General features: G+C 75.0%; 73 protein-coding genes and 1 pseudogene (1 of these 74 running past the window's edge). 45 read left to right on the plus strand and 29 right to left on the minus strand.

The window, feature by feature from the left end; all coding sequences use genetic code 11:
• Positions 1 to 139: 139 nt before the first annotated feature.
• Genes ACZ5OX_RS20200 through ACZ5OX_RS20210 form a run of 3 tightly spaced genes read right to left on the minus strand, consistent with a single transcriptional unit; the run spans position 140 to position 2862 of the window.
• Positions 140 to 670 (minus strand): MaoC family dehydratase, encoded by a 531-nt coding sequence (locus ACZ5OX_RS20200; protein ID WP_449806704.1) that lies wholly within the window; start codon positions 668 to 670, stop codon positions 140 to 142.
• 18 nt (positions 671 to 688) lie between these two features.
• Complete coding sequence (locus ACZ5OX_RS20205; RefSeq protein ID WP_465631613.1) at positions 689 to 1924, minus strand: 8-amino-7-oxononanoate synthase family protein; 1236 nt, start codon at positions 1922 to 1924, stop codon at positions 689 to 691.
• Between the two features lie 2 nt (positions 1925 to 1926).
• On the minus strand, positions 1927 to 2862 hold the full coding sequence (locus tag ACZ5OX_RS20210) for an HpcH/HpaI aldolase/citrate lyase family protein (RefSeq protein ID WP_465631615.1): 936 nt from the start codon (positions 2860 to 2862) through the stop codon (positions 1927 to 1929).
• Between the two features lie 393 nt (positions 2863 to 3255).
• Here ACZ5OX_RS20210 and ACZ5OX_RS20215 point away from each other — a divergent pair, with 393 nt between their 5' ends.
• From ACZ5OX_RS20215 to ACZ5OX_RS20225, 3 genes are all read left to right on the plus strand, one after another.
• Complete coding sequence (locus tag ACZ5OX_RS20215) at positions 3256 to 4965, plus strand: nSTAND1 domain-containing NTPase (RefSeq protein WP_465631617.1); 1710 nt, start codon at positions 3256 to 3258, stop codon at positions 4963 to 4965.
• A 399-nt stretch (positions 4966 to 5364) separates the two neighbouring features.
• The gene (locus ACZ5OX_RS20220; protein WP_465631619.1) at positions 5365 to 6024 is read left to right on the plus strand and encodes a hypothetical protein; all 660 of its coding nucleotides are present in this window, start codon (positions 5365 to 5367) and stop codon (positions 6022 to 6024) included.
• 78 nt (positions 6025 to 6102) lie between these two features.
• Complete coding sequence (locus ACZ5OX_RS20225) at positions 6103 to 6948, plus strand: PIG-L family deacetylase (protein WP_465631621.1); 846 nt, start codon at positions 6103 to 6105, stop codon at positions 6946 to 6948.
• A gap of 83 nt (positions 6949 to 7031) precedes the next feature.
• Here ACZ5OX_RS20225 and ACZ5OX_RS20230 read toward each other — a convergent pair whose 3' ends face one another.
• The 5 genes from ACZ5OX_RS20230 to ACZ5OX_RS20250 all read right to left on the minus strand — a co-directional run bounded on the left by ACZ5OX_RS20230 (position 7032) and on the right by ACZ5OX_RS20250 (position 10831).
• The gene (locus ACZ5OX_RS20230) at positions 7032 to 7223 is read right to left on the minus strand and encodes a hypothetical protein (RefSeq protein ID WP_465631623.1); all 192 of its coding nucleotides are present in this window, start codon (positions 7221 to 7223) and stop codon (positions 7032 to 7034) included.
• Between the two features lie 102 nt (positions 7224 to 7325).
• A complete protein-coding gene (locus ACZ5OX_RS20235; protein ID WP_465631625.1) occupies positions 7326 to 7676 on the minus strand; it encodes a hypothetical protein in 351 nt (116 codons plus the stop codon).
• A gap of 112 nt (positions 7677 to 7788) precedes the next feature.
• Positions 7789 to 7989 (minus strand): hypothetical protein, encoded by a 201-nt coding sequence (locus tag ACZ5OX_RS20240; protein ID WP_465631627.1) that lies wholly within the window; start codon positions 7987 to 7989, stop codon positions 7789 to 7791.
• A 67-nt stretch (positions 7990 to 8056) separates the two neighbouring features.
• Positions 8057 to 8239: a hypothetical protein gene (locus ACZ5OX_RS20245; RefSeq protein ID WP_465631629.1), complete on the minus strand. Its 183-nt coding sequence runs from the start codon at positions 8237 to 8239 to the stop codon at positions 8057 to 8059.
• A 66-nt stretch (positions 8240 to 8305) separates the two neighbouring features.
• Positions 8306 to 10831, minus strand: coding sequence for a cyanobactin maturation protease PatG family protein (locus ACZ5OX_RS20250; protein WP_465631631.1), 2526 nt, complete (start codon positions 10829 to 10831; stop codon positions 8306 to 8308).
• Between the two features lie 517 nt (positions 10832 to 11348).
• Between ACZ5OX_RS20250 and ACZ5OX_RS20255 the strand changes: the two genes are divergently transcribed.
• Positions 11349 to 12062: an AfsR/SARP family transcriptional regulator gene (locus ACZ5OX_RS20255; protein ID WP_465631633.1), complete on the plus strand. Its 714-nt coding sequence runs from the start codon at positions 11349 to 11351 to the stop codon at positions 12060 to 12062.
• Between the two features lie 23 nt (positions 12063 to 12085).
• Here the strand turns inward: ACZ5OX_RS20255 and ACZ5OX_RS20260 are convergent, their stop codons facing one another.
• From ACZ5OX_RS20260 to ACZ5OX_RS20275, 4 genes are all read right to left on the minus strand, one after another.
• The gene (locus ACZ5OX_RS20260) at positions 12086 to 13273 is read right to left on the minus strand and encodes an aminotransferase class V-fold PLP-dependent enzyme (RefSeq protein WP_465631635.1); all 1188 of its coding nucleotides are present in this window, start codon (positions 13271 to 13273) and stop codon (positions 12086 to 12088) included.
• A 12-nt stretch (positions 13274 to 13285) separates the two neighbouring features.
• Positions 13286 to 14620 (minus strand): pyridoxal-phosphate dependent enzyme, encoded by a 1335-nt coding sequence (locus ACZ5OX_RS20265; protein ID WP_465631637.1) that lies wholly within the window; start codon positions 14618 to 14620, stop codon positions 13286 to 13288.
• A complete protein-coding gene (locus ACZ5OX_RS20270; protein ID WP_465631639.1) occupies positions 14617 to 16110 on the minus strand; it encodes a Y4yA family PLP-dependent enzyme in 1494 nt (497 codons plus the stop codon). The genes ACZ5OX_RS20265 and ACZ5OX_RS20270 overlap by 4 nt, the downstream gene beginning before the upstream one ends.
• Before the next feature lie 272 nt (positions 16111 to 16382).
• Positions 16383 to 17141, minus strand: a complete 759-nt coding sequence (locus tag ACZ5OX_RS20275; protein WP_465631641.1) for a class I SAM-dependent methyltransferase — start codon at positions 17139 to 17141, stop codon at positions 16383 to 16385.
• A gap of 284 nt (positions 17142 to 17425) precedes the next feature.
• Here ACZ5OX_RS20275 and ACZ5OX_RS20280 point away from each other — a divergent pair, with 284 nt between their 5' ends.
• The 4 genes from ACZ5OX_RS20280 to ACZ5OX_RS20295 all read left to right on the plus strand — a co-directional run bounded on the left by ACZ5OX_RS20280 (position 17426) and on the right by ACZ5OX_RS20295 (position 23172).
• Positions 17426 to 18370, plus strand: coding sequence for an ABC transporter ATP-binding protein (locus ACZ5OX_RS20280; RefSeq protein ID WP_465631643.1), 945 nt, complete (start codon positions 17426 to 17428; stop codon positions 18368 to 18370).
• Positions 18367 to 19761, plus strand: coding sequence for an ABC transporter permease (locus ACZ5OX_RS20285; protein WP_465631645.1), 1395 nt, complete (start codon positions 18367 to 18369; stop codon positions 19759 to 19761). Before ACZ5OX_RS20280 ends, ACZ5OX_RS20285 begins: the two co-directional genes overlap by 4 nt.
• Positions 19762 to 19765: 4 nt before the next feature.
• Positions 19766 to 22516, plus strand: coding sequence for an alkaline phosphatase family protein (locus tag ACZ5OX_RS20290; RefSeq protein WP_465631647.1), 2751 nt, complete (start codon positions 19766 to 19768; stop codon positions 22514 to 22516).
• Positions 22517 to 22713: 197 nt separating this feature from the next.
• The gene (locus ACZ5OX_RS20295) at positions 22714 to 23172 is read left to right on the plus strand and encodes a universal stress protein (RefSeq protein ID WP_465631649.1); all 459 of its coding nucleotides are present in this window, start codon (positions 22714 to 22716) and stop codon (positions 23170 to 23172) included.
• Positions 23173 to 23213: 41 nt separating this feature from the next.
• Here ACZ5OX_RS20295 and ACZ5OX_RS20300 read toward each other — a convergent pair whose 3' ends face one another.
• Positions 23214 to 24263 (minus strand): lactonase family protein, encoded by a 1050-nt coding sequence (locus ACZ5OX_RS20300; RefSeq protein ID WP_465631651.1) that lies wholly within the window; start codon positions 24261 to 24263, stop codon positions 23214 to 23216.
• Positions 24264 to 24539: 276 nt separating this feature from the next.
• Here ACZ5OX_RS20300 and ACZ5OX_RS20305 point away from each other — a divergent pair, with 276 nt between their 5' ends.
• The 9 genes from ACZ5OX_RS20305 (at position 24540) to ACZ5OX_RS20345 (ending at position 70133) form a co-directional block, all read left to right on the plus strand.
• A complete protein-coding gene (locus tag ACZ5OX_RS20305; protein WP_465631653.1) occupies positions 24540 to 25589 on the plus strand; it encodes an NAD(P)-dependent alcohol dehydrogenase in 1050 nt (349 codons plus the stop codon).
• Positions 25590 to 25655: 66 nt separating this feature from the next.
• Complete coding sequence (locus ACZ5OX_RS20310) at positions 25656 to 27482, plus strand: glycoside hydrolase family 15 protein (protein ID WP_465631655.1); 1827 nt, start codon at positions 25656 to 25658, stop codon at positions 27480 to 27482.
• On the plus strand, positions 27479 to 28846 hold the full coding sequence (locus ACZ5OX_RS20315; protein WP_465631657.1) for a glucose-6-phosphate dehydrogenase: 1368 nt from the start codon (positions 27479 to 27481) through the stop codon (positions 28844 to 28846). Before ACZ5OX_RS20310 ends, ACZ5OX_RS20315 begins: the two co-directional genes overlap by 4 nt.
• An 8-nt stretch (positions 28847 to 28854) precedes the next feature.
• Positions 28855 to 29406, plus strand: coding sequence for a gluconokinase (locus ACZ5OX_RS20320; RefSeq protein ID WP_465631659.1), 552 nt, complete (start codon positions 28855 to 28857; stop codon positions 29404 to 29406).
• 814 nt (positions 29407 to 30220) lie between these two features.
• Positions 30221 to 31588, plus strand: coding sequence for a serine hydrolase domain-containing protein (locus ACZ5OX_RS20325; RefSeq protein ID WP_465631661.1), 1368 nt, complete (start codon positions 30221 to 30223; stop codon positions 31586 to 31588).
• A gap of 130 nt (positions 31589 to 31718) precedes the next feature.
• Positions 31719 to 49361: a non-ribosomal peptide synthase/polyketide synthase gene (locus ACZ5OX_RS20330; protein ID WP_465631663.1), complete on the plus strand. Its 17643-nt coding sequence runs from the start codon at positions 31719 to 31721 to the stop codon at positions 49359 to 49361.
• Positions 49362 to 49371: 10 nt separating this feature from the next.
• Complete coding sequence (locus ACZ5OX_RS20335; protein ID WP_465631665.1) at positions 49372 to 69240, plus strand: non-ribosomal peptide synthase/polyketide synthase; 19869 nt, start codon at positions 49372 to 49374, stop codon at positions 69238 to 69240.
• Between the two features lie 88 nt (positions 69241 to 69328).
• The gene (locus ACZ5OX_RS20340; protein ID WP_392881993.1) at positions 69329 to 69532 is read left to right on the plus strand and encodes an MbtH family protein; all 204 of its coding nucleotides are present in this window, start codon (positions 69329 to 69331) and stop codon (positions 69530 to 69532) included.
• Between the two features lie 88 nt (positions 69533 to 69620).
• Positions 69621 to 70133, plus strand: coding sequence for a GNAT family N-acetyltransferase (locus ACZ5OX_RS20345; RefSeq protein ID WP_449806731.1), 513 nt, complete (start codon positions 69621 to 69623; stop codon positions 70131 to 70133).
• Positions 70134 to 70137: 4 nt separating this feature from the next.
• Here the strand turns inward: ACZ5OX_RS20345 and ACZ5OX_RS20350 are convergent, their stop codons facing one another.
• The 4 genes from ACZ5OX_RS20350 to ACZ5OX_RS20365 all read right to left on the minus strand — a co-directional run bounded on the left by ACZ5OX_RS20350 (position 70138) and on the right by ACZ5OX_RS20365 (position 76733).
• Positions 70138 to 72822 carry a SpoIIE family protein phosphatase gene (locus ACZ5OX_RS20350; protein WP_465631667.1) on the minus strand — a complete coding sequence of 895 codons (2685 nt, stop codon included), beginning with the start codon at positions 72820 to 72822 and terminating at the stop codon, positions 70138 to 70140.
• Between the two features lie 153 nt (positions 72823 to 72975).
• Entirely contained in the window at positions 72976 to 73944 is a 969-nt protein-coding gene (locus tag ACZ5OX_RS20355; RefSeq protein ID WP_465631669.1) for an LLM class F420-dependent oxidoreductase, read from the minus strand.
• A gap of 231 nt (positions 73945 to 74175) precedes the next feature.
• Positions 74176 to 75525 carry a cryptochrome/photolyase family protein gene (locus ACZ5OX_RS20360; protein ID WP_465631671.1) on the minus strand — a complete coding sequence of 450 codons (1350 nt, stop codon included), beginning with the start codon at positions 75523 to 75525 and terminating at the stop codon, positions 74176 to 74178.
• An 806-nt stretch (positions 75526 to 76331) separates the two neighbouring features.
• A complete protein-coding gene (locus tag ACZ5OX_RS20365) occupies positions 76332 to 76733 on the minus strand; it encodes an SsgA family sporulation/cell division regulator (RefSeq protein ID WP_465631673.1) in 402 nt (133 codons plus the stop codon).
• A gap of 338 nt (positions 76734 to 77071) precedes the next feature.
• On the opposite strand from ACZ5OX_RS20365, the gene ACZ5OX_RS20370 reads away from it, so the two are divergent.
• A complete protein-coding gene (locus ACZ5OX_RS20370; RefSeq protein ID WP_465631675.1) occupies positions 77072 to 77548 on the plus strand; it encodes a Dps family protein in 477 nt (158 codons plus the stop codon).
• 114 nt (positions 77549 to 77662) lie between these two features.
• Here the strand turns inward: ACZ5OX_RS20370 and ACZ5OX_RS20375 are convergent, their stop codons facing one another.
• From ACZ5OX_RS20375 to ACZ5OX_RS20390, 4 genes are all read right to left on the minus strand, one after another.
• Positions 77663 to 77914, minus strand: a complete 252-nt coding sequence (locus ACZ5OX_RS20375) for a hypothetical protein (RefSeq protein ID WP_449806735.1) — start codon at positions 77912 to 77914, stop codon at positions 77663 to 77665.
• Between the two features lie 388 nt (positions 77915 to 78302).
• A complete protein-coding gene (locus ACZ5OX_RS20380) occupies positions 78303 to 79046 on the minus strand; it encodes a DedA family protein (protein ID WP_465631677.1) in 744 nt (247 codons plus the stop codon).
• A gap of 36 nt (positions 79047 to 79082) precedes the next feature.
• Entirely contained in the window at positions 79083 to 79301 is a 219-nt protein-coding gene (locus ACZ5OX_RS20385) for a hypothetical protein (protein WP_465631679.1), read from the minus strand.
• 108 nt (positions 79302 to 79409) lie between these two features.
• Positions 79410 to 79925: an HAD-IIIA family hydrolase gene (locus ACZ5OX_RS20390; RefSeq protein ID WP_465631681.1), complete on the minus strand. Its 516-nt coding sequence runs from the start codon at positions 79923 to 79925 to the stop codon at positions 79410 to 79412.
• A gap of 281 nt (positions 79926 to 80206) precedes the next feature.
• Between ACZ5OX_RS20390 and ACZ5OX_RS20395 the strand changes: the two genes are divergently transcribed.
• On the plus strand, positions 80207 to 81427 hold the full coding sequence (locus ACZ5OX_RS20395; RefSeq protein ID WP_465631683.1) for a GNAT family N-acetyltransferase: 1221 nt from the start codon (positions 80207 to 80209) through the stop codon (positions 81425 to 81427).
• Between the two features lie 423 nt (positions 81428 to 81850).
• On the opposite strand, the gene ACZ5OX_RS20400 is transcribed toward ACZ5OX_RS20395, so the two are convergent.
• Entirely contained in the window at positions 81851 to 83239 is a 1389-nt protein-coding gene (locus ACZ5OX_RS20400; RefSeq protein ID WP_465631685.1) for a COG1470 family protein, read from the minus strand.
• Between the two features lie 221 nt (positions 83240 to 83460).
• On the opposite strand from ACZ5OX_RS20400, the gene ACZ5OX_RS20405 reads away from it, so the two are divergent.
• On the plus strand, positions 83461 to 84222 hold the full coding sequence (locus ACZ5OX_RS20405) for a helix-turn-helix transcriptional regulator (RefSeq protein ID WP_465631687.1): 762 nt from the start codon (positions 83461 to 83463) through the stop codon (positions 84220 to 84222).
• A 58-nt stretch (positions 84223 to 84280) separates the two neighbouring features.
• Here the strand turns inward: ACZ5OX_RS20405 and ACZ5OX_RS20410 are convergent, their stop codons facing one another.
• Together ACZ5OX_RS20410 and ACZ5OX_RS20415 are read right to left on the minus strand one after the other, a co-directional pair.
• Entirely contained in the window at positions 84281 to 84481 is a 201-nt protein-coding gene (locus ACZ5OX_RS20410) for a DUF397 domain-containing protein (RefSeq protein ID WP_465631689.1), read from the minus strand.
• On the minus strand, positions 84478 to 85287 hold the full coding sequence (locus tag ACZ5OX_RS20415; RefSeq protein WP_465631691.1) for a helix-turn-helix domain-containing protein: 810 nt from the start codon (positions 85285 to 85287) through the stop codon (positions 84478 to 84480). Before ACZ5OX_RS20415 ends, ACZ5OX_RS20410 begins: the two co-directional genes overlap by 4 nt.
• 268 nt (positions 85288 to 85555) lie before the next feature.
• Here ACZ5OX_RS20415 and ACZ5OX_RS20420 point away from each other — a divergent pair, with 268 nt between their 5' ends.
• From ACZ5OX_RS20420 to ACZ5OX_RS20440, 5 genes are all read left to right on the plus strand, one after another.
• Entirely contained in the window at positions 85556 to 85957 is a 402-nt protein-coding gene (locus tag ACZ5OX_RS20420; protein ID WP_465631893.1) for an ATP-binding protein, read from the plus strand.
• Positions 85954 to 86220 carry an OTU domain-containing protein gene (locus tag ACZ5OX_RS20425; protein WP_402401897.1) on the plus strand — a complete coding sequence of 89 codons (267 nt, stop codon included), beginning with the start codon at positions 85954 to 85956 and terminating at the stop codon, positions 86218 to 86220. Before ACZ5OX_RS20420 ends, ACZ5OX_RS20425 begins: the two co-directional genes overlap by 4 nt.
• Positions 86208 to 86342 (plus strand): hypothetical protein, encoded by a 135-nt coding sequence (locus ACZ5OX_RS20430; protein WP_465631692.1) that lies wholly within the window; start codon positions 86208 to 86210, stop codon positions 86340 to 86342. Before ACZ5OX_RS20425 ends, ACZ5OX_RS20430 begins: the two co-directional genes overlap by 13 nt.
• A 152-nt stretch (positions 86343 to 86494) precedes the next feature.
• Positions 86495 to 86629, plus strand: coding sequence for a hypothetical protein (locus tag ACZ5OX_RS20435; protein ID WP_465631694.1), 135 nt, complete (start codon positions 86495 to 86497; stop codon positions 86627 to 86629).
• A complete protein-coding gene (locus ACZ5OX_RS20440; protein ID WP_465631696.1) occupies positions 86626 to 87765 on the plus strand; it encodes a methyltransferase domain-containing protein in 1140 nt (379 codons plus the stop codon). Before ACZ5OX_RS20435 ends, ACZ5OX_RS20440 begins: the two co-directional genes overlap by 4 nt.
• Positions 87766 to 88178: 413 nt before the next feature.
• Here ACZ5OX_RS20440 and ACZ5OX_RS20445 read toward each other — a convergent pair whose 3' ends face one another.
• Positions 88179 to 88880, minus strand: a complete 702-nt coding sequence (locus ACZ5OX_RS20445; RefSeq protein WP_465631698.1) for an NAD(P)-dependent oxidoreductase — start codon at positions 88878 to 88880, stop codon at positions 88179 to 88181.
• Positions 88881 to 89010: 130 nt separating this feature from the next.
• Between ACZ5OX_RS20445 and ACZ5OX_RS20450 the strand changes: the two genes are divergently transcribed.
• Entirely contained in the window at positions 89011 to 89736 is a 726-nt protein-coding gene (locus ACZ5OX_RS20450; RefSeq protein WP_465631700.1) for a TetR/AcrR family transcriptional regulator, read from the plus strand.
• A 9-nt stretch (positions 89737 to 89745) separates the two neighbouring features.
• Here the strand turns inward: ACZ5OX_RS20450 and ACZ5OX_RS20455 are convergent.
• A pseudogene (locus tag ACZ5OX_RS20455) lies at positions 89746 to 90102 on the minus strand (IS701 family transposase); the annotation flags it as partial.
• A 145-nt stretch (positions 90103 to 90247) separates the two neighbouring features.
• Positions 90248 to 91420, minus strand: coding sequence for a macrolide family glycosyltransferase (locus tag ACZ5OX_RS20460; protein WP_465631702.1), 1173 nt, complete (start codon positions 91418 to 91420; stop codon positions 90248 to 90250).
• A gap of 181 nt (positions 91421 to 91601) precedes the next feature.
• On the opposite strand from ACZ5OX_RS20460, the gene ACZ5OX_RS20465 reads away from it, so the two are divergent.
• From ACZ5OX_RS20465 to ACZ5OX_RS20505, 9 genes are all read left to right on the plus strand, one after another.
• The gene (locus ACZ5OX_RS20465) at positions 91602 to 92228 is read left to right on the plus strand and encodes a class I SAM-dependent methyltransferase (protein ID WP_465631703.1); all 627 of its coding nucleotides are present in this window, start codon (positions 91602 to 91604) and stop codon (positions 92226 to 92228) included.
• Between the two features lie 185 nt (positions 92229 to 92413).
• Positions 92414 to 93046 (plus strand): AAA family ATPase, encoded by a 633-nt coding sequence (locus ACZ5OX_RS20470; protein ID WP_465631705.1) that lies wholly within the window; start codon positions 92414 to 92416, stop codon positions 93044 to 93046.
• A gap of 206 nt (positions 93047 to 93252) precedes the next feature.
• Positions 93253 to 96540 (plus strand): hypothetical protein, encoded by a 3288-nt coding sequence (locus ACZ5OX_RS20475; RefSeq protein ID WP_465631706.1) that lies wholly within the window; start codon positions 93253 to 93255, stop codon positions 96538 to 96540.
• The gene (locus ACZ5OX_RS20480) at positions 96537 to 97247 is read left to right on the plus strand and encodes a Pvc16 family protein (protein WP_465631707.1); all 711 of its coding nucleotides are present in this window, start codon (positions 96537 to 96539) and stop codon (positions 97245 to 97247) included. Before ACZ5OX_RS20475 ends, ACZ5OX_RS20480 begins: the two co-directional genes overlap by 4 nt.
• Complete coding sequence (locus ACZ5OX_RS20485; RefSeq protein WP_465631709.1) at positions 97244 to 99400, plus strand: ATP-binding protein; 2157 nt, start codon at positions 97244 to 97246, stop codon at positions 99398 to 99400. Before ACZ5OX_RS20480 ends, ACZ5OX_RS20485 begins: the two co-directional genes overlap by 4 nt.
• A 198-nt stretch (positions 99401 to 99598) precedes the next feature.
• Positions 99599 to 101131 (plus strand): phage tail sheath family protein, encoded by a 1533-nt coding sequence (locus ACZ5OX_RS20490; protein WP_449806757.1) that lies wholly within the window; start codon positions 99599 to 99601, stop codon positions 101129 to 101131.
• A gap of 60 nt (positions 101132 to 101191) precedes the next feature.
• Positions 101192 to 101632, plus strand: coding sequence for a phage tail protein (locus ACZ5OX_RS20495; protein ID WP_030290301.1), 441 nt, complete (start codon positions 101192 to 101194; stop codon positions 101630 to 101632).
• Entirely contained in the window at positions 101629 to 102114 is a 486-nt protein-coding gene (locus tag ACZ5OX_RS20500; protein WP_449806758.1) for a hypothetical protein, read from the plus strand. The genes ACZ5OX_RS20495 and ACZ5OX_RS20500 overlap by 4 nt, the downstream gene beginning before the upstream one ends.
• Positions 102111 to 102269 carry a DUF6760 family protein gene (locus ACZ5OX_RS20505; protein WP_181970396.1) on the plus strand — a complete coding sequence of 53 codons (159 nt, stop codon included), beginning with the start codon at positions 102111 to 102113 and terminating at the stop codon, positions 102267 to 102269. Before ACZ5OX_RS20500 ends, ACZ5OX_RS20505 begins: the two co-directional genes overlap by 4 nt.
• Before the next feature lie 544 nt (positions 102270 to 102813).
• Here ACZ5OX_RS20505 and ACZ5OX_RS20510 read toward each other — a convergent pair.
• Positions 102814 to 103266 (minus strand): hypothetical protein, encoded by a 453-nt coding sequence (locus tag ACZ5OX_RS20510; protein WP_465631711.1) that lies wholly within the window; start codon positions 103264 to 103266, stop codon positions 102814 to 102816.
• Positions 103267 to 105415: 2149 nt separating this feature from the next.
• On the opposite strand from ACZ5OX_RS20510, the gene ACZ5OX_RS20515 reads away from it, so the two are divergent.
• The 10 genes from ACZ5OX_RS20515 to ACZ5OX_RS20560 all read left to right on the plus strand — a co-directional run bounded on the left by ACZ5OX_RS20515 (position 105416) and on the right by ACZ5OX_RS20560 (position 114636).
• A complete protein-coding gene (locus ACZ5OX_RS20515) occupies positions 105416 to 105820 on the plus strand; it encodes a hypothetical protein (RefSeq protein ID WP_465631713.1) in 405 nt (134 codons plus the stop codon).
• 81 nt (positions 105821 to 105901) lie between these two features.
• Positions 105902 to 106327, plus strand: a complete 426-nt coding sequence (locus tag ACZ5OX_RS20520; protein WP_359830489.1) for a phage tail protein — start codon at positions 105902 to 105904, stop codon at positions 106325 to 106327.
• A gap of 74 nt (positions 106328 to 106401) precedes the next feature.
• Positions 106402 to 107163: a CIS tube protein gene (locus ACZ5OX_RS20525; RefSeq protein WP_465631716.1), complete on the plus strand. Its 762-nt coding sequence runs from the start codon at positions 106402 to 106404 to the stop codon at positions 107161 to 107163.
• Positions 107160 to 108938 (plus strand): VgrG-related protein, encoded by a 1779-nt coding sequence (locus tag ACZ5OX_RS20530; protein WP_465631718.1) that lies wholly within the window; start codon positions 107160 to 107162, stop codon positions 108936 to 108938. Before ACZ5OX_RS20525 ends, ACZ5OX_RS20530 begins: the two co-directional genes overlap by 4 nt.
• Before the next feature lie 75 nt (positions 108939 to 109013).
• Positions 109014 to 109325, plus strand: a complete 312-nt coding sequence (locus ACZ5OX_RS20535; protein ID WP_465631720.1) for a PAAR domain-containing protein — start codon at positions 109014 to 109016, stop codon at positions 109323 to 109325.
• Between the two features lie 2 nt (positions 109326 to 109327).
• The gene (locus tag ACZ5OX_RS20540) at positions 109328 to 109765 is read left to right on the plus strand and encodes a GPW/gp25 family protein (RefSeq protein ID WP_465631722.1); all 438 of its coding nucleotides are present in this window, start codon (positions 109328 to 109330) and stop codon (positions 109763 to 109765) included.
• Complete coding sequence (locus ACZ5OX_RS20545; RefSeq protein ID WP_465631724.1) at positions 109765 to 111723, plus strand: putative baseplate assembly protein; 1959 nt, start codon at positions 109765 to 109767, stop codon at positions 111721 to 111723. The genes ACZ5OX_RS20540 and ACZ5OX_RS20545 overlap by 1 nt, the downstream gene beginning before the upstream one ends.
• On the plus strand, positions 111720 to 112283 hold the full coding sequence (locus ACZ5OX_RS20550) for a phage tail protein (protein ID WP_449806765.1): 564 nt from the start codon (positions 111720 to 111722) through the stop codon (positions 112281 to 112283). Before ACZ5OX_RS20545 ends, ACZ5OX_RS20550 begins: the two co-directional genes overlap by 4 nt.
• A 3-nt stretch (positions 112284 to 112286) precedes the next feature.
• Positions 112287 to 113588: an NADase-type glycan-binding domain-containing protein gene (locus tag ACZ5OX_RS20555; protein WP_465631726.1), complete on the plus strand. Its 1302-nt coding sequence runs from the start codon at positions 112287 to 112289 to the stop codon at positions 113586 to 113588.
• 28 nt (positions 113589 to 113616) lie between these two features.
• The gene (locus ACZ5OX_RS20560; RefSeq protein ID WP_465631728.1) at positions 113617 to 114636 is read left to right on the plus strand and encodes a winged helix-turn-helix domain-containing protein; all 1020 of its coding nucleotides are present in this window, start codon (positions 113617 to 113619) and stop codon (positions 114634 to 114636) included.
• A gap of 435 nt (positions 114637 to 115071) precedes the next feature.
• On the opposite strand, the gene ACZ5OX_RS20565 is transcribed toward ACZ5OX_RS20560, so the two are convergent.
• Positions 115072 to 115343, minus strand: the 3' portion of a protein-coding gene (locus tag ACZ5OX_RS20565; RefSeq protein ID WP_465631729.1) for a signal peptide protein. Its footprint extends 220 nt past the window's final position; 272 of the gene's 492 nt are visible here — the last part of the coding sequence; its start codon lies off the right edge, out of view; its stop codon occupies positions 115072 to 115074.

A 115343-nucleotide genomic window follows, 5' to 3' on the forward strand; every position in this document is an offset into this window, starting at 1 on the left:
TGTCGGTTTCAGGGGCGGACCCGACGAACCACCGGTTGGTGGCCTAGGGGGGGTTTTTCCGAGTTCTTCGCGGCCCCCCCCCCGCCCCCCCCCGGCGCACCGGGCCCGACGGCGCAGACCGTCGGGCCCGGTGCGTGCGTCAGTACCCCGCGACCTCGTCCAGGCCGTGGCCGCGCAGCGGGACGAGGAAGCTGCGTTCGAACACCACCACGGTCTCGCCGGTGGACTTCGTCCCGGTGGTGCGGCAGCGCACGATGCCCTGCCCGGCGCGGCTCTTGGAGAGCCGCTTGGCGAGGGTCTCGGTCTCCGCGTAGAGCGTGTCGCCGGCGAACACCGGGTGGGTCATCCGGATGTTCTCCCAGCCCAGGTTGGCGATGGTGCGCCCGCTCGTCGAACGGGCGGTCATCCCGCCGACGATGCTCAGCGTCACCAGGCTGGAGACGATCGGCTTCCCCCACGGGGTGTGCTCGCTGTAGGCGGCGTCGATGTGCAGCGGGGCGTCGTTCATGCTCAGCATGCTCATCAGCACGTTGTCGAGCTCGGTGACGGTCCGCCCGGGGCGGTGCTCGACCACCTCGCCGACCTCGAACTCCTCGTAGTAGCGCCCGACCACCTCACGGTAGCGGCGCTCGCCGATCCGCCGGTAGCCGGCGGGTTCGGTCGTGTCCATCGCGGCTGCTCCCAGGTCCTAGAGGTCTGCGGTGAGTTCCTTGACGTGGCCGGCGAAGTCGCGGATCATCCGCTCGTCCATGTCGGCGCGCATCATCAGTCGGAGCCCGGCCTCGCCCTTGGGCACGATCGGGAAGAACACCGCCGAGCTGTAGTAGCCGCGCTCGAAGAGCTGGGCGGACAGCTTGACCGCGCGCTCGGCGTCCCCGACGTCGACCCGGCGCACCGGCAGGCCGTTGCCCGCGAAGGTGGTCGGCAGCAGTTCGTCGAAGAGTTCGATGTTGCGGGCCAGCTTCGCCTGCAGGTCGGCCAGTTCGGGGGAGCGGTGGATGGCGGCGCTGGCCAGCGAGGCGCCGACCAGCGGCAGCGGGATGTTCTGCGACCAGCCGACCGGGCCGGCGTGCCGGTGCAGGAACTCGAACTGCTCGCGGTTGCCGAGCATCGCGACACCGCCGCTGGTGCCGAAGCCCTTGCCGAGGCTCGCGGTGATCACCGTCAGCGGGTTCATCTCCAGCCGGGAGCGGACGTAGCCCTCACCCCGCTCGCCCATGATGGACAGCGAGTGGGAGTCGTCGATGTAGAGGAACAGCCCGTAGCGGTCCTGGAGTTCGAGTAGTCCGTCGAGGGCCGCCGTGCCGCCCATCGAGTACGCGCCGTCGGCCACGTAGGCGACCCGCGGGTACTTGCGGCAGATGTCCTCCAGGTAGTTCAGGTCGTTGTGCGGACAGGTCAGCACCAGCGACTCGTCCGCGCAGATCGGCTTCGCGTACGCCATGCAGAAGTGGCAGAAGCGGTCGAAGACCATCACCCGGGGCCCGCCGCCGCCCTGACAGGTGCCGTCCAGGTGGCCGGAGGCGATCAGCGGCAGGATGCCGGCGGTGAGCGAGGTACAGGACGCCCCCGGCAGGATGTGGGCGCCGAAGAGTTCGCCCAGCTCCTCCTCCAGTCGGACCAGCAGGTTGTGCCGGATCCGGGTGGTGGAGATGACCAGCGAGGTGCTGCGGGACTCGGTCAGCGCGTCCACCGCGCCGGCCAGCAGCGCGGGGTGGTTGTTCAGGCCCAGGTACGAGCAGGAGACCATGTTGGCGAACTCGTGGCCGGTCTCGCGGACGATCAACCGGTTGTTCGACTCCGAGTCCGCCGTGATGCCGATCAGGCCGTTGGCGGCGGCCGCCTGCCAGACCGGGTCGGCGCTGGCCAGCATGGCCTCGGCGTTGCGGTACCGGCGTGGGCCGAGGATGGATTCTTCGGTCATCGTCACTTCTCCGTCGAGTGGTTCGGGGTGTCGGTGGGCGCGTGGCCCCGTGGGTGCTGTCGTGGGTGGTGCAGGTGGTGGGGGGAGACCTCGGGCCGGGGCGGGTCGAACTGTTCGATCAGCCGCTGCGAGGCCTCGAAGAACGGCATGCCGACCATCACCCCGTCCACCACGGTGACCGAGCGGCCGTTCTCCAGACCCGCCGCGACCACCCGGCGGGCACGTTCCAGCAGCTCCTCGCCCGGGCTGAACACCTCGTTGATCAGACCGAGTTGGCGCGGATGGACGGCGATCTTGCCGCTGAACCCGAAGTCCCGGGCGAGCCCGGCCTCCCGGCGCAGCCCGGCGAGGTCGGTGACCTCGAAGAACGGGGCGTCCATCGCCTCCACCCCGGCGGCGCGGGCGCTGTTGACCACCCGGCCGCGGGCGTGGGCCAGGGCCTCCCAGGAGAGCCGGGCGCCGACCGCGAAGGCGTAGTCGGCCGAGCCGAAGACCAGCCCGCGCAGCCGGTGCCCGGCGGCCGCGATGGCGGGCGCGTGCTCGATGCCCAGCGGGGTCTCCACGACGGCCAGGAACTCCGTCTCCGGGCAGTCCGGGGCGAGCGCGCCGGCGGCGATCTCGATGTCCCGGGCGGACTCCGCCATCGGGATCAGCACCAGGTCCGGCTTGACCCGGTACCGGGTGATGGCGATCAGGTCGCGCAGACCCTCCGGTCCGGAGAGGGTGTTGATGCGCACCGCGCTGCGCGCGAGCTTGGTGGACGGGAGGGTGAAGAACTCCTCGGCGAGCCGACGGGCCTCCTCCTTTCGGGCGGGTGGGACCGAATCCTCCAGGTCGACCATGGCGATGTCGGCCCCGGACTGATGGCTCTTGGCGTACCGCTCCACCGCCATCGCGGGTGTCGACAGGAGGGAACGGCAGTACCGCGTGAACTTCATGGATATCTCCGAAGTCAGCGAAGGCTGCGGGTTCCGGTTCTATCCCACCGGCTTTGTTCGGCGCCGTGCGGCTGGACATTGAACACCAACTCGGAACAACCGACCCGCACGCACCATTGTTTGACGCCGACGGTCCTGTGCATGATGAATCAACGGGGGGGATGGACGCGAGGCGCGCGCGGCGCGCGTGGCGCGTGTGGCACGCGAGGTTTTCAGGACACCGCTTCAACGGAGAAGGGGGCCGTAGTGCCGCGTCGGGAAAGTCCACTTGACCCCGGGGACGGGCCGCTGCTGCGCTTCGCGGGTGATCTGCGGGCCCTCCGGGAGCGGGCCGGAGGCCTGCCGTACCGTCAACTGGCGCTCCGCGCACACTGCTCGGCAGCCAGTCTGTCGGTGGCGGCGGGAGGACGGCGGCTGCCCAGCCTGGCGGTCACCCTCGCCTACGTGCAGGCCTGCGGCGGGGACGTGCGGGAGTGGCAGCACCGCTGGCAGCTGCTCGCCGCCGAGCTGGCCGCCGAGACCGCGGCCCGGCGGCGCGCCCAGGACGTCGGACGGGCCCCCTATCCGGGCGCGGCCGCGTTCGAGGCCGTCGACGCCGAGCGGTTCTTCGGCCGGGAGGCGCTGCTGGGGCGGCTGATCGCCCTGCTGACCGAACGGCGGCTGGTGATCGTCTCCGGGCCGTCGGGGGCGGGCAAGTCCTCGCTGGTCAGAGCCGGGTTACTGGCCCGGCTCGGCGGGGCTCCGGCCGCCGGTGCGGATCCCGGGAGACCGGCGGCCGGGGGTGGGGCGGAGCGGCCCCCGGCCGACGACGGTGTCCCGGTGGCGTTGCTGACCCCCGGTGAACGGCCGATGGAGGCGTACGCGTTGGCCCTCGCCCGGCTCGGGCAGCGAGCCGGGGACACGGCGCGCGGCGGGGCGGGAGCGACGGCCGGGGATCCGGTGCTGGTGGTGGACCAGGGCGAGCAGCTGCTCACCCGCTGCCGGGACGCCGCCGAGCGGGCGCGCTTCCTGGACGCGCTGGTGGCGACCGCCACGGGCGGTCCGGGCGAGGCGCCGGACGGCCTGCCGCCGGCGGCGCCCGCCCGCTGCCGGGTGGTGCTGGTGCTCCGCTCGGACCAGTGCGGGCCACTGCTCGCCGAGCATCCGGGGCTTGCCGAGACGGCCGGGCGGCACGGGATGCTGTCGGTGGGGCGTCCGGCGCCGGACGAGCTGCGGCGGGCGATCACCGAGCCGGCGGCACGGTCCGGCTGTACCGTCGAGGGCGCGCTGCTGGCCGTCCTCATCTCGACCGCCGCGCAGCAGCCGGGCGCGCTCCCGCTGGTGTCCGCGGCGCTGCTGGAGACCTGGCGGCGGCGCAGCGGCAACGCGCTCACCCTGGCCGGGTTCCAGGCCACCGGAGGCTTCGAGGGCGCGCTGGCCCGGACGGCGGAGACGCTGTACAACGGGCTGGACGTGTCCGACCAGGCGCGGGCGCGGTCGGTGTTCCTGCGGCTCGGCGGGGAGTTGGTCGGTGCCGGCGAGGAGGCCGCCGGTGGCGTGCCGGGCCTGGGCGAGGGGCCGGGCGAGGGGCTGGGACCCGGCGGTGGGCCGGTGTCGGGCGGCGCCCTGGTGCCGGGCGGCGACGAGGGCACCCGCAAGCCGGTCCGGCGGGCCGAGTTCGACGACCCCGGGGTGCCGGAGATGGTGGAACGGCTGGTCCGGGCACGGCTCGTGGTGGTGGACCGGGACACCGTCGAGCTGTCCCACCAGGCGCTGCCGCAGGCCTGGCCCAGGCTGCGCGGCTGGTTGGCGGAGGGCCGCGAGGCGCTGGGGGAGCAGCGCAGGCTCTCGGCGGCGGCCCGGGGCTGGGCGGCCTCCGACCGGGATCCGGAACTGCTGTGCCGGGGCGGCCGGTTGGAGCAGCTGATGCGGCGGGTGGCGGCTGGGGAGCTGGCCACGGCCGGGGTCGAACGGGCCTTCCTGGCCGCCTCGGCCCGGGCGGCCATCGCCGACCGGCGCAGGGCGCAGCGGCAGAACCTGGCGGTGGCCGGGGTCGCCGCGGCGGGCGGGGCACTGCTGGCCCTGGCGGGCGGGAGCCGGATCCGTCGGGCCTGGCGGTGGTGAGCCTCGGGCCGGGACCTTCGCCAGGGGCGGCCGCGGGGCCTTCGGCCCGGCCCGCGCGCCGACCGGCTCGGGGGCGTCACGCGGGTACTGATCGGTTTCGGAACAACGGGATTCGAACAACGGGCGAGGCGCGCGCGGGTGCGTCGGGACGGGCCGTTCGGTGCCGGTCACGGTCCTTGCGCGGCCGTGGTGGTCCGGGTGGTTCGACCGTCGATCCCGGCCCTTCGAAAGGCGAATTCGACTGCCTGGCCGGTGAATTCCCGTACGCCGCGGTCGGCCGGAGCCGGTCCGGCGATTAATCCGCAGGAGATCGGCCGCTCCCGGATCGACGGGCCGCTCCCGTGCGCGGCGGAGTCCGGCCGCGCTCGGCTGACAGTGCCGCATGGCAGAGTTCGGCCCATGAACATCGCTACCACGTTGCACAGTTGGGACGAGTCCGTGGCCCTCTTCGAGCGTCGCGGCCTGCCCGTTTCCTCGTACGAGAACCTCTACGAGGAGTCGTACGACGTCCACTCCGGTGCCTTGTCGATCGACGGGCACCTCGACCTCGACGCCACCGAGCCGTACGGCACCGGCTACGTCGTGGACGGCGACCTCGACGTCAGCGGCGCCGTCCTCAACCTCGACGACGGCTGCCCCGCGCTGATCGTGCTCGGCGACCTGCGGGCGGCCGCCGTCTACCTGGAGGGGGACGCCAAGTTGCTGGTCCGCGGCAGCGTCCACGTGGAGGCCTTCGTCGGCAACATGACCGACAAGCTGGTCATGCTCCACGGGGACCTGCACGCCCGGGTCACCGTGCTGTCCGCCGGATTCGAGCCCGATCTGGTCGAGGGCACCCTGTACGGCCCCGTCCTGGCGCCCGCCTACCTCGCCTCCGGCTACCCGGCGCTCGCCGGCGCCGAGGCGGTGCTGGTGCCCGAGGTCCTGTGCGCCGGCGCCGACGACGACCCCGACGGCCAGGGCGTCTTCGACACCCCGGGTGTCCACGGTGGCCGCCTGCAGAGCCGCATCGAGGCGGGCCTGCCCGTGACCCTGGCCGGCGGGCTTCCCGGTCGGTGAGCGGGATTTCGGGAGCGACCACCCCTCGCCGTGGCGCAGACTGGGGCGAGTACTTTTCACACCGGAGGATGGATTCTCATGGCTGACCGGCCCCTGACGCTGATGGCGGTGCACGCCCACCCCGACGACGAGGCCACCGGGACGGGGGGTGTCCTCGCCCGGTACGCGGCGGAGGGCGTCCGCACGGTCCTCGTCACGTGTACGGACGGCCGCTGCGGTGACGGACCGGGAGGGGTCAAGCCGGGCGAGCCCGGGCACGACCCGGAGGCCGTCGCCGCGATGCGCCGACAGGAACTGGAGGCCAGCTGCGAGGTGCTGAAGGTCACTCACCTGGAGCTGCTGGAGTACGCCGACTCCGGGATGATGGGCTGGGCGGGCAACGACGCGCCGGGGTCGTTCTGGCGCACGCCGGTGGAGGAGGGCGCCGCCCGCCTCGCCGAACTGATGCGGCGGTACCGGCCCGACGTGGTCGTCACCTACGACGAGAACGGGTTCTACGGCCACCCCGACCACATCCAGGCCCACCGGATCACGATGGCGGCGCTGGAGCTGGTCGAGGAGCCGGCGTCGAAGGTCTACTGGACGACGGCGCCGCGCTCGGCGATGCAGCGCTTCGGCGAGGTCATGCGGGAGTTCGGCGGGGACTGGGATGAGCCGGACCCGGCGGAGGCGGCCGAGATGCCCGACATGTCGGAGATCGGCCTGCCGGACGAGGAGATCACCACCTGGGTGGACACCACCGCGTTCGGCGGCCGGAAGTTCGACGCCCTGGCCGCGCACGCCAGCCAGGGCGAGAACATCTTCTTCCTCAAGATGGGGAAGGAACGGTTCACCGAACTGATGGGCGTGGAGACCTTCGTGCGGGTCAAGGACACCACCGGCGCGGCCGTCCCCGAGAACGACCTCTTCGCCGGCCTGCGCTGACCCCGGAGCAGCGGTGTGCCGGCTGCGAGGTGTGGGCCTCGCAGCCGGCACGGCGTGGACGTGGTGCCCGTGGGCGCATCCCGTCAGAGCAGCAGGCCGGCGGCGATCGGGAGCGCCGTCTTGAAGATGCTCCAGAGGTTGTCGGCCTCGACGCCGGAGGCGTCGCCCAGGGCGCCGCCCGCGCGGCCGGTGCGGTCGATCGGCGGGGCGAGCTTCGGGAGCTGCGGGGTGGGGGTCCATGCCCGGTACTCCTCGCGGACGTCTTCCGTGGTCATGGTCGCTCTTCCCTTCGTGGATGGTGGTTCCACCGGCCGGGCGGCCCGGGGCGGACCTGCTCGCAGGCCCGGGGCGGAGCCGTCCGGGACGGTCGGCAGGGGTCAGATGAAGCCTCCGATCACGGGGGGTGGGGCCGGCATGCAGCCGGGGGTGGGGGCACCGTCGCAGACCCAGGGCGCCGGGTCCGCGAAGCTGGGGCCGTAGAACCCACCGGGACCGTCCATGATCTTCGTGACCGGGTTCGTGTCGGTGGCCGCGCCCTCCCTCGCGGGGTTGGTCACCGCCTCGGACGGCCCGGGGCCGGAGGTGAATCCGAGGTTCACGCCCAGGGACGACATTCTCCCGTGCGGGCTGGGGTCCTTGTCGACGACTTCCTTGACCACCTTCAGGTCGGCGTCGTACCCCAGGGTGCGGTCGATCGACGGCACCTGGGGCGGCGGCTGCTCGTACATGGTCCTGTCTCTCCTGTCCGGTGCTCCGGTGGCCGGTCGTGCGTGGCCGAGTCACCGGGCGGGGTGGCCGGCGCCGGACCTTCGCGGCCCGGCACCGGCATGGGGTGCCTCATCAGAGGAACGTCCCGATCGTCTTGAGCACGTCGGCGCCGCCGGAGACCAGGTCGCTCCACCTGAAGTCGGCCTCTACACCGGGGAAAGCGCCCAGGGGGCCGCCGGTGCGGCCGGTGCGGTCGATCGGCGGGGCGAGCTTCGGGAGCTGCGGGGTGGGGGACCACGCCCGGTGGTCCTCGCGGAATTCTTCGTTGGTCATTTCTGCTCATCCCTTCTCGTTGTGTTGGTTGCACTCCGTCCTCGGCGGGACCCGTCGGGGCGGGGCGTCACAGGGCGGCGTAGCACATGCCCCGGGCCGGGCCGGGGAGGTCGGCACAGACCGACCGGGCCGGTGCGGCGCCCGGGTTGTCGGACGGGCGGCCGGCTTCGTCCCGGCCGTCCCTGTGGACCGGCGGGGCGAGGACCGGCAGTCTGGGCGCGATCCTGGGGGCCGGTGCGGGGGTTCTCATGATCCGCCTCCTCCTGAGGGGTGGCGTGGGGCCGTTCCGTCGGCGTGGGTGCCGGCGGTGTGGGGGTCAGCTCTCCAGGAACTGGTGGGCCGGCGCCAGGGTGACGGGGTACTCGTCGCTGACGTCCATCGTGAACAGCATGGAGACCCGCGCGCGCCGGTCGTTCTCGGGGTCGAAGAACGTCACCTTCACGTCCTGGCAGTCCGATCCCATGCGGCAGTACGGGCTCTTCTCGACCGAGATGGTGTCGATGCAGTAGAGCGAGATCGGCTGGCTGGGTTCCGTCGTGGTGCTGGGGACGGTCTGGCCCAGCAGAATGGCCTTGCTGATCGGACCGGCGATCGAGTAGGCATTCGTCCCGGCGGCGTTGAGCGCCCGGTCGGCGGAGGTCTGTCCGAGGTTGCGGAACTGGTAGTAGAGCTTGTCGAGGAAGGTGTCGATGGTCTTGCGGACGTAGTCCTCGCTGACCGTCAGGTGTTCGTCCGCGGCCTGCTTCATGACGGCCCGCACCACCGCGTCCACCAGCTGCTTCTGGCGCCAGATGTAGATGCCACGGCTCTTGACCTCGACGACGGGCACGACCTGCCCGGAGAACAGCCGGACGGTCCGGTCGGTCAGCCGCCCGGGTATCGAGATCCGGGAGGCGTACTGGTCGTCCTTGTCCGACGGGAGGTGCTGGCCGTAGTACGCGTCCCGGAACGACCGGTAGACCGTGGAGACCGGGCGAGCGGGCGAGGCGAGCGCCAGCAGGGCGTCCGCGAGCTTGGAGTGGTCGTCGATCATCGCCTGCACGTCCGCCTTCGTGGCCCCGAGGAACACGAGGGGGTCGCTGGCCCAGTCCATGCCGGCGGCGGGTTCGGCCTCCAACGCGTAGAGCGGCGTGCTGTCCAGGTTCAGCGTCCAGGTGACCTTGTCGGAGGCCCACGGGTTGGCGGTCAGGTAGGCGTGCAGCTGCTCGGCGCTGTAGGGATTGGCGGGCTGCTCCTTCGTCACGCCCGCATGGTCCGGGTCGGGCACCTGGATGGTCGGCATCAGCTGGCGGAAGCTGTCCCGGCGGGCCTCGGTGAGGAAGTCCACGCCGATCTCGCCGATCGCGTAGACCAGTGGGCGGTTGTTGGTGGAGGCACAGGAGGGCCGGACGCCCCCGCCCGCGGGTGAGCCGCCCGGCGGCCCCGCCATCGACGGCCCGGCACCCGACAGCCCGGTCGTCGACGGCCCGCCGCCCTGGCACGCGCAGGGGGCCGCCGGGGCCTGCCCGAGCGCCGTGGCGCCGACGGGCGGCGGGGGCATGGCCGGGGCGGGCGCGTGCACCGCTTCGGGCGGCGGGACGGGGGCGGGGCTCTGGGGTTGGGCGCCCGCGGCGGTGGCGCCCGTCACCCCGGCGACGGCTGCGGCCGGAGTGACGGCTTCGAACGGTGCGCTCTGCGCGGCCAGGAAGGCCTGAACGGCCTCGGGGTCCGGCACGGCCTGGGCGGCGGCAGGGGCCGCCTGTGCGGCCGCTGCGGCCTGGGCGGCTTGAACGGCCTCGGGGGTGGCGGCGGGAACGCTCTGGGTGTCCATGGTGCTGGCTCCCTCGTGCGAGTCGTGTGGGGAGGTCCCGATTGGTGGGGGTGCGCCGACCGTGGCGACCCCGACCTCGGGGGAGAGGGTGGCGCGGCGGGCGGCCGCCGCCGTGGTTCCGGCGCGGACCGGGCGGTCCGGCAGGTCTTCCGCTCGGGTGATCAGCTCGTACGCCCGGGCCGCGTCCAGGTGTCCGACCAGCCGGCGCCGGCACTCCGGTGCCTCGGCGGGTGTACAGGGCACGGAGCGTGCGCCCCGCAGCAGGGCCCGGCCGACCGCCCGCGGGTCGGGCTTGCGCCCCGCCCGCACCTGCGCGCCGACCAGCACGGCGGCGACCCCGGACACCAGCGGTGTGGCGAAGCTGCTGCCGGTGAGGGCCGCGCTACCGCCGCCCGGGGCGGCGCCCTCGATGTCGCGGCCGGGGGCGAGCAGGCCGTGGGAGGCGTACGCGGAGCCCCAGTTGCTGATGTCCAGCGGCTCGCCGTCGGGGCCGGCCGCGCCGACGGCGAGCACCGTCGGGGTGGCGGCCGGCACCTGGGCGCAGTCGCAGCCGTCGTTGCCGACGGCCGCGACCACCAGGACCCCGCGCTCGTCGCACAGCCGCAGCGCCTTCGCCAGCATGGGCTCCGGCTCGGTGCCCCGGCCGATCTCGCCCCCGCTGATGTTGATGACGTGGGCGCCCTCCTGCACGGCGCGTTCGACGGCCCTGGCCAGGTCGAGTTGGGGCACCCGCCCCTCGCCCGCATCCGTGAAGACCGGCAGGAGCAGTCCGCGGCAGCGCGGGGCGATCCCGGCCAGCGGGCTGTCCTGCCGGCCGAAGAGCAGGCCCGCGACATGGGTGCCGTGCAGCGACATCGGGCCGGAGCCGGCCGGTTCGGCGACGAGCGTGTCCAGCCGGGTGAGGTCCGCGCCCTCGAAACAGGGGTGCGACAGGTCGACGGGACCGTCCAGGACCGCGATGCACACCGCCGGGTCGCCGAGGAGTTCGTCCTCGGGGGCGCGGACGTCGCGCAGCACCGATCGGGCCTTCATGGGCATCGCCTTTCCGGTGTCGGGCGGGGCGTCGGGTGCGCTCCACCGGGGCGGCAGGTGGTGCCAGTCAACGGGCCGGGCGTCGCCCGGGTGTGCCCGGGAGCGTCATGGCCGGCGGGCCGGTGCCGTCGCGGGCGCGTCGCGTCCTCGTGGCGAAGCCACCCCCGCCGTGCTCCGTGCCACGGGCCGGTGGATGCACGGACGGTGACCGTCGGCCAGTCCGCGGAGCGGTCCGGGTGTCCGTGGTGAAACGACAGCTCCCTCCAACACCCGTTCGGCGGCGGCCCATTAGGGTGTCGGCCGGTCGGCCGGTGGCGCGGTCGTGACGGTCGGCGACGACGGCCGTGACGCTCCCGCGGCGTCAGCGCGGCGTCACCGCGACGCCGCCGCAACGTCCGTACGACATCCGCGTGACGCCGGGTCGGGGCCGTACGGACACGGCGGTGACAGGCCTCGGCCGCAACCGGTGCACGCCCGAACGGGTGCGGGTGACGGCGCGGCGCGGCAGAGTGGGGGTGTGTTGTGGGACGGTCCGAGCATCGAACTGCTGCGGGGCTTCGAGGCCACCGACGCGGGGCACTGCGTCTCCCTCCCGGTGAGCGCGCAGCACCTGCTGGCCTTCCTCGCCCTGCACGACGACGGCGTCCAGCGCGGCGCCGCCGCCGAACGGCTCTGGCCGGACTGCACCCAGTACCGTGCGGCCGCGAACCTGCGCACCGCGCTCTACCACGCGCGGCGGCGCGGCCGGGCCATCCCGATCGAGAGCCCGGGGCAGTGGCTGCGCCTCGCACCGGTGGTCCGGGTGGACCTGCGCTCCGCGCGCCGCTCCGCGCAACGGGTCGTGGCCGGCGCGGACCGGTTGCCGGCCGGCTGCGACGACCTCGTGGACGACCTCTCCGCCGAACTGCTGCCGGGCTGGGAGGAGGAGTGGCTGACCCTGGAGCGCGAGCGCTGGGACCAGCTGCGGCTGTACGCCCTGGAGAGCCTGGCCCACCAACTGTGCGACGCGGAGCGCTACTTGCCGGCACTCCAGACCGCGCTGGCGGCGATCGCCATCGACCCCGTCCGGGAGACGGCCCACCGGATCGTGGTCGAGGTGCACCTCGCCGAGGGCAACCTCGCCAGCGCGCTGCGCTCCTACCAGCACTACCGCTCGTTCCTGCAGCGGGAGCTCAACGTCGCCCCGTCGCCGAAGATGACCGGGCTGGTGCGCAACCTCCAGCGGATGTGACGGCGCGAGTCCCGGGACACGCCCTACAGCGAGCGCAGGACGGAGAGCAGCAGGTCGACCTCCTCCGGGCTGTTGTAGACGTGCAGGCTCACCCGGACGGAGCTCTCGCTCTCGCCGGCCCGCGCCTGGCAGTGGCCGTCGGAGCGCACCATCAGGCCGTGGCTGGCGAGGACGAAGCCCAGGTCGTTGGAGCCGATCCCGCGGTGCCGGAAGGTGACGATGCCCTCGCGCTGCTGGACCGCGGAGTCCGCGGCCAGGCTCGACTGGCAGCCGAGGACCTCGTACGGGTCCAGGGTCCGCAGCCCGTCGGTGAGCCGGGCGGCCAGGGCGGTGTTCCACCGCCGGATGCGGTCAGGCCCGGCGGCGTCGAGCCAGTCCAGGGCGGCCTCCAGCCCGGCGATCCCACTGGTGTTGGGCGTGCCGCTCCAGCCGCCGGGGGCGAAGGCCGGGCCCCGGGTGTTGCGGGCCCAGGCCGCGCCGGTGCCGGGCAGGGCCATCGCCTTGTGCCCGGAGAAGACCACGAAGTCCACGTCCAGCGCGGCGACGTCCACCGGCAGGTGGCCGACGCTCTGCGCGGCGTCCAGGCAGATCGGCACCCCGGGCCCGACCGCGGCCCGGATGCGGTGCACGTTCATGTCGCCGCCGTACACGTGGTGCACATGGGTGGCGGCGACGAACGCCGTGCGCCCGGTGACGAGTTCGGCCAGCGCGCGGTGGTCGTAGTCGTGCGAGGCCGGGTCGTACGGCAGCTCGTGCACCGTGATCCGCACGCCCTGGCGGGCCAGCAGCCGCTGCGCCTCCAGCCAGGGCAGGGCGTTCGCCTGGTGGTCGGCGAACGGCACGATGATCTCGTCGCCGTCCCGCAGGTGGCGGGGGAGCCAGTCCAGGGCCACCGCGCGCAGCCCCTCGGTGGCGCCGCTGACGAAGTGGACGCCGGAGCGCTGCTGCGGGGCCGGGTCGCCCAGGAAGCGGGCGACCCGCACGCGGGTGCGTTCCACCAGCGCGGTGGTGGCGTTGGCCCAGGTGTACGTCCCGCGGCCGGCGTTGGCGTTGCCGGTGGTCAGGTAGCGCTGGACGGTGTCGAGCACCGCCCGGGGCTTCTGCGAGGTGGCCGCGCTGTCCAGGTACGCCAGCTCGGGGTTGCCGGTGATGATGGGGAACTGGGCCCGCAGCCCGCGGTGCCAGTCACGGAGTTCGTCGAGGGTGGTCACGGCCGCCTCCGCTCAGTCCCGGACCAGCGGCGCGCCCGCGTCGCGCCAGGCGATGATGCCGCCGGCCAGGCTGCGCGCGTCCCGGTGTCCCATCCGGGTGAGCAGCGCCGCGTACGTGGCCGACTTCTCGCCGACCGGGCAGGCCAGCAGCACCGGCTGGTGGGTGCCGAACGGCAGGCCGCCGTGCAGGAGTTCGTCGAACAGCTCGTCGACGATGTTGATCGAGCCCTCGATGTGCAGCGCCGCGTAGGCGAAGGGGCCGCGCAGGTCGACCACCAGCGGGCGCTCCTCGGCGATCCACTTCCGTGCGGCGTCGACGTCGACGACCCGGGCGGCGGCCAGTTCGGCGGGGGTCACCGTGCCCACCGAGTTCGGCCGGGCGGGCTGGTTGAACAGCTCCGGCCGGCGCCGGCGGATGTAGCTCAGGTAGCTCTCCACCCGGTCGCAGACGATGAAGACGGCGGTGTGCCGCTCGCCCGTCCCCCGCTCGGCCAGTTCGGCGTCCACGGTGCGCAGGTGGCGCAGCGCGCCGAAGAAGGCGCCGCCGCCGGTCGGACCGGCCGGCAGGCCGCAGCGGCGCACCAGGGTGAGCATGCCGTCGATGGCCTGGTCGGCGGTCACGGTGGCGATGGAGTCGTAGGTGGCCGGGTCGAACAGCCCGACCTCGTGCACCTCGTCGATGGTGCGGATGCCCGGGATGAAGTCGGACTTGTGGGCGACGAGTCCGACCACCTCCACGCCCGGGTCGTGGGCGCGCAGCACGGCGGCGACGCCGGTGGACGAGCCGGCGGTGCCGACGCAGGCGATGAAGTGCTCCGGGGCGCGGCCGTCGAGGTCCCGGACGATCTCGGGGCCGGTGCCGGTGAGGTGGGCGTCGAGGTTGAGCCGGCTGTAGTACTGGTCGGTGTGCAGGTAGCCGGAGCCGGTCTCGGAGAGCATCCGGTGGATGCGGGTGAGCGGGTCGTCGGTGTCGGTCGGGTCGAGGCACTCGGTGCGGCCGGGCAGCTCCTCGATCTCCGCGCCCAGCAGCAGGAGCAGGTCCTTGATCTCGGGGACCTTCATCCGGTTGGTGACGCTCCTGAACGGCAGCCCGTGCATGCCGGCGATCAGCGCGAGCGCCTTGGCGGTGTTGCCGCTGGACAGTTCCACGATGGTCTCGCCGCGCTCGACGGCGCCGGGGAGGGCCTCGCGGGTCATGTTCCAGGCGGCGCGGTCCTTGACCGAGCCGAACGGGTTGAGCAGCTCCAGCTTGGCGTACAGGTCGACGTGCCGCAGGCCGGTGACCGCCGGGTCGATCCGGACCAGCGGGGTGTTGCCGATCGCGTCGGTGATGCTGTCGTACCTCATGCGTGTCCGTCCCCCCGGTGTCCTGCGGCCGCCACGTCGACGGGCCAGTACTGCTCGTCCAGTCGCCACCGCCAGGCGCCGTCCTGCCGGTACGCGGCGACCTTGCGCGCGACGGGCTGGCGCAGCGCCTCGCCGGCGCCGAAGTCCATCAGGTAGCCCGCGGTGTTGGCGAAGGCGAGCAGGTCGCCGGGGGCGGGGAGGCGGGGCAGGAAGACCGTCCGGCGGGTGATCAGGTCGGTCTCCAGGCAGAGGTTGCCGATCAGGTGGACGCCGACCGGCTCCTCGGGCGGGCCGCCGGGCGCGGACGGGGTACCCGGTCGGGGGATCAGCAGTGGGTCCATCAGCACCCCGTGCTCCTCCAGGCCCACGTCCCGCGCGTTCGCCTCCAGCCGCACCAGGCAGGCGCCGGCCGGTGTGTGCCGGACCTCCAGGACGCGGGCGAGCGTCGCCCCGCACTGGTCGGCCAGGGCCCGGCCGGGTTCCACCGCCAGGTCGTACAGGTTCTCCAGCAGCAGGGTGCCGAGCGGCCGTCCGAGGGTGGGCGCCGGGTGGGAGAGCAGCTCGTCCAGGTAGGCCTCGGCGGCCACCGGGCGGTGCGCCGGGTAGAGGCCGAGGGCGCCGCGCAGCCGTCCGGCCTCGGCGCGCAGCCCGTAGCCGTGGCCCTGCCAGGTGAGCGGGGGGCGCCGGCCCAGGACGGCGTCGGCCAGCTCGGTGGTGTACCGCTCCCACTGGGCGGCGTCGGCCAGGTAGTCGACCCCGAACCCGCCGCCGATGTCGACGGTGCGGGGGTGCAGGCCGCGGCGCCGGCACTCGTTCATCACCGTGATGCAGGTTTCCAGGGCGACGGCCTTCTCCGCGATGCCGGTGGTGTCCAGGTGGTAGGCGACACCGGTGGTCTCGACGGCGTCGCGGTGGCGTTCCAGCGCGTCGAGCAGCTCGTCCAGTTCGGCGACGTCGGTGCCGAAGCGGCTCGGCCGGGTGAGCACGGTGACGCCCGGCGCCCGGAAGCCGGACAGCCGCGGCATGACGCGCACCGGGGGCAGGGCGTGCTTGCGCACCAGGTCGGCCAGCTCGTCGAGTTCGGCGCGGGAGTCCAGGTGGACGGTGACGCCGGTGCGGGCCGCCAGCCAGAGGTACTCGCGGTTCTTCGGCCCGGTCGCCATGATCCGGTCGGGTGCGCAGCCGGCCCCGAGCACGTGCTGGAGTTCGGCGAGCGAGGCGACGTCCAGTCCGGCCTCGGTGGCGGCGAGCCGGCGGACGAGGGCGCTGGAGCGGTTCGCCTTGTGGGCGAAGTGGATCCGGCCGGTGAGGTGGTGCTTGCGGTAGACGGCCTGGAAGCGGGCCAGGTTGTCCGCGATCTGTTCGGGCAGGAGCAGGTTGAGGGGGGAGCCCAGGGCGTCGGTCAGCGTGTGCAGGAGGTCGCGTTCCTGCAGGAGGGATCGGAGCGGGGCCTCCAGTCGTGGTTCGAGATACAGCGGTAAGGGCCGCATGCGAAACCAGCTCTCCCTGAGAAGTCGGCGTGCGGGGGCCGCAGCCGCCGACAGGCTGCCCCGTGTCGGCCCTCGTCCCCCCGGCGGTCCGCGCGTCGGTGTGGCGCGCGGGCGGTCGGACACCCGCGCGCGGCTCCCACCGCGGAGGCGTCGGCGACCTCGGGCAACGGTAACCCTTTCCCTGGGTGATCGACAGGGCGCTTTCTGTCACGCCATCGCAAAGACTGTGCCGATCCGGAACCCGCCTTCTTCACAAGGGCCGTGAGCAGGGCTCAGCGCAGCGCGACCAGGACGGAGCTGGTGCCGTACTGCCACACCGGTCCGGCCTGGCGGAAGCCCGCCTCCCGCAGCAGTTCGCCGTGCCGGGCCGCCGACAGGCCGTTGCCGGGGCCGTCGGTCGGGGGCAACTGCCGCTCGCGGGCCGTCAGCAGGTCGGCGAACTCGGGGACCCGCCCGGCCGCGGCCCACCACTGGGACCAGTCCTCGGCGGCGCCGGTGCCCTTGCGCTGGGCGCGGCGGCGGCCGATCGCGAGGGCGAGTTCGGCGAGCGGCCGGTCCTCGGGGATGAGGTGGTCGCCGTTGACCAGGACGCCGCCGGGCCGCAGTACACCGGCGAGGTCGCGGTAGATCCCGAGCAGTGCGTCCGGCGGCGGGTAGTGCAGCGCGGTGGTGGACACCACGGCGTCCAGTGGGCGGTCGAGGCCGAGGTCCTCGACCCAGCGGGGCCGCCCGATCAGGGTCTCGACCCAGCGCGCGATCTCGGGGTGCCGGGCGCGGCCGAGGGCGAGCAGCAGCGGGTCGATGTCGACGGCGAGGATCTCGGCGTGCGGCAGGCGGGCCGCGACCCGTGCCGACAGCGAGCCGGGGCCGCTGCCGAGGTCCGCGACGAGCGGCCGCCGCCGGCGGCCGACGGTCTGTTCCAGGACGTCGGCGATGACGGTGAACCGCTCCTCGCGTTCCACCGCGTACCGCTCCTGCTGGCGCTCCCAGCGGTCCACCCAGGCGCCGGCCAGGGCGGCGTCCACTCGCATCCCGACTCCCGCCGTGTCCGTGCGCATTCGAGGCTTCGCCTTCCGCCCATGTTTGTCATGTTCATCGAGCTCCGCAACCGGTTCGGTGCGGGAGATCCAGCGAAACGATATCCGTTTTCATGTGAACGTTTCCACTCGAAGCGTCCGCAGCCGCTGCACCCCCGGGAAGCGATCGCAGGACCGCCACAGTGCGGGCAGCTGCTGTTCCGGCGGTGTTCAACCGGGCGCTCCTGACGGCGGCAGGTCAACCCCCTAGGTTCCCTGGGGAACTGCGAGAAGGAGCCATGAAGGAAACCCAACCTGCCGTACGCGCCCGTGGACTGACGAAGTGTTTCGGCGACGTCGTCGCGCTCGACGCCATCGGGCTGGAGCTGACACCGGGACGGATCCACGGGCTGGCCGGGCCGAACGGCGCCGGGAAGACCACCCTGCTCGGGCTGCTGCTCGGGCTGGCCGTCGCCGACGGCGGCGAGCTGGAGGTGCTGGGCAGACCGGTCGGCCGGGCGCTGCCGGCGCCGCACGGGGTGGCCGGCTTCGTGGACGGGCCCGGGCTCTACCCCTCGCTGACCGCACGGAAGAACCTCGCCGCGCTCGCGACGCTGCGCGGGCAGAGCGACCGGGCCGACCGGATCGACGCGGTGCTGGCCGAGGTCGGCCTGAGCGAGGTCGCCGACGACCGGGTGCGGGGCTTCTCCCTGGGCATGCGGCAGCGGCTCGGACTGGCCGCGGCGCTGCTCACCGAACCCCGGCTGCTGGTCCTCGACGAGCCGTCCAACGGCCTGGACCCGGCCGGCAAGAAGCACGTGCACGGGGCGCTGCGGCGGCTCGCCGCCGACGGCGTCACGGTGGTGCTCTCCAGCCACCGGATGGACGACCTGGAGGCGCTCTGCGACGAGGTCACCATCCTGGCGACCGGGCGGGTCCGCTTCTCCGGCCCGCTCGCCGAGTTGGCCACGGGGCACCGCGAACTCGACCACCGGCTGCTCACCTCCGACCCGGCCGCCGCGCGCCGGGTGGCCGCCACCGTCACCGGGGTGCGGGTCCTCGCCGCGCCCGAGGCGGGACGCGCGGCCGAGGCGCTGGTGGTGCGCGCGTCCGGGCCGGCCGTCGAGGAGCTGGTGGCCGCGCTGGTGCGCGCGGGCGTACGGGTGCGCGAGGTCGCACCGGTGGTGCCGCCCCTGGAGGCGGCGTTCCTGGCCCTGACCGAGCAGCAGGAGGACGGGCGATGAGCAGTGTCGCAGCCGCACGTGCGGTCGCTGTCGTCGCCGCCGAACCCGGGGCCCGCCCGGTGCCGGTGGCCCGGGTGTACCGCTTCGAACTGGTCAAGCTGCTCTCGCAGTGGCGGGTCAGACTGCTGATGCTGGCCTGCTGGACCGCCCCGGCGCTGTTCACCGCCGCCGTCGCCCAGCAGGGCACGCTGCCCTCCGACACCCTGTTCGGCCGCTGGATGCACGCCACCGGCTGGGCCGGGCCACTGGTGGTGCTGGGCTTCGCGGGCTCCTGGGCGCTGCCCCTGCTGACCTCCGTGGTCGCGGGCGACGTCTTCGCCGCCGAGGACCGGCTCGGGACCTGGCGGCACCTGCTGGTGACGGTCCGCTCGCCGCGGCGGATCTTCGCGGCGAAGGCCCTGGCCGGCGTCACCGTGATCGTGCTGCTGGTGGTCGCCCTGGCGGTCTCCGGCGCGGTCGGCGGTCTCGCCGCGGTCGGCGACGAGCCGCTGGTCGGCGTGGACGGGCACCTGCTGTCGCCGTCGGCCGCGGCCGGGAGCGTCCTGCTGGCCTGGGCCTGCGCGCTGGCGCCCACCCTGGCGCTGGCGGCGCTCGGGCTGCTCGGCTCCGTCCTGCTGGGCCGCTCGCCGATGGGGCTGCTGGTCCCCGCGCTGGCGGCGGTCGCGATGCAGCTCGCCCAGGTGCTGCCGCTGCCGGTGGCGCTGCGCCTCGCCCTGCCCGGTTACGCCTTCGTCGCCTGGAACGGGCTGTTCGCCGAACCGGGCCGGCTCGACGAGCTGCTGGTCGCCGTCGCGGTCAGCCTGGTCTGGGCCGCGGCCGCCACCGCGGCGGCCTACCTGCTCTTCGTTCGGCGGGACTTCACCACCGGCAGCGAGGACGGGGTGGGGCGCCGCGCGCTCTCCCGCGGGGTGCTGCCGCTGGCCGGGCTGCTCGCGCTGACCACCGGCTCCGTCGCGGCGGCCACCCCCTCGACCGGCTCGGGGATCTCCCAGGCGAAGGTGCAGCAGGAGGTCGCCACCGTGTTCGCGCACCTGTACCGGCTGCAGACCGAGCAGCTGCACCGCCCCGCCGTGACGGAGGCCGAGCTGCGGGCCGCCGCGGCCTGCCAGCGGGGCGACGGCCAGGTCGACCCGGAGGGGCCGGGCAACGACTGGCGCTGCGTGGTCACCTGGCACCTGCCCGGGACGGACGCGCCGGGGACGGCCGTCTACCAGCTCGACGTGGCCTCGGACGGACGGCTGACGGCCGACGGCGACGGCCCGAAGGAAGTGAACGGCTACTTCCTGGTGCACACCCCGACCGGGGACGCACCGAACCCGCTGTGGCAGTTCGACGGTCAGGTCGCACTGCTCGCTTCCCCAACGAACGCACCGAACCCAACGAAGGGCTGACGCCATGCAGGTAACGCGTCGTCGACGCAGCCGGAACGAGCACGTGGTCCTCCTCGGCCGCCGGGTGGGCCGCCGGGCCGCACTCGCCACGGCCTGCATCACGGCGGTGGCCGTGGCCACCGGCACCGCTTTCGCGAGCACCCAGCAGTTCGGCACCGACCGGGTCGGCCAGACCACCGCCGACGGCCTGGTGATCTCCAGCGACCAGTACCTCGCCCCGTACGGCAGCCGGCAGGTGATCGACAACGGCAAGATCATGGGCTCCACGGTCAGCCCGGACGGCGGCCACCTGGCCGCCGCGGTCGCCGACGGCGACTCGGCACTCGTCGTGGTGGACCTGAAGACCGGCAAGGTGCAGCAGCGCGTCGGCACCAACAAGGCCGACGAACTGCGCATCCCCAACGGCTCGGTCGGCCAGGAGTCCCCCGTCTACTCGCCGGACGGAAAGCAGCTGTGGCTGGGCCAGCTGGACGGCTACACCCGGTTCACCGTGCAGCCCGACGGCACGCTCGCCAAGCCGGTGGCGGTGCCGATCCCGGCCGACGGCGACAAGCACGCGCTGGCCTCCGGCGCGGTGTTCTCCGCCGACGGCTCGACGGTGTACGCGGTGGTCAACGGGCAGAACCGGGTGGTGGCGATCGACGCGGCCACCGGCGCGGTCAGGCGGAGCTGGACGGTCGGCAACGCGCCGCGCGGCGTCGTGCGGGTCGGCGGCAAGCTGTACGTCTCCGACGAGGGCGGCCGGGCGGCCACCGCCGAGGACACCACGGTCAACTCGTACGGCACCCGGGTGCCGGCCGACCCGGCGACCGCCGCCACCACCACCGGCACGGTCAGCGTGATCGACCTGGCGTCCCCGGCCGCGGCCGTCGGCTCCATCCCCGTCGGCCTGCACCCGACCGCGCTGTACGCGAAGAACGGCGTGCTGTTCGTCGCCGACACCGCGAGTGACGAGGTGTCGGTGATCGACACCGCGCACGACAAGGTCGTCCAGACCATCTCCACCAAGCCGTGGCCGGAGGCCTCCGTCGGCTACGAGCCCACCGCGGTGACGCTCACCGAGGACGGCCGCCTGCTGGTCACCCTCGGCCGGGCGAACGCGGTGGCCGTCTACCGCTTCGCCGGCGCGCAGGAGCCGGTGAGCTACGTCGGCCTGCTGCCCACGGACTACTTCCCGGCGGAGGTCGCCACCGTCGGCTCCACGGTGATCGTCTCCAACACCCGTGGCATCGACGCCCGTCGGCCCAACAGGACCGGCGCCCACAAGACCCACGACACCACCTCCAGCCTCACCTCCTTCACGCTGCCGAGCGACAAGGAGATCCGCGCCCAGACGGCCAGGGTGTTCCGGCAGAACGGCTGGACCAACAACGCGGTCAAGCTCGCCAACGGCCACAAGGCGAAGGCCGAGCCGGTGCCCAAGCGGATCGGCGACCCGTCGCCGATCAAGCACGTCTTCCTGATCGTCAAGGAGAACCGGACCTACGACCAGGTCTTCGGTGACGTCGCCCGGGGCAACGGCGATCCCAAGCTGGCCCAGTTCGGCGCCGACGTGACACCCAACCAGCACGCGCTGGCCGAGCAGTTCGGGCTCTACGACAACACCTACGACATCGGCACCAACTCCGCCGAGGGCCACAACTGGCTGATGCAGGCGGACAATCCGGAGTACACCGAGTCCTCGGCCGGCGAGTACGAGCGCAGCTACGACACCGAGGACGACGCCCTGGGCCACCAGCGCTCCGGCTTCCTGTGGACGGGCGCGCAGGCCGCGGGCCGGACCGTCCGCGACTTCGGCGAGTTCCACCAGTTCCTGGACAAGCCCGCCGACGCCACCTGGCAGAACCTGTACTGCGACGCCAAGACCATGGACGAGACCGGACAGGGCAGCGCCTACGCCCTCAAGTCCTCCTCGCCGATCCCCTCGCTCAACAGCGTCTCGGTGCCCGGCTTCCCGAAGTTCGACACCGACGTGCCGGACCTCTACCGCTACCAGATCTGGAAGCAGGACTTCGAGCGGAACGGCCCGGCCGACCTCAACATGCTGTGGCTCTCCAGCGACCACACCGGCGGCCCGGCGAGCCCGGCCGCCCAGGTCGCCGACAACGACCTGGCCACCGGGAGGATCATCGACGAGATCAGCCACAGCGAGTACTGGAAGGACTCGGCGATCTTCGTCGTCGAGGACGACTCCCAGGCCGGCCTCGACCACGTGGACGGCCACCGCGCCCCGATCCAGATCATCAGCCCCTGGGCGCAGCACGGGGCCGTGGACAGCCGCTACTACTCGCAGATCACGATGGTCCGCACCGTCGAGCAGATCCTCGGGATCCACCCGATGAACCAGAAGGACAGCGCGGCCACCCCGATGACCACGGCCTTCACCGACCGGCCGGACTACACCCCGTTCGACGCGGTGCCCAACCGGACGGCGCTGACCGACGGCCTGAAGACCCCGCCCTCCTGCGGCCTCGACGTGCCCGGGCAGCAGGACCTGCGGGCGGCGGCCGCGCCGGCCACGACCGCGCCGCCGGCGGCGGAGCAGGCCGTCGCGGCCCGCTGGGACGTCTGGAAGTCGCAGCAGCGGCTGACCGGCCCGAACGCGGTGCCGGACCACGCCAACCCGGCGCAGATGGAGCACCTGGTCTGGTACCAGACCCACAACTGGACCACGCCGTACCCGGGCGAGGACGCGGTCCTCGCCCCCGAGGACGTGCCCGGCGCCTACCTGCCGTCGCCGGAGAACGACGGCTGATCCCGTGCCGCGGCCGGGGCCCGGGTCGCGCTTTCGACCCGGGCCCCGCGCGCTCCCGGCCCGGGGCCCCGCGCACCCGCCCGGACCAGCCGGACTGCGCACCCGGGGTGGTCGGTACCAGGCTGGACCACGGAGCCCGGTGACGGCGGACCACCGACCGGTGCGATCCTCCGCCGCCGTCGAGTCGAGGAGGAGTCATGGCCGACCAGCCTGAGGAGAAGGGCCGCATCGTGGTCGGGGTGGACGGCTCGGAGTCGTCCGAGCGGGCGCTGCGCTGGGCCGTGCGCCAGGCGGAGCTCACCGGCGCCGCGGTGGTGGCGGTGATCGCCTGGGAGTACCCGACGTACCACGGCGCGCGCGGCTGGTTCCCCCCGGCGGCCACCGACGAGCGGGAGCTGGAGGGCAAGGCGCGCCAGGAGGCCGACCGGGCCGTGCGGCAGGCCGTGGGGGAGGACCCGCCGGTCGAGGTGCGCACCGAGGCGCGCTACGGCTCCCCGGCGGGATCGCTGGTCGAGGCGGCCCGGGGAGCGGACCTGCTGGTGGTCGGCAGCCGCGGCCTCGGGGGCTTCAAGGGCATGCTGCTGGGCTCGGTGGCCCAGCACTGCACCCGGCACGCCAGTGTCCCGGTCGTGGTGGTCCGCGACGAGGAGCAGTGAGCGGCCCGCTGGCCCGGGAGCCGTCCTCCGGCGAGGAGGGCTCAGACGAAGAGCACGGTGGACGCCGACGGGACGGCCAGTGAGCCCACCCGGCGCGGGACGCCCGTCACGCCGTCCACGTCGAACCAGGTGACGTCGCCGGAGTGCTCGTTCGCCGCGTACAGCCGGGTGCCCGTGGGGCCCAGCACCAGGTCGCGCGGCCTGCGGCCCCCGCAGGGCACCGAGGTGAGCACCCGGGCCCGTTCGCCCGTCCCGTCCAGGGCGAGCACCACGATGGTGTCGGTGCCGCGCTCCGCCGCCCACAGGAACCGGCCGTCGGGGGAGACCACCGGGGCCGAGGGGGAGACCGGGCCCTGGACGCCGTCGGGGAACAGCGGGACCTCCGCGACCGGTTCGAGCGCCCCGGCCTCGGCGTCCCACCGGCAGAGCGTCACGACGGGGCGCAGCTCGCCGAGCACGTACGCGTGCCGGCCCGAGGGGTGGAAGGCCAGGTGGCGCGGCCCGGTGCCGGGCGGCAGCGCGGTCTCCCCGTGCGGGGTCAGCCCGCCCGTGGCCGGGTCCAGGGCGCAGATCCGCACCGAGTCGGTGCCGAGGTCGACGCTGAGCACCCAGCGCCCCGACGGGTCGGGGAGCACCTGGTGGGCGTGCGGGCCCCGTTGGCGGTCCGGGTGCGGGCCGCTGCCCCGGTGGCGCAGCACGCCGCTCGGGGGCCGCGGGGTGCCGTCGGCGGCGAGCGGCAGCACGCTGACGCTGCCGGAGCCGTAGTTGGCGGTCAGCAGGTGGCCCCGGCTGACGCTCAGGTGGGTGGGCTCGTCCCCGTCCACCGGTACGGGGCCGCCGAGCGGCCGGGGCACCGGACCGGCGATGTCGTAGGCGGTGACGGCGCCCGGCGCGGTCTCGGAGACGGCGTAGAGCACCGGGCCGCCGTCCGCGGCCCGCCCGAGCGCGAGGTAGGACGGGTCGACGGCGTCGACGACACCGGTGGCGGTGAGGGCGCCGGTGCCGGGATCCGGCGAGGCCAGGACGATCCCGTGCCCACCCGTCGAGGTGAACGAGCCGATGAAGGCCCGCTCCGCGCCGCTGTCCGCCATCGCAACCTCCGCTGTCCGCCGTCCGTCGCCCGCCGTGCGCGCTCAGACCGTAGCAGCCGCCCCCGCCGCGCCCGGCGCAGGAGCACGCGTTTTTTCACCGGAATGCACCGCCGCCGGGGGCGGCCGGATCGCGCGGCGGCCCGATCCCCGGGAACGTGGGAGCCGTTGGCCGCGCGGCCGGTCACGGCCGCCCGGTGGGGCGGGATCCGTGCAGCCCCGTAGCCCCGTGGTGGTGCGACAGCCCCGTGGTGGCGCGGCGACAGGAAGGACGGGCCAGTGAAGGCCTTCGTGATGAAAGAGATCGGGCGGGTCGGCTTCCTGGAGAAGCCCGTGCCGCGGCCCGGTCCGAACGACGCCGTGGTGCGCACGACCCGGGCGCTCATCTGCACCTCCGACTCCCACACCGTCAAGGGCGGCATCGGCCCCCGGGAGAACCTGACCCTCGGGCACGAGGCGGTCGGCGTGGTGCACGAGGTGGGCGGCGAGGTGAAGGACTTCCGCCCCGGCGACCGGGTGCTGGTCGGCGCCATCACGCCCGACTGGGGAGACCTCGCCTCCCAGAACGGCCACCCCTCGCAGTCCGGCGGGCCGCTCGGCGGCTTCAAGTTCGCGAACCTCAAGGACGGGGTCTTCGCCGAGTACTTCCACGTGAACGACGCGGACGCCAACCTCGCCCGGATCCCCGACGCCATCTCCGACCAGGACGCGGTCTACTGCGCCGACATGCTCTCCACCGGCTTCATGGGCGCCGAGCACGGCGCCATCCCGGTGGGCGGGACGGTCGCCGTCATCGCCCAGGGGCCGGTCGGCCTGATGGCGACGGCCGGGGCCCGGCTGCGCGGCGCCGGCCTGGTCATCGGGGTCGAGTCGGTGCCCAGCCGGCAGAAGCTCGCGCGGACGTACGGGGCGGACGTGATCGTGGACTTCACCCGGGAGGACGTGGTCGAGCGGATCATGGAGCTGACCGGCGGGCAGGGCGTCGACACCGCCATCGAGGCGCTCGGCGCGGACGCGACCTTCCAGACCTGCGTCAAGGTCACCAAGCCCGGCGGCACCGTCTCCAACACCGGCTACTTCGGCGAGGGCGAGTTCGTCCGCATCCCGCGCGTCGAGTGGGGCGTCGGCATGGCGGACAAGACGATCGCGACGGGGCTCTGTCCGGGCGGCCGGCTGCGGATGGAGCGGCTCCTGCGGGTGCTCGCCGGCGGGCGCCTCGACCCGTCGCACATGACGACCCACGAGTTCGCCTTCGACGACATGGAACGGGCCTTCGAGGTGTCGGACAAGAAGCTGGAGGACGTCGTGAAGGTGATGATCACCTTCTGAACCAGCCCCCCCCGCGGACCGTGTCCGCGGTGATCGAACCCCCCGGCGCTGCGGAAGCGAGGCGGCATGTACGACCCCGATCCACCGTTCCGGCCGGTCCGCCGGCGCGCGGGCTACCTGCCGCTGGAGGACCTCGGCCTGATCGGGAACGGCGCGACCGCCGCGCTGGTCGGCCTGGACGGCGCCATCCCGTGGATGTGCCTGCCCCGGTTCGACTCCGAACCGCTGTTCTGCGGCCTGCTGGACCACGCCCGGGGCGGGCACTTCACCCTCGCCCCGGAGGAGCTGGTCGAGGCCAGGCAGCGCTACGAACCGGACACCGGCGTCCTGATCACCGAACTGCGCTGCCCCACCGGCCTGGTGCGCGTCACCGACGCGCTGACCGTGCGCACCGGCGCCGACCTCACCGACGACGCCCCCGCCGACCGCGGCGAACTGGTGCGCTCGGCCGTGGTGGTGGACGGGAGCGTCCGGCTGCGGGCGGAGCTGGAGCCGCGCGGCGGCGCCCAGGCCCGGGCCCTGTTCAGCGGACTGGAGGTCCGGCCGAACCGGCGCCCGGACCTGCGGCTCCACCTGCGCTCCAACCGCCCGCTGAGCGGCCTGCACAGCAGCCACGAGCTGCGCCGGGGCGAACACCTGGACCTGGTGCTCTCCTGGGGCCGCTTCCACCGGCACCACCGCTTCGACGCCGAGGCGACCCTGAAGGGCACCGCCGAGGCCTGGCGCCGCTGGATGGGGCACTTCGCGTACGACGGCCCCCAGGAGCCCCTGGTCCGGCGGGCCGCGATCACGCTGAAGCTCTGCGACGACTGGGCCAACGGCTCGCTGGTCGCGGCGCCCACCTCCTCGCTGCCCGCGCCGATCGGCGGGATCCGCAACTGGGACTACCGCTACAGCTGGATCCGCGACGCCGCGTTCGCGGTGTTCGCGCTGCGCCGGATCGGCTTCCGCGGCGAGGCCGACGCCTTCCTCGGCTGGGTCCTCGACGCCTTCGAGGCCAGCCGGGGGCCCCGGATCATGTACGACCTGCGGGGCGGCCTGGTGCCGGAGGAGGTCGAGGACGGCGAACTGGAGGGCTACCAGCGCTCCGCGCCGGTGCGCTGGGGCAACGGCGCGGCCGACCAGCGCCAGCACGACGTCTACGGCGAGATCCTGGACTGCGCCGACCAGTGGCTGCGGGCCGGCGGCGAGATCCAGCCCGGGCTGTGGGACGGCCTGGCCGGGCTGGCCGACACCGCCGCGCAGGCCTGGCGGCAGCCGGACCAGGGCATCTGGGAAGTGCGCAGCGAGGGCCGGGTGTTCACCTACTCGGCGGGCCTGTGCCAGGTGGCCCTGGACCGGGCCGCGCAGATCGGCGAGCGGCTCGGCCTGCCCGCCCGGACGGACCTCTGGCGCGCCTCGGCCGAGGAACTGCGCCGGCTGATCCTGGAGCAGTCCTGGGACGAGGACGCCAAGACCCTCAGCGCCCACCTGGACGGCGGCGGCACGCTGGACGCGAGCCTGCTCGCGCTCCCGCTGCGCCAGGTGGTGCCGGTCGACCACCCGCGGATGGTGGCGACCGTCGCGGCCGTCACCGAGCGGCTGTCGGCGGGCGGCGGGCTGCTCTACCGCTACCTGCACGAGGAGTCCCCGGACGGCCTGCCGGGCGACGAGGGCGCCTTCGTGCTGTGCAGTTTCTGGCTGGTCGACAACCTGGTCGGCCAGGGCCGGATCGACGAGGCCGAGGAGCTGTACGCCTCGCTGTGTTCCCGGGCGAGCCCGCTGGGGCTGATGTCCGAGCAGATCAACCCGTCCACAGGAGAGTTCATGGGCAACTTCCCCCAGGCGTTCAGCCACATCGGGATCATCGCCGGCGGCGTCAGCCTCGGCCGGGCCAGGGGCGGGCGGGGATGATCGACCGGCTCGCGATCCTCGGCGCGACCGGGGACCTCAGCGCCCGCTTCCTGCTGCCGGCGCTGGCCGCGCTGCGGGCGGCGGGGCACGTCGGCGACTCGCTGCGGGTGACCGGGGCGAGCCGGGAGGACTGGGACACCGGGCGGTACCGCGCCTGGGCCGAGGAGCGGCTCCACCGGCACGGCGGGGACCTCCCGGCCGACGCCAGGGAGGCGGTGCTCGACGCCCTGGACTACCGGCGGGCCGACGTCACCGACCCGGCCGACGTCGCCGCGGTGGTCGCCGGCGAGGGGCCGGTGGCCGTCTACCTGGCGCTCCCGCCGGCGCTCTTCCCGGCCGTGGTCACCGCCCTGCACGCGGCGGGCCTGCCGGCCGGCAGCCGGATCGTCCTGGAGAAGCCGTTCGGCGAGGACCTGGCGGGCGCGCAGGAGCTGAACCGGCTGCTCGCCGACCTGGTGCCGGAACAGGCGGTGTTCCGGGTCGACCACTTCCTGGCCATGACGACCGTCCAGAACGTGCTCGGCAGCCGGCTCGCCAACCGGGTGCTGGAACCGATCTGGAACAGCACCCACATCTCCCACGTGGACATCGTCTGGGACGAGACGCTGGCGCTGGAGGGCCGGGCCGGGTACTACGACCACGTCGGGGCGCTCAAGGACATGGTCCAGAACCACCTGCTGCAGCTGCTCTGCCTGGTGGCGATGGAACCGCCGATCACGCTCGGCGAACGGGACCTGCGCGATCGCAAGGTGGACGTGCTGCGCTCGGTGCGGCCGCTGACCGAGCACGACGTGGTGCACCGCACCCGGCGGGCCCGCTACCTGCCCGGCCGGATCGGCGAGCGTGAGGTCCCCGCGTACGCCGCGGAGGAGGGCGTCGACCCGGAGCGCCGTACCGAGACCTTCGCCGAGGTGGAACTGCGGCTGGACAGCTGGCGGTGGGCCGGCACGACGTTCCGGCTGCGCAGCGGCAAGGCCCTGGGCGAGGACCGCAAGGAGGTCGCGGTGCACTTCCGCCCTGTGCCGCACCTGCCGTTCGGCCACAGCGGGGAGGCCCGGCCCAACGTGCTGCGGTTCGAGCTGGAGCCGGAGGGGCTGGCCCTGGAGCTGACCGGCATCGGCGCCCACGCCCACGGGCTGGCGCCGATCCTGATGACCGCGGGGATGGAGCCGCAGCAGCTGCCCGCCTACGGCCGACTGCTGCTGGACGTCCTGAACGGGGATCCGGCGCTGTCGATCCGCGGCGACGAGGCCGAGGAGGCCTGGCGGGTGCTGGAACCCGTGCTGACCGGCTGGGAGCGGGGCCTGGTTCCGCTGGACGAGTACCCGGCCGGGTCGCAGGGGCCGCCCGCGACGTGGCGGTAGGCGCTGCGATGCCCCTCGGTGGTGAGCGCCGCGCCCCGTGCGTCGTGGTCATGGGGGTGGCCGGCACGGGCAAGTCCACGGTGGCCAGGCTGCTCGCGGAGCGGCTGGGGGTGCCCTTCGCGGACGGGGACGACTTCCACCGTCCTGGCGCCATCGCCCGGATGGCGGCCGGCATCCCGCTCGACGACGCGCGGCGCGGGCCCTGGCTGAGGTCCGTCGGGCGGTGGCTGGGCGAACGGGACGCGGCGGGCGGCGGCGGGGTGATCACCTGTTCCGCGCTGAAGCGGCGCTACCGGGACACCCTGCGGGAGGCCAGCCCGGACGCCTTCTTCCTGCACCTGACGGGCAGCCGCGAGCTGCTGATGGAGCGGATCGGCGGGCGCACCGGCCACTTCATGCCGCGGTCGCTGCTCGACTCGCAGCTCGCCGAGCTCGAGCCGCTCCAGCCGGACGAGCGGGGCGCGGTGCTGGACGTCGGCCCGGCTCCCGGCTCGCTCGTCGAGGAGGCCCTGGGGCTGCTGCCGGGGCCGGATGGTGTCACTCGCGGCACATCCGATTGATTCCGTCGCGTTCCGCCCCATCCGTCACAGGCGCCCGGGAAATCACTCGGATATTGCCGCGAATGATTGTTCGAGTGACTGGTGAGATCTGAACCTTGTATTTTCAGCCAAAGAATGTGCGCCCTCATCGGCCGTTCCGGCCACGGCCGGGAGTCGCACCTGGGATTTTGGGGTTCCGATTACCGCTGGAGTCGCTTTCCGTTCAATCGGTAGGGGTTGCGAGCGGCTGAGCCGCCGTGAAGACTGTTGCGCGTTCGCCGTCCGGACGTTCGGGACGGCAGGGATTGCGCGACTCCTCGGCCGCGTCGGCGCGTACCGCGCGGCGGGTACGGGGGCGGATCGCGAATAAGGGGGATGGACATGCCGGATACGGCCATTGTGCAGGTGGGGGCCGGGAGAGCGGTCCGTCGACGGGGGACGGGTTTCTGTTGGACCGTTCCGGTGGGGTAGGGGTATTCGGTCGGTTCGCGGTTCACCGCGCGCCCTTGTGCGGGGCCGCCGTTCACCGCCCGGCGGAGGAATTCCGGTCGCATTCGCACTGCCCGCCCCGGGCGCGACGGTGCGTCCCCGGAACGGCTCCGCGTGGCCGGTGCGGCGCCCGGTCGGCGGGTGCCCGGGGAATCCCGTTCCCGGGGCGGCCGGCCGGCGCGGGCCGGGCGTGCGCCGAATCCCCTCGTTCCCCCGCGTCCTGAAGCGGGCGCATCGAGCAGTCGGCACCGAAGGCCGGGGAATTCCCGCTGTGCCGCACACCAATCCGCAATTCCACCGCGGCGCCCGGCGCGCCCGCGGCCGAGAACCAGTGGGAGCTTCCGCCATGCCGTACGCCAGCCCGGCGCCCGTCCGAGAACGGGCGTCGTTCCTCCCGCGCGGCGAGCTGCAGCAGCGGCTCGACGCGCTCGCGCGGACCCACCGGGTGCCCGGTGCCCAACTGGTGCTGGACACCGGCGCGGAGACCGTCGCCCTGCACACCGGGGTGGCGGACACCGGCACCGGGGAGCCCTTCACCGAGGACACCGCCGTTCCGGTCGGATCGCTCACCAAGCCGTACACCGCCGCGCTGGTGATGCTGCTCGCCGACGACGGCGACCTCGACCTCGACGAACCGGCGGCCGAGTACCTACCGGAGCTGAGACAGCTGCCCGAAGTAACGATTCGCCACCTGCTTGGCCACACCGGCGGACTGCCCACCGGGCCGGACTCCGACGCCGCCGCCCGCACCACCGCGACGCGCTACCTCTCCGCCGTGTGCACCGCCCAGGACGCGCTGTTCCGGCCCGGGACGGACTTCTCCTACTCCAACGCCGGCTACGTCGCCGCCGGGCGCCTGGTCGAGACGGTGACCGGGATGCCCTGGCGCGAGGCGGTGCGCGCTCTGCTGCTCGAACCCTTCGGCACCACGGCGGTGTTCGTCGACACCGCCGCCCCCGGGCGGCCCGTCGCCACCGGCCACGCGCTCAACGCCGCGACCGGCCTGGCCCGGGCGGTCCGGCAGAACCTGGCCCCGCTGGAGGCCCCGGCCGGCGCCCTGCTGGCGAGCGCCGCGGACCTCGCCGCCCTCGGCGCCGCCCTGGTCGGCCGGGCCAAGGCACTGCCCCCGGACGTCGCCGAGCTGATGCGCCGCGCCCTGCCCGGCGCCCGGCCCGGAGCGCTCGCGGACGGCTGGGGCGCCGGAGCAGCGCTCTACCGGCAGGACGGCCGGCTCTGGTGCGGCCACGACGGCAACGCCATGGGCACCTCCTGCCACCTGCGGGCCGACCCGGACAGCGGCGTCGTGGTCGCCTTCACCGGCAACGCCGGCGCCGCCACCGCGCTCTGGCGGGAACTCGCGGCCGAACTCCAGGAGTCGGCCGGGGTGCGGGTGCCCGCCGCGATCGATCCGGTGGGCGCGGCCGGCCCCGTGCCGCTCGCCGAGGCCGCGGCCCTGGCCGAGTGCGCGGGCGACTACCGCAACGGTTCGATCCGCTACCGGGTCGAGTCCGCCGGCGACGGACCGGCCACCCTCTCGGTGGACGGCGACCTGCCGCTCCCGCTGCGCTGCTACTCCGACCTCTCCTACGACCTGCTCGACCCGGACACCGGCCGCCCCGAGCCCGGTGGCCGCTTCCACCGGGACGCTTCCACCGGCCGGATCGACCGGGTGCAGGTCTCCGGCCGCACGGCCCGCCGGGCCGCCGCCGGCTGAACCGGCCGGCCCCGCCGCCGCCGTAACCCCGCACTCCCGTACCACCGCCACACCGTTCCCCGGGCCCGAGGGGCGGCTACCGCCTGCCCCGGTGCCCTCGTCGTCGCCCCCATCGGAAGGACCTTCCGCCATGGCCGACCGGCCTGCCCAGCCCGTGCGCCCGCCCGCTCCGCCGCAGGCCGGCGGCACCGTCGAAGCCCCGGGAGCCGTCGCACCCCGGACCCTCGACGCGCTGTTCGCCGCCCAGGCCGCCCGCACGCCCCACGCCCCCGCGGTGACCGACGGCCGGCGCGCCTGGACGTACCGGGCCCTCGCGGAACGCGTCGAGCGGCTGGCCCGCGAGCTGCGCCGGCGCGGCGCCGGACCGGAGCGCACGGTGGCGCTGGTCCTGCCGCGCTCCATGGAACTCGTCGCCGCCGAACTGGCCGTCGTCCGGGCGGGCGCCGCCTTCCTGCCCGTGGACCCGGCCTACCCCGCCGAGCGGCGGGCGCTGATGCTCGCCGACGCCGATCCCGTGATCGTGCTGGACGACCCGGCCGCCGTCCGCGACACGCTGGAGACGGGCGACCCGGGCGACCCGGCGGCCGTCCGCGACACGCCGGAGACGGACGACTCGGGCGTCCCGGCCGTGGCGGGCACCGACCACCCGGCGTACGTGATCTACACCTCGGGCTCCACCGGCACCCCCAAGGGCGTGGTCGTCACCCACCGCGGGATCGCCGGCTTCACCGCCGCCGCCGTCGAGAACTACGCGGTCGGGCCCGGGGACCGGGTGCTCCAGTTCTCCTCGCCCAGCTTCGACGCCTCCGTCCTGGAGCTGTTCGTCTCCGTCCTCACCGGCGCCACCCTGGTGATCCCCCCGGACGGCCCCTGGCTGGGCGAGGAACTCGCCGCCGTCCTGGACGAGCACCGCATCACCCACACCCTGATCCCGCCCGCCGCCCTGGCCACCGTCCCCGCCGGCGCCGGCCACCACCTGCGCACCCTGATCGTCGGAGCCGAGGCCTGCCCCGCCGAACTGGTCGACCGCTGGGCGCCCGGCCGACGCATGATCAACTCCTACGGCCCGACCGAGGCCACCATCGTCGCCACCTGGACCGGACCGCTCACCGCCGGCACCGGCACCCCCGGCATCGGCGACGCCCTGCCGCACGCCCGGGTGTACGTCCTCGACGAGGCCATGCGGCCCCGACCGGCCGGCGTCGACGGAGAGCTGTACCTCGGCGGCGAGGGCGTCGCCCGCGGCTACCTCGGCCGCCCCGGCCTGACCGCCGCGCGCTTCGTCGCCGACCCCTTCGGCCCGCCCGGCGCCAGGCTCTACCGCACCGGCGACCGGGCCCGCCGGAACGCCGACGGGGAACTGGAGTTCCTCGGCCGGCTCGACCGGCAGGTCAAGGTCCGCGGCTTCCGGATCGAGCCCGGCGAGATCGAGGCCGCGCTGCGCGCCCACCCCGCCGTCGACCAGGCCGTCGTCATCGTCCGCGAGGACGAGCCGGGACACACCCGGCTGGTCGGCTACGCCACGCCCGCCGACCCGGGGCACGCCCCCGACCCGGCCGAGCTGCGTACTGCCCTGGCCGCCGCGCTGCCCGCCCACCTGGTGCCCGCCGCCGTCGTCGTCCTGGACGCGTTCCCGCTCACCCCACAGCTCAAGATCGACCAGCGGGCGCTGCCCGCGCCCGCCCGGCGCACCGCCGCCGCACCGCTCGCCCCGCGCACCGGGCGGGAGCGGGACCTGGCCGCCATCTGGGCCGAGGTCCTCGGCCTCGACGCGGTGGGCGCCGAGGACGACTTCTTCGACCTCGGCGGCGACTCCGTCCTCGCCGCCCGCACCCTGACCCGGATCGCCGAACGGCTGGGCGCCCGGCTCACCCTGCGGGACGTCTTCACCGCCCGCACCGTCGCCGCCCTCGCCCCGCTGCTCGACCAGCCGGCCACCGCCGCACCGAACGAGCCCGTCCCGCCCGCCCCGCGCGGCGAACCGCTGCCGCTGTCCAGCGCCCAGCGCCGGCTCTGGTTCCTGGACGACCTCACCCCCGGCGGCACCGCCAACAACACCGGCGTGGCCCTGCGGCTGCACGGCCCCCTCGACCGGGCGGCCCTCGGCCGGGCCCTGCGGCGGCTCACCGCCCGGCACGACTCGCTGCGCACCACCGTCGCCACCGTCGACGGACGGCTCGTCCAGCGGGTCGCCGACCGGGCCGAACCGCCGCTGCGCACCGAGGACCTCGGCACCCTGCCCGCCGGGGAGCGCGCCGCGGCGGCCGAACGCCTGCTCGCCGAGGAACTGGCCCGGCCCTACGACCTGACCACAGGCCCGCTCACCCGGCTGCTGCTGATCCGGCTCGCCGCCGACGAGCACCTGCTGCTGCTGGCGCAGCACCACATCGTCACCGACGGCTGGTCGGTGGGCGTCCTCACCCGCGAACTGGCCGAGCTCCACCGGGCGGAGGCCGCCGGCGAACCGGACACCCTGCCCGCCCCCGCCCTCCAGTACCCCGACTACGCCCACTGGGAGCAGCGCCGCCGCACCGGCCACGCACCGGACCTCGCCTACTGGAAGCGCACCCTGGCCGGCCTGCCGACCCTGCGGCTGCCCACCGACCGCCCCCGGCCCGCCCAGCGGGCCGGCCACGGCGCCGCGCACCGCCACCACCTCCCGGCCGGGCTGGTCGAGCGGCTGCGCCACCTCGCCGCGGGCCGCGGCGCCACCGTGTTCACCGTGTTCGCCGGGGCGTCCGCGCTGCTGCTCTCGCGTTACTCCGGCCAGCGGGACGTGGCCCTCGGCACCGTCACCAACGGGCGGGAGCGGCGGGAACTGGAGGAGGTGACCGGCTTCTTCGTCAACACCGTGGTGCTGCGCGGCGACGTGGACGAACGGGCCACCGTCGACCGCTTCGTGGAGGGCATGCGCGCCACCCTGCTGGACGCCTTCGCCCATGCCGAGGTGCCCTTCGACCGGGTGGTCGAGGAACTGGCCCCGCCCCGCGACCCCAGCCGGACCCCGTTGGTCCAGGTCGTCGTCGTCCAGCAGACCCCCACCACCCCGGCGCCCACCGGCGGACTGCGCTTCACCGACCACCCGCTGCCCCGTCCGGCCGCCCGCTTCGACCTGGTGCTGGAGTTCACCCCCGACGAGGCCGGCGGCTGCACGCTGACGGTGGAGTACGACACCGACCTGTTCGACCGGCGGACCGTGACCGCGCTGGCGGACCGGCTGCACCACCTGCTGGCCGGGATGGCGGACGGGCCGCAGCGCACCCTCGCCGAACTGCCGATGATCCCCGAGGAGGAGCAGCGGGCGCTGCTCGACGCCCGGAAGGCACCCGTGGAACTCCCGGGCGCCCTGGCGGCCGCCCTTCCCGGGTGGACCGGGGCGTACGTCCTCGACCGCGGCCTGCGCCCCCAACCGGTCGGAGTTCCAGGCGAGTTGTACCTCTCCGGTGACTTCCCCGAGCAGCCGGGCGAAGGCGGTGAGCGGTTCGTCGCCGACCCGTACGGCGCGCCGGGGGAGCGGCTGCACCGCACCGGGGAACTGGTGCGGTGGACGGCCGACGGCGAACTGGAGCACCTCGGCCGGGTCGAGCACCGGGCCGAGCCCCGGGGGTCACGGACCGACCCGGAGGAGGCGGCGGAGGCGCTGCGGCGCTGCCCGGGCGTGGCCGAGGCCGCCGCCGTCCTCGCCGAGGGCACCGGGCGGCTGGTCGGCTACGCCGTGCCCGTCCCCGGCGGCCGGATCGAGCCCGAGGCGGTGCGTCGCACCCTCGCCCTGACCCTGCCCGACCACCTGGTCCCCGCCGTCGTGGTGCCGCTGACCGCCCTGCCGCTGGGCCCCGACGGCACCCTCGACCGCGGCCGGCTGCCCGCCCCGGGACCGGCCGCCTCCGCCACCCGGCACGTCGCCCCCCGCACCCCCGCCGAACGCGCGCTCGCCGGCATCTGGGCCGAGGTGCTGCGGCTGGAGCGGGTCGGCGCCGACGACAACTTCTTCGACCTCGGCGGCGACTCCATCCTCGGCATCCAGGTGGTGGCCCGCTCCCGGCAGGCCGGACTGGCGGTGACCTCCCGGGACCTCTACCGCCACCAGACCGTCGCCGCGCTCGCCCTGGCCGCGGAGGACGCCCAGGCCCCGGCCGCCCCCGCGCCCGTCGCCGCCACCGGCGACGCCGTACCGACCCCGATCCAGCGCTGGTGGTTCGAGCGGGCCGCCGGCCGGGCCGGCCACTTCGGCCAGGCGCTCTCCCTGCTGCTGCCCGAGGACCTCGACCGGGCGGCGCTGGAGGAGGCCCTGAACGACCTGGTCGCCCACCACGACGCGCTGCGCTCGGCCTTCACCGCCCCGGACGACACCGGGGCCGTCCGGTGGCGGATCCGGCAGCCGGCCGCCCGGATCACCCTGGCCCGGCACACCGGCCCGGACCGGGACACCCCGCACTTCGGCCCGTACGACCTGGGCGGCGACGGGCCGCTGCTGCGCGCCGTGCTGCACGAGCGCGCCGAGGGGCGCCCGCCCGTCCTGCACCTGGCAGTCCACCACCTGGTGGTGGACGGGGTCTCCTGGCGGGTGCTGCTGGAGGACCTCGACACCGCCTACCGCGCCCGCCGGGACGGCCGGGACGGGGCCGCCGCGCTGCCGGCGAAGTCCTCCCCGCTGCGGCAGTGGGCCGAGCGGCTGAGCGCCTTCGCCGCCGGGGGCGGCTTCGAGGACGAGAGCGCCTACTGGGCGCGGGCCGTCCCCGCGCACGGCGCCGAGCCGTTCGCGGCGGAGCTCGCCGGCCCGGACACCTACGCCACCGAACGCTCCGTCACCGTCCGGCTGAGCGCCGCCGACACGGCCGCCCTGCTGCGCACCCTGCCCGACACCTACCGCACCCAGGCCAACGACGTGCTGCTGAGCGCGCTCGGCCGGGCGTTGTGCGGGGAGAGCGGGCTGGAGCGGGTCGTGGTGGACGTCGAGGGCCACGGACGCGAGGAGCTCTTCCCCGACCTCGACCTCAGCCGCACGGTCGGCTGGTTCACCACCCGCCACCCCGTCGCCCTGGCCGTCCCCGCCGGAGCCGACTGGGACACCGTCCTCAAGCAGGTCAAGGAGCAGCTGCGCGCCGTCCCCCGGCGCGGCCTCGGCTTCGAGGCGCTGCGCCACCTCGGCCGCCCCGGCACCGCGCCCGAGATCCCGCCGGCCCGGATCGGCTTCAACTACCTGGGCCGCATCGCCCTGCCGGACGACCCGGACGGGCTGTTCCGCGGCACCTTCCGGCCGCTGGAGCTGGACGCCGACCCGGCCGTCGAACGCCCCCACCCGCTGGAGGTGGTCGGCCGCCTGGACGGCGACGCGCTGGAGTTCACCTGGTTCCACTCCGCCGCCGTCCACCGCGGCGGGACCGTCGAGGCACTGGCCCGGCGCTTCGCCGCGGAGCTGGCCGACCTCGCCCGCCACGCGGCCGGCCCCGGCGCCGCAGGGCGCACCCCGTCCGACTTCCCGCTGGCCCGGCTCGACCAGGCGGCGGTCGACCGGATCGCCGGCGCCGACCCGGGCGCGGTGGAGGACGTCCTGCCGCTCACCCCGACCCAGTCCGGCATGCTCTTCCACAGCCTCGCCGAGGAGGACAGCGGCGCCTACTTCCAGCAGCTGGACTTCGTCCTCGACGGGGTGCCCGACCCGGCGCGCCTCGCCGAGGCCTGGCAGTGGGTCACCGACCGCACCGCGGTGCTGCGCGCCCACGTCCGCTGGCAGGAGGTGCCCGAGCCGCTGCTGGTGGTGCACCGCCGGGTGGCCGTGCCGGTCACCCACCTGGACTGGCGCGAGCTGCCCGAGGAGGAGCGCCGCACCCGGACGGCCGAACTGCTGGACCGCGACCGGGCCCGCGGCCTCGACCTGGCGAAGGCCCCGCTGCAGCGGCTGCTGCTGATCCGGCTCTCGGAGGGCCGGGTGCGGGTGCTCTGGTCCTTCCACCACCTGGTGCTGGACGGCTGGAGCCTGTTCCAGGTGCTCTCCGACGTCTTCGCGGTGCACGCCGCCCTGGCCGGCCCGGGAGCGGACGTCCCGTACGGCAGCGTGCCGGAGCGCCGCCCCTACCGCGACTACCTGGCCTGGCTGGCCGAGCGCGACCACGCCGAGGCCGAACGGCACTGGCGCACCCGCCTCGCCGGACTGGCCGAGGCCACGCCGCTGCCGTACGACCAGGAGCCGGTGCGCAGCCACCGCGCGGAGTCCACCCGGGCCGTGCCGTTCACCCTGCCCGCCGCCGCGACCAGGGCCCTGGAGGACCTCGCGCGCGGCTCCGGGCTGACCCTCAACACGCTCGTCCAGGGCGCCTGGGCGGTGCTGCTGGGCCGCCAGGCCGGGCGGGCCGAGGTGGTGTACGGCACCACCTCCTCCGGGCGGCCGCCCGAGCTGCCCGGCGTCGAGACGATGACCGGCCTGTTCATCACCACCCTGCCGACCCGCACCACGCTGCCCGCCGACGGCACCCTGCTCGACTGGCTGCGGACCCTCCAGCGCGAGCAGAGCGAGGACCGGCGGCACGGCTTCGTCCCGCTCGTCCGGATCCGGTCCTGCACCGAACTGCCCGAGCAGACCGCCCTGTTCGACAGCCTGGTGGTCTTCGAGAACTACCCGGTCGACGAGGACGCGGCCGACGCCCACGGCCTGCGGCTGCGCGACCTGGACGGCATCGAGACCACCAACTACCCGCTCGCCCTGCTGGCCTACCCGGGCCCGGAACTGTCGCTGCGGCTCTGCTACGACCCGCGGCTGTTCGACGAAGCCACGGTGCGCCGCCTCGCCGGGCAGCTCACCGCCGTCCTGGCGGGCCTGCCCGAGGGCGCCCACCGCCCGCCCGCGCGGCTGCCGCTGCTGACCGGGCAGGAGCGCCGGCGCGTCCTGGTCGACTGGAACGCCACCGCCGCCGAGGAGCCCGCCGCCGACATCGCCGAGCTGTTCGCCGCCCAGGTGCTCCGCACCCCCGGCGCGATCGCCGTGGAGGCCGGCGACCGCCACCTGACGTACCGCGAACTCGACGCCCTGGCCGCCGAGCTGGCCGCACGGCTGAGCGCGCACGGGGTCCGGGTCGAGCAGCCTGTCGGGGTGCTGATGGAACGCTCCGTCGACCTGGTCGTCGCCCAGCTGGCACTGGTCCGCACCGGCGGGGTGTACGTGCCGCTGGACGGCCGGGCACCGCGCGAGCGGCTGCACCGGATGCTGGCCGAGGCCGGCGCCGACCTGCTGCTCACCGACGCCCACCGGGCGGGTGCGGCCGCCGAACTGCGCCCCGCCGAGCGGGTGCTGCGGGTGGACCTGCCCGGCGACCGGCAGGCCCCGGCCCCGGCCCCGGCGGCCGTCCACCCCGACAACGTCCAGTACCTGATGTTCACCTCGGGCTCCACCGGCACCCCCAAGGGCGTCGCGGTGCGCCGCCGGGACGTCGCCGCACTCGCCCTGGACCGCGCCTTCGCCGGCCACGACCGGGTGCTGGTGCACTCCCCGCACGCCTTCGACGCCGCCACCTACGAACTCTGGGTGCCGCTGCTGCGCGGCGGCACCGCCGTCCTCGCCCCGCCGCAGGACCTGGACGCCGCCGCCGTCCGGCACGCCGTCACCGAGCGGGGCGTGCGCTTCCTGTGGCTGACCGCCGGCCTGTTCCGGCTGCTCGCCCAGGAGGACCCGGGCTGCCTGCGCGGCGCCCGCGAGGTGTGGACCGGCGGCGAGGCGGTGCCCGGCGCCGCCGTCCGCAAGGTCCTGGCGGCCTGCCCCGGCCTCACCGTGGTCGACGGCTACGGCCCGACCGAGACCACCACCTTCGCCACCCGCCGGGCCTTCCGGGCCGGCGACGACCTGCCCGCCGTCCTGCCGATCGGCCGCCCGCTGGACAACACCCGGGTGTACGTCCTGGACGGCGCGCTCCAGCCGCAGCCCCCGGGCGTCACCGGCGAGCTGTACATCGCCGGGGCCGGCCTCGCCCGCGGCTACGCGGGCCGCCCCGGCGAGAGCGCCGCCCGCTACCTCGCCGACCCCTTCGGCCCGCCCGGCGGCCGGATGTACCGCACCGGCGACACCGTCCGGTGGAGCGAGGACGGCGAACTGCACTTCGTCGGCCGCGCCGACGACCAGATCAAGATCCGCGGCTTCCGGATCGAACCCGCCGAGATCGAGGCCAGGCTCACCGCCCACCCGGCCGTCGCCGAGGCCGTCGTCTCGCTGCACCAGGACGCCGGACGCAAGCGCCTCGCCGCCCACCTGGTCCCCGCCGAGGGCGCCGAGCCGCCCGGCGCCGCCGAACTGCGCGCCCACCTGGCCGCCGACCTGCCCGACTACATGCTGCCCGCGGCCTTCGTCACCCTGCCCGAACTCCCGCTCACCGCCAACGGCAAGGTGGACCGCCGCAGGCTCCCCGCCCCCGACTGGTCGGCCGGCGGCGACCGCCCCCACCGCGCCCCCGGCACCGACCGCGAACGGCTGCTCGCCACGATCTGGTCCGAGCTGCTCGGCGTCGAACGGGTCGGGCTGGACGACGACTTCTTCCTGCTCGGCGGCGACTCCATCCTGAGCATCCAGGTCGTCTCCCGGGCCCGCGCCGCCGGACTCGCGCTCTCCCCGCGCGACCTCTTCCGGCACCCCACCGTCGCCGCCCTGGCCGCGGCCACCGGCAGCGCCGTCACCGTGGCCGGCACCGAACCCGTCAGCGGCGAGGTCGGCCTGACGCCGATCCAGCACTGGTTCCTCGACCCGAACCCGCCGCACGCCGGGCAGTTCGACCAGTCCGTCGTGGTGGAGGCCCCCGGCGCCGTCGACCCGCAGGCCCTGCGCCGGGCGCTGGCCGCCCTGTGGGCGCACCACGACGCGCTGCGCTCCCGCTTCACGCGTGCCGAGGACGGCACCTGGCGGCAGCACTGCGCCCCCGCCGACGAGGCCGCGCCCGAACTGCTGGAGGTGTGCGCGCCGGGCGCCGCGGACGAGGCCGCGGACCGCTCCTTCCGGCTGGACGACGGCCCGCTACTCACCGCGCGTCTCCTCACCGGCGACCGCACCCGGCCCGACCGGCTGCAGCTGGCCGTCCACCACCTGGCCGTCGACGGCGTCTCCTGGCGGGTCCTGCTGGAGGACCTGGAGACCGCCTACCGGCAGGCCGTCGAGGGCCGCCCGCTGCGGCTGCCCGCCCGCACCAGCTCCGTCCGGGAGTGGGCCCGCCGGCTGGCCGGGCACACCGCGGCCGGAGGCTTCGCCGGGCAGCGCGCCCACTGGGCGGCCGCCGCCCGGGCCTGCGCCGAGCCGCTGCCGGTGGACGGCGAGGGCGGCAACACCGCCGCCGACCTGCGCGAGGTGACCGTCCGGCTGGACCGCGAACGCACCGACGCCCTGCTGCGCCACGTCCCCGCCGTCTACCGCACCCGGATCGACGACGTGCTGCTCACCGCGCTCGGCCGGGTGCTCGCCGACTGGACCGGACGCCGAACCGTCGCCGTCGGCCTGGAGGGCCACGGCCGCGAGGACCGCCTGTTCGACGGCCTCGACCTGTCCCGTACGGTCGGCTGGTTCACCTCGCTCTTCCCCGTCGCCCTGGACGTCCCGGCGGGCGACTGGGGCACGGCGCTCAAGGCCGTCAAGGAACAGCTGCGGGCCGTGCCCGACCGCGGCCTCGGCTACGGCGCGCTGCGCCACCTCGCCCGGGACGAGGCGCTCACCGACGCGCCCGCCCCCGGCATCAGCTTCAACTACCTGGGCCGCTTCGACTGGTCCGCCGACGGCGCCGCCCTGGTGCGCGCCGTCCCCGGCGGCCTCGGCGGCACGGAGGCCCCCGGCACCGAGCGCCCCCACCTGCTGGACGTCGTCGCCCGGGTCGAGGACGGCCGGCTGGAGATCGGCTGGTACTTCAGCGCCGGCCGGCACCACGCGAGCACCGTCGACGGGCTGGCGCGGGCCATGCTGGGCGCGCTGGAGGAGATCGTCGCCCACTGCGCCGAGCCCGGCGCCGGCGGCCGCACCCCGTCCGACTTCCCGCTCGCCCGGCTCGACCAGGCGGCCGTGGACCGGATCGCCGGGGACGGCCGATCCGTCGCCGACGTCTACCCGCTGACGCCGATGCAGGCCGGGATGCTCTTCCACAGCCTGCTCGACCCGGACGGCGACACCTACGTCAACCAGGTGCAGCTGGTGCTGTCCGGGGTCACCGACCCGCACGCGCTGGCCGAGGCCTGGCAGCAGACCGCCGACGCCAACGCCATCCTGCGCACCGGGCTCAGCTGGCAGGACGGCGCCGAACCGCTCCAGGTCGTCCGGCACCGGGCCGCCGTCCCGGTGACCCACCACGACTGGAGCGGCCGTCCCGCCGAGCAGGTCGAGCGGGACACCGCCCGGCTGCTCGCCGAGGACCGTGCGGCCGGGCTCGACCTCGGCGCCGCGCCGCTGCTGCGGCTGACCCTGATCCGGCTGACCCCGACCCGGGTGCGGGTGGTGTGGACCTTCCACCACGTGCTGCTCGACGGCTGGAGCGCCGCCCAGGTCTTCGACGAGGTCTGCGAGCGCTACGCCGCCCTCACCGCCGGCCGCGCCCCCGCCCCGGTGGAGCGCGCGCCCTACGCCGACTACCTGCGCTGGCTGGCCGGCCAGGACCGGGCGCAGGTCGAGCGGTACTGGCGCGACACCCTGGCCGGCTTCCCCGCCCCCACCGAACTGCCCCGGGACCGCCGCCCGGCCGGCGCCCACCGCGCCTCCTCCTCGGCCTCGGTGCGGGTCGCGCTCGGCCCCGAGCTGTCCGACCGGCTGCGCGACACCGCCCGGCAGGCCGGGCTGACCGTCAACACCGTGCTCCAGGGCGCCTGGGCGCTGCTGCTCTCCCGCTACGGCGGCGGGCAGGACGTGGTCTTCGGCACCATCGTCTCCGGCCGGCCCGCCGAACTCCCCGGTGTCACCTCGATGGTGGGGCTGTTCATCAACGCCCTGCCGACCCGGGTGCGGATCGACGCCGCCCGCCCGCTGCTGGAGTGGCTGCGGGAGGTGCAGGACCAGCAGTCCGAGGGCCGCCGGCACGACGCCGTCTCGCTGGCCCAGCTCCAGGGCTGGAGCGAACTGCCCGGCGGCACCGCCCTGTTCGACAGCATCGTGGTCTTCGAGAACTACCCCTTCGACGCCGAGTCGCTGACCAGGCACGGCCTCGGCGTGGAGACCGAGCACGTGCTGGAGCCGACCAGCTACCCGCTCAGCGTGGTGGTGGCACCCGGCGCGGACATCGAGGTCAGCCTGGACCACGATCCGGCCGCCTTCGACACCGCCACCGTCGAACGGCTCGGCGCGAGCCTGCGCACCCTGCTCGCCGGGATGGCCGCCGGCCTCGACCGGGCGGCCGGCGACCTGCCGCTGCTGGACCCGGCCGAGGGGCGCGCCCTGCTGGAACGCCTCGCCGGCCCGGTCCGCGAGGCGCCCCGGCGGACCGTGCCGCAGGCCTTCGCCCGGCAGGCCGCCCGCACCCCCGACGCCCCGGCCGTCCGCTCCGGCGACGAACAGCTGACCTACCGGGAGCTGGACGAACGCTCCAACAGGCTGGCCCGGCTGCTGATCGAGGCCGGGGCCGGCCCCGAGCGCTTCGTCGCGCTCGCCCTGCCCCGCACCGTCGAGCTGGCCGTGGCACTGCTCGCGGTGCTCAAGAGCGGCGCCGCGTACCTGCCCGTCGACCCCGGCTACCCGGCCGAGCGGATCGCCTACCTCTTCGAGGACGTCCGGCCCGACGCCGTGGTCACCGGCGCCGACGCCGGGCAGCGGCTGCCGGACGGCCCGTACGCCCGGATCGTCCTGGACGACCCCGCCTGCCGGGAACGGCTCGCCGCCGCCCCCGCCGAGCCCGTGCGCGAGGAGGAGCGGCACGGCGCCCTGCTCCCGGAGCACCCCGCGTACGTCATCCACACCTCCGGCTCCACCGGCCGCCCCAAGGGCGTGGTGGTCGCCCACGCCTCGGTGCTCGCCCTGACCGACTGGGCCGCCGCCGAGTTCGCCGGCCACGGCCTGGAGCACGTGCTCGCCGCCACCTCGCTCAACTTCGACGTGTCGGTGTTCGAGATCTTCGCGCCGCTGCTCTCCGGCGGCCGCGTGGAACTGCTGCGCGACCTGCTGGCCCTGGCCGAACGGCCCGGTCCGCTGCGGGCCGGCCTGCTGAGCGCGGTGCCCTCGGCCCTCGGCGGACTGCTCGCCGACGGCGCCGTCCACCTCGCCGCTGACACCGTGGTGCTGGCCGGCGAGGGACTGCCCGCCCGCACCGTGCGCCGGGTCCGCGAGGCCGTCCCCGGCTGCCGGGTGCTCAACGTCTACGGCCCCACCGAGGCCACCGTCTACGCCACCGCCCACACCTGCGACCCCGCCGACCCGGACCGCGACCCGCCGATCGGCCGGCCCGTCGGCGGCGCCCGCGCCTACGTCCTGGACGAGCGGCTGCGCCCGGTGCCCGTCGGCGCGCCGGGGGAGCTGTACCTGGCCGGCACCGGCGTGGCGCGCGGCTACCTGCGCCGCCCCGGGCTGACCGCCGGGCGCTTCCTGCCCGACCCGTACGGCCCGCCCGGCAGCCGGATGTACCGCACCGGCGACCGGGTGCGCTGGAGCGCCGACGGCGAACTCGACTACCTCGGCCGCGCCGACGACCAGGTCAAGGTGCGCGGCTTCCGGATCGAACTCGGCGAGGTCGAGGCCGCGCTGGCCCGCCACCCGAGGGTGGCGGCCGCGGCCGCCCGGGTGGTCGACCAGGACGGCCACAAGCGGCTGGTCGGCTACGCGGTGCCGCGCGACGGCGCGCTGCCCGACCCGGCCCAGTGGCGGGACTTCCTCGGCCGCACCCTGCCCGACCACCTGGTGCCCGCCCTGGTGGTGCCACTGGAGCGGCTGCCGCTCGGCGCCACCGGCAAGCTGGACCGGCGCGCCCTGCCCGTCCCAGTCCCCGCGGCCCAGGGCGCCGGGAGCGACCGGCAGCCGGGCACCGACACCGAGCGGGCCCTCGCCGCGATCTGGCGCGAGGTGCTCGGCGTGCCCGAAGTGAACGCCGACGACAACTACTTCGCCCTCGGCGGGGACTCCATCCTCGGCATCCAGATCGTCTCGGCGGCCCGCCGGGCCGGCCTCGCGCTGACCCCCCGCCACCTGTTCGCCCACCAGACCCTGGCCGAACTCGCCCGCGCCGCCGAACGGTCGCCGCGCCCCGAGCCGACCGCCGACCAGGGCGCCGTCACCGGCGACGCCCCGCTCACCCCCGTCCAGCACTGGCTGCTGGACACCCTCGACGGCGACCCGGCCCGGCTCACCCAGTCCGTCTCCTACATCCTCGCCCCCGACACCGACGAGCCCACCCTGCGCGCCGCCCTGGCCGCCGTCCTGGACCACCACGACGCCCTGCGGATGCGCTACGAACCGCTCGCCGACGGCCGGTGGCGCCAGCACGGCACCGCCCCCGGCCAGGCCCCCGACCTGCGCGTCCACGAGGCCGCCGGGGGCGAGCAGCGGGAGGCCGTCCTGCGGGAGCTCGGCGAGCGCCTGGCCGACGGCTTCGACCTGGCCGCAGGACCGCTGCTGCGGGCCGCGCTCTGCCGCTTCCCCGGCGACCCCCGCCCGGTGCTGCTGCTGGCCGCGCACCACCTGGTCGTCGACGCGGTGTCCTGGCGGATCCTGCTGGAGGACCTGGAACGCGCCCACCGCGCCCTGGCCGCGGGCGAGCGGCCCGACCTCGGCGCCAAGACCACCTCCTTCCGGGCCTGGGCCGAGCGGCTCGCCGCGCACACCACGGCCGGCGGCTTCGACCAGGAACTCCCGTACTGGCAGGGCCTGGTGGACGACACCCCGCCCACCGACCGGGACGGCGCCAACACGGCCGACACCGAGGAGTCGCTGACCTTCGCCCTGGGCGCCGAGGACACCCGCCGGCTGCTCCAGGACGTCCCCGACGCCTACCGCACCCGGGTCAACGACGTCCTGCTCTGCGCCCTCGGCCGGGTGCTGGCCCGCTGGACCGGACGCAGCCGGGTGCTGGTCGCCCTGGAGGGCCACGGCCGCGAGGACCTCCTCGACGGCGTCGACCTGTCCCGCACCATCGGCTGGTTCACCACGATGTACCCCGTCGCCCTGGACGTGCCCCCGGGTGCCGACACCGGCACCGCCCTGAAGGCCGTCAAGGAGAGCCTGCGCGCCGTCCCGGGCGGCGGCCTCGGCCACGGCGCCCTGCGCCACCTGCGGCCGGTGCCGGGCCTGGCCCTGCCGCGGATCGGCTTCAACTACCTGGGCCGGCAGGACCGGACCGCCACCCCCGGCGGCCTGCTGCACGCCCCGGCCGGCCCGCTCACCGGCGGCATGGACCGCACGGCCCGCCGCCCCCACCTGCTGGACGTGCTCGGGCAGGTCGCTGAGGGCCGGCTCTCCTTCACCTGGTCCTACTCCCGCGCGGTGCACCACAGGGGGACGGTCGCCAGGCTGGCCGCCGAACTGCTGGACGAGCTGCGCGAGATCGTCCGCCACTGCGCCGAACCCGGCGCCGGCGGCCGCACCCCCTCCGACTTCCCGCTGGCCGGCCTCGACCAGGCCGCCGTCGACCGGCTGGCCGGCAGCGGACGGGAGGTGACGCAGATCCAGCCGCTCACCCCCACCCAGACCGGCATGGTGGTGCACGGCCTGGACGAGGCCGAACACGGCCTGTACGTCGAGCAGATCACCTTCGTCCTGGACGGCGCCCGGGACGTGGGCCTGCTGGCCGCCGCCTGGCAGCACGTCGTCGACCGCACCCCGGTGCTGCGCACCTCCGTGGTGCTGCGCGACGTCCCCGTACCGCTCCAGCTGGTCCACCGTGAGGCCGCGCTGCCGGTCACCGAACACGACTGGAGCGCCCTGACCGCGGCCGAACAGCGCGACCGGCTGGAGGAGTTGCTCGCCGACCGCCGGGGCCGGCCGCTCGCCCTGGACCGGGCCCCGCTGCTGCGGCTCGACCTGATCCGGCTCGGCCCGGACGCCGTCCGGGTGGTGTGGGAGTTCCACCACGTGCTGCTGGACGGCTGGAGCGTCTTCCACGTCCTCGCGGACGTGCTGGCCGCCCACGCCGCCCTCGCCCGCGGCGAGCGGCCCGCCCTGCCCGAGCGCCGGCCCTTCGCCGACTACGTCGGCTGGCTCGCCGCCCGCGACACCGCCGCCGCCGTCGAGCACTGGCGCGGCGTACTGGCCGACCTCACCGCCCCCACCGCGCTGCCCTACGACCGCCGGCCCGCCCAGGGCGACACCGCCCGCTCCGGGGACTGGCTCTCGCACCGGCTGGACGAGGCGGCCACCGAGCGGCTCCAGGAGTTCGCCCGCCGCCACCGGCTGACCCTCAACACCGTGGTCCAGGGCGCCTGGGCGCTGCTGCTGTCGCGCTGGAGCGGCGAACGGCGGGTCTGCTTCGGCACCACCGTCTCCGGCCGGCCCGCCGACCTGCCCGGCTCCGACGGCATCGTCGGCCTGTTCATCACCACCCTGCCGGCCCGGGTCGCCGTCGACGGACGGCAGCCGTGCGCCGACTGGCTGCGCGCCCTCCAGGAGGAGCAGGCCGAGGACCGCCGCCACGACCACCTGCCGCTGGCGCGGATGCACGGGCTGAGCCAGGTCCCGCCGGGCACCGAGCTGTTCGACAGCCTGGTGGTCTTCGAGAACTACCCGGTCGGCGACGCCACGGCCGGCGCGTACGGCCTGCTGGTGCGCGAACTGGACGCCCGGGAGGCCACCAACTACCCGCTCACCGTGGTCGTCTCGCCCGGCGAGCGGCTCGCCGTGGAACTCGGCCACGACCCCCGCCACCTCGACCGGGAGACCGCGGGGCGCCTCGCCGACCAGCTGCTGCACACCCTGTCCGCGCTGGCCGACTCGGACGGCACCACCCCGCTGGACGAGCTGGACCTGCTGCCGCCCGGCGAACGCGAGCGGCTGCTGCGCGGCCCGGCCCGCCCGGCGCTCGCCCCGGTGCCCCCGGCGACCCTGCCCGCCCTGGTCGAGGCCGCCGCGGACCGGTGGCCGCAGGCCGTCGCCCTGAGCGCCGCCGGCCGGGAGCTGACCTACGCCGAGGCCGAGGCCCACGCCGACCGCCTCGCCCACCGGCTGATCGCGCGCGGCGCCGGCCCCGGGGAGATCGTCGCCCTGCTGCTGCCCCGCTCGGCGGACACCGTGCTCGCCGAACTGGCCGTGGCGAAGACCGGCGCCGCCTTCCTGCCCGTCGACCCGCACTACCCCGAGGAGCGGATCGCGGCGATGCTGCGCGACGCGGCGCCCGCCCTGACCCTGGACGCCAAGGACGTCGCCGAACTCCTGGCCGCCTCGCACGGCGCCCCGGACCACCGCCCGACCGACGCCGACCGGACCCGCCCGCTCGACCCGGACGACCCGGCCTACGTCATCTTCACCTCCGGCTCCACCGGCACCCCCAAGGGCGTCGTGGTCACCCACCGCGGCCTCGCCGCCTTCGCCGCCGCCGAGGCCGAGCACTACCGGATCGCCCCCGGGGACCGGGTACTGGCCTTCGCCACCCCCAGCTTCGACGCCTCGGTGCTCGAACTGTGCCTGGCCCTGCCGCACGGCGCCCGGCTGGTGGTGCCCGAGCCAGGCCCTCTGCTCGGCGCCCGACTGGCCGCACTGCTGCGGGCGGAGGACATCACCCACACCCTGCTGCCGCCCGCCGCCCTGGCCACCCTGCCGGCCGACACCCCCGGCACCCTGCCCGCGCTGAAGACCCTGATCGTCGGCGCCGAGGCCTGCGGCGCCGACCTGGTCGCCCGCTGGGCCCCGCACCACCGGATGGTCAACTCCTACGGCCCCACCGAGGCCACCGTGGTCGCCACCTGGTCCGCGCCGCTGACCGCGGACGGCGCCGCCCCGCCGATCGGCCGCCCGCTGCCCGCCACCGGTGCCTACGTCCTGGACGCCCGGCTGCGGCCGGTGCCCGACGGCGTCCCCGGCGAACTGTGGCTCAGCGGACCGGCCCTGGCCCGCGGCTACCTCGGCCGCCCCGGCCTGACCGCCGCCCGCTTCACCGCCGACCCGTACGGGCCGCCCGGCACCCGGATGTACCGCACCGGGGACCTGGTGCGCCGCGACCGCCACGGCGAACTGCACTACCTGGGCCGCACCGACCACCAGCTCAAACTGCGCGGCCACCGGATCGAGGCCGGCGAGGTGGAGGCCGTGCTGACCCGCCACCCGGCCGTGCTGGACGCCGTGGTGAGCATCCGGGAGGACGAGCCCGGGCTGCCCAGGCTGGTCGCCCACCTGCTGGCCGCCCCCGGCACCGAACCGCCGACCGGCGCCGAACTGCGCGCCCTGGCCGCCCGCTCGCTGCCCGGGCACATGGTGCCCTCGGCCTTCGCCGTGCTGGAGCGCTTCCCGCTCACCGCGAGCGGCAAAACCGACCGCGCCGCCCTGCCCGCCCCCGCACCGGAGGAGACCGGGCCGGCCGGACGGGTCGCGCCCCGCACCCCCACCGAGGAGGCGGTGGCGGAGATCTGGGCCGAGACCCTGCACACCGCCGTCGGCGCCACCGACGACTTCTTCCAGCTGGGCGGCGACTCCATGCGTGCCCTGCTGATCGCCTCCCGGGCCAACGACGCCTTCGGCGTCACGCTCACCCCCCGCGACGTGCTGGTCTCCCGCACCGTGGCCGCCCTGGCCGACCTGGTGGAGGACCTGGTGCTCAGCGAACTCGAAGCCGCCGCGCTGGACGGACCGGAGGAGTCCGCCCTCGGCAACCCCGACGAAGCCGCCGACTCCGGCCGCCCCGACGATGACGAACGGTGAGGAGCCGACCATGACGACGTCGAAGCGAGACCGCGCCGCCGCCCTGCCCGCGGACCTGCGCGAGGCACTGCGCCAACGCCTGGCCGGCCGGTCCGGCGGGGCCCGGGCAGCCGCCGAACGGGCCATCCCGCGCGCCGACCGCAGCCGTCCGTTGCCGCCCTCCTTCGTCCAGCAGCGGCTCTGGTTCCTGGACCGGCTGCGCCCCGGGGACCCGCGCTACAACAGCGCCGTCGCCCTGCGGTTCACCGGAGCGCTGGACCGCGCGGCGCTCGCCGCGGCGCTCACCGCCGTGGTGGCGCGCCACGAGGCGCTGCGCACCACCTTCGCCGAGGCCGACGGCCGGCCCGTGCAGACCGTCCGTCCGGCCGGCCCGGTGGAGCTGCCGGTCAGGGAGCAGGCCGCGGGGGAGAGCCTCGACGCGATCCTGCTCCAGGAGTACTCCCGGCCCTTCGACCTCGACCGGGGGCCGCTGCTGCGCGCCCTGCTGGTGGCCGAGTCGCCGCAGGCCCACGTGCTGCAGCTGACCGCCCACCACATCGTCACCGACGGCTGGTCGATGGGCGTCGTGCTGGACGAACTGTGCACCGCCTACGACGCCCTGGCCCGCGGCGCCGAGCCCGCCCTGCCCGAAGTCGCCGCCCAGTACCCGGACTTCGCCGTGTGGCAGCGCGAGCAGCTTTCCGGCGACCGGCTGGAGAGGCAACTCGCCCACTGGCGGGAGAAGCTGGCCGGCGCGGTGCCGCCCGAGCTGCCGCTGGACCACCCGCGGCGCGGCGAGGAGGCCGGCCCCGGCGCCCTGCACACCTTCACCGTCCCCGCGCCGCTCACCGCCCGGCTGCGCGAACTCGCGGCCGAACGGCAGGGCACCCTCAACACCGCGCTGGTGGCCGGCACCCAGGCGCTGCTGGCCCGGTGGTCCGGCCGGCAGGACGTCACCGTCGGCACGCTGATGGCCGGCCGCACCCGCACCGAGCTGGAACGGGCCGTCGGCTGCTTCGTCAACACGGTGGTGCTGCGCACCCGGGTGGAGCCCGACGCGTCCTTCCGCGAGCTGCTCACGGCCGCCACCGAGACCGGCAACGACGCCCTCGCCCACGGCGACACGCCCTTCGAGCGGCTCGTCGAGGCGGTCGGCGCGCCCCGCGAGGCCGGCCGCAACCCGCTGTTCGACGTGCTGGTGCTGCTGCACCCCGCCCCGCCCGCCGCCGGTGACCCGCACGGACTCGCCACCGCCCCGGTCACCGTGCCCCGGCAGGCCGCCACCTTCGACCTCAGCGTCGAGTTCGTCCCCGACGGCGAGGCGCTCACCGGCGTCCTGGAGTACCGCGCCGACCTCTTCGACGCCCCCACCGCCGGCCGGATGGCCGGCCAACTGCTGCGGCTGCTGGAGGGCGCCGCCACCGAGCCGGACCGCCCGCTCGCCACCCTGCCGCTGCTCTCCGCGCGGGAGACGGAGCAGGTCACGCGGGACTGGAACGGCCCCGCGCTGCCCGTCGAGGCGGTCGGCCTCCCCGAACTGTTCCGCCGCCGAGCGGCCCTGACCCCGCACGCCCCGGCCCTGGTCGCCGGGGAGGAACGGCTGGACTACGCCACCCTCGACGCCCGCGCCGAGCGGCTCGCCCGCCGGCTGGTCGCCCACGGCGCCGGCCCCGAACGGCTGGTCGCGCTGCGGCTGCCGCGCACCGCCGAGCTGGTGGTGGCCCTCCTCGCGGTCTGGAAGGCCGGCGCCGGCTACCTCCCGCTGGACCCGGCACTGCCGCAGGAGCGCGTCCGCTACCTGCTGGAGGACGCCCGCCCTGCGCTGCTGCTGGACGAGGAGACCCTGCGCGCCCTCGCGGAAACCGACCCGGGCGACACCGACCCCGGCGACACCGGCCCGCTTCCCGAGCCCGACCTCTCCACCACCGCGTACGTGCTCTACACCTCCGGCTCCACCGGCCGCCCCAAGGGCGTCACCGTCCCGCACCGCGCCCTGGCCCACCTGCTCGCCGCCCACCGGGCCGGCTTCGTCGCCGACGCCGGCGGCGGGCCGCTGAACGTCGCGCTGACCGCCTCCTTCTCCTTCGACACCTCGTTGGAGGGCGTGCTGCTGCTGGCCGACGGCCATCCGCTGCACCTGGTCGACGAGACCACCCGGATGGACCCGGCCGCGCTGGTCGAGTACGTCGTCCGGCACCGCATCGACTTCCTCGACCTCACCCCCTCCTACCTGCGCCAACTGCTGCCCGCCGGGCTGCTCGACGACCCCCGCCACCGCCCCCGGGCGCTGATGCTCGGCGGCGAGGCCGTCGCCCCCCGGCTCTGGCGCGAACTCGCCGCCCGCCCCGGCGTGGCCGCCTACAACTATTACGGCCCCACCGAGTGCACCGTCGACGCGCTCGCCTGCCGGATCGACGGCGGGGACCGGCCGCTGGTCGGCCGCCCGCTGCCCAACGTCCGCGCCTACGTCCTGGACGGCCGGCTCCAGCCGGTGCCGCCCGGGGTGAGCGGCGAACTCCACCTGGCCGGCGAGCAGGTCGCCCGCGGCTACGCCGGCCGCCCGGGGCTGACCGCCGCCCGCTTCCTCGCCGACCCCTACGGCCCGCCCGGCACCCGGATGTACCGCACCGGCGACCTCGCCCGCTGGACCGCCGACGGGCGCCTGGAGTACCTCGGGCGCGCCGACGACCAGGTCAAGGTGCGCGGCCACCGGATCGAGCCCGGCGAGATCGAGGCCGCCCTGCTCGACCTGCCGGAGGTCGCCGCGGCCGCCGTGGTCGCCGTCCCCGACGCCCACGGGCAGAACCGGCTGGCCGCCTACCTGGTCTTCGCCGACGGCGCCGCCCGTCCCTTCGCCGAACTGCGCGCGGCCCTGCGCCGGGTGCTGCCCGACCACCTGGTGCCGTCCTCCTTCACCGTGCTCGACGCGCTGCCGCTCGGCACCAGCGGCAAGCTGGACCGCCGCGCCCTGCCCGTCCCCGAAGCGGAAGGCCGGGAGGGGGAGTTCGTCGCCCCGCGCACACCCGAGGAGGAGGTCCTCGCCGCGATCTGGGCCGAGGTGCTCGGCGTGCCGAGGGTCGGCGTCACCGACAACTTCTTCGAACTCGGCGGCGACTCGATCCTGAGCATCCAGGCCGTCTCCCGGGCCCGCGCCGAGGGCCTGCGGATCGGCTCCCAGGACGTCTTCCGCCACCAGACCGTCGCCGACCTGGCCGCCGCGGCCCGCACTGCCGAGGCGCCCGCCGCCGCGCCGCACCGCCAGGACGGGCCCGCGCCGCTCACCCCCGTCCAGGAGTGGTTCTTCGCCGCCCACGGCCCGCTGCGGCACTTCACCATGTCGATGCTGCTCGACCTCCCGTACGAGCTGGACGAACCCGCCCTGGAACGGGCCCTGACCGCGCTGGTGGCCGCCCACCCGGCGCTGCGCACCCGCTTCGCTCCCGGCCCTTCCGGCCTGCTTCAGGAACCGGTCGCGGACGCCGGAAACCTGCTCGGCCGGCTCGACCCCGGCCACGACCCCGAGGCCACCCGGCTGCGGGCCGCCGAGACCGCCCGCGCCGAACTGGACCCGGCCACCGGCGCCCTGCTGCGCGCCGTCCTGTTCCGCGCCGCCGACGGCGCCCGCCCCCAGCTGTTCCTGACCGCCCACCACCTCGCCGTGGACAGCGTCTCCTGGCGGGTGCTGCTCGCCGACCTGGAGCAGGCCTACCGGCAGGCCGCCGCGGGCACCGCCCCCGAGCCGGAGCCCGAGCCCACCGCGTTCACCGACTGGGCCCACCGGCTCGCCGAACTGGTCCGGGCCGGCGGCCTGGACCAGGACCTGCCGTACTGGATCGCCGAGACCGCCGCCCCCGCCGTGCCGCTGCCCGTCGACCGGCCCGGCACCCCCACGGCCGGCTCGGTGCGCACCCTGCGCGGCCGGCTCGACCGTGCCACCACCGCAGCGCTGCTGCGCAAGGTCCCCGAGGTCTACCGCACCCAGGTCAACGACGTGCTGCTCAGCGCGCTCGGCCGGGCCCTCGCCGACTGGACCGGCACCGGGCGGGCCACCGTCGCCCTGGAGGGCCACGGCCGCGAGGACCTCTTCGACGACCTCGACCTCTCCCGCACCGTCGGCTGGTTCACCACCCAGTACCCCGTCACCCTCACCCCGGCCGGCCCCGCCGACGCCCCCGACTGGGCCGCCACCCTCAAGCAGGTCAAGGAGCGGCTGCGCGCCGTGCCCCGCCGCGGCCTCGGCTACGAGGCCCTCGCCCGGCTCGGCTCGCCCTCGGCGGGCGCCGCCGCCCTGCGGGACGTCCCGCTGCCGCAGGTCTCCTTCAACTACCACGGGCAGTGGACCGCCCCCGCGGCCGGCGACTTCGCCCCCGCAGGGCAGGCCCCCGGCCGGGACCTCGCCCCCGACGAGCCCCTGGACCACCTGCTGGACGTCTCCGCCGTGGTCGCCGACGGCGAGCTGGAACTCACCTGGCACTACAGCGAGGAGGTCCACGAGGCCGACACCGTCCGCGGCCTGGCCGAGGCCGTGCTCACCGCCCTGACCGCCATCGTCGAGCACTGCGCCGAGCCCGGCGCCGGCGGCCGCACCCCCTCCGACTTCCCGCTGGCCGGCCTCGACCAGGAACAGCTGGACCGACTGGTCGGCGACGGCCGGGACGTGACGGACCTGCTGCCGCTCACCCCGCTCCAGGAGGGCATGCTCTTCCACCGCCTGATCGGCGGCGAGGACGACGTCTACCTGGACCAGGCCGCCCTGCTGCTGGAGGGCGTCGCCGACCCGCAGGCCCTCGCCCTGGCCTGGCAGCGGGTCGCCGACCGGACGCCCGCACTGCGCACCTCGGTGGTCTGGGAGGGCGTCCCCGCCCCGCTCCAGGTGGTGCGCCGGCACGTCCGGCTGCCCGTCACCCACCTGGACCTGCGGGCCGCCGACCCGGCCGAACGCGCCGAACGGCTGGCCCGGCTGCGCGCCGAGGACCTCGCCCTCGGCCTGGACATCGCCACCGCCCCGCTCACCCGGCTCACCCTGGTCCGGCTGCCCGAGGCCCGGCTCCAGCTGCTGTGGACCTCCCACCACCTGATCCTGGACGGCTGGAGCCTCGCCCAGGTGCTCACCGACGTGTTCGCCGAGTACGCGGCGATCACCACCGGCGGCGCGCCCGCCCCGGCGGTGCGCCGGCCCTTCGCCGACTACGTCCACTGGCTGGCCGGGCAGGACGCCGAGGCCGCCCGAGCCCACTGGCGGTCCGTCCTGGACGGCTTCGCCACCGCCACCCCGCTGCCCGCCGACCGGGTGCGGCGCGAGGCCCACCGGACCCGCTCGGCCGGCTCCCACAGCACCGCCCTGACCGAGCGGGCATCCGAGCGGCTCGCCCGCACCGTACGGCAGTCCGGGCTGACCCTCGGCACCGTGGTGCAGGGCGCCTGGGCGCTGCTGCTGTCCCGCCACAGCGGCGAGCCTGACGTTCTGTTCGGCACCACCGTCTCCGGCCGGCCCGAGGAGCTGCCCGGTGTCGAGTCGATGATCGGCATGTTCATCAACACCCTGCCCACGAGGGTCCGGGTGGACGGCTCCCGCACCGCCGCCGACTGGCTGCGGGAGCTCCAGGACGACCAGGCCGAGGCCCGCCGGCACGCGGCCGTCTCGCTCGCCGAACTCACCGGCTTCAGCGACGTCCCGTCCGGCAGCGCGCTGTTCGACAGCATCGTCGCCTTCGAGAACTACCCGTTCGACGACGCCGACGCCGCCGGCACCGGGGTGCGCCTGGCCGAGGTGTCCTCCCGGGACGCCACCAACTTCCCGCTGGTGCTGCGCGCCTACCAGGGCGGGCAGGTCGGCTTCGACCTCGCCTACGACCCCGAGCTGTTCGACGCCGCCACCGTGCGCGGCCTCGCCGAGCGGCTCTGCCTGCTGCTCACCGAGCTGGCCGCCGGCCTCGACCGCCCGCTGCGCGCCCTGGCCCGGACCACCGAGGAGGAACGGCGCCGGCTGCTGGTCGACTGGAACGGCACCGCCCAGGGCCGCCCCGACCGCACCCTGGTCGAGCTGTTCGAGGAGCAGGCCGCCCGCACCCCGGGCGCCGTGGCCGTCACCTGCGGCGCCGAGCAGCTCTCCTACGCCGAACTGGACGCCCGAGCCGACCGGCTCGCCCACCGGCTGGCCGAGTACGGCGCCGGCCCCGAACGGTACGTCGCCCTCGCGCTGCCCCGCAGCACCGAGCTGGTGGTGGCCGTCCTCGCCGTCCTCAAGACCGGCGCCGCCTACCTGCCGCTGGACCCGGCCCTGCCCGCCGAACGCCGCGCCGAACTGCTGCGCGACGCCGCCCCGGTGGCCCTGGTGACCTTCGAGGAGCCGGCCGGTGTCGAGGTGCCCGTCCTCGCCCTGGCCCGCCCCGAGGTGCGCGCCGACCTCGCCCGCCGCCCGGCCGGCCCGCTCGGCGCCGGCCACCGTCCGCTGCCGGACAGCCCCGCCTACGCCATCTTCACCTCCGGCTCCACCGGCCGCCCCAAGGGCGTCGTGATACCGCACGCCAACGTCGTCCGGCTGTTCGAGCAGACCCGGGAGCGGTTCGGCTTCGGCCCCGAGGACGTCTGGACGCTCTTCCACTCCTACACCTTCGACTTCTCGGTCTGGGAGCTGTGGGGCCCCCTGCTGCACGGCGGCCGGCTCGTGGTGGTGCCCGAGGACACCGCCCGCTCCCCGGAGGACTTCCTGCGGCTGCTCGCCGACGAGCGGGTCACCGTCCTCAACCAGACCCCGTCCGCGTTCCACCAGCTGGCCCGCGCCGACGCCCGGCACCCGGACGTCTCCGCCCGGCTGGCCTTGCGCACCGTGGTCTTCGGCGGCGAGGCGCTGGACGTCAGCCGGCTCACCGACTGGTACCGGCGCCACCCCGAGGACGCCCCGCGCCTGGTGAACATGTACGGCATCACCGAGACCACCGTGCACGTCACCCACACCGAACTCGACCGGGCCACCGCCGCGGCCACCGCCGGCGGCCCGGGACCGATCGGCACCGGCATCGCCGACCTGCGGCTGTACGTGCTCGACGAGGACCTGGCCCTGCTGCCGCCGGGCGCCGTCGGCGAACTGTACGTGGCGGGCGAGGGCCTGGCCCGCGGCTACCTCAACCGGCCGGGACTCACCGCCACCCGCTTCCTCGCCGACCCGTTCGGCGCCCCCGGAAGCCGGATGTACCGCACCGGCGACCGGGTCCGCCGGCAGGCCGACGGCACCCTGCGCTACCTGGGCCGCGCCGACCAGCAGGTCAAGATCCGCGGCTACCGGATCGAACCCGGCGAGATCGAGGCCGCCCTCCAGACCCACCCCGGCGTGGGCCTGGCCACCGTCGGCGTCTACCAGGACACGGCCGGCACCCGCCGGCTGGTCGCCCACGTCGTCGGCGAGGGCCAGGAGCGGCCCCCGGGCGCCGCCGAGCTGCGCGCCCACCTGGAACGGCTGCTGCCCGCCTACCTGGTGCCCGCCGCGTACGTCCCGCTGGCCGCGCTGCCGCTCACCCCCAACGGCAAGCTCGACCGGCGCGCCCTGCCGCTGCCCGGGCCGGACGGCTTCGCGGCCGGCCGCGAGCGCACCGCCCCCCGCAGCCCCGCCGAGCGGCTGGTCGCCGAGGCCTGGACGGAGGTCCTGGACACCGGCGAGGTCGGCGCCGAGGACGACTTCTTCGCCCTCGGCGGGGACTCCATCCTCGCCGTGCGGGTCACCGCCCGGCTGCGCACCGCCTTCGGCTCCGCGGACCTCTCGCCCCGGCTGCTGTTCACCCACCCCGTGCTCGCCGACCTCGCCGCGGCGCTCGGCGAGCCGGGCCGCCCCGGCACCGCACGGACCGTCATCCCCGCCGCCGACCCCGGCACCGAGCCGCCGCTCTCCTACGCCCAGCAGCGGCTCTGGTTCCTCGACCGCTTCGAGCCCGGCAGCACCGAGTACACCTCGCTGTCCGTGCTGCGGCTGCGCGGGCCCCTCGACCGGGCCGCGCTGGGCGCCGCCCTGGACGCCCTGGTGGAGCGGCACGAGGCGCTGCGGACCGGCTACGCCGAACGGGACGGCCGGGCCCGCCAGGTGGTGCGCCCGCCGTACCCCGTCGAGCTGCCCTGCGAGGACGTCCCGCCGGCCGAGCTGGACGCCCTGCTGGAGCGGATCGCCGCCACCCCCTTCGACCTGGAGGCCGGCCCGGTACTGCGCGCCCACCTGGCCCGCACGGCCGCCGAGGAGCACGTCCTCGCCCTGGCCGTGCACCACATCGCCACCGACGGCTGGTCGATGGGCGTGCTCGGCCGCGACCTCGGCGAGCTGTACGCCGCCGCCCTGGCGGGCCGTAACCCGCGGCTGCCCGAACTGCCGCTGCGGTACACCGACTTCGCGTCCTGGCAGCGCACCCGTACCGCCGCCGCCGAGGCCGACCTCGACCACTGGCGCCGGGCCCTGGACGGCCTGGAACCGCTGGAGCTGCCCACCGACCGGCCGCGCCCGGCGGTGCGCACCCGGGAGGGCGCGCTGGTCACCTTCGCGCTGCCCGCCGAGCTGACCGCCCGGCTGCGCGAGCGCGGCCGGGAGGCCGACGGCACCCTCTACACCGTCCTGCTGGCCGCCTGCCAGGTGCTGCTGGCCCGCTGGTCCGGGCAGCGCGACATCGCCGTCGGCACCGTCACCTCCGGCCGCGAACAGGGCGAACTCCACGACGTGGTCGGCATGTTCGTCAACACCCTGGTGCTGCGCGGCGACATCCGCCCCGAGCGGTCCTTCCGCGAGCTGCTGACCGCCGCCCAGGCCACCGTCCTGGACGCCCTGGCCCACCAGGAGGTGCCGTTCGAACGGCTGGTGGACGCCCTCCAGCCGGAGCGCGACACCAGCCGCACCCCGCTGTTCCAGGTCATGGTGGCCCTGCACAATCTCGGCGCCGAGGCGCCCCGGCTGCCCGGCCTGACGGTGGAACCGATCACCCCGCCGGTCCGCAACGCCACCTTCGACCTCTCCTTCGACTTCGCCGAGCACGACGGCGGCCTGACCGGCTACCTGGAGTACAGCACCGGCCTGTTCGACGCCCGCACCGCCGAGCAGCTCGCCGCCCGGCTGACCACCCTGCTGGCCGCCGTCGCGGAGGAGCCGGGGACGGCCGTCGGGGCGTTGCCGCTGATGACCGGGCAGGAGCGGCGGCAGGTGCTGCGGCAGGGGCGGGTCGAGCCGCTGCCCGGTCCCGACACCACCTTCACCGCCCTGTTCGAGGAGCAGGCCGCCCGTACCCCCGGGGCCACCGCGCTGGTCGCCCGGGACGCCACCCTGGACTACGCCGCGCTCAACGCCCGGGCCAACCGCCTCGCCCGCCACCTGGTGGCCCTCGGCGCCGGCCCGGAGCAGGTGGTCGCCGTCCGGCTGCCGCGCACCTCCGAGCTGGTGGTGGCGCTGTTCGGGGTGCTCAAGGCCGGGGCCGCCCTCCAGTTCGTCGACCCCGACCTGCCCGAGGAGCGGGCCGCCCTGCTGCTCGACGACACCCGGCCGCGCACGGTGCTGACCGAGCAGGCCCTGCGCGAGGTGCCCTGGGAGGCCCTGCCCGGCCACGACCTGACCGACGCCGAGCGGAGTACCCCGCTGCTGCCGGGGCACGCCGCCTACCTGATCCACACCTCCGGCTCCACCGGCCGCCCCAAGGGCGTGGTCGTCGAGCACCGCCAGCTGGTCAACCTCTGCCGCGACCACCGGGAGGGGATGCTCGCCCCGCACACCGCCGACGGCAGCCGGCTGAAGGTCGCCCTCAGCGCCTCCCTCTCCTTCGACACCAGCTGGGAGGGCCCGCTGCTGCTGGTGTCCGGCCAGGAACTCCACCTGATCGACGAGGACGTCCGGCTGGACCCGCAGGCCTTCTGCGCCCGGATCGTCGAACAGCGGCTCGACGTCGTCAACGTCACCCCCTCCTTCCTGCGCGAACTCACCGCCGCCGGGCTCTTCGCCCCCGCCGCCCACCACCCGCGGCTGCTCCAGCTCGGCGGCGAGGCCGTCCCCGCCGCCACCTGGCGGGAACTGTGCGCCGCGCAGGCCGAGTTCGGCATCAGCACCTACAACCTGTACGGGCCCACCGAGTGCACCGTCGACGCCGTCTACGCCCGCTGCGCCGACCACCCCGGGCGTCCGGTGATCGGCCGGCCGGGCCGGGGCGTCACCGCCTACGTGCTCGACGGCGCGCTGCGCCCGGTGCCGCCCGGCATGCCGGGGGAGCTGTACCTGGCCGGCGAGCAGCTCGCCCGCGGCTACCTGGGCCGGCCCGGGCTGACCGCGAGCCGCTTCCTCCCCGACCCGTACGGCCCGCCCGGCACCCGGATGTACCGCACCGGGGACCTCGCCCGCTGGGGCGCAGGGGGGTCCTCCCGGCCGGAGGCCGGGGGAGGACAGCTGGAGTTCCTCGGCCGCGCCGACGAGCAGGTCAAGATCCGCGGCTTCCGGATCGAGCCCGGCGAGGTGGAGGCCGCCCTGCTGACCCACCCCGACCTCGCGGACTGCGCCGTCGCCGCCCGCGACCAGGGCGGCCGGACGGTGCTGGTCGGCTACCCGGTGCCGGCCGGGGAGCGGGTGCCGCCCGCTGAGGAGCTGCGGTCCTGGCTGCGCCGCACCCTGCCCGACCACCTGGTGCCCACCGCGTTCGTCCCGCTGGCCCGCATCCCGCGCACCACCAGCGGCAAGACCGACCGGCGCGCCCTGCCCGCCCCGCCCGCCCAGCCGGACCGCACCACCCCGTACGTCGCCCCGCGCCCCGGCAGCGAGGAGCTGCTCGCCGCGATCTGGGCCGAGGTGCTGGGCGTGGAGCGGGTCGGCGCCCGGGACAACTTCTTCGCCCTCGGCGGGGACTCCATCCTCAGCATCCAGATCGTCTCCCGGGCCCGCGCCGCCGGACTCGCCCTCACCACCAAGGACGTCTTCCGCTACCAGAACGTCGCCGAACTCGCCCTCTGCGTCGGCGAGTTGTCCGACCTTGCGGAGCCCGGGGAGGAGGCCGAGCCCACCGAGGCGCCGCTCACCCCGATCCAGCACTGGTACCTCGACGGCCGCCGGCCCGGCGAGGCACTGCGCTTCACCATGACCCAGCGCCTCGCGCTGGCCCCGGACACCGACCCGGCCGCCCTGCACCGGGCGGTGCTCGCCCTGGTGGAGCACCACCCGGCGCTGCGCACCCGCTTCCGCCACGGCGAGTCCGGCTGGCACCAGGAAGTCCTCCCCGCGGGCCCGGACGGCGTCTTCACCCGCCACCGGGGCGCGGCGGAAGCCGAGGTGCAGCAGGCCGCCGAGCAGGCCCAGCGCTCCCTCGACCCGGTCGAGGGCCGGATGCTGCGCGCCCTGTTCTTCGACGCCGGCGAGCGGCAGCCGGGCCAACTCGTGCTGACCGTCCACCACCTGGCCGTGGACGGCGTCTCCTGGCGCATCCTGCTGGCCGACCTCGAAGCCGCCTACCGCGCCGCCCGGACCGGCGCACCCGTCCGGCTGCCCGAGCCCGGCACCTCCTACACCCGGTGGGCCGCCCGGCTGGAGCGGCACACCCGCTCCGGCGCCCTGGACGCCGACACCGCCTACTGGACCCGCACCGGCGAGGCCCCGGCCGAACTGCCCGCCGGGCGGCCGGGCCCCAACACCCACGGCACCGCCGCCACCCTCACCGTCACCCTGGACGAGGAGACCACCGAGGCCCTGCTGCGCCGCGTCCCCGAGGTCTACCGGACCCAGGTCAACGACGTCCTGCTCAGCGCACTCGGCCGCACCCTGGCCCGCTGGTGCGGCCGCGACTCCGTGCTGATCGGCGTCGAGGGCCACGGCCGCGAGGACCTCTTCGCCGACCAGGACCTCTCCCGGACGGTCGGCTGGTTCACCGCCGAGTTCCCGCTCGCCCTGCGCGTCGACCCCGCGGCCGGCTGGCACGACACCCTGCGCTCGGTCAAGGAGCAGCTGCGCGCCGTCCCGCTGCGCGGACTCAGCCACGGCGCCCTGCGCCACCTCCACCCGTCCGCCCTGCCGGCCGACGCCGCCGCGCCGCGGATCGGGTTCAACTACCACGGCCAGTGGGACACCCGCGGCGGCGCCGACGGGCTGCTGCGCGGCTCGCTGCCCCCGGCCGGGCGGGACACCGACCCCGACGAGCCCCGCCCCTACCTGCTGGACGTCATCGGCGCGGTCCAGGACGGCCGGCTCGAACTGGGCTGGACCTACCCCGCCGCGGTGTACGAGGAGTCCACCGTCCGCGCCCTCGCCGAGCAGACCCTGCACGCCCTGCGCGAACTGGCCGAGCACTGCGCCACCCCGGGCGCCGGCGGCCGCACCCCGTCCGACTTCCCGCTGGCCGGCCTCGACCAGGCCGCGCTGGACCGCCTGGTCGGCGACGGCCGCGAGGCCGAGGACGTGCTGCCGCTCACCCCGCTGCAGTCCGGCATGCTCTTCCACGGCCTGGTCGACGAGGACGGCGCCTACGTGGACCGGATCGCCGTCCGGCTGGCCGGCGTCGCCGACCCGGCGGCCTTCGCCGAGGCCTGGCAGCTGGTCGCCGACCGCACCCCGGCGCTGCGCACCGCCGTGCACTGGCGCGGCCTGCCGCACCCCGTCCAGCTGGTCGCGCGCCACGCCGCCCTGCCCGTGCGCCACCTGGACTGGCGCGACCTGACGCCCGGGCGGCGCGCCGCCGCGACCGAGCGGCTGCTCGCCGAGGAGCGGGCCGCCGGACTGGACCTGGGCACCGCGCCGCTCACCCGGCTGGCCCTGGCCGCGCTGCCCGGTGACGAGGTGCTGCTGCTCTGGTCCACCCACCACGTGATCCTGGACGGCTGGAGCACCGGGCAGCTGCTCACCGAGGTGTGCGAGGAGTACGCCGCGCTGACCGGCGGACCGCAGGCCCCGCGCCCGGTCCGCCGCCCCTTCGCGGACTTCCTCGGCTGGCTGCGCGAGCAGGACGGGCGGGCCGCCGAGGAGCACTGGAGCGCGGCCCTGGAAGGGTTCACCGAACGGACCGCGCTGCCCTACGACCGCCGGCCCGCCGGGGCCCACCGGGCCCGCGCCACCGCCGCCGTCCACCGCGAACTCGACGAGGCGCTCTCCGCCCGGCTGCGGGAGAACGCCGCGGCCGCAGGACTGACCGTCAACACCCTGGTCGAGGGCGCCTGGGCGCTGCTGCTGGCCCGCTACGGCGGCACCGGGGACGTCGTCTTCGGCACCACCGTCTCCGGGCGGCCGGCCGAACTGCCCGGTGTCGAGACGATGATCGGCCTGTTCATCAACACCGTGCCGGCCCGGGTCCGGCTGTCGAACGGGAGCGTGCGGAGCTGGCTGCGGGACCTCCAGGACCGGCAGAGCGACGGCCGCCGCCACGACCACCTGGCCCTGCCCAGGATCCAGGGCCTGAGCGAACTGCCCGCCGGGGAGGCGCTGTTCGACAGCATGCTGGTGTTCGAGAACTACCCCGTCGACGAGTCCGCCGCGGACCGCACCGGCGTCCGGGTGGTCGAGGTGCGCGCCGACGACGCCACCACCTTCCCCTGGTGCCTGCGCGCCCACCTCAGCGGGCAACTCGCCTTCGACCTGGCGTACGACCCCGCGCTGTTCGACGAGAGCACCGCCCGGGACGCCGCCGACCGCCTCGCCCTGCTGCTGACCGCCCTCGCCGACGGCCTGGACGGCGACCTCGCCGCGCTCGACCCGCTCACCGCGGCCGACCGCGCCCTGCTCGCCTCCTGGCACACCACCGCCCGCCCGCCGGCGCCGGACAGCCCGCTGCGGATCTTCGCCGAGCAGGCCCGCCGCACCCCCGACGCCCCCGCCGTACGCGACGGCGAACGGGAACTGACGTACCGCGGGCTCGACGACTGGTCCGACCGGCTGGCCGCCCGGCTGCTCGCCGACGGCCTGGCCCCCGAGGGCCGGGTCGCGCTGGCGATGGACCGCGGCGCCGAACTCGTCGTCGCCGAACTGGCCGTCCTCAAGGCGGGCGGCGCCTACCTGCCCGTCGACCTGCGCGCCCCCGAGGAGCGCCGCCGCGCCCTGCTCGACCGGGCCGGCGCGGCCCCGCTGCTCACCGCCGAGCAGGTCGCCGCCGCACGCGACGAACCGGCCCCGGCGGCGCCCGCACGGCCGGGCGCCGACCCCGACCGGCTGGCGTACGTGATGTACACCTCCGGCTCCACCGGCGAGCCCAAGGCCGTCGCCGTCCGCCACCGCGACGTGGCCTCGCTCGCCACCGACAGCCGCTTCGCCGACGGCAGCTGCGCCCGGGTGCTGCTGCACTCGCCGGTCGCCTTCGACGCCGCCACCTTCGAGGTGTGGGCGCCGCTGCTGAACGGCGGCTGCATCCTCGTCGCCCCCCGGGGGCCGGTGGACGCCGCCCTGCTGCGCCGGCTCGCCGGACCGGAGGGGCCGACCGCGCTCTGGCTCACCGCAGGCCTGTTCCGGCTGCTCGCCCAGGACGCGCCGGACTGCTTCACCGGCCTGCGGGCGCTGTGGACCGGCGGGGACGTGGTGCCCGCCGCGGCCGTGCGCCGCGTCCTCGCCGCCTGCCCCGGGCTGACCGTGGTGGACGGCTACGGGCCCACCGAGACCACCACCTTCGCCACCGCCCATGCCCTGTCGGACGCCGCCGCGGTGCCCGACACCGTGCCGATCGGCCGCCCGCTGGACGACCGGCGGGCGCACGTCCTGGACCGGCGACTGCGGCCCGTCCCGCCGGGCTGCGCGGGCGAGCTGTACCTGGCCGGCGAGGGCGTGGCCCGCGGCTACCTGGGCCGCCCCGGTGCGACCGCCGCCCGCTTCCTCGCCGACCCCTGCGGCCCGCCCGGCGCCCGGATGTACCGCACCGGGGACCTCGCCCGCCGCCGCGCCGACGGCACCGTCGAGTTCCTCGGCCGCGCCGACGACCAGGTGAAGATCCGCGGCTTCCGGGTCGAGCCCGCCGAGGTGGAGGCCGCACTCGCCGCCCACCCGCTGGTCTCCGACGTCGCCGTGGTCGTCCGCGAGGACCGGCCCGGCGCCCGCCGGCTGGTCGCCTACCCGGTCGGCGCCGCCGACCCCGAGGAACTGCGGGCCTTCGCCGCCCGCACCCTGCCCGACTACCTCGTCCCGGCCGCCTTCGTCCCGCTGGCCGCCCTCCCGCTGAGCCGCAACGGCAAGGTCGACCGGGCCGCCCTCCCGGCGCCGGAACCCGGTGGTGAGCGCCGTGCCCGCACCGAACCGCGCACCGCGGCCGAACACCGCACCACCGAGGTGTTCGCCGAGGTCCTCGGCATCCGCCCGCCCGGCGTCGACGAGGACTTCTTCGCCCTGGGCGGCGACTCCATCCTCAGCATCCGGCTCGCCGCCCGCCTCGCCGAGGCCTTCGGCACCGACCTCGGCCCCCGCGCGGTCTTCGACCACCCCACCCCGGAAGGCCTGGCCCGACTGCTCACCTCCGAGCCGGGCACCCCGGCCCGCCCGCCGGTGCTCCCGGTCGCCCGCGCCGGCGCCGCCCCGATGTCGTACGCCCAGCAACGCCTCTGGTTCCTGGAGGAGTTCGCGCCCGGCGGCGCCGAGTACGTCACCGCGCTCGCGCTGCGGCTGCGCGGCACCCTGGACACCGACGCGCTCGGCGCGGCCCTGGGCGCCCTGGCGGCCCGGCACGAGTCGCTGCGCACCACCTTCGACAGCGTCGACGGCCACGGCGTCCAACTCGTCCACCCGCCGCAGGACGTCCCGCTGCCGCTCCACGACCTCGCCGAACTGCCGTACGAGGAAAGGGAGGAGGCGCTGCGCGAGCTGCTCGCCGCCGAACGCGCCCGCCCCTTCGACCTGCGCCGCGGACCGCTGCTGCGCCCCGCCCTGGCCCGGCTCGCCGACGGCGAGCACGTGCTCGCGCTGACCCTGCACCACATCGTCACCGACGGCTGGTCCACCGCCGTGCTGCTCACCGACCTCGCCCACCTCTACCGCGCCGAACTCGACTCCACGCAAGGCCCGTTGCCGCCGCTTCCGGTGCAGTACGCCGACTACGCGCACTGGCAGCGCACCGCCGGCGCCCCCGCCGAGCGGCAACTCGACTACTGGAAGCGGCAACTGGACGGCCTCGCCCCGCTGCGGCTGCCCACCGACCGGCCCCGGCCCGCGGTGCGCACCAGCAACGGCGCCACCGCCCGGCTGGAACTGCCCGCCGACACCGCCCGCCGGCTGGCCGAGGTCGGCCGCGAGCGCGGCACCACCCTGTTCACCACCCTGGTCGCCGCCGCCCAGGCCTACCTGGCGCGGCTCGCCGGGGACACCGACATCGCCGTCGGCACCGTCACCTCGGGACGCGACCGCCCCGAGGTCCAGAGCCTCGTCGGGTTCTTCGTCAACACCCTGGTGCTGCGCTCCCGGGTCGAGCCCGGGCAGCCCTTCGAGGCGCTGCTCGGCGAGGTCCGGCGGACCGTCCTGGACGCCCTCGCCCACCAGGACGTGCCCTTCGAGAAGGTCGTCGACGAGGTCCAGCCGGTGCGCGACACCAGCCGCAGCCCGCTCTTCCAGGTCCTCGTGGTGCTCCAGAACGCCCCGTCCGCCGCACTCGAGCTGCCCGGCCTGGACGTGGGCGACGTCGAGACCGACAACACCCGCACGGCCTTCGACCTGGTGGTGGAGTTCGCCGAGGCCGACAGCGGAGCGCTGCACGGCCTGCTCACCTACAACACCGACCTGTTCGACCCGGCCACCGTCGAGCGGATGGCCGGCCAGCTCGCCACCCTGCTGACCGCCGTCGCCCAGGACCCGGCCCGCGCCGTCGGCGCGCTGCCGCTGGCCGCCCCGGACGCACCGCCCGTCGAGCCGACCGGCACCTTCCGCCCGGTGCCCGAGGCGACCCTGCCCGAACTCTTCCGGCGGCAGGCCGCCGCCACCCCCGACGCGCCGGCCCTGCTCGACGGCGAACGGGAACTGAGCTACGCCGAACTGGACCGGGCCGCCAACCGGCTGGCCCACCAGCTCATCGGGCGCGGCGTCGGGCCCGAGCGGCTGGTCGCCCTCGCGCTGCCCCGCTCGGCCGCCATGGTCGTCGCCCAGCTCGCCGTCGCCAAGGCCGGCGGCGCCTTCCTCCCCGTCGACCCGGACTACCCGGCGCCCCGGCGGGAGTTCATGGTCCGCGACGCCGGCGCCCACCTGCTGCTCGACGACCCGGCCGCGGTGTGGGCCGCCGACGGGCCGGACACCGCGCCCACCGACGCCGACCGCACCACCGCCCTCACCCCCGCCCACCCGGCCTACACCATCTACACCTCCGGCTCCACCGGCACCCCCAAGGGCGTCCTGGTCACCCACGCCGGCCTCGCCGTCTTCGCGGCCGCCGCCGCCGAGCAGTACGCCGTCGGCCCCGGCGACCGGGTGCTCCAGTTCGCCTCGCCCAGCTTCGACGCCTCCGTACTGGAACTGTGCATCGCCCTGCTCACCGGGGCCGCCCTGGTCACCGGGGAGGAGGGGCCGCTGGTCGGCGAACGGCTCGCCGAGGTGCTGGCCGCCCGCCGGATCAGCCACACCCTGATCCCCCCGGCGGCCCTGGCCACCCTGGAACCGGAGACCGCCGCCGCCCTGCCCGGGCTGCGCACCCTGGTGGTCGGCGCCGAGGCCTGCCCGGCCGACCTGGTCGACACCTGGGCCCCCGGCCGACGGATGATCAACTCCTACGGCCCCACCGAGGCCACCGTCGTCGCCAGCTGGACCGACCCGCTCGCCCCCGGCGGCGCCGGCCCCGCGATCGGCCGCCCCAGCGGCGCCACCCGCGCGTACGTCCTGGACACCGCCCTGCGGCCGGTGCCGCCCGGCATCACCGGCGAGCTCTACCTGGCCGGCCCCGGCCTCGCCCGCGGCTACCTCGGCCGGCCCGGCCTCACCGCCGCCCGCTTCCTCCCCGACCCGTACGGCGCGCCCGGCACCCGGATGTACCGCACCGGCGACCTCGCCCGCCGCGACGCCGACGGCCAACTCCGGTTCGCCGGACGGGCCGACGAGCAGATCAAACTGCGCGGCTTCCGGATCGAACCGGGCGAGATCGAGAGCGCCCTGCGCCGCAGCCCCCTGGTGCGCGACGCCGCCGTCACCGTCCGCCCCGACGGCCCGGGCGGCGGCCGGCTGGTCGGCTACGTCGTCCCGGCCGACGCCACCGCCGGAGCCCCCGCCCTCGAACTGCGCCTCCACCTCGCCGAGTCACTGCCCCCGCACCTCGTCCCCGCGGCCTTCGTCCCGCTGGAGCGCCTCCCGCTCACCCCCAACGGCAAACTCGACCGGCGGGCCCTGCCCGACCCCGGGCCCGCCCACGCCACGGCCGGCGGCCCGGGCCGGGCGCCGGAGACCGACCTCGAACGCCGGATCGCCCGGATCTGGGCCGACGTCCTCGGCCTCGACGAGGTCGGCGCCGACGACAACTTCTTCCTGCTCGGCGGCGACTCCATCCTCAGCATGCAGGTGGTGTCCCGGCTGCGCCGCGACGGCCTCCACCTGGCCACCCGGGACCTGTTCAGCCACCAGACCGTGGCCCGGCTCGCCACCGTCGTCACCGCCGTCACCGAACGCGCCGACGACGGCCCGGTGACCGGCGACGTGCCGCTCACCCCCATCCAGGAGTGGTTCCTGACCACCCCGCGCGCCGCCCACCACCACTTCAACCAGTCCACCCTGCTCGAACTCGCCGCCGACCCCGACCCGCAGGCGCTGCGCGCCGCCCTCGACGCCCTGCTGGAACACCACGACGCGCTGCGCATGCGCTACACCCACGACGAGGCCGGCTGGCACCAGTTCAACCCGCCGCCCGCCCCCGCCGAGGACCTCCTGGCCCACCACGACCTCACCGGGCAGGGCACCGAGGCCGCCGACGCGGCCATGGCCAGGGCCGCCGACGAACTCCACGCCGGCTTCGACCTCGCCCGCGGCCCGCTGCTGCGCGCCGCCCTGTTCACCGGCCACCCGGACCACCCCGCCCTGCTGCTCCTGGTCGCCCACCACCTGGTCGTCGACGCCGTCTCCTGGCGGGTGCTGCGCGACGACCTGGAGAGCGCCCACCGGCAGGCCGTCCGCGGCGAGAAGATCGACCTCGGGGAGCGCGGCACCTCCTTCCGGGACTGGGCGCACCGGCTCTCCGCCCACGTCGCCGAGGGCGGCCTGGACCACGAACTCCCGTACTGGGAGGAGGCGGTGAACGCCCGGACGGACCTGCCCGGCGCCGCCGGCGGTGACGACTCCGAGCGGGGCGCGGTCACCGTCGAACTCGACGAGGCGGACACCGAGGCGCTGCTGCGCGCCGCCCCCGCCGCCTACCGCACCCGGGTCAACGACGTGCTGCTCGCCGCCCTCGCCCTCGCCCTGGCCCGCTGGAGCGGCCGGGAACGGTTCGCCCTGGACCTGGAGGGGCACGGCCGGGAGGACCTGCTGGAGGGCGTCGACCTGTCCCGTACGGTCGGCTGGTTCACCACCGTCCACCCCGTCACCTTCCACGTCCCCGACCCCGCCGACCTCGGCCCGGACCGCGACTGGCGCGCCCTGGTGAAGTCCGTGCGCCGGCAGCTGCGCGCGGTGCCCGGCAACGGCCTGGGCTTCGGCGCCCTGCGCACCTTCGGCGGCCCCGAGGTCCGCGAGCGCCTCGCCGCCGGCGGGCACGGCCAGGTGGTCTTCAACTACCTCGGCCAGTGGGACGCCCGGCCCGAGAGCGCCGGCGACGGCCTGGTCCGCGCCGAACTCGGCTCCTTCGGCCGGGACCACGACCCCCGGGACGGCGGCTCCCACCCGCTGGAGGTGGTCGGCGCGGCCCAGCACGGACGCCTCGCCTTCACCTGGCACCACCGGCCCGCCGTCCACGACACCGCGGCCGTCCGCCGGGCGGCCGAGGACTTCGCCGCCGCCCTGCGGCAGATCGCCCGGCACGCCAGGGAAGGACAGTGACCACCCCACCACCACCCACCACCACCCACCCGCACCGACCCCGTACCGACCCCGTGACGACCGACCGACGATGACGAAGGAGCCCGACATGGACGAGAACACCCGCTACCAGGTGCTGCGCAACGACGAGGAGCAGTACTCCCTCTGGCCCGCCGACCTCGACGTACCGGCCGGCTGGCAGCCCGTCGGCACCGAGGGCACCGAGGCCGAGTGCACCGCGTACGTCGACGAGGTGTGGACCGACATGCGCCCCAGGAGCCTGCGCGAGCGCATGGAGAACGCCGGAGCCTGACCGGCCCCGGTCCCCGGTCGGGGGCGGGGCCCGCGAGCCCCGCCCCGGCCGCCGCACCACCGAACCACCCCGACCCGAGGAGAGCACCGTGACCCCTCCGCTGCGCACCGAGCACCTGGAGTTCATCCCCTACCGGACCGAGGACGAGGACGCCTTCGTCTCCCTGCTGCGCAACGCGGACGTGTGCCGCTGGATGGGCCAGGACCTCGTGCCCGAGCCGGACATCCGCACGCTGTTCCGCGCGATCCTGACCGACGTCTACCCGCAGAACCTCTTCGACGTCTGGGGCCTGTGGCTGGACGGGACGTACGCGGGCCACGCCGAGGTCAAGCGCACCGGGAACGTCGACGGCCACGAGCTGGTCACCGCGCTGGCCCCGGAGTTCTGGGGCCGGGGCCTGGGCGGCGAGGTGGTCCGCGGCCTGATCCGCTACGCCGGTGACGAGCTGGGGCTCAAGGAGGTCTACGGCATGGTCGGCGCCGAGAACACCCCGAGCCTGACGATGTGCCGCCGGCTCGGGTTCCGGCACCTGCGCGACGTCCCCGGGGACGACGGCTCGGTGACGAAGCTGCTGGCCGTCTCCACCACCGACCCGGCCTGACCGGCTACCGCCCGCTCGCCTCCCGACCGGGCCCGCCACCCCGCCCGGGCGGTTCCGGTCGGGGCGGCGGTGCGACCCGCAGCGCCAGCAGGGCGATGTCGTCATCGCTCTCCGCGCCGAGGGCGATGACCAGTTCGTCGCAGAAGACGTCCAGCGGCGCCCGGGCGAGTGCCGCCGTGCTTCGGCGCAGCCGGTCCATGGCGTCGTCGAGGGACTGTCCGCGCCGCTCGATCAGGCCGTCGGTGTACAGCAGCAGGGTGGAGCCCGGCGGCAGGGCGTCCCGGGCCGTGGGCCGGGGCAGGTCGGGGTCCATGCCGACCAGCAGACCCGCGCCCCCGTCCAGGTAGCGGGTGTCGCCGTCCGCGGCCGTGAGCAGCGGTGGCAGGTGGCCGGCGGAGGAGTGGTGCAGCTCCCAGGGGCCCGACTCGCCGCCCTTGACCAGCGCGTAGACGCAGGTCGCGGTGGACTGCGGGGTGAGTGTGGTGTTGGCCTGGTCCAGCTGGCGCAGCACCTCGCCGGGCGGCTCCCGGCGGTCGACGGCGATGCCGCGCAGCATGTTGCGCAGCCCACTCATCGCCACGGCGGCCCGCAGGTCGTGGCCGGCCACGTCGCCGATGACGAGCACGAGGTCGCCGGTGGGCAGCACGAAGGCGTCGTACCAGTCCCCGCCGATCTCGGCGGTGGTGCTGGAGGGGACGTAGCGGACGACGAGGTCCAGGTGGCCGACCCGGGGCGGCTCGGGCAGCAGGGCGCGCTGGAGACGCTCGGCGGTGCGCCGGGTGTGCCGGTGCAGCCGGGCGTTGTCCACGCCGAGGGCGATCCCACGCACCAGTTCCGCGACCAGCAGGACGTCGTCGGTCGTGAACGGGTGCTCGTCGCGGGTGCGCACCAGGGTCAGGGCGCCGAGCACCTCCCGGCGGGCCCGCAGCGGGGCCATGATCGCGGTGCTCGCCCCCAGCTGCTCGAACAGCTCCAGCTGTCGGGCCTCCAGCGGGCTCTGGGCCTGCTCGGGCGCGGGGAAGTCGGTGACCAGCAGGGGGCCCGCGCCGCGCATCACGCGGGGCAGGGAGCCCTGGGTGTCCTCGGCCAGGGGAGGGAGTCGGCCCAGCAGCGCTCCGGGAACCGCGACCTGCGGATCGTTGTGGACGACGCAGACCCGCTCCACCCGGCCGGGGGCGTCGTCCAGGAGGTCGGCCGCGCACCAGTCGGCCAGCTGCTGGGTCAGGACCCGGCAGACCCGGTGCAGCCGCTCGTGCAGGTCGAGGGTGCTGCTGAGCGCGCTGCCGGTGTCGGCCAGCAGGGCCAGCCGCTCCAGCGCGGCCCGGTCGACGCTCGCCCGCGTCGACCTGCTCGTGGTGGTCGGCAGGTGCACCGGTCCGGGCTCCAGCCGCGGCCCGTGCAGGTTCCGCAGGTCCGCGGGGTCCGACGGCGGGCCGGTGTGCCCCGTCCGCGCGGTGAGCTGGGCGACGAACACCGTGCGCCCGTCGATGGCCTCCTGGGTCTGGACGCGCAGCCGGATGGGGATCAGCCGGCCGTCGCGGTGCAGCGCGGGCAGTGGAACGGAACGGCCCAGGGTGCGGGGCTGCCCGGTGAGCAGCAGGGAGGTGAAGGCGGACTCGTGCCGGCCGCGCAGGTGCTCGGGGATCAGCACGGTCAGCCGCTCACCGATGAGTTCCCGCTGGGACCAGCCGAGCAGGTGCGCCGCGGCGGCGTTCACCGCGATGATCCGGTTGAGGTCGTCGGCTGCGATGGTCGGTCCGTTGGCGGCCTCGACCTCGCCCGCGTCCCAGGGGGCCAGTTCGGTGGGGGTGCCGCTCGGCGCGTCGGGGTTCATGGTCCACGCGGTGGGGTCCGCGCCGGACAGTTGGGAGGCGATCTGGTCGAACAGCCACTCCCGGAAGGCCCGGATCTGGGGGAGTGCGGGGAGGGTGAGCAGCTCTCCCTGCTGCGCGGCCGTCTCGGCCTCGCCGAGGACGCGGTACAGGGTCGCCACGCCGGCGGCGGCGTCCGCCGGGAAGGCGACGAGCAGGGAGAGCGTCGAGCTGTCCGGGGTCTCCTGCTTCACCGAGGCCGTCATGCACTCGCCGATCATGTTCCCGGTGTCCCTGGCGACCGTCAGGTCCTCCGCGGAGACGCCGGCGCGCTCCTTGGCGCACCCGTCCAGGTACAGCTCCCGCAGCAGCGCCTCCCACTGCTGCTGCGCCGCCCAGTACAGGGAGTACGGCACGTCGATCAACGTCACGTTGCCGGTCGGGCCGGCCGGGGCCACGGTCTCCCACGCGGAGGCCGGGGGATCGGGCCGGTCGGGCCACAGTTCGAACCAGACCGTCTTGCGGTCCGCGTCGCTGTGGACGCCGTGGCTCGGCGCCAGCTCCTCCACCAGGCCGAGGCCGCGCCCCGTGCAGGCGTACGGGTGGTGGTCGTGGGGGACGAGGCCCACCTCCGGCCGTCGGTCGCTGACCCGCACCAGGACCCGGCCGTCGTCGGACGAGGCCTGCACCTCGAACTCGGTGCGCGCGTGCAGGACCGCGTTCGCCGCGAGTTCGCTGGTCAGCAGCTCGGCGGTGTCCACCACCTCGGACGGGGCGCCGGCCAGGGCCGATCGCACGAACCTCCGCGCCAGCGCGACGTTCTCCGGGGCCGGGGCGAAGCGTCGTGACGGGCCGCCGGGTGGACTGAGGGTTCCCATGTCGGGCTTCTGCTCGGAAACAGCGGCCCTAAAAGGCCGGGGCGGCGTCCCTCGCGGGCGCCGCCCCGGGAATGTGGCGCCGTGGCTGCCGGCGGCCCGGGCCTGTCGGCCCTGCTGCCCCTGCGCGGCGGACACATGCGGGGTGGTGCGCGGTCAGAACGCGGCGCGCAGGGCCGGCAGCAGGGTCTCCTCCGCCCAGCCCAGGAAGGCGGGCTGGGAGTCCCCGCCCACCTGCACGAGGGCGACCTCGTCGAACCCGGCGTCGACGAACGGGCGGACGGCCTCGACGAAGTCGTCGACCCGGTCGCCGCACGGGATGGCCCCGGCCACGTCCTCGGGCCGGACGAACCGGCTCGCGGCGGCGAAGCCCGCCGTCCCCGGCAGCTCGGCGTTGACCTTCCAGCCGCCGCCGAACCAGCGGAACTGCTCGTGGGCCCGGCGCACGGCCTCGTCCCGGTCGCGGTCCCAGCACACCGGCAGTTGGCCCACCGCGGGCTTCCCGGCGCCGCCCCGTTCGGCGAAGCCGGACACCAGCCCGGCGTCGGGCTCCACCGCGATCACCAGGTCGGCGAGCCGTCCCGCCAGGGCGCACGATTCCGGGCCGGACACCGCCATGCCGATCGGCGGGGGCCGGTCCGGGAGGTCCCAGAGGCGTGCGCCGACCACGTCGAAGTGCTTCCCGTGCCGGGTCACGTACCCGCCGTCGAACAGCGCCCGGATGATCTCCACCGCCTCGGCGAACATCTCCAGGCGCACCGAAGCGGCCGGCCAGCCCCGGCCCACCACGTGCTCGTTGAGGTTCTCCCCGCTGCCCAGGCCCAGTCGGAACCGGCCGCCGGACAGCAGCTGGAGGGTCGCCGCCTTCTGGGCCACCACCGCGGGGTGGTAGCGGAAGGTCGGGCAGGTCACGTAGGTCATCAGGGGGATCCGCGAGGTGGCCTGCGCCGCCGCGCCCAGGACCGCCCAGGCGTACGGGGCGTGGCCCTGTTCGTCCAGCCACGGGAAGTAGTGGTCCGACACCACCGAGAAGTCGAAGCCCGCGCGTTCGGCGAGCACCAGGTCCGAGACGAGGCCGCGCGGGCCCCGCTGCTCCGTCATCATCGTGTATCCGATCTGCACCATGTCCCCGCGTCTGCCCGATGGGCCCCTGGTCGTCACGCGGGGAAGCGGGACTTCCCCCGATCGCCGCAGCGAACCGGCGCGGCGCGGGGCGGGGCGAGCCGTGGACGGGCGGCGCGACCGCGGGCTGACCCGGCCCCGGGTCCCACGGTGTTCACCGACCCGGCGCGAGCGGTACACCACGGGGCGCCCGCCTTGGCCGCGCGCCCGGCCGTCGGGTGGCGTCCGGCCGGTTCAGTCCAGGCCCCGGGCCCGGCGGAACCGCTCCGTGAGGGCGTCCGGCGCGATGAGCGGCGGCGGGTAGTCGGGGGCGGGGTCGAGCAGCCAGGGGCGGTGGACGGCGGGCCCGGGCAGGTGGGCGAGTTCGGGCACCCAGCGGCGCACGTACGCCCCGTCCGGGTCGTACCGGTCGGCCTGGCGCAGCGGGTTGAGCACCCGGTTGGGGCGGGTGTCGGTGCCGGTGCCCGCGACCCACTGCCAGTTCAGCTGGTTGTCGGCCACGTCCCCGTCGACCAGCAGGGACAGGAAGTGGGCGGCGCCGATCCGCCAGTCCAGGTAGAGGCACTTGGCGAGGAAGCCGGCCGTCAGCAGGCGGGCCCGGTTGTGCATCCAGCCCTCCGCGGCGAGCTGGCGCATCCCGGCGTCGACGATCGGGTAGCCGGTGCGGCCCTGCCGCCAGGCCTCGGCCTCGCGCTCGTCCCGGTGCCAGCGGTCGTTCCTGGTCCGGTAGTCGCGGTGCGCGGCGTCCGGGCGGGCGGCGAGGACCTGGTGGTGGAAGTCGCGCCAGGCGAGCTGCCGGACGAAGGCCCGCGCCCCCTCGCCGTCCCGCCGCAGGGCACGCTCGACGAGTTCGGTGGGGGACAGGCAGCCGAAGTGCAGGTACGGGGAGAGCCGGGAGGTGGCGTCGGCGGCGAGGTCGTCGTGCACCCGCGCGTACGCGTCGACGTCCCAGCGCCGCCACCGCTCCCTGGCCGCGCTCTCGCCCCCGGGCGGCAGGGCGGGCGAGAGCGGCCCGGTGAGCAGCAGGTTCTCGCTGCCGATGCCGTCCGGGGTGTCGATCGCCCGGGGCGCGCCCAGCACCGTACGGCGCGGCGCCTGCTGCCAGGCCCGGTGGTACGGGGTGAAGACGGCGTAGTGGTCCCGGCCGGCCGGGGTGATCCGGCCCGCCGGGACGACCGTCACCGAGGCGTCGTGGACGTGCAGGCGGTCGCCGAACACCGAGCGCAGCCGCGCCTCCCGCCGCTGCGCGAAGGCGCTGACGCCCGCGGCGACGTGCACGGTGGCGGCGCCGGCACCGGCTCCGGCGTCCGCCTCGGCCTCGGCGGCGACCCGGGCGGCCTGTTCGGCGGGCTCGCCGCGCCGCACGACCAGCCGGGAGCCGATCCGGCGCAGCGAGGCGTCCAGGTCGGCGAGGCAGTCGGCCAGGAACGCCTGCCGGTTGGGCGCGGCGAACCCGGCGGCCTCGACGGCCGGGTCCAGGACGAACAGCGGGACGACCCGGTCGGCGGCGGACCGGGCGGCGTGCAGCACGGGGTTGTCGTGCAGCCGGAGGTCCTGGGTGAACAGGGCAATCGATACGGTCACGGGTGGGGCCTCGCAGGGGGTGCCGTCGGAGTGCGGACAGTCCTACCGGATGTGCGCGGCCGCCTGCCGCGAGGATTGGACCGAACGGCCCAGCGGGTCCCGCCCGGCGGGCCCCCGGACGAGTGCCGGAGACGGCGTGCTGCGGCGCGGCGCCGCACGGGCGGCTCGACCTGGTGCAGCTGCGGAGGGCCGGATCGCCGCCTCCGGGGTGAGCGTGGAGACCTGCGCCGAGGCGCTGACCGCGATCGCCCGCCGCCCGAACGCCGCGAGCGTCCGGATCACGACCGCTGGTGACGGCGGGCGTGCCTCACGACGGCCGTCGGGGCGACCGCGGGCGCTGAGACCGCCCGCCCGGGGAGCGGTCCTCCTCACGACCGGTGGGCTTCCGCTCCGAAGGCCGCGGACCGTCGCCGTCAGGCGTGCGCCAGGAGTCGGCGCGGGCCGCGGCGGCTCCTCTGGGCGGCCTCGGCCGTCGGCGGTTCAGGTGGTGGCTGCCCCAGGCGAACGCGCCGATGAGCAGTACGGCGATGGCCAGGGCGGGCACGGCGACGGCGATCAGGGAAGGTCCGTCGGCCGTGGCCGTGGCCGGGGGTGGTGGGACGGGCATGGTCCGCTCCTCTCCTTGTGGTCCTCTCCTTGTGGTCCTCTCCTTGTGGTCCTTTCCTTGTGATCCGGTCCTTGTGGTCCGGTCCTTGTCCGGTCCTCGTGGTCCGGCCGCGGGCCCGGCCCCGGGGGGAGGACCGGGGCCGGGGCGCCGCGTGGCGCCCGCCTACCCCACCTGCCCGGGGCCATGCCCTCCGCTCCGGTCAGGGCAACAGTCGGGCGAGGGCGGCGTCGATGTCCAGGTGCTCGGCCTCGGAACCGGCCGGTACCAGGCGGAAGGAGTCGAGGAGGAACGCCGACACGACGGCCGCCGGGACGCTGATGAGGGCCCGCGCCTCCGGGGACCGCAGAGTGATCAGCACCCGGCCCTCCGGCCCGGGGGAGACGGTCACGTCCCCGCAGCCGACGGGGCCGTGCTGCCCCCGGTCCAGCAGCTCGCGCGCGAAGGTCCACTGTGCCCGGTCGTCCTCGCCGAGCGGCGGGAACGCCAGGCACACCGCGTACGGCGACGCGGTGTCGAACCGCAGCTGCGCCTCGACGGCCAGGTCGGGGCACGGGCCTTCGGGCAGGGTGACGGAGGTGGACCAGGAGGTGGCGACGGTCATGCGGTGGACTCCCGTTCTGGCGGTGGCACCGGTCGGCGCCCCGGCCCGGACGGCCGGTGGCGGCAGCGCTCGGTTACCCGCCCACCCGGGGCGCATTCCTCGTCCGCTGGTGCGAGCGGTTCGCCCGGCGTGATGCGCCCGGTCAGGGTGGTTTCCGGGCCGTGGGACCGGGCAGTCGCGGGACGATCCCGCCGCCCGGGCGGTCGTTCGTCCGTGCCCCGGTGAGGCCGGGCCCCGCGCACCGGCCATCAGGACCACGCACGCGCCGACGGCCGGGCGGAGGGCCTCCACCCGTGTGGAGCCGGCCGGCGGCTCCCCGAACCGGAAGGATGTCAGCGATGGGAATCGTCATCAGCAGCCCGCTGCCGGAAGCCGAACGCAAGACGGTCGGAAACGCCCTGCAGGGCACTCTGGTCGACCTGCTCGACCTCTCCCTGGTGGCCAAGCAGGCGCACTGGAACCTCTACGGGCCCCGGTTCCGCTCCGTCCACCTCCAGCTCGACGAAGTGGTGACCACGGCGAGGGACTTCGCGGACCGGGTGGCCGAGCGCGCGGCGGCGGTCGGGGTCAGCCCGGACGGGCGGGCCGCCACGGTGGCCGCCACCAGCAGCCTGCCCGGCTTCCCCGAGGGCTGGACGGCGGACACGGAGGTCGTCGAGCACCTGGTGACGGCGTTCGCCGCGGTGATCGGGCGCCTGCGGGTGCACATCGAGGAGACCGGGCCGGCCGATCCGGTCAGTCAGGACCTGCTGATCGGCCTCACGGCCGAACTCGAGAAGCACAGCTGGATGTTCCAGGCGGAGAACCGGAGTTGAGAGCACGGGCTGCTCCGAGCTGATCCGGGCCGTCCGGCTCGGACTCCCGAACCCCGTCCCGGCGACCATGTGCCGGAGCGGGGCTCGGGAGTCAGCGCGTGATCGCGCGGAGCCTCACGGCGCCACGGCGTCCGCCGCGGGCGGCTCGGGCCCCTCGTCCTCGTCCGGCTTCGCCTTCCGCCGGACGTCGGCCGGGGTGGGCACGCTGATGGAGCGCTCCTCGGCGGAGCGCTCCCGGGCCCCGACCCGGCCCTCGGCCTTCGCTCGGACATCGCGCGGAGTCGGGGCCGTGATCGCGCGCTCCTCGGCGGACCGTTCCCGCGTCGGCTCGTCCGGCTTCGTACCGTGGTCGTCGGATGTGGTCATGGGCTCGTTCCCCTTTCCGGGTCCTGGGCTTCGACGGATGGGATACCGGACGGCTGCCCCGGATGCCCGGTTTCGAACCGGTGTGGGGCGGTGTCGGGGGATCCCGGTCCCGCACGGCGCCGGTCGGGCCGGCGGCCGGCCTTCCGACCGTAACCCGGGTCCGGGAGCCGCGCCGCCGGACATGACCGTGCGCCGTCGGCGCGGTCAGGGCCCCGCTGCCGGTGGCGGGTGGCGATCCGGGCGCCGACCAGGACGGCAGTCGTGAGCCATACGGTGCTGAAGAACGTCAGCACCCCGGTGTCCTGCACCCGGCCCCCAACCCCGGGGGAGCGGTCGGTGCCGACGGCGGTGGACGGCGTGCCGCGAGCGGGCCCCGCGGGCCCCCGCGTCAGGGCTGCGGGCCGCGGTCGTCCCGGAGCTTCCGGTCATCCCTGGGCTCCCGCTCGTCCCTGGGCTCCCGCTCGTCCCCGGGCTCGTCCCCGGGTTCCCGGTCGTCCCCGGGTTCCCGCTCGTCCCGTCCCGGGGTGCGGGCGGCGGACCTGTGGCGGCGCAAGTGCCAGACGGCCAGGGCGATGACGACGCCCGCGGCGATCACGAGCGCGAGGACCCGGCCGACGGTGCTCTCGACCCGGGTGTAGGCCGCCCCGGCGAAGTAGCCGAGGAGGGTGAACCCGACTCCCCAGAGGAGGCCGCCGAGGGCGTTGAACAGGAGGAACCGGCGATACGACATGCGGGCCATGCCGGCCAGGGTGGGCACCATGGCGCGGAGGAAGGCGACGAAGCGCCCGAAGAACACGGCGGCAGGCCCGCGCCGGCGGATCAGCTCCTGAGCCCGGTCGACCCGGTTCGCATGGCGTCGCATCGGGCGGGTGTCGAGGATCCTCGGGCCGATGTGGCGGCCGATCTCGTAGCCGGCGGTGTCGCCGAGGACGGCCGCGCAGACCACGAACAGGACGAGCCAGCCGAGGGAGATCCGGCCCTGCTGGGCGAGGAACCCGCCGAGCACGGCCGCGGTCTCACCGGGGACGACGAAGCTGAAGAACAGGGCATCCTCGACGAACACGAGGCCCGCGATCACCAGGTACCCGACCGGGCCGGACAGGCCGCTCAGCCAGTCGGTGATCGAGTGCATCAGCCACCCCGCTCCGGACCGGCGCCCCTCTCCGCCTCAATGTGACGCCCGCTGTTCCTCGGCGATCTCCGGCTGCTGTTCGGCGCTCCCCGCCACGTTCGGCGTTCCGCCCCTGCCGATCGGCGACGGCCGGCGCGCCGCCGTCTCCGCCGTCTCCTCGGCCGTCCCCTCGGCCGTCTCCGCCCCGGCGGTGTCCGCCGGGCCGATTGCGCCGCCCATGTCGTGCAGCGGCCGTTCGTTCGGTGAGCCGTCCATGCCGTCCTCCTTGGGGTGCCGGGCCCGGCCGAACAGACCCGGTGACGCGCCTTTCCGCCGTGGAGCCGCTCACACACCGACCGTCGGCAGGCGGTCCCGGGGCCGTGGTCAGCGCTGCAGCACCAGGTCGGCGGCCTCGGCCGGGCCGTCGGCGGAGGGGCAGGCCGTCAGGGTGCAGGGAGGGCAGGAGAGGTGGGCCGGCCGACTGGCCTCGGGGACCCGGATCGCGTGCGCGCCGGCCGCCAGGGCGGCGGCGATCACGGAGTCGGCGCAGCCGATCACGGTGACGCGCGCGGGCGGCAGGCCGAGGACCCGGCAGGCGGCCGTGACGAGGCCGGGGGCGGGCATGTGGCACGCGCAGCCGTCGTGCGGGCCGTGCGGGCAGACCGCCCACACGTCGACCGGCCCCAGCAGCAGCTCGGTCCGGGCCTGGACGGCCTCGACCTGGCCGCGCCCCAGCAGTCCCCGGGCCACGGCCGGCTGATTGCTCAGCGCGCCGACCGCGAAGCCGGCCGTGCGCAGGGCGGCGAGGGCGGCGCGGATTCCGGCCGTCGGGTGGACCATGGCGGGGTCGCCGTTGCAGGAGACGTCCCGGAGGAGCGTGCCGTCGCGGCCGAACAGCACGGCGCGGGTCCGCTCCGCAGGGCCCGGGCGGATGGTCAGCCAGGGCCCGGACCGGTCGCAGGGGCCGGACGGCCGGGGTTGCGGAACGGTCGGTACGGGTTCTCCTAGGTAAGCCATACCGACGCGGGTTGCCACCGACGGGGCGGTCAAACCGCCGTCGGGCGACGGATCGTGAGCGGCTTCCCGCCGGTAATTCGGTTGACCGAAGCGCCCGGTGCGGCTGCACTTCGGGGGGCGCCACACGAGGTGGCGTCGGCGAATCGGGGAGGCAGCACCACCACATGGAGATCCGTTCCACGACCGACCAGGACCTCGGCGCCTTCGTCGACACCTTCCACGCCGCGCTGGGCCGCTTCCCGGACGCTCCGAACGCGGACGGCGGCGGGGTCTGGTGGGCGGCGACCGAGATGGATCGCAACCTGCTCGCCGTGACGGCGGACGGCCGGCCCGTCGGCACCGCCGGTGCGCACAGCTTCGAGCTCACCCTGCCCGGGCAGGCCGTCGTCCCGGTCGCCGGGGTGACGTCGGTCGGCGTCCTGCCCAGCCACCGGCGCAAGGGCCTGCTCACCGCGATGATGCGGCGTCAGTTCGCCGACTTCCGGGCCCGGGGCGAGTTCCTCTCGGTGCTGCTGGCCGCCGAGGCCGGGATCTACGGCCGGTTCGGCTACGGCCCGGCGACGTACACCCAGCGACTGACGGTGCAGCGCCACCAGGCCGCCTTCGACCCGTCCCGGGCGCGGCGGGCGGCCGAGGCCCCGGCGGGCGCCTCGGTCGAACTGCTGCGGCGGGCCGAGTGCGGGGCGATCATCGAGGAGGTCTACGACCGCTACCGCCGCGCCCAGCCCGGCGCGCTGTCCCGCCCGCGCCGCTGGTGGGAGCTGGGCGCCGGACAGGTCCCGATCGCCCGGACGCCGCGCTACGTGGCCGTCCACCGGGACGCCGACGGCACCCCGGACGGGTACGCCAGCTACTGGAAGGACGGCGACACCCTGACGGTGGACGAGACCATCGCCCTGGACGACGCCGGCTACACCGACCTCGCCCGGTACCTGCTCGGCCACGACCTGGTCGGCGAGGTCGTGTTCCGGCACTGCCCGCCCGACCACCCGCTGCGCTGGCAGTTCGCCGACTTCAACGCCGGCCGGTTCGAGAACCACACCGACTGGCTCTGGGTGCGGATCCTGGACGTGCCGCGGGCGCTGACCTCGCGCGGTTGGTTCACGGACGGCGAACTCGTCCTGGACGTGGACGACCCGTTCCTCGGCGAGCACCACCGGTACCTGCTGACCGTCCGGGACGGCAAGGCCGAGTGCGTCCCGACGGACCGGGAGCCCGATCTGTCCCTGGACGTCCGCGACCTGGGAGCGGTCTACCTCGGCGGTACCGCCCCGAGCAGGCTCGTCCGGGCCGGGCACATCCGCGCCCACCACTCCGAGGCGGCCGCCCGCGCCGACGCCCTGTTCCGTGCCGAGCGCGAGCCGCACTGCCTGCACTGGTTCTGATCGGGAGGCCGCCGAGCGAACGCAGTCCCAGGGAAAAGCCGAACGCCGTCCCCGCCCTTTCACGGGCGGGGACGGCGTTCGGCTTTTCGCGCGCTTCCGGACGGATCATCAACGCTGTGGGCAGGCCCGATGGTTCACGGGGGCCGACCGGTTTGCCCCCGCGGACCAGGCGGATTGCCCTCGGAGGACAGACCGTGGCATGGCGCGGGCGGGTCGGTTTGGTCGTACGGGTGCACTCTGCAACAGTGTCCATCTGTATTGACATGGTCACGAGACGTGAGAGGCGAAGCCGGAGAAGAAGGACGTCAGGGACGTCGGGGGCGAACGGGCCGGAACGGGCCCGTCGGTATCAACGGGGCAACCGGTGCGCCCTTCCCGCCCGGTCGCCCGGGGAGGGAAGGGCATCATCCTGCGCGCGTCGGTTCAGTTCCCCTGTCGGATGTCGCTCAACGTCCCACTGATGTTGAGGAGTTCGTGGCACGTGGGCGCCTGCTTGCCGGAGGCCGGGGTGCCCGGCACCTCGCAGGTCACGTTCGCCGTCACGGCCTGGTCCTCGGGGACCTGGATGGGAGTCACCCAGTGGTAGTCCTGGTTGCGGAAGGTCTCCAAGGCGATGGTGGTGATCGTCTTGTTTCCGGCGGTGATGGTCACCACACCCTGGTCGCCCTGGAAGTTGGCGACCACGAGGTCCGTGATGTCGAACACCTTGCCGTGCGGCACCTGGTAACTGCCCGTCGTGGCCGCGCCGTTCTCGGTCTGCACGTCGATGGTGGCGGAACTCTGCTGCCCGGTGCCCGGCACCGCCAGGCCGCCCGGGCCGGAGCCGCCCTGTCCGCCGGGGCCGGCGCTCGGCTTCCCGCCGCCCGGCTTGGCCTGGCCGCCGGGCGTGTTCCCCGCGGACGGCGCCGAGGGGTTGTCGCCGACCGGGGCGCCGGCGGGCTGGGCCGGAGTGGCGCTCTGCTGGGCGACGGCCTGCTCGGCGGCCTGCTTGGCGGAGCTGCGCACCGCCGGGCGGACCAGCGCGAACCACGCCAGCAGCAGCGCGATCAGCAGCGCCAGGAGCGCCAGCAGCCACCGGGGGAAGATCGGCAGCTGGACGAATTCGCCCTCCAGGACCGGCTTCTGAACGAGCGCCGCTTCGGCATCCGGCTTTCCGGCCTTGGCGTCCTTGGCATCTTTGGTGTCCTTGGCGTCCTTGCCGTCCGCCCGCTCCTCCGGGCCCACCGTGACCTCGAACGGCCAGGTCGCCTGCTTGCCGAACCAGATCAGCTTGCGGGTGCGAGCCTGCACCCGCACCTCCCCGGACTCGCCGGGCTCCAGCCGCAGCTTCTCCGGTGCGACGGCGAACCGCAGGTCCTCGCCGGCCTGTCCGGGCGTGAACGTCACAGCGGTGGGAGCGTTCCCGAGGTTGCGCACCGAGGCCCGGTAGCGTCCGCGCAGCCAGCCACGGCGACGGCGCGGGGCGAGCGCGGCCCGCAGCTCGTGGAACGGCGTCACGGTGACGGTGGCCTCCGGCACCGCCACCAGGTCGGGGCGTTCCACCGGCAACACGCGGATACCGAGCGGGAACTCGCCGGCCCGGGTCGAAGCGGAACGCGGCGGAGCCAGTCGGACCGTCACCGTCTCGGAGGTCCCGGGGAAGAGCGAGATCCGGGCCGGCTCGACCGTCGTCCACGCGGCGCAGTCGCCGACCGCCTCGAAGGTGTAAGCCTCAACGATGTCGAGATCGTTGCGTACCGTCAGGGTCGTGGTGGCCACGCCACCGGGGGCCACCGTGAGTGCTGGCAGGCCGAGTTCGGCGGATGTGGTCATAGCGTGACGGTAGGGCGGTTCGCCGCCGCAGGAGAGGGCCGTACGGGCAAGCTGTGGGCCACACCCCTTGCCCGTGAGGACCGACCGGAGACCCCGCCCGGTGCCGCCGCAGGAACGGCCCGGCGCCGCGAGGCCCGCCGCCGCCCCCAGATACCCCCGGCCGGACCTGCCTCGCGGCGGCCGGCCGTCACCCTCGCAGGAACAGAGAAATGGAGTAGTCGATGACGTCGACCGATACAACCCGTGAGGAAGCCGTCACCGCGCGCCGGACCGGAGTCGCGTCGCGCTCCGGCATTGCCGCCGCCACCCCGCGCTCCGGCATTGCCGCCGCCCCGCGCATCCCCGAGCAGTCGCGCGGCAGGAGGGGAGTGCGGGTGGCGGTGTTCGCGGAAGACCTCATCCTGCAGACCGGCGTGGTCCAACAGCTGCGCCAGCGGCCCGAGGTGGAGTTGCTGAGCGAGGCGGAGGCCGGACGGGCCGAGGTGTCCCTGCTGGTGGTGGACGCGCTGAGCGAGACCGTCACGGAGCACCTGCGCCGACTGCGGCTCGCGACGTCGGGCCGGATAGGCCTGGTGGTGGGGCAGTTCGAGGCCGGCGGGCTGCAGACCATAGTGGAGAACGGGGTCGCGGCCGTGCTGCGCCGGTCGGAGGCCGACCAGGACCGGCTGGTGCACCTGATCACCGCGCTGGCGAACGGAGAGGGCGTGATGCCCGGGGATCTGCTGGGCGAACTGCTCGACCGGATCGGCATGCTCCAGCGCACCATGCTCGACGGGCGGGGGCTGACCCTGTCGACGTTGACGGCGCGGGAGGCGGAGATGCTGAAGCTGGTGGCCGAGGGCTTCGATACCAGTGAGATCGCGACGAAGACGTCGTACTCGGAACGCACGGTGAAGAACGTGCTCCACGAGATCATCACGCGGCTGGGGCTGCGTAATCGGGCCCACGCGGTGGGCTATGCGATGCGCCGAGGCCTGATCTAGGCAGGAGACGAAAGCGGTGCCTCGCCCGGGCTCGGGCGAGGCACCGCTGGGAGAACGCTCAGAGGAGCCCGAAGTCGAACTCCCCGTCAGCGACGGCGGTGATGAAGGAGGAGTGGGCCGCCCGGTCGAAGGCCAGGGCCGGCCCGTTCGGGTCCTTCGAGTCGCGGATGTAGGAGATCGGGCCGCTGGGGAGGGCAACCTCGACGCAGTTGTCGTCGCCGGCGCTGTAGCTGGACTTCTTGAAGGGCGGCTGGGTCACTTGATCCTGTCTCTCTGTGCGGTGATGAAGGCGAGCGAAGCATCGACGGACATGGCTTCTGCCGTGATCTCCTGGAACTTCGCCCGATACAGCTCGACATCAGTCGGATCCTCGACCCACAGGCTGCTCAGCATCCCTTCGGCCAAGACGACATCGAGGTCTTTCCGCTGAGGGAAGCCCATGAGCGCGAACGCCCCGTTCATTCCCGGGTGGATCGCGGCGCCGACCGGCATGATCTGGATGTTGACGTTGGTTAGGCTGCTGAGCGTCAGGAGCCTGTCCAACTGCGGGACCATTATCTCGGGGCGGTTGGCGTTGGAGCACAGAGCGGACTCGTGAATGACGGCCCACAGCTGCACGGGATTCGGCCGCGTCAGGATGGATTGCCGCGCCATTCGCACCTGAACCAGGTCCTCAACTGAACCGCCGGATCGGATGCGTAGCCGATCGATGACGATGCGCGCGTAGTCGGGCGTCTGGAACAGGCCGGGGATCAAGGACGGCTCGTACGTCTTGTAGGTAATGGCATCCGACTCCAGGAGGATCAGGTCGGACGTGGTCGAGTTGATGACATCGCGATAGCTCAGCCACCAGCCGCGCTTGCTGCCGTCCTTCGTGATGGCGATCAGCCCGGCGCGATACTCCTCGTCCTCGCATCCGTAGTAGTCGAGGAGCCTGTTGACGTCCTCGACCTTGGCCGCCGTATGGGCGGTCTCGATGCGGGTGAGCTTGGCCTGACTCATCCCCGTCGCCTCTGCCACCACCTCAGCGGTGAGCTTCCGCTCTTCACGGAGCTTTCGCAGCACGCCTCCGAGCCGACGTCGGCGAACGGTTGACACCACCATGTGTTGTCCCCTCCAGAACTTTCAGTTGACCAGTCTGCCTGTGCGGTGGTCGGCGGCGCTACCGACAACTGGCATTCAGTGAGGCCGAATTCAGGTTCGATTTGCAAATATGCGACTTGCTGCGAGTGAGTTGCGCCTCACATCGCAAAGGCTGCATGCTGAGCGTAGCGGATCGAGCGCACTGAGTAGGCATCGATCTGTGTTCTCGCCGCCTCCTGGCTGGCGACAGATGATCCACTTCGCACCCCACGGAGGTTCCTTCGTGTCTCCCCTTGGACTCCCCCCTGACTGGTCGGCCGCGCGCGAAGAGTTGCGCGAGCTCACGGCGCGCGCCGGGTGGACGCCCGACCTGGTCGCCGATGCCGAGACCGCGCTCCTCGAACTGTTCGTCAACGCCTGGCGCCACGGCGGCAGTACGGCGCCGCTCGTCGTCATCGCGCTGCTCGACCACGTGCTCCGCGTCTCCGTCAGCGACGGGAGCCCCATCCGCCCGGTCAGCCGCGACGGTTCGGACCTCCTCGCGGTCTCCGGCCGGGGCCTGCGCCTCGTCCGCTCCCTCACCGACCGCTTCGGCACGGAGGACCGCAAGACCGGCAAATCGGTCTGGTTCGAGCTGGACGCCGCCGCGTGACCGCGGACCACCGACGCCCGACCGGGCCGGCCGACCCGATCATGCGCACCTACACCGAGCCGGAGGTCGCCTCCCTGCTCGACGAACTCCGCGAGCGCGGCCGCAGGTTCGGCCTCATCTGGCCCTCCCTCGCCACGGACCGCGTGGTCGACGGCCGCGTCCTGGTCCGCTTCGGTGCGGCGCCGGCCAGCACCGTGCTCAACCTCCTCGCGGTCCTCCGCCACTACGAGTACGAGAAGGCCGAGGTCCCGTGCGACTCCTGATCGACCTCGCCCTTCCCCTTCTCCTGCCCTTCGCCATCGCCGTCGTCGGCCTCGGCGCGGTCGCCGTACTGCGGATGCCCAGCCGTCCGGACTCCATCCCGGGCCACCGGCCGGCGTCCTGAAGTTCCACGCCGCCCGGCCGCGTCGGCCGGGCGGCGCAGGCAGTCACAGGAAGTCGGCCCCGCCGACTTCTGCTACCTACCGAACCACCCATCCCGAGCTGTGGGTCGAGGTGAATCGCCCCTACATGCCGGACTTAGAAAGGAAGTTGACCATGAGTGACGAGAACAAGGGTGGCCCGAGCGACGGCCGGAGCCCCGGGCACGCCAAGCCCGGCGGCCCGGTCATCGGCCCGAAGCCGTCGTCGGACAGCCAGAAGCCCGCCCCCGACCCCAAGCACAAGAAGTGAGCCCCGGCGAGCAGCGGGCCGCGCTGGTGGCCGCGCTGACCGAGAAGGGGTCGCTGACCGCGGACTGGGCTCCGTCCGTGGCAGCCGTTCCGCGGCATGCGTTCCTCCCGGAAACCATCTGGGTGAACGAGGCGGACGGCGGCGCCGAGTGCAGCCGATCCACGGAGCCCGAGCGGTGGATGCGGCTCGCCTACAGCGATCTGCCGATCATCACGCAGTGGGACGACGGAGTCGAAGGCCGCGCCCGCATCACGCCCACGTCGTCGGCGTCCATGCCCACGGTGGTCGTCGAGATGCTGTCCGACCTGGACGCGCACCTCGGACACCGGGTGCTCGAAGTCGGAACGGGCACCGGGTACAACGCGGCGTTGCTGGCGCATCGCCTGGGAGCCGAGATGGTGTCCACCGTCGAGGTGGACGCTCAGGTCACCGCCCGGGCGCGCACCGCACTGCGCGGTGCCGGCTACGCGCCGGAGGTCGTGTGCGGAGACGGGGCGCTCGGATGGGGCGTGCGCGCTCCGTACGATCGGATCATCTCCACCGTGTCACTGCGGTACATCCCGCCCGCCTGGCTGAATCAGACCCGTCCGGGCGGGGTGATCGTCAGCCCGGTCTCGCCGCTGCTGGGCGGCGGCGCGGTCGTCCGCCTCACGGTGGACGAGGACGGAGCCGGCGCGAGCGGCCGGTTCACCCGCTCGTCCGCCTTCATGATGCTCCGTCAACAGCGTTACGAGGTTGCCTCGGTGGACGACTACCTGCCGGGTGAGTGGCCGGGTGACTCCGGTCAGTCCTGGACGAAGCTCGACCCCGAGGCCATCGGGGACGACTGGTTGGCGCAGTTCGCCTGTGCCCTCGCCCTGCCGGACGTGTACTACCGGCGCAACGGGTTCGGCGAGGGCTGGACGTGGTGGCTGTTCGACACGGCCGTCACCTCCTGGGCGACCGTGGACTCCGTGCCCGGGGAATCCCGGTTCGAAGTCCGCCAGTCCGGGCCGCGCCGACTCTGGGACGAGCTGGAGGCCGCCTACCATCGGTGGGAGTCCGCCGGCCGCCCCGGGTACGAGCGGTACGGGCTCACGGTGACCCCCGCCGGACAGACCGCCTGGCTGGACGAGCCCGCCAACCCCCTGAGGTGACGGCCGGGGCGCGGGGATCCCTGCGGTGACGACCCGCCACCTCCCCGCGCCCTCCAGTAGCCGTCCGGCCGATCATGTGACCGTCGCCTGATCTACTCGTTGTGCCGAGCATGGGGCGAGAAGGACGCAGCGAGCTGTCGGACGCGGAGTGGGAGCTGCTGCGGCCGTTCCCGCCGGTGTCCGCCACACCAGCCCGGAAAGGAGAATGACGGCCGGGCCGCCCGCCAGCGCAGGGGATCACGAGACGGACGGCCGTCGGGCTTGGACGAGGAGCGGGCAAGGCGGTTGGCGAATGTGTCAGCAGGGTCGAGCGCGATCTTCAGCTGCGGCCCGAGGGCTGCCTGCATCTCGGCACCCCCGCCGGGCCGTGAACTGCTATCTGCTCGGTCACCTGTACCGAGTCGGCAGCAGACTCAGTAGCCGGCGGTGAACCGGCGCTGGATGAAGCGGGGCAGCTCGGCCTCGTCCACCAGCGCGACCGCGGCGTCCTCCGCCGAGATCCGGCTCACGCCGTCGGCGTCCAGCACGGGCTGGTCACCGCCGATGCGGAAACGGCCGGTGCGCTCGCCGGGGGCGATCTGCTCGGCGGGGCTGAAGTAGGTCCAGAGCCGGTCCGAGAGGCGCAGGACGTTCAGTGCCTCCCGGTGGCCGCGCACGGCGGCAGCGTACTCGCGGGGCAGGCCGAGTTCGTCGAGCGACGCGTGGAGGAGCTCCTCGTGGTCGGCGCGGACGACGCCCGGTTCGATCTCCAGGCTGCCGGCGCCACCGATGACGATCAGCCGGGTGCGGGGGTGACTCTCCAGGGCCTTGAGCAGGTTCCGGGCGGCGGTCGCGTAGACGGTCGGGTCGGCGATCGAGCGCTGGACGGTGTCGGTGAAGTCCTTCGCCGCGTTGCCGGGCTGGAAGCCGCTGATCAGGACGTCCAGGCCGGCCAGGGCGGCGGTGATGCTCGTGTCGTCCAGAACGTCGATGCTCGCCCAGCCGAGATTCTCCCGCCGGTCGGTGATCGCGGAGGCGTCCCGGCTGAACGCCGTCACACGGTGTCCGCGCCGGAGGGCCTCGGTGACGACCCGGCTGCCGATGGTGCCGGTGGCTCCGATGACGCCGATGTGCATGGTTCTCCCCTTGGTTCATGCCGTGGTCAGGTCGGACGGCACGAGGCCAGAAGGCCTCACGCCATGCGAAAACTATACGGCGTGAAGTTTCTATACGGCAATCAGTGCAGTGACACTGTAGAGTGACGCCGTGGCAGGCACCCGAAGCACTGGACGACGCGAGCGACTGCGGGCCGAGACGACCGTCGAGATCAAGCGCACAGCACTGGAGTTGATGCGATCGGGCGGCCCCGACGCGATCACCCTGCGGGCGATCGCCCGCGAGATGGGCATGACGGCCAACGCCATCTACGGCTACTTCGCCACCCGCGACGACCTGGTCACCGTCCTCGTCGCGGACGTCTACACGGCGCTCGCCGACGCTGTCGACGCCGCCTGGGCCGCTTCCGCCCAGGATGCCCCGGCGGAGCGGATCCAGGCCTGGGCGCACGCCTTCCGCAACTGGGCGCTGGCCAACCCCGAGGGTTTTCGGCTGATCTACGGCGACCCGGTCCCCGGCTACCGGGTCCCGGACGGCGGTGCCGCGCCGGACGCCGCCCGGCGGGTCTGCATCGGCATCGCCGCGCTGGCGGACACGGCCTGGTGCAGCGCCGAACGAGTCCATGGGGACGGCGACTTCGACTGGGACGACTTCGACGCCGGCCTGCTCGACAAGGTCCGCCCGGCGTTCCCTGCACTACCGCCGGCCGGGGTGGCTCTGGCACTGCGGATCTGGGGGCACCTGCACGGCCTGGTCGCGCTGGAGATCTATGGTCACCTGCGCGCCCAGACACTCTCGCCGGACAAGCTCTTCCATGCCGAACTCACCCAGTTGGTCCGATCGTTGAATATCAACGCTGCTAATACTCCAGTGTGACTTCGTGATCTATCCGGTTGCGAGTCGGCGTTGATAGTGGCTGCGGCGGGCTGTGGCCCGGTGCTCTCTTCGCCAGTTTGACCAGTTCAGCAGCCTGCGCAGGGATGCGTTTGGTGGGTTCAGCAGTGCCCCGAGCAGGTGTCGGATCTCCGGAACGGTCAGGTCGATCGGATCGGTGTTGCGGGCGGGCCAGTTCGGCTGTGCGGTTCTCGCTGGCGTCGCGTCGGCGGCGAGAACCGCGAGGAAGGCCAGGGCGAGCATGGCCAAGGTGATGTGTCGGTGCCATGCTGTCCACTGGCGGACCTGATAGTGGTCCAGCCCGACCTGACCTTTCGCCGCCTGGAAGCACTCCTCGACACGCCATGTGGTCGCCTGCCAGCGGGCCACGTCCATGCTGTGCCCTGCGGCCACCGCGTGATCTTCAGGAGTCCACATAACCCTTGATGATCACGCGGTGGCCGCTTCCGCCTTCAGTCAGGGCGGCGCAAGAGCGCAGAGTCACGCCGGAGTGCTAACGGAGGTACTGCTCGATTACGTCGGCGCCGCGTGTGGCTCCACCACCTCGCAGGACGGCTTGGCGCATTTCTACAAGGTTGACGCGTATTGCCGGGTCTGAGGCAACCCTGTCGATCGCCGCCCGCAGTGCTCCGGCGCTCACCATGTCGGCGTCCAGGCGTTCGCCGAGCCCGAGCTCCTCCAGGCGCCCGGCGTTGGCAGCCTGCTCGGGTGTCTGCGGGACGGCGACGAGGCCAACCCCGTAATGCAGCGCCTCCATAACGGAGTTCATGCCGGCATGCGATACGAAGGCGGTGGCATGGCGGAGTACCGCCAGTTGCGGGAAGCGCGACCGGACGTCCACCCGGCTCGGGATGGCGCCCAGTACGGCGGCGTCTGTAGTGCCTACGGTCATCGCCAACTGCCACGGCCCGTCGGCGACGGCGGCTATGCAGGCGCGGTAGAAATCCGGGTTCCCGTTGAAGACGGTGCCCGGCGAGACATACAGCAGTGGTGTGTCCGGCTCGGGCGGTGACCACTGCTCGGCCTGCTCGCGCCTGCCCATCGAGGGGCCGATGAAGTGAAAACGTTCGTCGAAGCTGTCAGCGGCCGGCTGGAACTCTCGCGGGACGAACACGAGGTTGAGCCCGTCCGCCACCGTCATGGTGTCGGCGACACCGAGCGGGACGCCGTACTCGGCGGAGAAGGCCGCACAGTCGGCGGCGAGCAAGGCCATCGCTGGATCGTCGCCGTCGAGCCCTGCGGTCAACTGCCGGTCCAGTGAGTACGCCTCGTTCGAGGCGAGGTGGGGGAAGCACTGGACGGCGGGGATGCCCAGCCTCCTGGCGATGATCCGGGCAGGCCAGTTCGTCGTGTCGTAACAGATTGCGTCTACCGGCTCCGAGGCGCAGTACTTCTGCAATACCGGGTAGGTCGCACTCATTGCCGCGAAGTAGTGGCGCAACCAGCCGGCCACGGCCTCGGGGCCGATCTTTGATGGTGGCCTGAACGGCTCAAGCGGCGGTAGTTCCAACCAGCGTGCGCCGGCACCGGTGACTGCGGCGGCGTGGGCTGTCCCCGTGGCGTAGTCCACCTGGTGCCCGCGCCGTACGAGCTCCTCGACCAACGGCAACATTGGGTTGATGTGACCATGTCCGGCAAGGGTCATGAAGAGTAACTTCTTCAGCACGGGGGACACCCTGACAGCACCAGGGCCGCAACGCCATCGAGATTCGCGACTCGCCGCAGCCACTGGCGGCGACCGCTCCTCAATCTCGACCAGATAGATCACGAAGGCACACTGGAGTACCAAGTGGTCAGCTTCGTAATTCCTTCGCGCTGGAGAGCTCTGGGCACTACCGTTCGGCGGCGTGGACGGAGAAGATCCCAAGGACTTGGTCCGGCGCGGGTATGACCTGCTGTCGGCGCGCTACGAGCGCGCATTCGGCGGTGAGACGAAGTACGGCTCGTGGATCGGGCAGTTGCTTGATCGGATCCCGGATGAAGCCACGGTCTTGGATGTCGGGTGTGGGACCGGTGTTCCGGTGGTCCGCTCGCTTGTCACGGCCGGTCACCGTGTCACTGGTGTCGACATCAGTGAGGTCCAGATTCGCAGGGCCCGGGAGCTGGTGCCAGATGCCGACTTCATCCGGGCTGACGCCACGGCCTTGGAGCTTCCGCAGGAGAGCTTCGACGCTGTGGTCTGTTTGTATGCGCTGATCCACATTCCGTTGGCGGAACAGCCCGCCATGTTGGAGCGGATCGCTTCCTGGCTTCGGCCCGGGGGTTGGTTCCTGGGCACGACGGGGCACCGAGCCTGGACCGGGACTGATGAGGACTGGCTCGGCGGCGGGGTCGCGATGTGGTGGAGCCACGCGGACGCCGCCACGAACCGCTCCTGGCTCGTGCGGGCCGGCCTTGACGTGGTCCACGAAGAGTTCGTGCCCGAGGGGAACAGCGGGCACGTCCTGTTCTGGGCTCGGCGAACCGCAGTGTGAGCAGGTGACACTTGGCCAGGCCGCCCTCGGGCGCCTTCCCGCCGGACCAGCTCGAACATCTGGACACACGACGGCAACCCCGGCCCACTGACACGACCACGGCGAGATCCCTGGAGCCGGGCAGTCCGAGGAGTCGACTTCCCACGGGGGTCACCGCGCCGTCCGGATGTCAGTAGGGTCGGGGCATGCTCCTGTGGATCAACGGCCCGTTCGGCGCGGGCAAGACCCAGACCGCTCACGAGATCAGGTGGCGCCTGGCCGGCAGCGTCGTCTGCGACCCCGAGCACGTGGGGTTCGGCCTGCACCGGATGATGCCGCCGTCGCTGCGCGGGGACTTCCAGGACCTCCCCGCGTGGCGGCAGGGCGTCTTCGAGGTGCTGGACCGGGTGCTCACCGGGCATGACGGTGTAGTGATCGCGCCGATGACGGTCGTCGAGCCGGCGTACTTCCGCGAGACCGTCGGCCGGCTCCGCGAGCGTGGCCACGACGTCCGCCACTTCGCCCTGCTGGCCGAGCGCGCGACGGTGCTGGAGCGGCTGCGCGGGCGCGGGTTCGGACACGTCCTGGGGTTCGTGGCCGGGAAGGACGCCCCACTGCGCCGGGAGAGCTTCGCCGTGTCGAAGCTCGACCTGTGCCTGGAGCGGCTGCGCGAGGAGGAGTTCGCCCAGCACGTGTGGACGGACCGGCTGACGATCGCCCAGGTCGCCGAGCACGTCGCCGCCTCCGCGGGACTGAAGCTGGCTCCGAACAAGGACAGCGCGCTCCGAGGGCGGCTGCGCCGCACCTGGACGGGGGCCAAGCACATCCGGTTCGACTGAGACCTGACGCGGGCCCGCACGAGAAGTCGGCCCGGCCGACTTCTCGTGCGAGGCGTGAGGTGCGAGGTACGGCGCGAGCGGTGCATCGGCCGGTGCGGGCGGGCTGCCCTTTGGGGACACCACCTCTTACCCCCGCCGAGGGTGCCCGGGCTCTCCCGCGACGCGCCCGCAGCGGGGACACTGCGGTGAGACCGCCCCTGCAACCTGTGAGGTCGAGCGTGATCGGCGCCACCGCCACCCCCCGCTCCGTCCGGCGGCCGGCCAGGGCCGCCGTCGCGGTGCTGCTCGCGCTCGCGGCGGCCCTGGTGACCCTGGCCGGCGCCGCCCCCGGTGGGCCGGGCGCCGCGGCCCCGGTGGCCGCGGTCGACCCGGCGGCCGGGCGGATCCTCTTCGCCGGCACCGACCACCGAGGCCTCGGCAAGGTCACCGGCACCGAGTCGAGCACCCCGCTGTTCGGGCCCGGCCCGATCCACTTCGACCGGGACCCGTCGGCCCGCGGCGACGAGGTGGTCTTCACCAGCCTGCGCGACAGCCCGCTTCCCCAGGTGTACCTGCGCGACGCGGCCGGTGCCGTTCACCGGCTCACCACCGGCATGGACACCGCCCACCCCGCGCTCGCCCCGGACGGCAAGGGCGTCGTCTTCGAGGCGCTGGAGGACCGCGGCGGCGACAGCAAGCCCCAGCACGTCCTGTGGGCCGTCAACCGGGACGGCAGCGGGCTGCGCCGGATCACCGACGGCGCGGCCGACGAGACCCATCCGACCGTCTCGCCCGACGGGAAGTGGATCGCCTACTCCTGCGACGGCGAACCGTCGCACCGTCAGATCTACCTGCGGCCGTTCACCGGCGGCGCGCCCGTCAAGGTCACCAACGTGACCAACGGGGACGCGATCGACCCGACCTGGAACCCGGTCGACGACGACGCCCACCGCAACGAGATCGTCTACACCTGGGACCAGGGCGCCCAGGGCCGGACCCTGATGCTCACCTCGCCCACCGGCGGCGACAAGGCCTTCTTCCCCGGCACCGGCTCCACCTGGAAGACCGGCTCCGCCGCCTGGACGGCCGACGGCACCGGTGTCGTCTTCCTCAGCGCGGACCTGCTCGACCCCAACAACCCGAGTCCGCAGCCCGACCCGACCCGGCCGCCCGTGGTGAACCTCTACAGCGCGCTGACCTGCAACTGCAAGGCGCCCGAACTGCTCTACCGGGCCGACCGGTTGATCTCCTCGCCGACCTGGCTGGGCCCGCAGCAGGGCGGCGGCCCCGTCGTCGAGCAGACCAGCGCCTCGGGCTCCAACGTCGCCGACGTGGAGGACATGCGCCCCGACGGGTCCGACCCGCGCGACCTCGGCATCAGCGTGCTCCGCGAGGACCCGGCCGCCGACGCCAACACCAGCACCGACCCGGCCGCCGACCCGCTCTTCCACCCCCGCCCCGGCTTCGACCCCTGGTACGAGCGCCAGACCTACACCCCCGACGGCCGCCAGATCGTGGTGACCCGCTACGAGGACGGGCCCGCCGGGCGGATCCAGCGGATCTGGATCGCCGACGGCGACGGGGCGAACCCGCAGCCGATGAACCTCGCCGGGCGCGGCCCCGACGACCGGGACACCGACCCGTCGCTCTCCCCGGACGGCAAGCTGATCGTGTTCAGCCGCAGCGCCCCGGCCACCGGCGGGCAGCCCGCCCGGCCCGGTCGCGTCCTGATCGCCGAGGTGGCCACCGGGCGGATCGTCGGCACCGTCCAGCCGCCCGCCGGCCAGCAGGGCGCCTCCGACGGCCAGCCGTTCTGGTCCCCTGACGGCAAGCTGATCGCCTTCTCCCGGACCGCCGTGATCGACGGCAACGCCGGCAACCTGCACGTCTGGACCGTCTCCGCGGACGACCTCACCCGGCAGACCGACCTCAGCCGGACGGCCTGCCCGGGCAACTGCGACGTCATCGACGACAGCCCCGCCTTCGCCCCCGACGGCCGTCGGATCGCCTTCAACCGCAAGGCCGGTGACGGCGGGAACAACCACCAGGACGGGGTGGTGGTCACCACGCCGACCGGCGCCGACTGCACGGTGATCGTGCCCGCCGGGCTCGGCCAGGGCGCCTGCACCCGGCCGCTGCCCGACCGCCCCACCACCGGGCCCTTCCAGCCCCGCGACGTCGCCTGGACGGCGAACAGCGCGCAACTGCTGATGACCTCGCGCCGCGCCGCGCCGCCGAGCTCACCGGAGGGCCTCAAGGTCTACGACTTCGCGACCGCCAAGCTCACCGAACTCGACTGGCGGCTCCCGGGCCGCCAGAAGGAGCCGGCCGTCCAGCAGTCCGTCGACCTGTCGGTCAGCGTGCCCGAGCGGACCCCGGCCGTCCCCGTCGACGGCAGCACCGACGTGACCGTCACCGTCACCAACAAGGGCCCCGCGCCCTCGCCCGGCACCGTCCTCACCGTGTCGGTGCCGACCGGCGCCAGGCTCGGCAAGCTGACCACCCCGACCGGAACGTGCGACGCCGCGGCGCTGCGCTGCGAACTCGGCACCATGGCACCGCGCGCGGTGATCCGGATCACCGCCACCCTGATCGGCACCCGGCCCGGCTACCCGGACTTCGGCTGGAGCGTCACCGGAGCGGTCCAGGACCCGAACCCCGACGACGACTCCGCCCGCACCTTCCTGCCGGTGCTGGAGCCGCCGACCCCGTCGCCGACCCCGACCCCGACCCCGTCACCGACGGCCACGCCGACTCCGACCCCGACTCCGACCCCGACACCGACCCCGACCACCCCCGCACCCAGCCCGACCGCCACGCCCGCCCCCGCCCCGCCGCCGCCCCCGGCGCCCGCCCCCGTACCGCCGCCCCAGGCCGGCCCCACGATCGCGGTCGACGCCCAGCCGAACCCCGGCTACGTCGGCGGCCACGTGACCGTCAGCTACACCGTCCGCAACACCGGCCAGGCCCTCGCCACCGGCCTGCGCCTGACCCTCGGCCTGCCCGCCGGGGTGCCCACCGAGGCCCTGCCCCCCGGCTGCCGGGCCGGCACCTGCACGGTGAGCGACCTGGCCCCGGGCCGCAGCGCCGTGGTCCGCGTGGTGCTCTCGCCCGTGGCGGCGCTGGACACCACCATCACCGCGGAGCTGACCACCACCGGCACCGACGCCACCCCGGGACCGCACCGGGCGAGCACCCCGCTGCGCATCCTCCAGCCCCGCATCGTCGCGGTGCCGCCGATCGGCAAGCCCGGCTTCGTCACCTCGGTGCGCGGCGTGGACTTCCCGCCCGGCACGCCCGTCCGGTTCACCTGGAACCCCGGCATCACCGCCGCGGCCGCGCCCACCCGCCCCAAGGGCGACGGCACCTTCGCCGGCCAGTTGCTGATCCTCCCCAAGGACGAGACCGGCCCGCGCACCATCACCGCCGAAGGCCCCGGCTTCTCCCCGGTGACCTGCCCCTTCCTGGTGGTGGAGGGCAGCATCGGCCCGCCCGGGGAGGTGGAGCGGCGGTGATCCACGAAGTCGACGAGGCACTGCGACAGCTGCTCGCCGAGACCGGCCTGCCCGAGCGCGGGATCGAGGTGGTCTTCGACGCGCCCACCCGGGACTTCGCGGCCCGGCGCAACGCGCCCACGGTCAGCGTCTTCCTGTACGGGCTGCGCGAGGACACCGGCCGCCGGCAGACCGGCACCGTCGCCGAGTACGACGCGGACGGCCTGGTGACAGGCCACCGCCCGGCGCCCCGCTGGTTCGAGCTGGCCTACCTGGTCACCGCCTGGACCAACCGGCCGCAGGACGAACACCGGCTGCTGGCCGAGGTGCTGCAGTGCCTGACGGCCACCGACACCCTGCCCGCCCGGCTGCTCACCGGCAGCCTCGCGGAGCTCGGACTGACCGTCGCGCTGGACATCGCGGGGCGTGACACCGGCCTGCCGTCGGTGTCCGACGTCTGGTCCTCGCTCGGCGGGGAGCTGCGGCCCTCCGTCGACCTCCGGGTGCTCGCCCCGCTGCCCGGCGAGCGCAGCCCGGCCGGGCCGCCGGTCACCGAGGGGCTGGTGCTGCACGCCGGCGACACCACCCAGGCCGGGCCGCCGCCCACCGACGGGCCGGGCCGCCGACTGCGCTACCAGGGCACCGACGACCCGGGGCCGGACGGCTTCGCCGCGCCCAGGGAACGCGGGCTGCCGCCCGGCCGCCGGCCACGGGGCAGGGCGCGATGACCGTCGACCTCGAACAGCCGGTGAACGACGCGCCGCCGAGTGACCGACCGGCCGGACCGCACCACGACCACCTCTGGGAGCGGCTGCACCGCGTCGAGCGGAAGGTCCGCGCCGCGGTGCGCGAACGGCGGGCCGACGACCCGGACCCGGACGACCCGTACCGCGGCCAGTACCTCGGCCCGGAGGCGGTGGAGCGCATCCTGGCGGCCTCCGCCACGGTGCGCGGGGCCACCGGGGACCTCGGCGACGGGCCGGCCCCGCCGCCCGACTCCCGGCTCGGCCGGCTCGCCGCCGCCTTCGGGCTGCTCCCGGTGGACCTCGACCTGCTGCTGGTCGCCCTCGCCCCCGACCTCGACTCCCGCTTCGAACAGCTCTACGGCTACCTCAACGACGACCTGACCCGCCGCCGGGCGACCGTCGGCCTCGCCCTGGAGCTGTGCGGACAGCCCGGGGCCGGCGCCGGCCGCTTCCGGTTCTCCGTCCGCGCCCCGCTGGTCGCCGGCGGCCTGCTGGAGGTCACCGAGCCCGACCGCCCACTGCTCTCCCGGACCCTGCGCGTCCCGGACCGGGTGACGGCCCATCTGCTCGGCGACGACGAGCCCGACGGCACCCTCGCCGGGCTGGCCCGCCGCGCCGAGCCCCGCTTCCGGCGGCTCGACGAGCGGTCCGACGAGCAGCCCGACGAGCGGCCCGACGAGCGGCTCCACGAGCGGCCCTTCGAGCAGCCCGACGAGCGGTTGCGCGCGCTGGCCGCCAACGGCGGGTTCGTCCACCTGCTGGACCGCAGCGGACACGCCGCCCCGATCGCGGTGGCCGCCCTCGCGGCCGACGGCCCGCCGCCCCTGCTGGTCGACGCCGCCGCGCTCGCCGCCCGCCCACCGGAGGCCACCGTACGGGTGCTCGCCCGCGAGGCACGCCTGGCCGGGGGCGGCGTGGTGCTCGGACCGCTGGACCGGCTCGAACCCGAACGGCCCGAGCGGGCCGCCCTGCTGCGCGAACTGTGCGCGGCACTCGACGGCATCCCGCTGGTCGTGCACGGCCCGCAGGTCTGGGACCCGACCTGGGCGGCCCGGAGCCCGGTGGTGGTCACCGTCCCGCCGCCGGACGCCCGGACACGGGCCGAGCAGTGGGCCGGCGCACTGGACACGGAGCTGGACGAGGAACTGACCGAGGCGGTCGCCGCCTACCGGCTGGACCGGGAGCAACTGGCCCGCGCGGCCTCGGTGGCGGCCAGGACGGCGGCCGCCGAGCGGCGCCCGGTGCGGGCCGAGGACCTGCGGACGGCGGTGCGGGCGCAGAACGCCGCCGGCCTGGCCCGGCTCGCCCGCCGGATCGAGCCCGGGGTCGGCTGGTCCGACCTCGTGCTGCCCGCCCCCACCGCGGGCCGGCTGCGGGAACTCGTGCTGCGCGCCCGGCACCGCGACCAGGTGCTCCGGCAGTGGCGGATGCGCCCGGGCGGCGGCCGGGGCAACGGCGTGATCGCCCTGTTCGCCGGGGAGTCCGGCACCGGCAAGACGATGTCCGCCGAGGTGGTCGCCGCCGAACTCGGCATGGAGCTGTACGTGGTGGACCTCTCCACCGTGGTGGACAAGTACATCGGCGAGACCGAGAAGAACCTGGAACGGATCTTCACCGAGGCCGCGCAGGTCAACGGCGTCCTGCTGTTCGACGAGGCGGACGCGCTGTTCGGCAAGCGCTCGGAGGTCAAGGACGCCCGCGACCGGCACGCCAACGTGGAGACGGCGTACCTGCTGCAGCGGATGGAGTCCTTCGACGGGATCGCCGTGCTGACGTCCAACCTGCGGGCCAACCTCGACGAGGCGTTCACCCGCCGGCTGGACGTCATCGCCGAGTTCCCGCTGCCGGACGAGGCGCAGCGGCGCCTGCTGTGGGACCGCTGCCTGGGGCCGCTGGTGCCCCGCGGCGACGACCTCGACCTGGACTACTGCGCCCGGAACTTCGAGCTCACCGGTGGCTCCATCCGGGCCTGCGCGGTCTCCGCGGCCTACCTGGCCGCCGGGACGGGCGCCCCGCTGGGCATGGCGCAGCTGGTGTCCGCGGTGGTCGGCGAGTACCGCAAGCTCGGCCGGCTGGTGCTGGCGAGCGAGTTCGGGCCGTGGCTGGGCCGGCTCGGGGACGCCGGGCACGGCTGACCGGCTGCCGAGGTGCCCGGGGTGCCAGGGGATGGCGGGGCGGCCGGGGCGCCTGGGAGACCCCCGCGGGTGTCCGCCGGGGGCAGCGGTTCCTGCCCCCGGTCCGGGACCTGCGGACATGTTCCCGGGAGGTGCCCGGGCACCAGACTCGGAGGCGAATGACCGGCGAATAGCGGTGGTCCAGCCGAAGGAGCGCGTATGCCGTCGTACCTCACCCCGGGCGTGTACGTGGAGGAGGTCCAGTCCGGTGCCCGGCCGATCGAGGGCGTCGGCACGGCCGTCGCCGCCTTCGTCGGCTTCGCCGAGACCGGCCCCTTCCACGAGCCCACACTGGTGACCAACTGGGACCAGTACGTCCAGCGGTTCGGCGGCTTCACCGAGGGCACCTACCTGGCGCACTCGGTGTACGGCTTCTTCGCCAACGGCGGCGGCTCCGCCTACGTCGTGCGGGTCGGCGACCCGGCCCGGCAGGCGCCCGGCGCCGCCCCCGCCGTCACCGCGGCCCCGCCCGTCGAGATCGCCGGGTTCCTGTTCTCCGCCCTGCCCGGCGCGGGCGGCGAGGTGTCCGTCGAGGTCGCCGACTCGGAGGGGGAGAACGTCCCCGAGGACCGCTTCCGGCTGCTGGTGCGCCGGGGCGCCGAGGTCGTCGAGACGTACGACGTCTCGACCCGCAAGAGCACCAAGGGCTACGTCGTCACCCAGCTGCGCGAGTCGAAGCTGGTCGCCGTCGCCGAGAAGCCCGGCACCGCGCCGAGCCGCCCCGAGCGCCGCACCCACGCCCTGGCCACCGCGCCCGCGCCGGCCGCCGTCCCGGCGGGCCGGCTCGACCCGGCCGAGTACGTCGGCGACGCCGCCGCCCGGACCGGCTTCGGCGGCCTGGAGGCGATCGACGAGATCACCATGGTCGCGGTGCCGGACCTGATGAGCGCCTACCAGCGCGGCGACATCGACGACGAGGGCCTGCGCACCGTCCAGCTGGCCGTGATGTCGCACTGCGAGCAGATGGGCGACCGGATCGCCGTCCTGGACCCGCCGCCCGGCCTGAACGCCCAGCGGATGCGCACCTGGCGCAACGAGGAGGCGGGCTTCGACTCCCGCTACGCCGCGCTCTACTACCCGTGGATCAAGGTGTTCGACCCGGCGAGCGGCCGCAACGTGCTGGTCCCGCCGAGCGGCCACGTCGCCGGGGTGTGGGCGCGCAGCGACGCCGAGCGCGGCGTGCACAAGGCGCCCGCCAACGAGGTCATCCGCGGCGCGGTGGACCTGGAGCTGCGCCTCAGCAAGGGCGAGCAGGACCTGCTGAACCCGATCGGCGTCAACTGCGTGCGGGCGTTCCCCGGGCGCGGCATCCGGATCTGGGGCGCGCGCACCTTGTCCTCCGACCCGGCGTGGCGCTACCTGAACGTGCGCCGGCTGTTCAACTACCTGGAGGAGTCCATCCTCCTGGGGACCCAGTGGGTGGTCTTCGAACCCAACGACGACCGGCTGTGGTCCAGCATCCGCCGGAACATCACCGCGTTCCTCACCGAGGAGTGGCGGCGCGGGGCCCTGTTCGGCCAGACCGCGGCCGAGGCCTTCTACGTCAAGTGCGACCGCGACAACAACCCGCCGGAGTCCATCGACCTCGGCCAGGTGATCTGCGAGATCGGCGTCGCCCCGGTGAAGCCCGCGGAATTCGTGGTGTTCCGGCTGTCCCAGTTCTCCGACAGCACGAGCCTCGTCAACGAGTGACCGGCCCGGTCGGCACCACCACCCCTCGGCACCCCTCGCATCGGAAGGTGACAGAAACCCATGGCTGAAGGCGATCCGCTCTCCACACATATCTTCGGCGTCCAACTCGGCGGCTACAACGTCGAGTCCGTCAAGGAGATCAGCAACCTGACGGTCGAACAGGACGTCGTCGAGTACAAGCAGGTGACCCAAGAGGGCAAGCTGATCGTCCGCAAGCAGCCCGGCGCCCGGCTCCCCGGCGAGGTGACCATCACCCGCGGCCTGGACAAGAGCGGCGCGTTCACGGACTGGATCAAGGAGACCCTCAACAACGGGGCGATCAACACCGCGCGGCAGAACCTGACCATCGAGGTCAAGGACACCACCGGTGCCACCCTGCGGCGCATCCAGCTGACCAACGCCTGGGCGAGCCGCTGGGAGGGCCCCACCCTGAGCGCCGGCGAGTCCAGCGCCGCGACCGAGACCGTGACCATCGTGTTCGAGGAGATCTCGGTCGAGTGAGGCGCAAGATCGGCCTGGAGGAGCTGCTGGAAGGGGCTCCGGCCCCGCAGAACGCCGTGCCCCAGCAGCAGGCCCCGGCGGCAGCGGCGGCGTCGCAGCCCCGGGGGCGGGCGCCGCACACCGAGTTCGAGTTCGAGCTGCCGCTCGGCTACGTCGACGACGAGGGCACCGTTCACCGGCACGGCGCCATGCGCCTGGCCACCGCCCGCGACGAGCTGATGCCGCAGATCGACCTGCGGGTCAAGGAGAACCCGGCGTACCTCAGCGTGGTGCTGCTCAGCCACGTGATCACCAGGCTGGGCGACATCACCGACGTGCACGCCGGGGTCGTCGAGCGGATGTACGCCACCGACGTGGCCTTCCTCCAGGACCTCTACCAGCGGATCAACAGCGAAGGCCACACGCGCGCCGCGGTGACCTGCCCGCACTGCGACGGCGCCTTCGAGGTCGACCTCGCCGGTGGGCGCCTGGGGGAATCGTGACGTACGCGCCTGCTCGGCTGTACGAGGAGATCGCGTACATCGCGTACCACTTCCACTGGCAGCGGGAGGACATCCTGGACCTGACCCACCGCGAACGCGGGCAGTGGGTCAGGGAGATCGCGCGGCTCAACACCCGCATCAGCGAAGGCGGGTGAGCCGGGTGGGGCTTCGGGACTGGATCGGCCGCCGCAGGGGCGGCGAGACCGGCGCTCCGGTCGGCGTGGAGACCGGTGCTCCCGTCGGCGTGGAGGTCGGTGCGGAGGCCGGCGCCGCCGCCGGGGAGGCTGTTCCCCGGCGGCGCCCGGCGGCCGGGGACGGGGGCTGGCGCGCCGTCGCGCCGCTGGTCCCGACCCTGGCCGGGCCGGCCCACGGCGTCAGCGACGGCCTGACGTTCCGCTCCCGGCTCACCGCCTGGCAGGACCCTTCGCTCTGCGGCCCGCTCGGCCACGCGGTCCTGCCGACCGCCCCGGTCGGCATCCTGCGGGCCGTGGCGAGGCCGGGCCTGCCGGACCCCGCCCGCACGGGCGGGGACGACCTCGTCGTGCCGGTGCTCCCGGTCCAGGCCCGGGCCGAGGAGTCGGCGCAGGACGGGCCGTCGGGCACGGCGCGGTCGGCCGCGCCGGTCCAGCGCTCCGTCCGGCTGCGGCGACTCCCGGTGCGGTCGGGGCCGCGCCCGCCGCGCGCGGGCGGGGGCGAGCGTCAGCCGGTCGCGGCCGGGCCCGACGGCGGTGCGCCGAGGCCCGCTGTGGCGGCGCCCGTTGCACCCATGCCCGGCAGGTCGAAGTCCGCTGCGGCGACGGCCGGTTCGCCGAAGGCCGGTTCGCCGAAGGCCGCGCCGCCGCGATCCGCTGCCGCAACGCCCGGTGCCGCAGCGGCGCCGAGTGCGCCGACTGCCGTCGGGGCGGCGCCCGAGGCGGTCGCGGCCTCCCCGCGTCCGAACGATTCCGCGGCCCGGACCGTCGAGCGTCCGGTGCGTCCGCGTTCCGTAGGCGCTCCGCTGGTCGTGGCGAGGCGCCCCAGGTCGCTGCCCGCACGCCCGGTGGCGGCCGTCCCGGGAACGGTCAGGACGCCGGGCGTCACCACCGAGCCGACGGCCCGGGGCACCGACACACCGACGCCCGCCGCGATGACGCAGACACCGACCGACGGCACGCACCCTCCCGCGAGCGGCGAAGCCGCCGTACGGACGGCGTCCGATCCGGCCGCGACGTCCGCGTCCGCGCGGAGCGGGCGGACCGAAGGGGTGGTCCAGCGTGCCCGCGCGACCGGCCCCGCCGCGGCACCCGCCCGCCCGGTCCTCGGCGCGCCCCTGACCGCGCTGCCCGCAAGCGCCACACCGCTGGCCACCGACGGCCCCCGGGCCGCTGACACCGCCTCGGGGGCACCGGCCATGCCCGTCGTCCCCGCCGCCGAGGCCGGGTCTCCCGTCGCCGGGACGAGCCGGCCCGACGGCGCCCTGCCCTCCGGAGGCGGGAGCCGTGGCGCCTCCGCCCCGGCCCGTCGCACCCGTACGGCCGGCGGCCCGGCAGGCCAGGCGCCGAACCGGCCCGAGCGCGGGAACGCCGGCGGCGCGTCCGTGCAGCGCACGTCCTCCTCGTCGCCGAGCCCCGAACGCGCTGCGCCGGCCCGGCCCGTACCGACCGCTGCCGGCGCGAGCGGGCCCGTCGATGGTGTGTCCGTGCAGCGCGCGTCCTCCTTGTCGCCGACCCCCGAACGCGCTGCGCCGGCCCGGCCCGTACCGACCGCTGCCGGCGCGAGCGGGCCCGTCGATGGCGCGTCCGTGCAGCGCACGCCCTCCTCGTCGCCGACCCCCGAACGCGCTGCGCCGGGCCGGCCCGATCCGGCTCCCGCCGGCGCGAGCGGGTCCGTCGACGGCGTGTCCGTCCAGCGCACGTCCTCCGGGGCCGCCACTGCCTCGGTGCCGCTCCGGCCCGAGCCGGCCCCGGCCCGTACGCGCGGGGGCCTGGGCGCGCCGCTCGACGCGCTGCCGCCGACGGCGGCCGTGCCCGGCGCCGCCGCTCCGCTGCTCGGCGGGCGCCGACCGGTGCAGCGGATCGCGGCCCCGGCGGTGGACGGCGGCGTGCCCGCCGTCGTCTCGCCGGCGGCCGGCGAGGGGCTGCCCGTGCAACGCGCCACCGGGCGCCCGGGCGACACCCCGTCCGAGGGCCCGACCCAGACCGGTCATGACGGGCGACCGGCAGGCCCGGCCGCCCCGGCCACCCAGGCCGTCCCGGCCACCGATGGCAGCGGGCGCCGCAGGCGCGGACCGGCAGCCGGACGCCCCCTGCCCTCCGCTGCCCCACCGGGGGCCGTGGGTGCCTCCGCCGCATCGCCATCCGGAAGCGACAGTGGCAGCGGCCCCGAGCGGCGGCCGAACGCCTCGGTGCAGCCGGCCGTTCCCGGGGCGCGCCCGTCGAGTGCCCTGCCCCGAGGCGGCATCGGTCCGATGCCTACCGTGACGGTGCCCGCCCGTCCGGCCCCGGGCGGCCTGGGCGTGCAGCGCGCCGTCCAACTCATCGGCGCGCGGCGCGGGTTGCTCGGAGACCGCCGGATGGCGGTCTCCCTCGCCACTGCGCCGGCGCCGTCCGCGCCCGCTGGGGCCGCGTCGGCCGGGCCGTCCGGTCCGTCCGGCGCCGGTCCGGCGTCGACGCCACCCGTGGTCCGGGCTGCCTGGCCGAACGCCCTCACCTCCCACCCGGACGCTGCACCGTCGGCCGCTGCCGCGCCGCAGCGCTCACGGACACAGGACCGGCCCTCGCCGGGCGGCCGCGACGGTGGCCCGGCAACCGGCGGCCCGGCAACCGGGGGGTCGGCAACCGGGCAGTCGGCCGCACGGACGACCCCGGGGCGGTTCCCCGCCCCGGGGACGGCCGCGCCGCGCGGGGTGGTGGCCGCCGTGCAGCGGGCGTTCTCCCGACGGTCCTCGGACCGGGCCGGTCACCCGTCGGCGCAGGGAGGTCCGCCGGTGCCCGGCGGCACCACCCCGACCGCAGCCGTGCCCGAGCACGCGCCGCAGGTGCTGCCCGGTCGAACCCGTGCGGCGGTTCCGAACGCGGGCGCCCCGGCGTGGCCTCAGCCAGACGTCACGATCCCGGGGCGATCGGTCCTGCAGCGAGCCACGGTGCCGACGTCCGCCGCGCGCCCGCCGGTCGTCCGGCTCCGGCCCGTGACGCCCCCGGCGGCCCGGTCGATCCAGCGCCTCCCGGCCACCTCCCACCCCCCGCAGCCGTCCCCGGCGCAGCCGCCCACCCCCGCGTCCCCGGCGGGCGCGCTCTGGTCGGCGGGACCGCAGTCCGCCGGCGTGTCCACGTCCGCGTCCGCGTCCGCGTCCGCGTCCGTACCCGTGGTGTCCTGGTCCCTGCCGACCGGGCAGGCCGCGAACGCCCCCGCCGTACGGTCCACACCGCCCGCGCGGCCCGTCCCGCCCACGCCCGGCACGGCCAGGGCGCTGCAGCGCGTGGCCGAGCAGAACGGCCTGGCCGGGATCCCGCTGACCGCCGTGCCCGCGCGCACCCCCACCACGGTGCAGCGGGCCGCGGAACCCCCGGCGAAGGCCCCCGACGGGCCGCACGCCAAGTCACCCGCCGACCCGTCCGACCTCGACGAACTGGCCCGGCGCCTGGTCGAACCCGTCGGCCGGCTGCTGCGCACCGAGTTGCGCAGGGGCCGGGAGCGCAGCGGCAAACCGTACGACATGCGCCGCTGAGCGCGGGCCGCGACGCGGACCAGGTGAACGGCCGTCAGGAGGCCGCAGCAGCGACGTGACCGGAAGCAGGGAGCAGAAGCGATGACCGACAACATCTTCGCGTCCAGTGTGTTCTTCAGTCTGACCATCGGCGGCAACGACCTCGGCGAGTTCACCACCTGCTCGGGGCTCGGCGCCCAGGTCGAGATCGAGCAGTACGCGGAGGGCGGCAACAACGGCTTCGCGTGGCAGCTGCCGGGGCGCATCACGTGGTCGAACATCACGCTGACCCGCGCGGTCACCGCGGACACCACCAAGATCGCCCGCTGGCTGTCCGAGATCGTCCGCAAGGTCGAGCCCAAGGACGGCGAGATCGTGGCGCTGCGGCCGGACCTGAGCCGGATCGTCGGTTGGCAGGTGCTGGGGATCGTCCCGGTGCGCTGGGAGGGGCCGTCCTTCGACCCCGCCAACTCCCAGGCCGCGATGGAGACCCTGGAGATCGCCCACGCGGGCCTGCGCCCCTCCTGACCCCACTCCTCCCGAACCCCCGTCCACCCCTCCCGAACCCCCGTCCACCCCCGACCCGCGGAAGGAGCACCAGGATGTCCCCGGCGGTCCCCGCCAGCGTCACCCGGGCCCAACTGACCATCATGGAGCCACCGTCCACGGTCGGCGCCCAGCCCGGCGGCATGCTCGCCCAGCTGCGCCTCCAGTTCAACCCGGCGACCCTGCGGCTGAGCAAGACCACCGAGTGGCGGCGCACCCCGTCCCGGATGGCGGGGGAGTCCGCACTGCCCGAGTTCGTCGGCAGCGGTCCGCGCTCGCTCTCCCTCGACGTGTTCCTGGACTCCACCGCGACCCACGACAACTCGGTGGAACGGGCGGTGGAGCAGCTGATGACGGCCTGCGTGCCCACCCCGGCCAGCCTGGCGCGCAAGACACCGGCCAGCCCGTGGATCCGGCTGGACTGGGGCACCCTGAAGACCACCTCGTTCAACGGGGTGCTGACCGGCCTCTCGGTCACCTACTCGCTCTTCGACGTCGACGGGAAGCCGCTGCGGGCGGTCTGCTCGCTGACCATCGACGAGGCCAGCGTCGACCCGGCCGGGCAGAACCCCACCTCCGGCTCCCCGGAGGCCCGCAGCACCCATCGGGTGATCGCCGGCGACAGCCTGCCGCTGCTCGCCTGGCGCGCGTACGGGGACGCCACCGCCTGGCGCACCATCGCCGAGGCCAACGACATCGACGACCCGATGGCGCTCGTCCCCGGAGCGGACCTGATCGTGCCGGGCATCGAGGAACTCACCCAGAGCCGCGCCGGGAACCACACCCGGAGCGAACCCACCCAGGGCGGACGGCCATGACCACTCCCGAGGCCCGCGGCGGCCGCTCCTTCGCCGCCGATCCCGTCGTCGAGGCGCCGGGCCCGCTGCCGCCGATCTGGGTGACCCAGCTGGTCTCCTGCGACATCGAGGAGAGCGTCGGCCTGCCCGACACCGCCGTGCTGTCCTTCCGGGACGCCGACCACGCCTTCCTCGCCGCCACCGGGATCACCATCGGCACCCCGCTGAAGGTCTCCGTGGTCACCGTGCAGGGCAACACCCGGGCGCGGCTGTTCACCGGCGAGGTGACCGCGCTGGAGCTGGAGGTGGACACCACCGGCTCGTACACCGTGGTGCGGGCCTCGGCGGTCACCCACCGGCTGATGCGCGGGCGCCGGGTGAAGGCCTTCCGGAACATGACGACCGCCGACATCGTCCGCGAGGTCGCCACGGGAGCGGGCCTGACCTGCGGGAGGATCGACTCCTTCCCGGTCGTCCACCAGCAGCTCTCCCAGGCCAACGTCCCGGACTGGGACTTCCTCCAGTTCCTGGCGCAGGAGAGCGGCGCCCAGGTGCGGGTGGACGACGACGGGAAGCTGGAGTTCGTCCGGCCCGATCCGGCCTCCGGCGCCCCGGCCCCCTCCACCCCGGCCCCGCAGAACCCGCTGGTGCTGGAGTACGGCCGCAACCTGCTGGAGCTGCGCGGTGTGCTGACCGGCGCCGCGGGGGCGGACACGGTCGAGGCGCGCGGCTGGAACGTCACCACCAAGAGCGCCCTGGTCGCCACCGAGCCCGCGGTGACCTCCCGTACCGTGCAACCGGGCATGAGCCCCTCGGTGGTGGCCTCCGCGTTCCCCGGCCAGGCCCGGCTGACCGTCGCCGACACCCCGTACCGCACCCAGGCGGAGACCGCCTCGGTGGCCAGGTCGCTGGCCGCCTCGGTGGCGGCCGGCTTCGGCGAGCTGGAGGTCGTCGCCGAGGGCAACCCACGGCTGCGGGCGGGCACCGCCGTCGCCCTGGGCAACGTCGGCGCCGCCTTCTCCGGCCGCTACACCGCCACCGGGGTGCGCCACCTGCTCGAACCGTTCCGCGGCTACCGCACCACCGTGGTGGTCAGCGCCGCCCCGGACCGCTCCCTGGCCGGGCTGACCAGTGGCGGCAACGCGCCGCCGCGCGGGCCCCGGATGCCCGGCCTGGCCGTCGCCGTGGTCACCGACGTCCGGGAGCCGGGCGGCGGGCAGCGCGGCTGGGTGAAGCTCAAGTTCCCCTGGCTGGACGACACCTACGTCTCCGACTGGGTGCGCACCGTGCAGTGGGGCGGAGCCGGGGGCGGCGGCGTGGTCAGCCCCGAGGTCAACGACGAGGTGCTGGTCGGCTTCGAGCAGGGCGACCTGGACAGCCCGTACGTGCTGGGCGGGCTCTACAACGGCGTCGACCGGCCCTCCCCGCACGACGTGCCGCTGGTCGACGGGGCCTCCGGCAAGGTCAACCGCCGTTCCGTGGTGTCCCGTTCGGGCCACCGGATGGAGCTGCTGGACGTGCCGGGCGGCAGGTCCGGCGTCCATCTGGCGAGCGGCGACGGGAAGTTGGAGGTCAGCCTGGACCAGCAGCGCGGCGAGATCGTGCTGACCGTCCACGGCCTCGGCGGCGCGGCCGGCAGCACGGTGCGGCTCTCGCCCTCCGGCATCACCCTGGACGCGGGCACCGGCGCGGTGAACGTGCGCGGCGGATCGGTCACCGTCCGGGGGACGACCTCGGTCACCGTGGACGGCGGCGCCGAGGCGGTGCTCAAGGGGGCCTTCGTCAGGATCAATTGACGGGACGTCAAAGAGCCATGGCAGTATGACGAGTGCCCACGACCAGCGGGGCACCATCGGAAACGGAGACCGCACATGCCCCCCGCAGCCCGGACCGGCGACCTCACCGACCACGGCGGCGCCCTGACCACCCCGCCGCCGGGCGCCCTCAGGGTGGCGACCGTGCTGATCGGCGGCCGCCCCGCCGCGGTGGTCGGCAGCGTCCACGCCTGCGTCGTCCCCCCGCACCTGGCCCTGGGCCCCGGCAACGTGGTGCTGCCCTCCCCGGGCGCGTTGACCGGCGGGATGGTGCTGATCGGCGGCCTGCCCGCGGCCCGCATGGGCGACAAGACGACCTGCGGCGCCACCGTCACCACCGGCGCGTTCAACGTGCTGATCGGGGGCTGAGCATGAGTGGGAGCTTCATAGGCCGCGGCTGGGCCTTCCCGCTGCGGGTGAACGCCACCGGCGGCATCGGCATGGTGGAACGGGACCAGGAGCTCGCGGAGGCGATCCGGCTGATCCTCGGCACCGCCCCCGGCGAGCGGCCGATGCGGCCCGAGTTCGGCTGCGGCATCCACGAGTACGTCTTCGCCCCGGGCGACAGCACCACCGCCGGGCGGATCGCCCGCGAGGTGCGCATCGCGCTGGAGCGCTGGGAGCCGCGGATCGAGGTCGACGACGTGGTGATCGCCTTCGACAGCGTCGACGAGGGCACGCTCTACATCGACGTCCACTACACCGTGCGGGCCACCAACGACCGCCGCAACCTGGTCTTCCCCTTCTACACCATCCCGGAGCACCCGGAGGCCGAGCCGCTGAGTGCGACGAGCGGGGGTGCGTACTGATGGCCCTGCCCTCCCCGAACCTGGACGACCGCCGCTTCCAGCAGCTCGTCGACGAGGCCAAGCGCTACGTCCAGCAGCGCGCCCCGGAGTGGACCGACCACAACGTCTCCGACCCGGGCGTCACCCTGATCGAGACCTTCGCCTACCTGGTGGACCAGTTGCTCTACCGGCTGAACCGGGTGCCGGAGAAGAACTACGCCGCCTTCCTCGACCTGCTCGGCATCCGGCTCTTCCCGCCCGCCGCGGCCCGCGCCGAAGTCGACTTCTGGCTCTCCGCTCCGCAGTCCGAGACCGTCCTGCTGCGGGCCGGCACCGAGGTCTCCACGCTGCGCACCGAGACCGACGACGCGGTGGTCTTCGCCACCGCCGAGGACCTGCCGATCGTCCCCAGCTCGCTGGAGCGGCTGGTCACCGTCTCCGCCTCCGGCGAGCAGTCCGACGGCACGGCCCGGCTGGCCGACGGCGCGGACGTGCCGTGCTTCCAGCCGCGCCCGGTCGCCGGGGACGCCATGCTCTTCGCCCTGCCCGCCGTGGTGCCGCGCTGCATCCTGATCGTCCGCCTGGACAGCCGGGTGGAGGGCGTCGGCGTCGACCCGCGCCAGCCTCCGCTGGCCTGGGAGGTCTGGGACGGCGCGCGCTGGATCGCCTGCGAGACGGGCAGCGACACCACCGGCGGCCTCAACCGGCCCGGCGAGGTGGTCGTCTTCGTGCCCGCCGGGCACACCGCCTCGGTGGTCGCCGGCCGGCGGGCCGGCTGGCTGCGCTGCCGGGTCACCGAGCCGCAGCCGGGCCAGCCCTTCTACTCCGAGTCCCCGACCATCCGGCGGGCCGAGGTGTTCACGGTGGGCGGCACCGCCACCGCCGCCCACGCGCGGACCGTCACCGACGCGCCGCTCGGCACCTCCGAAGGCGTCGCGGGCCAGCGCTTCCGGCTCGCCCGGCCGCCGGTGCTGCTCGACGGCGAGCCCCCGGTGGTCGAGGTCGCGGCCGGCGAGGGCTGGGAACGCTGGACGGTCGTCGAGCACTTCGGTGACTCCTCGCCCGCCGACCGGCACGTGGTGCTGGACGCGACCACCGGCGAGTTCCTCTTCCCGCCCGCGGTCCGGGAGCCCGACGGCAGCCTGCGCGCCTTCGGCGCCGTACCGCCCAAGGGCGCCCAGCTGCGCGTCCCGCGCTACCGCACCGGCGGTGGGATCGCCGGCAACGTCGCCCGCGGCACCATCACGGTGCTGCGCAGCTCCGTCCCGTACATCGCCCGGGTGGACAACCGGGAGGCGGCCCGCGGCGGGGTCGACGGCGAGACCGTGGAGAACGCCAAGGCCCGCGCCCCGCACCAGCTGCGCCTGCAGGAACGAGCCGTCACCGCCGGGGACTTCGAGCTGATCGCCCGGCAGGCCGCGCCATCCGCCGCCCGGATCAGCTGCGTGCCCGCCGACGGCGCGGAGGCCGGGGCGGTGCGGGTCCTGGTGGTCCCCGACGCCGTCGCGGACGAGGGCGACCGGCTGCGCTTCGAACAGCTGATCCCCGACGAGCAGATGCTGGCCGCCGTCGCGACCGCCCTCGACGAGCGGCGGCTGATCGGCACCCGACTGGTCGTGCAGCCCCCCTCCTACCAGGGCGTCACGGTCGTCGCCCGGCTCACCACCCGCTCCGCCGACCCCGACCGGGTCCGCGAGGAGGTGCTCGCCGCGCTGTACCGGTACCTCAACCCGCTGCGCGGCGGAGCGGACGGCACGGGCTGGCCGTTCGGCCGGGCGGTGCAGTACGGGGAGGTGTTCGCCGTGCTCCAGCGGGTGTCCGCCGTCGCGGGCGTCGAGGAGGTGCGGCTGTTCCCGGCCGACCCGATCACCGGACGCCGGGGCGCCCCCGCCGAGCGGGTCGAGGTCCCGCCGGACGCCCTGGTCTTCTCCCACCAGCACCAGATCGTGGTCACCACGGCCGCCGAGGGGATCTCATGACCCGGGCCGCCGTACCGGGGCTGCCCAGCCCGCACCCGATCGGCGAACTGCTGCCGGCGCTGTTCGCCGACGACGACTTCGCCCAGCGGTTCACCGCGGGCCTGGACACCGTCCTCGCCCCGGTGTTCGCGACCCTGGACAACCTGCCCGCCTACTTCCGGCCCGGCCTCGCGCCGGCCGACTTCCTCGACTGGCTGGCCTCCTGGGTCGCGGTGGAGGTCGACCCGGCCTGGCCGGTGGAGGTGCGCCGCGCCGTGGTCGAACGCGCCGTCGAACTGCACCGCTGGCGCGGCACCCGCCGCGGCCTGACCGAACGTCTGCGACTGGTGCTCGGCGCCGGAGCCGAGATCGTGGACGGCGGCGGCGCCTCCTGGTCCACCGACCCGGACGCCACGCTGCCGCCCGCGCCGGGCGGCGAGGTGCTGGTCCGGGTCTGGCCGCTGCGCGGACCGGCGCCGGACGAGGACCAGGTGCGGTCCGTCGTCAGGGCGGGCTGTCCCGTCCACCTGACCTGCCGGGTGGAGATCCTGCCCGGCCCACCCGGGCGAACGGAGGGCTGACGGATGCCGGTGTGCCCCGAATGCGGAACGGCCAACGGGGAGGGGGACGACTTCTGCGGCAACTGCGGCGCCTACCTCGGCTGGTCGCGCGGCACCCCCGCCACCCCGGCGGCGGCGCCGACGGCCGCGCCCGCGGCGGTGCCCGCACCCGCGAAGGCAGAACCCGAGCCCGAGCCGACGCCCGTCCCCACGGCGGAGCCCGCGCCCGCGCCCGCCGAGTCCACGCGGCGGAGCGCCTCGCGCCGGGCCGCGCGCAGCGAGCCGACAACCGAACCGGCGGCCGCGGCGGAAACCACGGCGGCAGCCAGGACAGAAGCCAAGGCGGAGCCCAAGCCGGAGCCCAAGCCGGGGCCCAAGCCGGTGTCCGAACCCGAGGCCGAGGCACAGCAGCCGCCCGCCCGGCCGGCGCCCGTCGAGCCCCCGGCCCCCGAGCCCGCGCCCGCCCCCGAGCCCGCCCGCCCGAGCCCCGCCCCCGTACGGCCGGCCCCCGCGCGGACCGCCGCCCCCGCCCCCGCCCCGCAGGCCGACCCGGTGGCCGTCCAGCCCGCCAAGCCCGTGGCCCCGCGCCCCGTCAGCCGGCCGGCCGAGACCGTCGAGACCCAGGACGGCCCGCCCTGCCCCCGGTGCGGCACGCCCAACCTGCCCGAGCGGAAGTTCTGCCGCCGCTGCGCCGCACCGCTGACCCCCACCGAGGCCGCGCCCGAACTGCCCTGGTGGCGCACCCGCTGGCCGTTCCGGCGCCGGGTGCGGATCGGCGGCTCCGGCAACGCGCTGCGCCGCACCATCGCGCTGCTCGTGCTGGTCGCCTTGGTCGTCGCCGGGATCCTGCTCTACCCGGCCGGCAAGGTCGCCTTCCAGGACGTGCTGGACAAGCTCCGCGGCACCGCGCCGATCACCCCCTCCGCCACCACGGCGAGCGCGGCCGTCGAAGGCCATCCGGCCGGCGCGGCCGACGACGGCCTCACCAACACGTACTGGGGCGCACCCGCGATCGGGGACTCCGTCACCTTCTCCTTCCGCACCCCGTTCCGGCTGGTGGACCTGATCGTCCACACCGGCCCTTCGGTGGACCAGCAGCAGTTCCGCCAGCAGGCCCGCCCCGTCGTCGTCTCCATGGAGGTCACCTCCGAGGACGGCAAGGTGCACACCGAGCAGGTCGCGCTCAACGACCAGCCGGGCCCGCAGACCGTGCCGACCGGGATCAGCGACGTCACCCAGGTGAAGCTCACCGTCCGGGAGGCCGCCGGGACGGGCCCCGGCCGCGCCATCGCGCTCTCGGAGGTGGAATTCTTCAAGCGCACCTGACCCCGGCGCGCGCTACCGGAGGGAAACGATGGTCTACCGGATCCACTTCACCGCCGAGGACCTGGCCAGGACCCGGCCCGCGGAGCCGATGCCGTTCTCCGAACTCATGGCCGCGGCAAGGGCCCTGCAGGAACGGAGCCGGGCGGCGCGGCTGGATCCGTGGCGGCGGAGCGTCCTCGCGGGCCTGCCCGACGGCGCCCGCATGGCCCTGTCCCTGGTCCCGGCGGACGGCTGGGGGCCGACCTTCCTCATGCCCGCGGTGGCGGGCCACCCGGAGGAACTGCTGGAACGCGTACGGGCCACCCCGCGCCGGCTCGTCGAGGCGGAACTCGCCGCGATCGCCGAGCACCAGCCCGTCCCGGGGTGGGCCCGGCACCTGGCGGACGACCGGGCGCTGCGCGAGGAACTCGCCGACAGCCTCGGGCTGCTCTACGAGCACCTGGTCGGCGGCCACTGGCCGCAGCTCGTCGACCGCCACGCCGCCGACCGGTCCGTGCGGCTGCGGCAGTTCCTCGGCGGAGGCGTCGAACTCCTGCTGGCCGGCGCCAACCCCCGCTGGATGCGCTGGAACCCGCCGGTGCTCGAAGTCCGCAGCGGCGTCGACCACGACCTGCACCTGCGGGGGCAGGGCGTCCTGCTGGGCCCGTCCGTGTTCGCCACCCGGGCCATGGTCAGCGACGACACCCACGGCCTGCCCCTGCCCGTGATCACCTACCCGATCGACGACAGCCGGCCGGCGGGCTGGCCGGCCCTGCTCGGGCCCGACCGGGCCCCGGCGGGGACGGCGGCCGCCCTGTCCGCGCTGCTCGGACAGACCCGCGCCGCCGTCCTGCAGACGATCGCCGAACACCCCGGCTGCACGACGAAGGAACTCGCCGCGCTCGCCGGGACCACCCCCTCCAGCGCCAGCGAACACGCCACCGTGCTGCGCGAGGCCGGCCTCATCCGCACCGCCCGGTACCGCAACACCGCCCTGCACAGCCCGACCGCCCTCGGCCTCGGCCTGCTCGGCGACGGCACCGAACCGCCCGGTTCCGATCCGTCCTGAGCGGTGTGGCCCGCACCCTCGCACCAGCAGCAGCAGCCCCCGCACCGCTGGGCGCCGTCCTTCACCGCGATCAGGTTCGCCGTGACGTAGCAGGTGGAGGTGTCGTTCCGTGAGTGCCACTCGGTCGGGAAGCAAGTGACCAGCCGCGAACTCCGGAACCGGGCCCGGATCTCGGGGACGAAGGCCCGGTACCGGTCGTCCGTGTAGTACCCCAAGCCGCTGGACGGCCGGCGGATCGGCGGCACCGTGGTCGGCCAGGCCTTCGGCGGCACCCTGGCCGGCCCGATCCGGCGCGATGCCATGGCCGGCGCCCTGGCCGGCATCCCGGCCGGGACCTTCCCGCCGGTGCAGCTGCCCTGAGCCGGTGGCCGGGGCCTGTCTCCCGGACCGGGCGAGGCTCCGGGAGACAGGCCCCGGGGGCGGCCTGCCGCCGACTCACCCGTAGAGCGCCACCCGGGGCTCGACCGTCCCCTGGGCGGGGGCCGCCCCGACGACGGTGACCCGGTAGCGCTCGCTCAGGGTGTGGTGGCCGTGCAGGACGAGCTTGGCCGGGACGAGCTTGGTGTACAGCGTCCCGGTCTGGCTGGCGAGCGGCGTGGTGCGCCAGTGGCCGTCCGAGGAGAGCACCTCGAGCCGGATGCTCGCCGGGTCGAGGAAGGGGCCGTTCTGGGGGGACTCGATGAGGATTTGCGGGGCCACCGTCCGGT

The organism is Kitasatospora sp. NPDC032121, from assembly GCF_055580145.1.

Coding starts and splice junctions, on each gene's coding strand:
- ACZ5OX_RS20270 (WP_465631639.1), bottom strand. CDS start 16,110: ATGCGGCCCTTACCGCTGTATCTCGAACCACGACTGGAGGCCCCGCTC.
- ACZ5OX_RS20330 (WP_465631663.1), top strand. CDS start 31,719: ATGGCCGACCGGCCTGCCCAGCCCGTGCGCCCGCCCGCTCCGCCGCAG.
- ACZ5OX_RS20375 (WP_449806735.1), bottom strand. CDS start 77,914: ATGACCACATCCGACGACCACGGTACGAAGCCGGACGAGCCGACGCGG.
- ACZ5OX_RS20235 (WP_465631625.1), bottom strand. CDS start 7,676: ATGTACGAGCAGCCGCCGCCCCAGGTGCCGTCGATCGACCGCACCCTG.
- ACZ5OX_RS20445 (WP_465631698.1), bottom strand. CDS start 88,880: ATGCACATCGGCGTCATCGGAGCCACCGGCACCATCGGCAGCCGGGTC.
- ACZ5OX_RS20540 (WP_465631722.1), top strand. CDS start 109,328: ATGAGTGGGAGCTTCATAGGCCGCGGCTGGGCCTTCCCGCTGCGGGTG.
- ACZ5OX_RS20560 (WP_465631728.1), top strand. CDS start 113,617: ATGGTCTACCGGATCCACTTCACCGCCGAGGACCTGGCCAGGACCCGG.
- ACZ5OX_RS20530 (WP_465631718.1), top strand. CDS start 107,160: ATGACCACTCCCGAGGCCCGCGGCGGCCGCTCCTTCGCCGCCGATCCC.
- ACZ5OX_RS20550 (WP_449806765.1), top strand. CDS start 111,720: ATGACCCGGGCCGCCGTACCGGGGCTGCCCAGCCCGCACCCGATCGGC.
- ACZ5OX_RS20350 (WP_465631667.1), bottom strand. CDS start 72,822: ATGGGAACCCTCAGTCCACCCGGCGGCCCGTCACGACGCTTCGCCCCG.
- ACZ5OX_RS20555 (WP_465631726.1), top strand. CDS start 112,287: ATGCCGGTGTGCCCCGAATGCGGAACGGCCAACGGGGAGGGGGACGAC.
- ACZ5OX_RS20220 (WP_465631619.1), top strand. CDS start 5,365: ATGAACATCGCTACCACGTTGCACAGTTGGGACGAGTCCGTGGCCCTC.
- ACZ5OX_RS20335 (WP_465631665.1), top strand. CDS start 49,372: ATGACGACGTCGAAGCGAGACCGCGCCGCCGCCCTGCCCGCGGACCTG.
- ACZ5OX_RS20205 (WP_465631613.1), bottom strand. CDS start 1,924: ATGACCGAAGAATCCATCCTCGGCCCACGCCGGTACCGCAACGCCGAG.
- ACZ5OX_RS20340 (WP_392881993.1), top strand. CDS start 69,329: ATGGACGAGAACACCCGCTACCAGGTGCTGCGCAACGACGAGGAGCAG.
- ACZ5OX_RS20495 (WP_030290301.1), top strand. CDS start 101,192: ATGGCTGAAGGCGATCCGCTCTCCACACATATCTTCGGCGTCCAACTC.
- ACZ5OX_RS20385 (WP_465631679.1), bottom strand. CDS start 79,301: ATGGACGGCTCACCGAACGAACGGCCGCTGCACGACATGGGCGGCGCA.
- ACZ5OX_RS20225 (WP_465631621.1), top strand. CDS start 6,103: ATGGCTGACCGGCCCCTGACGCTGATGGCGGTGCACGCCCACCCCGAC.
- ACZ5OX_RS20290 (WP_465631647.1), top strand. CDS start 19,766: ATGCAGGTAACGCGTCGTCGACGCAGCCGGAACGAGCACGTGGTCCTC.
- ACZ5OX_RS20310 (WP_465631655.1), top strand. CDS start 25,656: ATGTACGACCCCGATCCACCGTTCCGGCCGGTCCGCCGGCGCGCGGGC.
- ACZ5OX_RS20245 (WP_465631629.1), bottom strand. CDS start 8,239: ATGAGAACCCCCGCACCGGCCCCCAGGATCGCGCCCAGACTGCCGGTC.
- ACZ5OX_RS20240 (WP_465631627.1), bottom strand. CDS start 7,989: ATGACCAACGAAGAATTCCGCGAGGACCACCGGGCGTGGTCCCCCACC.
- ACZ5OX_RS20435 (WP_465631694.1), top strand. CDS start 86,495: ATGAGTGACGAGAACAAGGGTGGCCCGAGCGACGGCCGGAGCCCCGGG.
- ACZ5OX_RS20250 (WP_465631631.1), bottom strand. CDS start 10,831: ATGAAGGCCCGATCGGTGCTGCGCGACGTCCGCGCCCCCGAGGACGAA.
- ACZ5OX_RS20490 (WP_449806757.1), top strand. CDS start 99,599: ATGCCGTCGTACCTCACCCCGGGCGTGTACGTGGAGGAGGTCCAGTCC.
- ACZ5OX_RS20535 (WP_465631720.1), top strand. CDS start 109,014: ATGCCCCCCGCAGCCCGGACCGGCGACCTCACCGACCACGGCGGCGCC.
- ACZ5OX_RS20370 (WP_465631675.1), top strand. CDS start 77,072: ATGGGAATCGTCATCAGCAGCCCGCTGCCGGAAGCCGAACGCAAGACG.
- ACZ5OX_RS20320 (WP_465631659.1), top strand. CDS start 28,855: ATGCCCCTCGGTGGTGAGCGCCGCGCCCCGTGCGTCGTGGTCATGGGG.
- ACZ5OX_RS20325 (WP_465631661.1), top strand. CDS start 30,221: ATGCCGTACGCCAGCCCGGCGCCCGTCCGAGAACGGGCGTCGTTCCTC.
- ACZ5OX_RS20275 (WP_465631641.1), bottom strand. CDS start 17,141: ATGCGAGTGGACGCCGCCCTGGCCGGCGCCTGGGTGGACCGCTGGGAG.
- ACZ5OX_RS20365 (WP_465631673.1), bottom strand. CDS start 76,733: ATGACCGTCGCCACCTCCTGGTCCACCTCCGTCACCCTGCCCGAAGGC.
- ACZ5OX_RS20230 (WP_465631623.1), bottom strand. CDS start 7,223: ATGACCACGGAAGACGTCCGCGAGGAGTACCGGGCATGGACCCCCACC.
- ACZ5OX_RS20355 (WP_465631669.1), bottom strand. CDS start 73,944: ATGGTGCAGATCGGATACACGATGATGACGGAGCAGCGGGGCCCGCGC.
- ACZ5OX_RS20485 (WP_465631709.1), top strand. CDS start 97,244: ATGACCGTCGACCTCGAACAGCCGGTGAACGACGCGCCGCCGAGTGAC.
- ACZ5OX_RS20525 (WP_465631716.1), top strand. CDS start 106,402: ATGTCCCCGGCGGTCCCCGCCAGCGTCACCCGGGCCCAACTGACCATC.
- ACZ5OX_RS20380 (WP_465631677.1), bottom strand. CDS start 79,046: ATGCACTCGATCACCGACTGGCTGAGCGGCCTGTCCGGCCCGGTCGGG.
- ACZ5OX_RS20470 (WP_465631705.1), top strand. CDS start 92,414: ATGCTCCTGTGGATCAACGGCCCGTTCGGCGCGGGCAAGACCCAGACC.
- ACZ5OX_RS20405 (WP_465631687.1), top strand. CDS start 83,461: ATGACGTCGACCGATACAACCCGTGAGGAAGCCGTCACCGCGCGCCGG.
- ACZ5OX_RS20200 (WP_449806704.1), bottom strand. CDS start 670: ATGGACACGACCGAACCCGCCGGCTACCGGCGGATCGGCGAGCGCCGC.
- ACZ5OX_RS20300 (WP_465631651.1), bottom strand. CDS start 24,263: ATGGCGGACAGCGGCGCGGAGCGGGCCTTCATCGGCTCGTTCACCTCG.
- ACZ5OX_RS20210 (WP_465631615.1), bottom strand. CDS start 2,862: ATGAAGTTCACGCGGTACTGCCGTTCCCTCCTGTCGACACCCGCGATG.
- ACZ5OX_RS20280 (WP_465631643.1), top strand. CDS start 17,426: ATGAAGGAAACCCAACCTGCCGTACGCGCCCGTGGACTGACGAAGTGT.
- ACZ5OX_RS20520 (WP_359830489.1), top strand. CDS start 105,902: ATGACCGACAACATCTTCGCGTCCAGTGTGTTCTTCAGTCTGACCATC.
- ACZ5OX_RS20395 (WP_465631683.1), top strand. CDS start 80,207: ATGGAGATCCGTTCCACGACCGACCAGGACCTCGGCGCCTTCGTCGAC.
- ACZ5OX_RS20285 (WP_465631645.1), top strand. CDS start 18,367: ATGAGCAGTGTCGCAGCCGCACGTGCGGTCGCTGTCGTCGCCGCCGAA.
- ACZ5OX_RS20315 (WP_465631657.1), top strand. CDS start 27,479: ATGATCGACCGGCTCGCGATCCTCGGCGCGACCGGGGACCTCAGCGCC.
- ACZ5OX_RS20420 (WP_465631893.1), top strand. CDS start 85,556: ATGATCCACTTCGCACCCCACGGAGGTTCCTTCGTGTCTCCCCTTGGA.
- ACZ5OX_RS20400 (WP_465631685.1), bottom strand. CDS start 83,239: ATGACCACATCCGCCGAACTCGGCCTGCCAGCACTCACGGTGGCCCCC.
- ACZ5OX_RS20545 (WP_465631724.1), top strand. CDS start 109,765: ATGGCCCTGCCCTCCCCGAACCTGGACGACCGCCGCTTCCAGCAGCTC.
- ACZ5OX_RS20295 (WP_465631649.1), top strand. CDS start 22,714: ATGGCCGACCAGCCTGAGGAGAAGGGCCGCATCGTGGTCGGGGTGGAC.
- ACZ5OX_RS20265 (WP_465631637.1), bottom strand. CDS start 14,620: ATGAGGTACGACAGCATCACCGACGCGATCGGCAACACCCCGCTGGTC.